The 111,948-nt window shown below is 70.2% G+C and carries 108 protein-coding genes (2 of these 108 running past the window's edge); 22 read left to right on the top strand and 86 right to left on the bottom strand.

Going from position 1 to position 111,948, the window contains the following annotated elements; translation table 11 throughout:
- On the bottom strand, positions 1 to 584 hold the start of the coding sequence (gene parC, locus V5F67_RS12770) for a DNA topoisomerase IV subunit A (protein ID WP_394017487.1). The gene continues 1,660 nt to the left of window position 1, outside the view; only the first 584 of its 2,244 coding nucleotides appear in the window; the start codon lies at positions 582 to 584; its stop codon lies beyond the left edge, outside the window.
- A gap of 239 nt (positions 585 to 823) precedes the next feature.
- On the opposite strand from parC, the gene V5F67_RS12765 reads away from it, so the two are divergent.
- Positions 824 to 1,093 (top strand): hypothetical protein, encoded by a 270-nt coding sequence (locus V5F67_RS12765; RefSeq protein WP_394017488.1) that lies wholly within the window; start codon positions 824 to 826, stop codon positions 1,091 to 1,093.
- On the opposite strand, the gene recO is transcribed toward V5F67_RS12765, so the two are convergent.
- The 11 genes from recO to V5F67_RS12710 form a co-directional block, all read right to left on the bottom strand.
- On the bottom strand, positions 1,094 to 1,831 hold the full coding sequence (recO, locus tag V5F67_RS12760) for a DNA repair protein RecO (protein WP_394017489.1): 738 nt from the start codon (positions 1,829 to 1,831) through the stop codon (positions 1,094 to 1,096).
- Between the two features lie 6 nt (positions 1,832 to 1,837).
- The gene (gene era, locus V5F67_RS12755) at positions 1,838 to 2,776 is read right to left on the bottom strand and encodes a GTPase Era (RefSeq protein ID WP_394017815.1); all 939 of its coding nucleotides are present in this window, start codon (positions 2,774 to 2,776) and stop codon (positions 1,838 to 1,840) included.
- A 387-nt stretch (positions 2,777 to 3,163) separates the two neighbouring features.
- Complete coding sequence (rnc, locus tag V5F67_RS12750; RefSeq protein WP_394017490.1) at positions 3,164 to 3,916, bottom strand: ribonuclease III; 753 nt, start codon at positions 3,914 to 3,916, stop codon at positions 3,164 to 3,166.
- Positions 3,886 to 4,638, bottom strand: coding sequence for a signal peptidase I (lepB, locus tag V5F67_RS12745; RefSeq protein WP_394017491.1), 753 nt, complete (start codon positions 4,636 to 4,638; stop codon positions 3,886 to 3,888). Before lepB ends, rnc begins: the two co-directional genes overlap by 31 nt.
- A gap of 433 nt (positions 4,639 to 5,071) precedes the next feature.
- On the bottom strand, positions 5,072 to 5,464 hold the full coding sequence (locus tag V5F67_RS12740; RefSeq protein WP_394017492.1) for a DUF1622 domain-containing protein: 393 nt from the start codon (positions 5,462 to 5,464) through the stop codon (positions 5,072 to 5,074).
- 63 nt (positions 5,465 to 5,527) lie between these two features.
- Entirely contained in the window at positions 5,528 to 5,932 is a 405-nt protein-coding gene (gene acpS / locus V5F67_RS12735; protein WP_394017493.1) for a holo-ACP synthase, read from the bottom strand.
- Positions 5,929 to 6,714: a pyridoxine 5'-phosphate synthase gene (locus V5F67_RS12730; RefSeq protein ID WP_394017494.1), complete on the bottom strand. Its 786-nt coding sequence runs from the start codon at positions 6,712 to 6,714 to the stop codon at positions 5,929 to 5,931. Before V5F67_RS12730 ends, acpS begins: the two co-directional genes overlap by 4 nt.
- 29 nt (positions 6,715 to 6,743) lie before the next feature.
- The gene (locus tag V5F67_RS12725; RefSeq protein WP_394017495.1) at positions 6,744 to 8,960 is read right to left on the bottom strand and encodes a RelA/SpoT family protein; all 2,217 of its coding nucleotides are present in this window, start codon (positions 8,958 to 8,960) and stop codon (positions 6,744 to 6,746) included.
- A 127-nt stretch (positions 8,961 to 9,087) separates the two neighbouring features.
- On the bottom strand, positions 9,088 to 10,062 hold the full coding sequence (locus V5F67_RS12720) for a quinone oxidoreductase family protein (protein WP_394017496.1): 975 nt from the start codon (positions 10,060 to 10,062) through the stop codon (positions 9,088 to 9,090).
- A 67-nt stretch (positions 10,063 to 10,129) separates the two neighbouring features.
- Positions 10,130 to 10,894, bottom strand: coding sequence for an SDR family oxidoreductase (locus V5F67_RS12715; protein WP_394017497.1), 765 nt, complete (start codon positions 10,892 to 10,894; stop codon positions 10,130 to 10,132).
- 77 nt (positions 10,895 to 10,971) lie between these two features.
- Positions 10,972 to 11,730, bottom strand: coding sequence for a TerC family protein (locus V5F67_RS12710; RefSeq protein WP_394017498.1), 759 nt, complete (start codon positions 11,728 to 11,730; stop codon positions 10,972 to 10,974).
- Positions 11,731 to 12,038: 308 nt separating this feature from the next.
- Here V5F67_RS12710 and V5F67_RS12705 point away from each other — a divergent pair, with 308 nt between their 5' ends.
- On the top strand, positions 12,039 to 13,217 hold the full coding sequence (locus tag V5F67_RS12705; RefSeq protein ID WP_394017499.1) for a UbiH/UbiF family hydroxylase: 1,179 nt from the start codon (positions 12,039 to 12,041) through the stop codon (positions 13,215 to 13,217).
- Positions 13,218 to 13,325: 108 nt separating this feature from the next.
- Here V5F67_RS12705 and rpsI read toward each other — a convergent pair whose 3' ends face one another.
- The 4 genes from rpsI to V5F67_RS12685 form a co-directional block, all read right to left on the bottom strand.
- Positions 13,326 to 13,808: a 30S ribosomal protein S9 gene (gene rpsI / locus V5F67_RS12700; protein WP_394017500.1), complete on the bottom strand. Its 483-nt coding sequence runs from the start codon at positions 13,806 to 13,808 to the stop codon at positions 13,326 to 13,328.
- 2 nt (positions 13,809 to 13,810) lie between these two features.
- On the bottom strand, positions 13,811 to 14,272 hold the full coding sequence (gene rplM, locus V5F67_RS12695) for a 50S ribosomal protein L13 (protein WP_394017501.1): 462 nt from the start codon (positions 14,270 to 14,272) through the stop codon (positions 13,811 to 13,813).
- Positions 14,273 to 14,476: 204 nt separating this feature from the next.
- Positions 14,477 to 15,088, bottom strand: coding sequence for an NAD(P)H-dependent oxidoreductase (locus V5F67_RS12690; protein ID WP_394017502.1), 612 nt, complete (start codon positions 15,086 to 15,088; stop codon positions 14,477 to 14,479).
- A gap of 86 nt (positions 15,089 to 15,174) precedes the next feature.
- The gene (locus tag V5F67_RS12685) at positions 15,175 to 15,996 is read right to left on the bottom strand and encodes an enoyl-CoA hydratase (RefSeq protein ID WP_394017503.1); all 822 of its coding nucleotides are present in this window, start codon (positions 15,994 to 15,996) and stop codon (positions 15,175 to 15,177) included.
- Between the two features lie 119 nt (positions 15,997 to 16,115).
- Here V5F67_RS12685 and V5F67_RS12680 point away from each other — a divergent pair, with 119 nt between their 5' ends.
- Together V5F67_RS12680 and rimO are read left to right on the top strand one after the other, a co-directional pair.
- Positions 16,116 to 16,550, top strand: coding sequence for a PaaI family thioesterase (locus V5F67_RS12680; RefSeq protein ID WP_394017504.1), 435 nt, complete (start codon positions 16,116 to 16,118; stop codon positions 16,548 to 16,550).
- A gap of 98 nt (positions 16,551 to 16,648) precedes the next feature.
- Positions 16,649 to 17,980 carry a 30S ribosomal protein S12 methylthiotransferase RimO gene (gene rimO / locus V5F67_RS12675; RefSeq protein WP_394017505.1) on the top strand — a complete coding sequence of 444 codons (1,332 nt, stop codon included), beginning with the start codon at positions 16,649 to 16,651 and terminating at the stop codon, positions 17,978 to 17,980.
- A 21-nt stretch (positions 17,981 to 18,001) separates the two neighbouring features.
- Here rimO and V5F67_RS12670 read toward each other — a convergent pair whose 3' ends face one another.
- From V5F67_RS12670 to V5F67_RS12620, 11 genes are all read right to left on the bottom strand, one after another.
- On the bottom strand, positions 18,002 to 18,964 hold the full coding sequence (locus V5F67_RS12670) for an AEC family transporter (RefSeq protein WP_394017506.1): 963 nt from the start codon (positions 18,962 to 18,964) through the stop codon (positions 18,002 to 18,004).
- A gap of 763 nt (positions 18,965 to 19,727) precedes the next feature.
- Complete coding sequence (gene serS / locus V5F67_RS12665; protein WP_394017507.1) at positions 19,728 to 21,167, bottom strand: serine--tRNA ligase; 1,440 nt, start codon at positions 21,165 to 21,167, stop codon at positions 19,728 to 19,730.
- 198 nt (positions 21,168 to 21,365) lie between these two features.
- Entirely contained in the window at positions 21,366 to 22,178 is an 813-nt protein-coding gene (tatC, locus tag V5F67_RS12660) for a twin-arginine translocase subunit TatC (RefSeq protein ID WP_394017508.1), read from the bottom strand.
- Entirely contained in the window at positions 22,175 to 22,666 is a 492-nt protein-coding gene (tatB, locus tag V5F67_RS12655) for a Sec-independent protein translocase protein TatB (RefSeq protein ID WP_394017509.1), read from the bottom strand. Before tatB ends, tatC begins: the two co-directional genes overlap by 4 nt.
- A gap of 65 nt (positions 22,667 to 22,731) precedes the next feature.
- Complete coding sequence (locus V5F67_RS12650) at positions 22,732 to 22,965, bottom strand: twin-arginine translocase TatA/TatE family subunit (RefSeq protein WP_394017510.1); 234 nt, start codon at positions 22,963 to 22,965, stop codon at positions 22,732 to 22,734.
- A gap of 63 nt (positions 22,966 to 23,028) precedes the next feature.
- Positions 23,029 to 24,123, bottom strand: a complete 1,095-nt coding sequence (locus V5F67_RS12645; protein WP_394017511.1) for an ABC transporter ATP-binding protein — start codon at positions 24,121 to 24,123, stop codon at positions 23,029 to 23,031.
- Complete coding sequence (scpB, locus tag V5F67_RS12640) at positions 24,120 to 24,857, bottom strand: SMC-Scp complex subunit ScpB (protein WP_394017512.1); 738 nt, start codon at positions 24,855 to 24,857, stop codon at positions 24,120 to 24,122. Before scpB ends, V5F67_RS12645 begins: the two co-directional genes overlap by 4 nt.
- The gene (locus tag V5F67_RS12635) at positions 24,854 to 25,669 is read right to left on the bottom strand and encodes a segregation and condensation protein A (protein WP_394017513.1); all 816 of its coding nucleotides are present in this window, start codon (positions 25,667 to 25,669) and stop codon (positions 24,854 to 24,856) included. Before V5F67_RS12635 ends, scpB begins: the two co-directional genes overlap by 4 nt.
- 6 nt (positions 25,670 to 25,675) lie before the next feature.
- The gene (gene nagZ / locus V5F67_RS12630; protein ID WP_394017514.1) at positions 25,676 to 26,689 is read right to left on the bottom strand and encodes a beta-N-acetylhexosaminidase; all 1,014 of its coding nucleotides are present in this window, start codon (positions 26,687 to 26,689) and stop codon (positions 25,676 to 25,678) included.
- A 131-nt stretch (positions 26,690 to 26,820) separates the two neighbouring features.
- Complete coding sequence (locus V5F67_RS12625; RefSeq protein WP_394017515.1) at positions 26,821 to 27,957, bottom strand: peptidoglycan DD-metalloendopeptidase family protein; 1,137 nt, start codon at positions 27,955 to 27,957, stop codon at positions 26,821 to 26,823.
- Between the two features lie 369 nt (positions 27,958 to 28,326).
- The gene (locus V5F67_RS12620; RefSeq protein WP_394017516.1) at positions 28,327 to 28,554 is read right to left on the bottom strand and encodes an FmdB family zinc ribbon protein; all 228 of its coding nucleotides are present in this window, start codon (positions 28,552 to 28,554) and stop codon (positions 28,327 to 28,329) included.
- Between the two features lie 182 nt (positions 28,555 to 28,736).
- On the opposite strand from V5F67_RS12620, the gene V5F67_RS12615 reads away from it, so the two are divergent.
- The gene (locus V5F67_RS12615; protein ID WP_394017517.1) at positions 28,737 to 29,069 is read left to right on the top strand and encodes a monooxygenase system ferredoxin subunit; all 333 of its coding nucleotides are present in this window, start codon (positions 28,737 to 28,739) and stop codon (positions 29,067 to 29,069) included.
- Between the two features lie 8 nt (positions 29,070 to 29,077).
- On the opposite strand, the gene V5F67_RS12610 is transcribed toward V5F67_RS12615, so the two are convergent.
- The gene (locus V5F67_RS12610) at positions 29,078 to 30,160 is read right to left on the bottom strand and encodes a helix-turn-helix transcriptional regulator (protein ID WP_394017518.1); all 1,083 of its coding nucleotides are present in this window, start codon (positions 30,158 to 30,160) and stop codon (positions 29,078 to 29,080) included.
- Between the two features lie 120 nt (positions 30,161 to 30,280).
- Between V5F67_RS12610 and V5F67_RS12605 the strand changes: the two genes are divergently transcribed.
- Both V5F67_RS12605 and V5F67_RS12600 read left to right on the top strand, forming a co-directional pair.
- The gene (locus V5F67_RS12605) at positions 30,281 to 30,988 is read left to right on the top strand and encodes an SDR family NAD(P)-dependent oxidoreductase (protein WP_394017519.1); all 708 of its coding nucleotides are present in this window, start codon (positions 30,281 to 30,283) and stop codon (positions 30,986 to 30,988) included.
- An 80-nt stretch (positions 30,989 to 31,068) separates the two neighbouring features.
- Positions 31,069 to 31,368: a helix-turn-helix domain-containing protein gene (locus V5F67_RS12600; RefSeq protein WP_394017520.1), complete on the top strand. Its 300-nt coding sequence runs from the start codon at positions 31,069 to 31,071 to the stop codon at positions 31,366 to 31,368.
- Positions 31,369 to 31,515: 147 nt separating this feature from the next.
- Here V5F67_RS12600 and V5F67_RS12595 read toward each other — a convergent pair whose 3' ends face one another.
- Both V5F67_RS12595 and V5F67_RS12590 read right to left on the bottom strand, forming a co-directional pair.
- Complete coding sequence (locus V5F67_RS12595) at positions 31,516 to 31,947, bottom strand: DUF6163 family protein (protein ID WP_394017521.1); 432 nt, start codon at positions 31,945 to 31,947, stop codon at positions 31,516 to 31,518.
- On the bottom strand, positions 31,944 to 33,008 hold the full coding sequence (locus tag V5F67_RS12590; RefSeq protein ID WP_394017522.1) for an enoyl-CoA hydratase/isomerase family protein: 1,065 nt from the start codon (positions 33,006 to 33,008) through the stop codon (positions 31,944 to 31,946). The genes V5F67_RS12595 and V5F67_RS12590 overlap by 4 nt, the downstream gene beginning before the upstream one ends.
- Before the next feature lie 250 nt (positions 33,009 to 33,258).
- Between V5F67_RS12590 and hemB the strand changes: the two genes are divergently transcribed.
- On the top strand, positions 33,259 to 34,314 hold the full coding sequence (gene hemB, locus V5F67_RS12585; RefSeq protein ID WP_394017523.1) for a porphobilinogen synthase: 1,056 nt from the start codon (positions 33,259 to 33,261) through the stop codon (positions 34,312 to 34,314).
- 298 nt (positions 34,315 to 34,612) lie between these two features.
- On the opposite strand, the gene eno is transcribed toward hemB, so the two are convergent.
- A complete protein-coding gene (eno, locus tag V5F67_RS12580; RefSeq protein WP_394017524.1) occupies positions 34,613 to 35,896 on the bottom strand; it encodes a phosphopyruvate hydratase in 1,284 nt (427 codons plus the stop codon).
- Between the two features lie 188 nt (positions 35,897 to 36,084).
- On the opposite strand from eno, the gene queF reads away from it, so the two are divergent.
- The gene (gene queF / locus V5F67_RS12575; RefSeq protein ID WP_394017525.1) at positions 36,085 to 36,537 is read left to right on the top strand and encodes a preQ(1) synthase; all 453 of its coding nucleotides are present in this window, start codon (positions 36,085 to 36,087) and stop codon (positions 36,535 to 36,537) included.
- 48 nt (positions 36,538 to 36,585) lie between these two features.
- Complete coding sequence (locus V5F67_RS12570; protein WP_394017526.1) at positions 36,586 to 37,596, top strand: DUF1835 domain-containing protein; 1,011 nt, start codon at positions 36,586 to 36,588, stop codon at positions 37,594 to 37,596.
- 96 nt (positions 37,597 to 37,692) lie between these two features.
- On the opposite strand, the gene kdsA is transcribed toward V5F67_RS12570, so the two are convergent.
- From kdsA to dnaE, 21 genes are all read right to left on the bottom strand, one after another.
- A complete protein-coding gene (kdsA, locus tag V5F67_RS12565) occupies positions 37,693 to 38,559 on the bottom strand; it encodes a 3-deoxy-8-phosphooctulonate synthase (protein WP_394017527.1) in 867 nt (288 codons plus the stop codon).
- 105 nt (positions 38,560 to 38,664) lie between these two features.
- Positions 38,665 to 39,648: a malate dehydrogenase gene (locus V5F67_RS12560; RefSeq protein ID WP_394017528.1), complete on the bottom strand. Its 984-nt coding sequence runs from the start codon at positions 39,646 to 39,648 to the stop codon at positions 38,665 to 38,667.
- Between the two features lie 188 nt (positions 39,649 to 39,836).
- On the bottom strand, positions 39,837 to 40,496 hold the full coding sequence (locus V5F67_RS12555) for a TPM domain-containing protein (RefSeq protein ID WP_394017529.1): 660 nt from the start codon (positions 40,494 to 40,496) through the stop codon (positions 39,837 to 39,839).
- 189 nt (positions 40,497 to 40,685) lie between these two features.
- The gene (argC, locus tag V5F67_RS12550; RefSeq protein WP_394017530.1) at positions 40,686 to 41,738 is read right to left on the bottom strand and encodes an N-acetyl-gamma-glutamyl-phosphate reductase; all 1,053 of its coding nucleotides are present in this window, start codon (positions 41,736 to 41,738) and stop codon (positions 40,686 to 40,688) included.
- A gap of 257 nt (positions 41,739 to 41,995) precedes the next feature.
- Positions 41,996 to 44,029, bottom strand: coding sequence for a DNA topoisomerase IV subunit B (parE, locus tag V5F67_RS12545; protein ID WP_394017531.1), 2,034 nt, complete (start codon positions 44,027 to 44,029; stop codon positions 41,996 to 41,998).
- Positions 44,030 to 44,149: 120 nt separating this feature from the next.
- Positions 44,150 to 45,340 carry a lipid-A-disaccharide synthase gene (gene lpxB, locus V5F67_RS12540; RefSeq protein WP_394017532.1) on the bottom strand — a complete coding sequence of 397 codons (1,191 nt, stop codon included), beginning with the start codon at positions 45,338 to 45,340 and terminating at the stop codon, positions 44,150 to 44,152.
- The gene (locus tag V5F67_RS12535) at positions 45,327 to 46,295 is read right to left on the bottom strand and encodes an LpxI family protein (RefSeq protein WP_394017533.1); all 969 of its coding nucleotides are present in this window, start codon (positions 46,293 to 46,295) and stop codon (positions 45,327 to 45,329) included. Before V5F67_RS12535 ends, lpxB begins: the two co-directional genes overlap by 14 nt.
- Positions 46,296 to 46,297: 2 nt before the next feature.
- On the bottom strand, positions 46,298 to 47,104 hold the full coding sequence (gene lpxA / locus V5F67_RS12530; protein WP_394017534.1) for an acyl-ACP--UDP-N-acetylglucosamine O-acyltransferase: 807 nt from the start codon (positions 47,102 to 47,104) through the stop codon (positions 46,298 to 46,300).
- Positions 47,105 to 47,107: 3 nt separating this feature from the next.
- Positions 47,108 to 47,611 (bottom strand): 3-hydroxyacyl-ACP dehydratase FabZ, encoded by a 504-nt coding sequence (fabZ, locus tag V5F67_RS12525; protein WP_394017535.1) that lies wholly within the window; start codon positions 47,609 to 47,611, stop codon positions 47,108 to 47,110.
- On the bottom strand, positions 47,608 to 48,726 hold the full coding sequence (lpxD, locus tag V5F67_RS12520) for a UDP-3-O-(3-hydroxymyristoyl)glucosamine N-acyltransferase (protein WP_394017536.1): 1,119 nt from the start codon (positions 48,724 to 48,726) through the stop codon (positions 47,608 to 47,610). The genes fabZ and lpxD overlap by 4 nt, the downstream gene beginning before the upstream one ends.
- Before the next feature lie 65 nt (positions 48,727 to 48,791).
- Positions 48,792 to 51,293 (bottom strand): outer membrane protein assembly factor BamA, encoded by a 2,502-nt coding sequence (gene bamA, locus V5F67_RS12515; RefSeq protein ID WP_394017537.1) that lies wholly within the window; start codon positions 51,291 to 51,293, stop codon positions 48,792 to 48,794.
- A gap of 186 nt (positions 51,294 to 51,479) precedes the next feature.
- Positions 51,480 to 52,625, bottom strand: a complete 1,146-nt coding sequence (locus V5F67_RS12510) for a M50 family metallopeptidase (RefSeq protein WP_394017538.1) — start codon at positions 52,623 to 52,625, stop codon at positions 51,480 to 51,482.
- A gap of 115 nt (positions 52,626 to 52,740) precedes the next feature.
- Entirely contained in the window at positions 52,741 to 53,922 is a 1,182-nt protein-coding gene (gene dxr / locus V5F67_RS12505) for a 1-deoxy-D-xylulose-5-phosphate reductoisomerase (protein WP_394017539.1), read from the bottom strand.
- Positions 53,923 to 53,948: 26 nt separating this feature from the next.
- The gene (locus V5F67_RS12500; RefSeq protein ID WP_394017540.1) at positions 53,949 to 54,767 is read right to left on the bottom strand and encodes a phosphatidate cytidylyltransferase; all 819 of its coding nucleotides are present in this window, start codon (positions 54,765 to 54,767) and stop codon (positions 53,949 to 53,951) included.
- Positions 54,768 to 55,535 (bottom strand): isoprenyl transferase, encoded by a 768-nt coding sequence (locus V5F67_RS12495; protein ID WP_394017541.1) that lies wholly within the window; start codon positions 55,533 to 55,535, stop codon positions 54,768 to 54,770.
- A 28-nt stretch (positions 55,536 to 55,563) separates the two neighbouring features.
- Complete coding sequence (gene frr / locus V5F67_RS12490; RefSeq protein ID WP_394017542.1) at positions 55,564 to 56,127, bottom strand: ribosome recycling factor; 564 nt, start codon at positions 56,125 to 56,127, stop codon at positions 55,564 to 55,566.
- A gap of 370 nt (positions 56,128 to 56,497) precedes the next feature.
- Positions 56,498 to 57,268, bottom strand: a complete 771-nt coding sequence (gene pyrH, locus V5F67_RS12485; RefSeq protein WP_394017543.1) for a UMP kinase — start codon at positions 57,266 to 57,268, stop codon at positions 56,498 to 56,500.
- 20 nt (positions 57,269 to 57,288) lie between these two features.
- Positions 57,289 to 58,212, bottom strand: a complete 924-nt coding sequence (gene tsf / locus V5F67_RS12480) for a translation elongation factor Ts (RefSeq protein ID WP_394017544.1) — start codon at positions 58,210 to 58,212, stop codon at positions 57,289 to 57,291.
- 134 nt (positions 58,213 to 58,346) lie between these two features.
- A complete protein-coding gene (locus V5F67_RS12475) occupies positions 58,347 to 59,351 on the bottom strand; it encodes a 30S ribosomal protein S2 (RefSeq protein ID WP_394017545.1) in 1,005 nt (334 codons plus the stop codon).
- Between the two features lie 325 nt (positions 59,352 to 59,676).
- The gene (locus tag V5F67_RS12470; RefSeq protein WP_394017546.1) at positions 59,677 to 60,501 is read right to left on the bottom strand and encodes a sulfotransferase family protein; all 825 of its coding nucleotides are present in this window, start codon (positions 60,499 to 60,501) and stop codon (positions 59,677 to 59,679) included.
- 167 nt (positions 60,502 to 60,668) lie between these two features.
- On the bottom strand, positions 60,669 to 64,133 hold the full coding sequence (gene dnaE / locus V5F67_RS12465) for a DNA polymerase III subunit alpha (RefSeq protein WP_394017547.1): 3,465 nt from the start codon (positions 64,131 to 64,133) through the stop codon (positions 60,669 to 60,671).
- Positions 64,134 to 64,330: 197 nt separating this feature from the next.
- On the opposite strand from dnaE, the gene V5F67_RS12460 reads away from it, so the two are divergent.
- Complete coding sequence (locus V5F67_RS12460; protein ID WP_394017548.1) at positions 64,331 to 65,110, top strand: hypothetical protein; 780 nt, start codon at positions 64,331 to 64,333, stop codon at positions 65,108 to 65,110.
- Between the two features lie 92 nt (positions 65,111 to 65,202).
- On the top strand, positions 65,203 to 65,637 hold the full coding sequence (locus V5F67_RS12455) for an EamA family transporter (protein ID WP_394017816.1): 435 nt from the start codon (positions 65,203 to 65,205) through the stop codon (positions 65,635 to 65,637).
- A gap of 7 nt (positions 65,638 to 65,644) precedes the next feature.
- Here V5F67_RS12455 and thiL read toward each other — a convergent pair whose 3' ends face one another.
- The 11 genes from thiL to V5F67_RS12400 all read right to left on the bottom strand — a co-directional run bounded on the left by thiL (position 65,645) and on the right by V5F67_RS12400 (position 75,327).
- Positions 65,645 to 66,649: a thiamine-phosphate kinase gene (gene thiL, locus V5F67_RS12450; RefSeq protein WP_394017549.1), complete on the bottom strand. Its 1,005-nt coding sequence runs from the start codon at positions 66,647 to 66,649 to the stop codon at positions 65,645 to 65,647.
- Between the two features lies 1 nt (position 66,650).
- A complete protein-coding gene (gene nusB, locus V5F67_RS12445) occupies positions 66,651 to 67,133 on the bottom strand; it encodes a transcription antitermination factor NusB (RefSeq protein WP_394017550.1) in 483 nt (160 codons plus the stop codon).
- Positions 67,130 to 67,621: a 6,7-dimethyl-8-ribityllumazine synthase gene (gene ribH / locus V5F67_RS12440; RefSeq protein WP_394017551.1), complete on the bottom strand. Its 492-nt coding sequence runs from the start codon at positions 67,619 to 67,621 to the stop codon at positions 67,130 to 67,132. Before ribH ends, nusB begins: the two co-directional genes overlap by 4 nt.
- Positions 67,615 to 68,262: a riboflavin synthase gene (locus V5F67_RS12435; RefSeq protein ID WP_394017552.1), complete on the bottom strand. Its 648-nt coding sequence runs from the start codon at positions 68,260 to 68,262 to the stop codon at positions 67,615 to 67,617. The genes ribH and V5F67_RS12435 overlap by 7 nt, the downstream gene beginning before the upstream one ends.
- 1 nt (position 68,263) lies before the next feature.
- Positions 68,264 to 69,418 carry a bifunctional diaminohydroxyphosphoribosylaminopyrimidine deaminase/5-amino-6-(5-phosphoribosylamino)uracil reductase RibD gene (gene ribD, locus V5F67_RS12430; protein ID WP_394017553.1) on the bottom strand — a complete coding sequence of 385 codons (1,155 nt, stop codon included), beginning with the start codon at positions 69,416 to 69,418 and terminating at the stop codon, positions 68,264 to 68,266.
- A complete protein-coding gene (gene nrdR, locus V5F67_RS12425) occupies positions 69,415 to 69,930 on the bottom strand; it encodes a transcriptional regulator NrdR (protein WP_394017554.1) in 516 nt (171 codons plus the stop codon). Before nrdR ends, ribD begins: the two co-directional genes overlap by 4 nt.
- Before the next feature lie 27 nt (positions 69,931 to 69,957).
- Positions 69,958 to 71,271 carry a serine hydroxymethyltransferase gene (gene glyA, locus V5F67_RS12420; RefSeq protein WP_394017555.1) on the bottom strand — a complete coding sequence of 438 codons (1,314 nt, stop codon included), beginning with the start codon at positions 71,269 to 71,271 and terminating at the stop codon, positions 69,958 to 69,960.
- Between the two features lie 219 nt (positions 71,272 to 71,490).
- Positions 71,491 to 72,342 (bottom strand): energy transducer TonB family protein, encoded by an 852-nt coding sequence (locus V5F67_RS12415; RefSeq protein WP_394017556.1) that lies wholly within the window; start codon positions 72,340 to 72,342, stop codon positions 71,491 to 71,493.
- Entirely contained in the window at positions 72,339 to 72,890 is a 552-nt protein-coding gene (exbD, locus tag V5F67_RS12410) for a TonB system transport protein ExbD (RefSeq protein WP_394017557.1), read from the bottom strand. Before exbD ends, V5F67_RS12415 begins: the two co-directional genes overlap by 4 nt.
- Before the next feature lie 15 nt (positions 72,891 to 72,905).
- Complete coding sequence (gene exbB, locus V5F67_RS12405) at positions 72,906 to 73,676, bottom strand: tonB-system energizer ExbB (RefSeq protein ID WP_394017558.1); 771 nt, start codon at positions 73,674 to 73,676, stop codon at positions 72,906 to 72,908.
- A gap of 490 nt (positions 73,677 to 74,166) precedes the next feature.
- Positions 74,167 to 75,327: an MFS transporter gene (locus tag V5F67_RS12400; RefSeq protein WP_394017559.1), complete on the bottom strand. Its 1,161-nt coding sequence runs from the start codon at positions 75,325 to 75,327 to the stop codon at positions 74,167 to 74,169.
- Between the two features lie 304 nt (positions 75,328 to 75,631).
- On the opposite strand from V5F67_RS12400, the gene V5F67_RS12395 reads away from it, so the two are divergent.
- Together V5F67_RS12395 and V5F67_RS12390 are read left to right on the top strand one after the other, a co-directional pair.
- Complete coding sequence (locus tag V5F67_RS12395; protein WP_394017560.1) at positions 75,632 to 77,194, top strand: DEAD/DEAH box helicase; 1,563 nt, start codon at positions 75,632 to 75,634, stop codon at positions 77,192 to 77,194.
- 439 nt (positions 77,195 to 77,633) lie between these two features.
- Positions 77,634 to 78,458 carry a class I SAM-dependent methyltransferase gene (locus tag V5F67_RS12390; RefSeq protein WP_394017561.1) on the top strand — a complete coding sequence of 275 codons (825 nt, stop codon included), beginning with the start codon at positions 77,634 to 77,636 and terminating at the stop codon, positions 78,456 to 78,458.
- Here V5F67_RS12390 and V5F67_RS12385 read toward each other — a convergent pair.
- The 10 genes from V5F67_RS12385 to V5F67_RS12340 all read right to left on the bottom strand — a co-directional run bounded on the left by V5F67_RS12385 (position 78,436) and on the right by V5F67_RS12340 (position 87,268).
- The gene (locus V5F67_RS12385) at positions 78,436 to 78,810 is read right to left on the bottom strand and encodes a TfoX/Sxy family protein (RefSeq protein ID WP_394017562.1); all 375 of its coding nucleotides are present in this window, start codon (positions 78,808 to 78,810) and stop codon (positions 78,436 to 78,438) included. The two genes, V5F67_RS12390 and V5F67_RS12385, sit on opposite strands and share 23 nt — an antisense overlap.
- A gap of 9 nt (positions 78,811 to 78,819) precedes the next feature.
- On the bottom strand, positions 78,820 to 79,596 hold the full coding sequence (locus tag V5F67_RS12380; RefSeq protein ID WP_394017563.1) for an ATP12 family chaperone protein: 777 nt from the start codon (positions 79,594 to 79,596) through the stop codon (positions 78,820 to 78,822).
- A gap of 23 nt (positions 79,597 to 79,619) precedes the next feature.
- A complete protein-coding gene (locus V5F67_RS12375) occupies positions 79,620 to 80,300 on the bottom strand; it encodes an HAD-IA family hydrolase (protein ID WP_394017564.1) in 681 nt (226 codons plus the stop codon).
- Between the two features lie 13 nt (positions 80,301 to 80,313).
- Complete coding sequence (locus V5F67_RS12370; RefSeq protein ID WP_394017565.1) at positions 80,314 to 81,093, bottom strand: hypothetical protein; 780 nt, start codon at positions 81,091 to 81,093, stop codon at positions 80,314 to 80,316.
- Positions 81,094 to 81,183: 90 nt separating this feature from the next.
- Positions 81,184 to 83,046 (bottom strand): TRAP transporter large permease, encoded by a 1,863-nt coding sequence (locus tag V5F67_RS12365; RefSeq protein WP_394017817.1) that lies wholly within the window; start codon positions 83,044 to 83,046, stop codon positions 81,184 to 81,186.
- A gap of 76 nt (positions 83,047 to 83,122) precedes the next feature.
- Positions 83,123 to 83,749 (bottom strand): TRAP transporter small permease subunit, encoded by a 627-nt coding sequence (locus V5F67_RS12360; protein WP_394017566.1) that lies wholly within the window; start codon positions 83,747 to 83,749, stop codon positions 83,123 to 83,125.
- A 228-nt stretch (positions 83,750 to 83,977) separates the two neighbouring features.
- A complete protein-coding gene (locus tag V5F67_RS12355; RefSeq protein ID WP_394017567.1) occupies positions 83,978 to 84,670 on the bottom strand; it encodes a hypothetical protein in 693 nt (230 codons plus the stop codon).
- Complete coding sequence (locus V5F67_RS12350; protein WP_394017568.1) at positions 84,667 to 85,752, bottom strand: RluA family pseudouridine synthase; 1,086 nt, start codon at positions 85,750 to 85,752, stop codon at positions 84,667 to 84,669. The genes V5F67_RS12355 and V5F67_RS12350 overlap by 4 nt, the downstream gene beginning before the upstream one ends.
- 88 nt (positions 85,753 to 85,840) lie before the next feature.
- Positions 85,841 to 86,224, bottom strand: a complete 384-nt coding sequence (gene crcB, locus V5F67_RS12345) for a fluoride efflux transporter CrcB (RefSeq protein ID WP_394017569.1) — start codon at positions 86,222 to 86,224, stop codon at positions 85,841 to 85,843.
- Positions 86,225 to 86,365: 141 nt separating this feature from the next.
- On the bottom strand, positions 86,366 to 87,268 hold the full coding sequence (locus V5F67_RS12340) for a LysR family transcriptional regulator (RefSeq protein ID WP_394017570.1): 903 nt from the start codon (positions 87,266 to 87,268) through the stop codon (positions 86,366 to 86,368).
- A 135-nt stretch (positions 87,269 to 87,403) separates the two neighbouring features.
- On the opposite strand from V5F67_RS12340, the gene V5F67_RS12335 reads away from it, so the two are divergent.
- Positions 87,404 to 88,177, top strand: a complete 774-nt coding sequence (locus tag V5F67_RS12335; protein WP_394017571.1) for an SDR family oxidoreductase — start codon at positions 87,404 to 87,406, stop codon at positions 88,175 to 88,177.
- A 719-nt stretch (positions 88,178 to 88,896) separates the two neighbouring features.
- Here the strand turns inward: V5F67_RS12335 and V5F67_RS12330 are convergent.
- The 4 genes from V5F67_RS12330 to V5F67_RS12315 form a co-directional block, all read right to left on the bottom strand.
- Entirely contained in the window at positions 88,897 to 90,207 is a 1,311-nt protein-coding gene (locus tag V5F67_RS12330; RefSeq protein WP_394017572.1) for a replication-associated recombination protein A, read from the bottom strand.
- Positions 90,208 to 90,218: 11 nt separating this feature from the next.
- On the bottom strand, positions 90,219 to 91,628 hold the full coding sequence (locus V5F67_RS12325; protein WP_394017573.1) for a Do family serine endopeptidase: 1,410 nt from the start codon (positions 91,626 to 91,628) through the stop codon (positions 90,219 to 90,221).
- A gap of 176 nt (positions 91,629 to 91,804) precedes the next feature.
- Entirely contained in the window at positions 91,805 to 92,770 is a 966-nt protein-coding gene (gcvA, locus tag V5F67_RS12320) for a transcriptional regulator GcvA (RefSeq protein ID WP_394017574.1), read from the bottom strand.
- A gap of 149 nt (positions 92,771 to 92,919) precedes the next feature.
- On the bottom strand, positions 92,920 to 94,380 hold the full coding sequence (locus V5F67_RS12315) for an aldehyde dehydrogenase (RefSeq protein WP_394017818.1): 1,461 nt from the start codon (positions 94,378 to 94,380) through the stop codon (positions 92,920 to 92,922).
- Positions 94,381 to 94,792: 412 nt separating this feature from the next.
- Here V5F67_RS12315 and V5F67_RS12310 point away from each other — a divergent pair, with 412 nt between their 5' ends.
- The 7 genes from V5F67_RS12310 (at position 94,793) to V5F67_RS12280 (ending at position 102,692) form a co-directional block, all read left to right on the top strand.
- The gene (locus V5F67_RS12310) at positions 94,793 to 95,608 is read left to right on the top strand and encodes an alpha/beta fold hydrolase (RefSeq protein WP_394017575.1); all 816 of its coding nucleotides are present in this window, start codon (positions 94,793 to 94,795) and stop codon (positions 95,606 to 95,608) included.
- Positions 95,605 to 96,063, top strand: coding sequence for an SRPBCC family protein (locus V5F67_RS12305; RefSeq protein WP_394017576.1), 459 nt, complete (start codon positions 95,605 to 95,607; stop codon positions 96,061 to 96,063). The genes V5F67_RS12310 and V5F67_RS12305 overlap by 4 nt, the downstream gene beginning before the upstream one ends.
- A complete protein-coding gene (locus V5F67_RS12300) occupies positions 96,060 to 96,929 on the top strand; it encodes an FAD binding domain-containing protein (protein WP_394017577.1) in 870 nt (289 codons plus the stop codon). Before V5F67_RS12305 ends, V5F67_RS12300 begins: the two co-directional genes overlap by 4 nt.
- Positions 96,929 to 99,238, top strand: a complete 2,310-nt coding sequence (locus V5F67_RS12295) for a xanthine dehydrogenase family protein molybdopterin-binding subunit (protein WP_394017578.1) — start codon at positions 96,929 to 96,931, stop codon at positions 99,236 to 99,238. Before V5F67_RS12300 ends, V5F67_RS12295 begins: the two co-directional genes overlap by 1 nt.
- 1 nt (position 99,239) lies before the next feature.
- Positions 99,240 to 99,737, top strand: coding sequence for a (2Fe-2S)-binding protein (locus tag V5F67_RS12290; RefSeq protein WP_394017579.1), 498 nt, complete (start codon positions 99,240 to 99,242; stop codon positions 99,735 to 99,737).
- 122 nt (positions 99,738 to 99,859) lie between these two features.
- Positions 99,860 to 101,644 (top strand): thiamine pyrophosphate-binding protein, encoded by a 1,785-nt coding sequence (locus V5F67_RS12285; RefSeq protein ID WP_394017580.1) that lies wholly within the window; start codon positions 99,860 to 99,862, stop codon positions 101,642 to 101,644.
- An 88-nt stretch (positions 101,645 to 101,732) separates the two neighbouring features.
- Positions 101,733 to 102,692 (top strand): Bug family tripartite tricarboxylate transporter substrate binding protein, encoded by a 960-nt coding sequence (locus tag V5F67_RS12280; protein WP_394017581.1) that lies wholly within the window; start codon positions 101,733 to 101,735, stop codon positions 102,690 to 102,692.
- Positions 102,693 to 102,811: 119 nt separating this feature from the next.
- Here V5F67_RS12280 and V5F67_RS12275 read toward each other — a convergent pair whose 3' ends face one another.
- The 9 genes from V5F67_RS12275 to V5F67_RS12235 form a co-directional block, all read right to left on the bottom strand.
- Entirely contained in the window at positions 102,812 to 103,702 is an 891-nt protein-coding gene (locus tag V5F67_RS12275; protein ID WP_394017582.1) for a DMT family transporter, read from the bottom strand.
- Positions 103,703 to 103,721: 19 nt separating this feature from the next.
- Positions 103,722 to 104,294, bottom strand: coding sequence for a hypothetical protein (locus V5F67_RS12270; RefSeq protein ID WP_394017583.1), 573 nt, complete (start codon positions 104,292 to 104,294; stop codon positions 103,722 to 103,724).
- Between the two features lie 46 nt (positions 104,295 to 104,340).
- On the bottom strand, positions 104,341 to 105,984 hold the full coding sequence (locus V5F67_RS12265) for a GMC family oxidoreductase (RefSeq protein ID WP_394017584.1): 1,644 nt from the start codon (positions 105,982 to 105,984) through the stop codon (positions 104,341 to 104,343).
- A 465-nt stretch (positions 105,985 to 106,449) separates the two neighbouring features.
- The gene (gene rplQ / locus V5F67_RS12260; protein WP_394017585.1) at positions 106,450 to 106,872 is read right to left on the bottom strand and encodes a 50S ribosomal protein L17; all 423 of its coding nucleotides are present in this window, start codon (positions 106,870 to 106,872) and stop codon (positions 106,450 to 106,452) included.
- Positions 106,873 to 106,976: 104 nt separating this feature from the next.
- Positions 106,977 to 107,993 (bottom strand): DNA-directed RNA polymerase subunit alpha, encoded by a 1,017-nt coding sequence (locus V5F67_RS12255; RefSeq protein WP_394017819.1) that lies wholly within the window; start codon positions 107,991 to 107,993, stop codon positions 106,977 to 106,979.
- A 133-nt stretch (positions 107,994 to 108,126) separates the two neighbouring features.
- Positions 108,127 to 108,516 (bottom strand): 30S ribosomal protein S11, encoded by a 390-nt coding sequence (gene rpsK / locus V5F67_RS12250; RefSeq protein WP_394017586.1) that lies wholly within the window; start codon positions 108,514 to 108,516, stop codon positions 108,127 to 108,129.
- Positions 108,517 to 108,623: 107 nt separating this feature from the next.
- Positions 108,624 to 108,992: a 30S ribosomal protein S13 gene (rpsM, locus tag V5F67_RS12245; protein WP_393978104.1), complete on the bottom strand. Its 369-nt coding sequence runs from the start codon at positions 108,990 to 108,992 to the stop codon at positions 108,624 to 108,626.
- Between the two features lie 332 nt (positions 108,993 to 109,324).
- A complete protein-coding gene (locus tag V5F67_RS12240; protein WP_394017587.1) occupies positions 109,325 to 110,512 on the bottom strand; it encodes a porin in 1,188 nt (395 codons plus the stop codon).
- Between the two features lie 560 nt (positions 110,513 to 111,072).
- Positions 111,073 to 111,948: the 3' portion of a porin gene (locus V5F67_RS12235; RefSeq protein ID WP_394017588.1), read on the bottom strand. It continues 600 nt past the right edge of the window; only the last 876 of its 1,476 coding nucleotides appear in the window; its start codon lies beyond the right edge, outside the window; it ends in the stop codon at positions 111,073 to 111,075.

Genomic DNA, 111,948 nt, shown 5'->3' with positions numbered 1-111,948 from the left:
AGCTCGGCCGCGTTGTGGGGCGGGATCGAGGTGGCCATGCCGACCGCGATGCCCTGGGAGCCGTTGGCCAGCAGGTTCGGGAACGCCGCCGGCAGCACCACCGGCTCTTCCTCCGAGCCGTCATAGGTGGGGCGGAAGTCGACCGCATCCTCGTCGATGCCGTCCAGCAGCAGGCGCGCGGTCTCGGTGAGGCGGGCCTCGGTGTACCGCATGGCGGCGGCGTTATCGCCATCCACGTTGCCGAAATTGCCCTGCCCGTCCACCAGCGGGTAGCGCTGGGCGAAATCCTGGGCGAGCCGCACCAGCGCGTCATAGACCGACTGGTCGCCGTGGGGATGGAACTTGCCGATCACGTCGCCCACCACGCGGGCGGACTTCTTGAAGCCCTGGCCGGGGTCGAGCCTCAGCTGGCGCATGGCGTGCAGGATGCGGCGGTGGACGGGCTTGAGCCCGTCGCGCGCATCGGGCAGCGCCCGGTGCATGATGGTGGAGAGCGCATAAGCCAGATAGCGCTCTTCCAGCGCCGCCTTCAGCGCCACCGGTTCGATGTGCCCGTCGCCGGGCGGGAGGATGCGGGTTGCCATGGACCGCAGTTACCGCGCGCCAGAAGGCGCGGCAAGCCGCTTTTCGGGGCGTGCCCCACGTCCGCGCAAGGTTCCAGGATACCGCGCGGGATTGTGGCGGAAACTTTCGCGAATTCAGCGCGTTAAGCGGAAGCCGGACGATGTTCCGACAAACTGCCGCCTCAGCCGTCCCCTAGCGTGAGCAGGCGGGACAAGGCGGGCGGGCCGGTTGGCCGGTACGTCCGAATGGAGGATGGACAATGAAGAAACTGGCATTGGCCGCGGGCGGAGCCCTGGTGCTTGGTTTCCTGGCGGCGGCATCGCCTGCCTCGGCGGGGTCCCTGGGTTCTGCCGGCGCGACCCTGCTCGGCCCGGTCCAGGCCCAGGCCGGCGCCGAGGAGGTGCGGTGGCGGCGCGTCTGCCGCCAGGTGCGCGTATGGCGCTACGGCCGCTGGCGCTGGGTCACGCGCTGCCAGAGCGTCTGGGTGGGCCCACGCTGCGGACCCGGCTGGGGCCGTCCCTGCTGGTGATCATCCACCCGGCGGCGCGGCGCTGCGGCGCCACGCCGCGATGAAGGACGCGCGGGCGGGCGAAAAGGCCAGCCCGCGCGGCTCCAGGACCCGCGTGGCGATGAAATGGCCGGTGATTCGCAACCCGGCCTCCACCTCGTCCGGCTCCGGCGGCGCGACGGCGCCGAGGAAGAAGCCCGGCAGCGGGAACAGCCGCTCGTGATAGGGCGCGCCCGCCTCGCGGCTCACGGCGCGCCCGCTCTTGGGCGAGACATAGACAAGGTCGTTGCGCCCGCCGGTGGCCGCGCAGGCCTCCAGCTCCAGCCCGAATCCCAGCTCGGCGAGCACCGCCAGCTCGAAGCGCGCCACCAGCATCCCTGCGGTGCCTGCGTCCTCGAAAGCGTCGAGGATGGCGCCGGTGGTGTCGTAGAGCCCCTCGTGGGGATCGCGCTCCGGCAGCAGATGCAGCAGCTGCGCCATGTGGGAGAGCCCGAAGGCGGCATGGGCGCGCGCCATCAGCCGGTCCGCCCGCAGGATGCTCGCTTCCAGCAGGAAGTTGCCGAGGTGCTCCTCCAGCCGCGCCCGCCAGGTGGCGAGCACGGTGTTTCCCGGCTGGAGCACGCTCGACTGCTGGCGCGAGGCGCCGCCGCGCACGATGCCGAGATGGCGCCCGCGCCGGCGCGTCAGGAGCTCGACGATGGCGCCCCCCTCCCCGTGGCGCCTGACACCGAGAACGATGCCCTCGTCGCTCCATTCCACCGCCGGCTATCCCTTCGGGAATTCCAGGCCCATCTCGCGGTAGCGCTCGGGATCGTCGGCCCAGTTCTCGCGCACTTTCACGAACAGGAAGAGATGCACCTTCTGCTCGATGATCTCGGAAATCTCCCCGCGGGATTCCGATGATATCGCCTTGATGGTGGCGCCGCTTTTCCCAAGAACAATCTTGCGCTGGCTCTCGCGCTCCACGAAGATCGTCTGCTCGATGCGCACCGAGCCGTCGCGCAACTCCTTCCAGCTCTCGGTCTCGACCGTCGAGCGGTAGGGAAGCTCGTCGTGGAGGCGCAGGAACATCTTCTCACGGGTGATCTCGGCGGCGAGCATGCGCATCGGCGCGTCGGAGATCTGGTCCTCGGGATAGAGCCAGGGGCCGGGCGGCACCGCCTGGGCGAACCAGGCCTTGACGTCCTCGATGCCGTCGCCGGTGAGCGCCGAGATCATGAACACGCGCTCGAAAGCCACCTGCTCGGTGAGCTTGGAAGCAAGCTCCAGCAATGTGTCGCGGCGGATCAGGTCGATCTTGTTGAGGATCAGCGCGCGCGGGCGGCGGATGTCGGCGAGTGGCTTCAGCAGGCCCTCGACCTCCGGGTCGAGGCCGCGCTTGGCGTCCACCAGCAGCGCCACCACGTCGGCGTCGGCGGCCTGGGTCCAGGCGGAGGAGACCATGGCCCGCTCCAGCCGGCGCTTGGGCGCGAAGATGCCGGGGGTGTCCACCAGGATGAGCTGGGCCGAGCCGGCCAAAGCGATGCCGCGAACGATGGCGCGGGTGGTCTGCACCTTGTGGGAAACGATGGAGACCTTGGTGCCGACGAGAGCGTTGGTGAGGGTGGACTTGCCGGCGTTCGGCGCGCCGATCAGCGCCACGAAGCCGCAGCGCGTCGGCCCCTCCGGAAGCGCGGAACCACGGGACGGACCGGCCTGATCCAGGTCGAAATCGGCCTCGTCCAGCCCTTCGTCGTCCCGCTCGCCGTCCTCGAGGTCGCCGTCGTCCAGATCCGCGTCGTCGAGGTCGTCGTCGAGGTCGTCCTCCGCCGCCGGGTCGAAGGCGGTGCCCGCGAGGTCGGCCTCCAGGTCCTGCGCACCCTCCCCGCCGGGCGCAGCCCGGCCGGGCGCCGCCGCGGCGGTCTCGGCCCCGGATTCGATCTTCGTGTCCCCGTCCTTGCCGGGGGGCTTGCCCCGGCCGCCTGTCTTGCCGCTCATGTCGTCCCGTTCACTGGGGCCGGCGGCCGACGCCGCGGCCGATCCTTCGACCCTTGAAACCCAATTCTATCACTTTTCGCCGGCGCTCCGGCCATGGCGCGCCCCGGCGCGGCCTCAGGCCCCGCTCTGCGCCTGCGCCTCGCCGGTCCAGACCCCCTCGCGCACCAGGAAGGCGGCGGCCGCCGCCTTCTGGGCCGCCTGCTTGGAGGCGCCGGTCGCCTCCGCCGGGTCGAGGCCCGGCAGGTCCACCAGCACCGTGAAGCGCGGGGCGTGGTCGGGGCCGGAGCGCCCCACGTCGCGGTAGACCGGCGGCGGCAGGCCGCGGCCCTGGGCCCATTCCTGGAGCACGGTCTTGGCGTCGCGCAGCGGCCGGCGCGGCGCTTCGAGCCGCCCGCGCCACAGGCGCTCCACCAGCGCCTGCGCCGCGTCGTAGCCGCCGTCGAGGAACACCGCAGCCACCACGCTCTCGGCCACGTCGGCGAGAATCGCCCGGCGCTTGCTGGCGCCCGACTGGCTCTCGCCGGGGCCGAGGCGGATATGGGCGCCCATGTCCAGGTCGGCGGCGACCTCGGCGCAGGCCTCCTCGCGCACCAGCTCGGCGAGCCGGCGCGAGAGCTCGCCCTCCTCCGCCTCCGGGAACGCCTCGTACAGCATGTGCGAGACCACCGAGCCGAGCACGTGGTCGCCGAGGAATTCCAGGCGCTGGTAGGAGCGGCGCCGTGGCGCCTCGCCCTTCACCGCGCTGATGTGGGAGAGCGCCAGCTCCAGCAGCGCGCGATCGTTGAATCGATAGCCGAGCCGCCCTTCGAGGGCGGCCAGATCGTCCGCGGCGCCGGTCAGTTGACCGTTTTGAACAGCCTGTCCCATCGCACCGTCCAGGGCCAGTTCCACACCTGCCACGCCGCCGCGCCTTCATCGATGGAGAAGAAGATCACCTGGGCCTTGCCGATCAGGTTGTCGAACGGCACGTAGCCCACCTGGCTCAGCACGCGGCTGTCCTGGGAGTTGTCGCGGTTGTCGCCCATCATGAAGAAGTGGCCGGGCGGCACGTCGTAGACCGGCGTGTTGTCGTACATGCCGTTGTCGACCAGATCGAGGGTCTCGTAGGTGACGCCGTTGGGCAGCGTCTCGCGCCAGCGCTTCACCAGCACCTTGCGGCCCGAGCCGTCGTCCTCGGTGATGTCGGACAGGCGCTCGCGCTTCACCGGCACGCCGTTGATGTTGAGCACGCCGCCGATCATCTGGATCTTGTCGCCCGGCAGGCCCACCACGCGCTTGATGTAGTCGGTCGCATTGTCCTTCGGCAGCTTGAACACCACCACGTCGCCGCGCGCCGGATCGGCGCCGAAGATGCGGCCGGAGAACAGGTCGAGCGTGATCGGCAGCGAGTAGCGCGAATAGCCGTAGCTGTACTTGGACACGAACAGGTAGTCGCCGATCAGCAGCGTGTCCTTCATGGACCCGGAGGGGATGTTGAACGGCTGGAACAGGAAGGTGCGGATCACCAGCGCGATCAGCAGCGCGTGGATGATGACGCGGACGGTCTCCAGGAAGCCGCCCTCTTTCTTCGAATCGCTGGTCGCGGTCATCGAGGGTCCAAGTTCAACGAGGGGCCAAGTTCGACGAGGGTCCAGATTTCATGCGCGCGCAGTGTGCAGCAAACTGCGCCGAAAAGGAGGTGAGGCGCACCCTGGAGGCCCTGCCCGCACGGTCCTCCCCCCTATAGAGGCTTCGCGACCGGGCGGCAACGTGAGGCGGGCAAGGCATCACCGCTTCTTGGCTCGGGCCGTCGATGGCGACCGTGCCGATGGCGGCGACGCAGCGACAGGCAAAACCCCCGGTCCTCGCGCTCCGTCATGCCCGGCCACGTGCCCGGCCTCGTGCCGGGCATCCACGCCGCGCCGCCGGCGCCCCGTTCCGGATGTGCGCGCCACGCCGCAAAGCGTGGATGGCCGGGACAAGCCCGGCCATGACGGCGCTTGCCAGCCGCAGCGGGCTTCGGGCGATGACCGTCGTTCCGCCCTATGCCTTCGCCGGCGCCTCCTCGTCGGCCGGGCTCGCCGCCGCCTGCGCGCGCTGCCAGGGCCAGCGGCCCTCGATCTCGATCTCCAGCGAGAACGACAGGAAGGTCCGCACAAGCACGATGCCGGCCAGCACCGCGAGGCTCTGGAGCGAGGGCTCGATGGCGACCGTGTTGATGATGTCCGCCGCCACCAGGAATTCGAGCCCCAGCAGGATCGCCATGCCGAGCGAGGAGCGGCATTGCCGGAACGAGGCGACCATGGTCCGGCCCGCCAGCGCGCCCCGCCCCAGCAGCACCAGCGCCGAAAGGATGCCGTAGACGATGACGGCGGTTCCGGCCACCTCGATGGCGCGGGTGGTCCAGTGCAGAATCTCGTTGGCGAGCGTGTCCATTGCCCCTCCCCCTCGGCCCCACGATGCCACCGGCGTGCGCCGGGCGGAAGCGCGGGCGCGGGCTCAGCCGCGGCGGGGGATGGCGGAGATGATGACCTGCGCCGAGACCAGCGGGCCCTCGTCGGTCATGGTCAGGTGGATCACCGCCTCATGGCCGGCGGGCAGCATGGCCGCGAGCCGGCGCGCCGCCCCGCCGGTGAGCTCCAGCGTCGGCTGCCCCGAGGGCAGGTTCACCACCCCCATGTCGCGCCAGAACACGCCGTGGCTCAGCCCGGTGCCCAGCGCCTTGGCGCAGGCCTCCTTGGCGGCGAAGCGCTTGGCGTAGGTCTCGGCCCTCAGGCGGCGCCGGTCGGCCTTGGCCCGCTCCACGGGAGTGAAGACGCGCTCCAGGAACCGCTCGCCGAACCGCTCGATGGAGCGGGCGATGCGCCGCGCGTCGGCAAGGTCCGAGCCGATGCCGAGGATCATGCCGCCGCCCCGTCGGCCGCGCCCCGCGCCGCCAATGCCCGGCCCCGGTCCATGGCCTCGCGCATGCGCCGCACGGCCGCCTCCAGCCCGACGAAGATCGCCTCCCCCACCAGGAAGTGGCCGATGTTCAGCTCCACCACCTCCGGCAGGGCCGCGACCAGAACCGCGCTGTCATAGTCGAGCCCGTGGCCGGCATGGACCTCCAGGCCGAGGCCGTGGGCCTCCCGCGCCGCCGCGGCGATGCGCGAGAACTCCGCCTGCGCCTCGGCCGCCCGCCCCTCGGCGCGGGCATCGCACCAGGCGCCCGTGTGCAGCTCGACGATGTCGGCGTCAAGGCCGCGCGCGGCCTCGATCTGGGCCGCGTCGGCGGCCACGAACAGCGAGACGCGGGTGCCCACCTCCTTCAGCAGCGCGATGCGCGGCCGAAGCTCGGCGAACTGGCCGGCGGCATCGAGGCCGCCCTCGGTGGTGCGCTCCTCGCGCTTCTCGGGCACGAGGCAACAGGCATGCGGCCGGATGCGGCGGGCGATGGCGATCATCTCGTCGGTGGCCGCCATCTCGAAATTGAGCGGGATGGAGATTTCCGCCTTCAGGCGCTCCATGTCGAGGTCGCGGATGTGGCGCCGGTCCTCGCGCAGGTGCGCGGTGATGCCGTCGCCGCCGGCCTTCTGCACCAGCAGCGCCGCCCGCACCGGGTCGGGCAGCGCGCCGCCGCGGGCATTCCGCACCGTCGCCACATGGTCCACGTTGACGCCGAGCCGGATCGGCCGGATTGCCTGCATGTGAGGTTGCTCCCGAGAAAGCAGGCGCGTCAGCCGTTGACGCGCTCGACGCTTGAAACCACCGCCCGCGCTTTCAAGTCCGCGACGATGGCATTGAGATGGCGCAGGTCGAACACCTCCACGTCGATCAGCATCTCCGTGAAGTCGGCCGAGCGGGTGCGCATCTGGAGGCCCTCGATGTTGCCGCCGCGGTCGCCGATGGCGCCGGCCACCTGGGCCAGCGAGCCAGGCTCGTTGCGCGCCGTCACCCTGATCTGCGCCGGGAAACGGCCGTCGGAGAGTTCGTCGAGGTCCCAGCGCACGTCGAGCCAGTGCTCCGGCTTGTCCTCGAAGTGCTGCAGCGCCGGGGACTGGATGGGATAGATGGTGATGCCCTCCCCCGGCGTCAGGATGCCGACGATGCGGTCGCCGGGCACCGCCCCGCCATTGGGCGCGAAGCGCACCGGCAGGTCGCCGTTGATGCCGCGGATGGGGATGGCGTCGAGCCGCTCGGCGCTGGCGCCCTCGGGGATCTTGAACTTGAGGTTGTGGGCGCGCTTCAGCTCGAACCACCCCTCGCCGTTCGGCGCGCGCTCGCCGTTCACGCGCTCGTCGGCGCGCGGCGGCAGCCATTCGGGATAGACCGCGCGCACCAGGTCCTCGGGCTTGATCTCGCCGCGGCCGATGGCGGCGAACACGTCCTCGGGCGCGGCGCGGGCGAGGCGCGGCGTCGCCTTGGCCACCTGGTCCTCGGAGAAGACCTTGGCGGCGCGGGCGAAGGCGCGCTCGGCGATCTTGCGGCCGAGCCCGGCATATTGCGCCCTGACCGCCGTGCGCGTCGCCCGGCGCACCGCGGCCCGCGCCTTGCCGGTGACGGCGATGGTCTCCCACGCCCCCGGCGGCGACTGGGCCTTGGAGGTGATGATCTCCACCTCGTCGCCGTTCTTCAGCTCGGACACCAGCGGGGCGATGGTGCCGTTGATCTTGCAGCCCACCGCGGTGTTGCCGATGTCGGTGTGCACCGCATAGGCGAAGTCGATCGGCGTCGCCTTGCGCGGCAGCGCGATCAGCCGCCCCTTGGGGGTGAAGCAGAACACCTGGTCGTGGAACAGCTCGAGCTTGGTGTGCTCCAGGAACTCCTCCGGCGAGAGGCCCTGGGACAGGTTCTCGATGGTCTTCCTGAGCCAGGCATAGGCCCGGCTCTCGTTGGAGAGCATGGGCCCCGGCTCGCCCGAGGGGTCCTTGTAGAGCGCGTGGGCGGCGATGCCGTATTCGGCGATCTCCTCCATGTCGCGGGTGCGGATCTGCAGCTCGACGCGCTGGCGGCGCGGGCCGATCAAAGTGGTGTGCAGCGAGCGGTAGTCGTTGGGCTTGGGGGTGGAGATGTAGTCCTTGAACCGGCCCGGAACGATGGCCCAATTGGTGTGGACCGCGCCGAGCGCGCGGTAGCACTCGTCGACGCTCCGCACGATCACGCGGAAGCCGTAGAGGTCCGAGAGCTGCTCGAAGCCGATGGCCTTGCGCTCCATCTTGCCCCAGATGGAATAGGGCCGCTTCTCGCGCCCCTTCACGTCCGCCTCGATGCCGCGCCGGGCGAGCTCGTCCCTCAGCTCGCGCTCGATCTCCTCCACCAGCGGGCCGTTGCGCTGGCGCAGCTCGGAGACGCGGGTGGTGATGCTCTCATACGCCTCCGGCGAGAGCTGGCGGAAGGCGAGGTCCTCAAGCTCCTCGCGCATGTCCTGCATGCCCATGCGCGCGGCGAGCGGGGCGTAGATGTCCAGCGTCTCCTGGGCGACGCGGTCGCGCTTGTCCGGCGGCACCCATTTCAGGGTGCGCATGTTGTGCAGGCGGTCGGCGAGCTTCACCAGCAGGACCCGCACGTCGTCGGCGATGGCCAGCAGCAGCTTGCGCAGGTTCTCGGCCTGCTTGGCCTGCTTCGAGACGAGGTCGAGCTTCTTGATCTTGGTGAGGCCCTCCACCAGGGTCGCGATCTGGTGGCCGAACAGGCGCTCGATCTCGGCCTTGGTGGCGTCGGTGTCCTCGATGGTGTCGTGCAGCAGGGCGGCGACGATGGTGGCGTCGTCCAGCTTCAGGTCGGTGAGGATCGCCGCCACTTCCAGCGGGTGCGAGAAATAGGGGTCGCCCGACGCCCGCAATTGGCTGCCGTGCGCCTTCATGGCGTAGACATAGGCGCGGTCGAGAAGCGCCTCGTCGGTCTTTGGATTGTACCGTCGAACGCGCTCGACCAGCTCGTATTGGCGCATCATGGCCGAACGATCCGTCGCAGCACGAGCGGGGCGCGCCGTTGGCCCGAATCCATCGGCGGCCGGCCCCGTTCTTTGTTGTTGTTTGAATATCGGCGGGAAGCGTGGCGCGCGCAAGGCGCGCTTTGCGTCACGGCAGCAAAAGCGTCGATCCGGTGGTGCCGCGGCCCTCCAGCGCCTCGTGCGCCTTGCGGACGTCCTTGAGCGCGAAGGTCTGGTGGACCGGGATCTTCACCCCGCCGCCCAGCACCGCCTCGAACAGGTCGTTGGCGGTGGCCAGCAGATCGTGCCGCTTGGCGACGAAGGTGGCGAGCGTCGGCCGGGTGGCGTAGAGCGACCCGCGCTTCGACAGCTCCAGCAGGTCGAAGTTCCTGATCGCTCCCGAGGCGTTGCCGAACGACACCCACAGGCCGAGCGGCTTCAGGCAGTCGAGCGAGGCAGGATAGGTCGCCTGGCCGATGCCGTCATAGACCACGTCGCACAACTTGCCGGCGGTGATCTCCTTGACGCGGTGCACGAAGTCCTCCTCGCGGTAGAGGATGACGTGGTCGCAGCCATGGGCGCGCGCCAGCTCCGCCTTGTCCTTCGAGCCCACGGTGCCGATCACGGTGGCGCCGAGCTGGTGCGCCCACTGGGTGAGGATGAGGCCGACGCCGCCGGCCGCGGCCTGGACCAGGACCACGTCGCCCGGCTTCACGTGATGGATGCGCTTGACGAGATACTGCGCGGTCATGCCCTTCAGCATCATCGCCGCGGCGGTGCGGTCGTCGATGGCGGCCGGCAGGTGCACCAGCATGGTGGCGGGGATGTTGCGCACCTCGGCATAGGCGCCGGGCGCCATGGCGTAGGCGACGCGGTCGCCGGCGTGGAAGCCCTCCACGTGCGGCCCCACCGCCTCCACCACGCCGGCGCCCTCGCTGCCGGGCACGAACGGCAGCTGCGGCGCCTTGTAGAGGCCGGTGCGGAAGTAGACGTCGATGAAGTTGAGGCCGATGGCGGTCTGGCGGATCTGCACCTCGCCGGGTCCGGGCGCGGGAACGGTGATCTCCTCGTAGGTGAGCACCTCGGGACCGCCCGTCTGGTGAACCCTTACCGCATGGACCATGGCGCGCCTCCCGCTTCTTCCTCAAGGTGCGGGATCATAGGGCCGGCCCCGCCACCCGCAAGCACCCTCAGCGCCCGCCCGAGATGTTGAGCACCGCGCCGGTGACATAGGACGCCGCATCGGAGAGCAGCCAGAGGATGGCGCGCGCCACCTCCTCGGAGGTGCCCGGCCGGCCCAGCGGGATGGTGGGGGCGAGGCGCGCGAGCCGGTCCGGCTGGCCGGAGCGCGCGTGGATGCCGGTCTCGATGAGGCCGGGGGCGACCGCGTTCACCCGCACCCGCTCCGGCCCCAATTCCCGCGCCAACCCGACCGTCAGGCTGTCGATGGCGCCCTTCGAGGCGGCGTACCAGACATATTCCCCCGGCGCGCCGAGCCGGGCCGCCATGGAGGAGACGTTGACGATCGCGCCGCCCGCCCCGCCATGAGCGATGGAGATGCGCCGCGCCGCCGCCTGCGCCACCAGCAGCGCGCCGGTGACGTTGAGGTCGAGCACGCGCGCCAGCTCGGCCGCCGGGATGTCGGCGAACCGGCTGGCCGGGCCGGTGATGCCGGCATTGTTCACGAGATGGGTGAGGCGCCCCAGCCGGGCGTCCACCTCGGCGAACAGGCGCTCCACCTCCGCCGGGCGGGACACGTCGGCCTTGAACAGCTCCACCTCGGCGCCGGCGGCGCGGGCGGCGGCGGCGGTCTCCTCCGCCTCCCTGTCGGCGGAGGCATAATTGAGGGCGATGCGATAGCCCTCCTGCGCGGCGAGCCGCACGGTGGCGGCGCCGATGCCCCGGCTGGCGCCGGTGACGAGAAGAACGCGATCGGAAAGCACGCGATCTGACATGGGACCCTCCCTTGGCCGTCGAACCTCCCCACTCCCGGTCCTCTTTCTTGCCTTTTGCTCTTTCTTGCCTTTTGCCTTCACGCCCTGGACTTGCGGGCCTCCGCGCGGCGCCGGCGCCGGCCGGAGGCGGCGACGTTGAGCACCTCCACCATCACCGAGAACGCCATGGCGGCGTAGATGTAGCCCTTCGGCACATGAACGCCGAAGCCGTCCGCCACCAGCGTCACGCCGATCAGCACCAGGAAGGCGAGCGCCAGCATCTTGGTGGTGGGATGGGCGGCGATGAACGCGCTCAGCGGCCCGGAGGCGATGAACATGATGCCTACCGCGATGATGACCGCCGTCACCATGATCTCCACGTGCTCGGCCATGCCGATGGCGGTGAGGATCGAATCCACCGAGAACACGATGTCGATGATGACGATCTGCCCCACCAGCAGGAAGAAGCTGCGGCGGGCCCGCGCGCCGACGCTCATCTCCGCGTCGAGCTCGTCCTCGTCCTCGCCCTCCACCGTCGCATGCATCTCGTGCGTCGCCTTGGCGATCAGGAAGCCGCCGCCGCCGATCAGGATCAGGTCGCGCCAGGAGAAGCCGTAGCCAAAGGCGGAAAAGACCGGCTCCTTGAGCCCGATCAGCCAGGACAGCGCGAACAGCAGGCCGATGCGCATGACGAGCGCGGCCGAAAGGCCGATCTGCCGGGCACGCAGCGCCATGTGCGGCGGCAGGCCCTGCACCAGCAGCGAAATGAACACCACATTGTCGATGCCGAGCACGATCTCCATGGCGGTGAGCGTGACCAGCGCCGCCCACGCTTCCGGCGAAGCGATCCATTCCATTGCCGCGAGCCCCCGAGGTGGCCTTGGAGCGCGATCCGATCAAGTTGCAGCCATTTGATCGGTGAATCGCCCTCCAACTTAATGGTAGAGAACGCGTGATCCGAGCAGCTTGCGTTGCAAGCCGATCGGCGCGCGCTCTAGTTTTCCCGTGCTTCCATGCGGTCATCAAGGGGACTTTCGGCACGGCCGCCATGCGCCGGGATGGGTCAACCGGCCGCGCGACCCGAGCGCCCCTTGGGCCTATGATTGCGCCGTCGCCGCCGGCCCGGCCGGCGGGCGGGCATGACAGAAAACGGCGGGAGCGGCACATGGCGGACCGGACGAGCTTCGACGTGGCGGTGGTGGGCGCCGGCCCGGCGGGCCTCGCCTTGGCGCTCGGCCTCGCGCGGGCGGACGTTCCCACCGCCCTGGTCACCGGGCCGGCCCGCGGCGTTGATCACCGCACCACCGCGCTGCTGGACGGCTCGGTGCGCATCCTCAAGGACTTCGGGCTGTGGGACGAGGTGGCGCCGAAGGCCGCGCCGCTCAGGGACCTGCGCATCGTCGATGCCACGCGCCGCCTCGTGCGGGCGCCGGAGGTGACGTTCCGCTCGGCCGAGATCGACCTCGACGCCTTCGGCTACAATCTCGCCAACGACGACCTGCGGCTCGGCCTCCTCGCCGCCGCCGAGGCCGAGCCGGCGCTCTCCATTTTCCGCACCTCGCTCACGGGCCTCGCGGTGGAGGCCGACGCGGCGCGTCTCGCGCTCGCGGACGGCACCGCGCTGTCGGCCCGCCTCGTGGCGGCGGCGGACGGGCGCGCCTCGCGGGTGCGCGAGGCCTGCGGCATCTCCATGCGGCGGCGCGACTATCCGCAGGTGGCCTTCACCGCCACGGTGCGCCACACCCGGCCCCACGAGGACACTTCCACCGAATTCCACACCGAGACCGGCCCGTTCACCCTGGTGCCGCTGCCGGGGAACCGCTCCTCCATCGTCTGCGTGGTGAGCGACCGCGAGGCGGTGCGCCTCATGGGCCTGCCGGACGCGGAGCTGGCGCGGGAGCTGGAGGCGCGCTGCTTCTCCCTGCTGGGCGCGTTCGAGATGGAAGCGGGCCGAGGCGCCTTCCCGCTGGCGGCCGAGACCGCGCAACGCCTCGTCGCCCCGCGCGTGGCGCTGACGGCGGAGGCGGCGCACATCATGCCGCCCATCGGCGCGCAGGGGCTCAATCTCGGCCTGCGCGACGCGGCGGGGCTGGTGGCGCTCGCCGGTGAGGCGCGGGCGCGCGGGCGTGATCCGGGCGATCCGGCTCTGCTGGAGCGCTACGAGGCGGCGCGCAGGCGCGACATCGAGGCCCGCATGGCGGCGGTGGACCTGCTCAACCGCTCGCTGCTGTCGGAATTCCTGCCGGTGCAGAGCGTGCGCGGGCTCGGCCTATATCTGCTCGACCGCGTCGGCCCCCTGCGCCGCGCGGTGATGCGCCTCGGCGTCGGCAGCCGGGCGGCGTGAGGGGCCGGCCGACCCGGTCTCGCCCCCGCCTCGCCCCCCCTGCCCTCCCAAACGAAAACGGCGGGGCCAGAGGCCCCGCCGTCTCCCATCGGAACGTGAATTCCGCGATCAGCGCTTCGAGAACTGGAACGAACGGCGGGCCTTGGCGCGGCCGTACTTCTTGCGCTCGACCACGCGGCTGTCGCGGGTCAGGAAGCCGCCCTTCTTGAGCGGGCTGCGCAGCTCGGGCTCGTAGTAGGTGAGCGCGCGGGAGATGCCGTGGCGCAGCGCGCCGGCCTGGCCGGAGAGGCCGCCGCCGGAGACGGTGCACACCACGTCGTACTGGCCCTCGCGGGCCGCGGCCTGGAACGGCTGGTTGATCAGCAGGCGCAGCACCGGACGGGCGAAGTAGACCTCGATGTCGCGGTCGTTGACGGTGATCTTGCCGGTGCCGGGACGAACCCACACGCGGGCCACCGCGTCCTTGCGCTTGCCGGTGGCATAGGCGCGGCCGAACTTGTCCAGCTTCTGGACGTGGACCGGAGCTTCCGGGGCCACCGCCACCACGCCCGCCGAACCGAGGGCGTCGAGGGACTGAAGAATCTCGGCCATGTTCAGTTCCTCACGTTCTTGCGGTTGAGCGCCGCCACGTCGAGGGCGACCGGCTGCTGGGCCTCGTGCGGATGGGCCGGGCCCTTGTAGACGCGCAGGTTGCCCATGATCTTGCGGCCGAGCGGGCCGCGCGCGAGCATGCGCTCCACCGCCTTCTCGATCACGCGCTCGGGGAAGCGCCCCTCGAGGATGAACTTCGCGGTGCGCTCCTTGATGCCGCCCGGGAAGCCGGTGTGGTGGTAATAGACCTTCTGGTCCTTCTTGCGGCCGGTGAACACCGCCTTCTCCGCGTTCACCACGACGACGTTGTCGCCGCAGTCCACGTGCGGGGTGTAGGTGGGCAGGTGCTTGCCCTTCAGGCGCATGGCGATGATGGTCGCGAGGCGGCCGACCACGAGGCCGCTGGCGTCGATCACCACCCACTTCTTCTCGATATCGGCGGGCTTGGCCGAATACGTCTTCATGGGGATCATCCGAATAAGAAGGCCGGACGCGAGGGCGCCCGGCGATGGAGAGGGCTTTTAGCGGACGCCCCGCGCAGCGTCAACGCCGCAAACATAGAAATACATATGTTTTTTCAATGCCTTATAAAAACGGTGTTATCGCACCATTTAAATTCACGCTGAAATGCAGCCGCTTAAGGGACGTTCGGGCGGCGTCTTATCTCATTACCGGCCGGCATTGCCCAGCGCCGACATGGCTTGGAGCCAGCGCTCGCGCGCGCGAGCGCTCAGGCGCTCGACGCCGCCGATCAGCGTGGACCGCACCGGCGCGATGCCGACCAGCCCGAGGATGTTGCGCTTCAGGATCGCCGTCCCGGCCGACAGGAACCAGAGCCGGAACGCCAGCGCCGGCATGCCCATGGTCACCACGATCCGCGCCGTGCGCCCCTTCAGCAGCGGCTTCGGGAAGCCCTTCCCGTCCGCCCCGTAGGCATAGGCGAAGCCGGGGCGCATGAGCTGCTCCAGGAGGCCCTTGAGCAGCGCCGGCATGCTGCCGAGCCAGAGTGGGAAGAAGATCACCACGTGCCGCGCCTCCAGCAGCGCCCCGCGCGCCTCGGCGAGCTCGGGCGGAGCCTCGCCGGTGAGGAAGTCGGCTTGCGACCGCAGCAGCGGGAAGTCGAGCCGCGCCACGTCCACCACGACCACCCGGTGGCCGGCGCTGCGCGCCCCGTCCGCATAGGCCTGCGCCAGGGCGTGGCAGAGATGGCCGCCTTTGGGGTCGGGATGGCCCTGGATCACGAGAACGGTGCCGACGGAGGCTTCCTGCAGATCGGTCATGGCGCTGGCTCTCCCGCGAGCCCTGCTTATGCTGCGATGCGGAAAAGCCCGCATTGAGCGAGATCAGGCGCCGCCGGCCCGGGGGCCTACCGGTCCTCCCAGCTCGCGGGCCGCTTCTCCAGCACCGCGGAGATGCCCTCGTCGGCGTCGCGGGCGAGCATGTTCTCGGTCATGACGCGGCTGGCATAGGCATAGGCGTCGTCGAGGCCCATCTCCATCTGGGCGTAGAAGGCTTCCTTGCCGAGCTTCACCGGCACCGTGGACTTGGCGGCGATGCGCCGCGCCAGCTCCTGCGCTCCCGCCAGCGCCTCCCCCGCCGGCACCACGCGGTTGACGAGGCCCATGCGATGCGCCTCCTGCGCCTCCACCCATTCGCCCAGCAGCAGCATCTCCAGCGCGTGCTTGCGGCCGAGATTGCGCGAGAGCGCCACCATGGGCGTGTGGCAGAACAGGCCGATATTGACCCCCGGCGTGCAGAAGCGGGCCTTCCCGCCCGCCACCGCGAGGTCGCAGCTCGCCACCAGCTGGCAGCCGGCCGCCGTCGCCATGCCCTCCACCGCCGCGATCACCGGCTGCGGCAGGCGGACGATGGCGGTCATCAGCGCCGAGCAGCGGGCGAGCACGTCGGCGAAATAGGCCCGGCCGCGATCGGCATCGCCCCGGTGCGCCTGGATCTCCTTGAGGTCATGCCCGGCGGAGAAGACCGGGCCGTCCGCCGCCAGCACCACGGCGCGCACCTCGGGATCGGCGGCGATGCCGGCGAGCGCCGAGGAGAGCGCCGCCATCATCGCCTCGGACAGGCTGTTGCGCGCCTGCGGCCGGGCGAGCGTGAGCGTGCACACGCCGTCCGCCACCGCGCTGGTCAGCACGGGGGCGGCGCCTTCGTTGGCGGCGGGGTGAAGGGTCATGCGGCGTCCTTCCGGTCCTGCAACGCCGCGCGGCTCGCCGGCGGCGCATTGACGTTTTCGCCGCCCATCTTATTCAGGTCGCGTGCCGGGCGCGAGCGGCGCCCTTGGGAGAGCGGACCATGGCTTCGGGGACGGTGATGACGGCGGCGGAGCTCGAGGACTTCCTGAGGGAGGTGTTCCCGCAGGCCTTCGGCCCGACCCGCCCGCACCACGTGGTGGCGCTCGGCCACCGCACCGCCACCATCCGCCTCGACGCCGACGACGCGCACCTGCGCCCCGGCGGCACGGTCTCCGGCCCGGCGCTGATGGCGCTCTCCGACGTCGCCGTCTACGCCGCGCTGCTGGGGCAGATCGGCAGGGTGGCGCTGGCGGTCACCACCAACCTCTCCATCAACTTCCTGCGCAAGCCGGCGCCGGGACCGGTGTTCGCCGATGCCCGCATCATCAAGCTCGGCAAGCGCCTGGCGGTGGGCGACGTGGCGCTGCGCGGCGGCGGCAGCGAGGATCTGGTGGCGCACTGCGTCGCGACCTATTCCATCCCCGACAAGAGGTAACCGGGCGCGGGCGCTCCGGGTCCGGGATTGACGCCGGCGCGCCGCTCCCGTAACGGCTGCGCCTTCCCTTGAACCCCTCGAAAGAACCGCCGCGCCCCATGGCCGAGACCGCCGAGAAGTCGCCCCGCATCTCCTTCGTCTCGCTGGGCTGCCCGAAGGCGCTGGTGGACAGCGAGCGCATCGTCACGCGCCTGCGCGCCGAGGGCTACGAGCTGACGCGCACCCACCAGGGCGCCGATCTCGTCATCGTGAACACCTGCGGCTTCCTGGACAGCGCCAAGCAGGAGAGCCTCTCCGCCATCGGCGACGCCTTGGCCGAGAACGGGCGCGTGGTGGTCACCGGCTGCATGGGAGCCGAGCCCGAGGACATCCTGAAAGCCCATCCGAGCGTGCTCGCCATCACCGGCCCGCAGCAATATGAGAGCGTGCTGGCGGCGGTGCACGAGGCGGTGCCGCCCCGGCACGACCCGTTCCTCGACCTCGTGCCCGACCAGGGGGTGAAGCTCACCCCGCGCCACTACGCCTATCTCAAGATCTCCGAGGGCTGCTCCAACCGCTGCACCTTCTGCATCATCCCCAAGCTGCGCGGCGACCTGGTCTCGCGCCCGGCCGGCGAGGTGCTGCGCGAGGCGGAGAAGCTGGTGAAGGCGGGGGTGAAGGAGCTGCTCGTCATCTCGCAGGACACCTCCGCCTACGGCCAGGACATCCGCTATGCGCCGAGCCCCTTCGGCGACAAGGAGGTGGCCGCGCGCTTCGTCGACCTCTCGCGCGCGCTCGGCGAGCTCGGCGCCTGGGTGCGCCTGCACTACGTCTATCCCTATCCGCACGTCGACCCGATCATGGCGCTGATGGCGGAAGGCAAGGTGCTGCCCTATCTCGACATTCCGTTCCAGCACGCGAGCCCCACCGTGCTCAAGCGCATGAAGCGCCCGGCCTCGCAGGAGAAGACGCTGGCGCGCATCGAGGCGTGGCGGCGGGCGGTGCCGGACCTCACCGTGCGCTCCACCTTCATCGTCGGCTTCCCGGGCGAGACCGAGGCCGAGTTCCAGGAGCTTCTCGACTTCCTGGAGGCGGCGCAGATCGACCGCGCCGGCTGCTTCAAGTTCGAGCCGGTGCGCGGCGCCGAGGCCAACGCGCTCGCCGATCCGGTGCCGGACGAGGTAAAAACCGAGCGACACGACCGCTTCATGCGCGCCCAGCAGGCCATCTCCGCCCGCCGCCTGAAGAAGAAGGTGGGCACGCGCCAGCAGGTGATCGTCGATCAGGTGACGCCCGGCGGCGGCATCGGCCGCACCAAGGGCGACGCGCCGGAGATCGACGGCACGGTGAGGATCGCCGCCCGCCGGCCGCTGCGCGTGGGCGAGATCGCCACCGTGAAGATCGAGGCCGCCGGCCCCTACGACCTCGCCGGGACCGCGGTGGGCTTCTGAGAGGACGGGCGTCCGCTCGCCTCAGGGGAACAGATCGAGCGGGATCAGCTGCTCGCGCAGCAGATAGAGCATGCCCGTCACCGTCACCACCGACACCAGCGTGCCCACCAGCACGGCGGCGGAGGCCTCCTCCACATAGGTGTGGTACTGGCGCGCCAGCACGAAGCAGTTGAGCGCCGGCGGCAGCGCCGCCATCAGCAGCAGGGTCTGGGTCCAGGCGGGCGAGAAGCCGCCGAAGATCGACAGCGACACCAGCGCGATCGCCGGATGCACCAGCAGCTTCAGGCCGAGCAGCGGCGGCAGCTCCGCCGGCACGCGCCGCAAGGGCCTTAGCGCCACCGTCACCCCGAGCGTGAACAGGGCGCAGGGCGCGGCGGCGTTCTTCAGGAAGTCCAGCATCTTGGCGATGGCTGCCGGCTCCTGGAACTTGATCGCCGCCGCCAGCACCCCGAGCAGGGTGGCGATGTTGAACGGGTGGGTCAGCACCCGCTTCACGATGATGCCGAAGGTGGTCCAGAGACTCTCGTGCTGGCCGCCGCGCATGGCCATGAGCAGCGGCACCAGCGTGAAGAAGAACACGCTGTCGCAGGCGAAGATGAGCGCCGCCGGCGTCGCCGCCCCCTGCCCCAGGGCCGCCAGCGTGAGGCCGGGGCCCATGTAGCCCACGTTCGCATAGGCGCCGACCGTGGTGGCGATGGCGGCCTCGCCGATATTGCCCTTGCGGAAGAACAGCCCCAGCCCCAGCGCGATCAGGGCGCAGGTGGCGGTGGAGGCGAGGACGGCGAGGATGAAGGCGCCGTTGGCCAGCTCCTCGAACGGGGTCTGGGCGACGATACGGTAGAACAGCGCCGGCAGCGCCACATAGATGATGAAGAAGGACAGCCAGGCGAGCCCCGCCTCCGGCAGCTTCACCACGCGCCCGCAGAAATAGCCGAGGAAGATCAGGCCGAAGAAGGGGAAGGCGAGGCCGATGAGGTCGGTCACGGGCGGTTTCCTGGTGCCGCGGGGCGGGAGGGGCGCGGCGAAGCTAGCGGCGCGCCGCGCCGATGGAAAGCGCGCGGACGGAATGGCTCGGCGCGGGCTTATGCGTGGGCCTGCGCGCGCGGGCGCCCCCTCACCCCCGGCCCCTTTCCCGCGAGGGGAGAGAGAGGAGACGCGCCCTTCGCCCTGCGGGGCGCCATGCAGGGCGCCGGACCGGCATTCGGCACGGACGCCGGCCCAACCGTTCGCGCCCCTTTCATCACCACCGTCAACCCCCGGCTTGTCCGGGGAATCCAATGATCCACACGCCCCGGGGGGCAGTCCAGGCGGCGCGCTGACCCATGGTGGATGCCCCGGACAGGCCGGGGCATGACGTGGCGCGAAATCGGCCGTCATCCGCGATAGACCCAGACCTGAGCATTTGCGTCCCCTCTCCCGCGTGCGGGGGAGGGTCAGGGTGGGGGCAGGCCGGGGGCAGGCGCGGTGGTTGCTGCGAGAATGGGAGCCCATCCGCAAAGGGCAGTGAAATCAGAGGCGGCGCTTTCCCCCTCCCCGGCCCTCCCCCGCACGCGGGAGAGGGAGAGGTGCCCGCTGTCGGAGGGGCGCCGGCCCCGCCGTTCGCGCCCCCTCTCCCCTTGTGGGAGAAAGCGGGGAGAGGGGTGGCGCCGGGCGGGGCCCCGGCTTCAAATGGGAAGCGCCCAGCCCCCTCACCCTGCCCTCTCCCCGTGGGGGGAGAGGGTTTGCGGCGGGGCATGCGGCGGTGGGGCTACTTCAGCTTCTCCACCAGTTCGAGGCCGCCCATATAGGGCTTCAGCGCCTCCGGAACGGCGATGGCGCCGTTCTCCTGCTGGTAGGTCTCCATCACCGCCACCAAGGCGCGGCCGACGGCGACGCCCGAGCCGTTGAGCGTGTGGACGAAGCGCGGGCCTTTCCCCTCGGCGGGGCGGTAGCGGGCATTCATGCGGCGGGCCTGGAAGTCGCCGCACACCGAGCAGGAGGAGATCTCTCGATACGCCCCCTGCCCCGGCAGCCAGACCTCGATGTCGTAGGTCTTCTGCGAGGCGAAGCCCATGTCGCCGGTGCAGAGCGTGACCACGCGGTAGTGCAGGTCCAGCTTCTTGAGCACCGCCTCGGCGCAGGCGAGCATGCGCTCGTGCTCCTCGATGGATCTTTCCGGCGTGGTGATGGAGACCAGCTCCACCTTGGTGAACTGGTGCTGGCGGATCATGCCGCGCGTATCCCGCCCCGCCGCGCCGGCTTCCGCCCGGAAGCAGGGCGTGCAGGCGGTGAGGCGCAGCGGAAGCTCCTCCTCGGAGAGGATGGACTCGCGCACGAGGTTGGTCAGCGGGACTTCGGCGGTGGGGATGAGCCAGAGCTTTCGTCGGCCGGATAACCGAACCTGATCAATGTAGTTCAAAATCTCCGCGTGAGACGGGTCGTCGGGCGAATTATCCTTTGTTATCAGATCAAACTTCGCTTGCCCGTAAGAAATTGAAGTTTCGCTGCCTGCATACGTCCCAAACTGATCATCCTCAAACTTCGGCAGCTGCGCCGTCCCGAACATGGCCTCATCCCGCACCAGCAGCGGCGGGTTCACCTCCATGTAGCCGTGCTCGCTTGTGTGCACGTCGAGGAAGAACTGGCCCAGCGCCCGTTCAAGCCGCGCAAGCGGGCCCTTGTTCACCACGAAGCGGGCGCCGGAGAGCTTGGCGGCGGTCTCGAAATCCATCTGGCCGAGCTGTTCGCCGATCTCGAAATGCTGCTTCGGCGCGAAGGCATAGTCACGCGTGCCGCCGAAGGACGACTTCGGAACGTTGTCGTGCTCGTCCTTGCCGTCCGGCACCTCGGCCAGCGGCACGTTGGGGATGCCGGCGAGCTTGGCCTCAAGCTCCGCATCGATGCGCTTCACCTCGGCTTCGAGCGCCGGCACCTCCTCCTTGAGCTTGGCCACCTCGGCCATGAGGGCGGCGGCGGTGGCCTCGTCCTTCTTGGCCTTGGCCTGGCCGATCTCCTTGGAGGCCGCGTTGCGGCGCGCCAGCAGGCCTTCGAGCTTGGTGAGATTGGCGCGGCGCTCCTCGTCGAGAGCGCGGAGCGCGTCCACCAGCGCCTTGCCCTCGGCAGCAGCCGCGTCCGATCCACCGCCACGCCGCGCCAGCGCGCCGATGAGGGCGCCCGGCTCCTCGCGGATCCACTTGATGTCGTGCATGAGACGCTCCGCCTTGTGAAGCGGGCTGCGACCGGCATCCCCCTCATGCGTCATGGCCCGGCTTGTCCGGGCCATCCACCTCTCCCTCAAGCCCGCGGCCGACGGAAGCGTGGATGCCCCGGACAAGCCGGGGCATGACGGCCCGAGGGAAGCCCCGCGCCCAAAAACCGCGTTCTCCGGAAAAGGCCCCGCCGCCGCTCAGCTTGCCGGCGTCGAGGCGTCGGCCGCGTTGCGCGCCGCCTCTTCCGCCGCCCGCCGCCTCTCGACGATGCCCACCAGATAGACCGACACCTCGTAGAGAAGCAGCGTCGGCAGGGCAAGGGAGAGCTGGCTGATGACGTCCGGCGGGGTCAGCACCGCCGCCGCCACGAACACGCCGACGATGGCGTAGCGCCGGGCCTTGCGCAGCATGTCCTGGGTGACGATGCCGATGCGCGCCAGCAGCGTCAGCACCACCGGCAGCTGGAAGCAGATGCCGAAGGCGAGGATCAGCGTGGTGATGAGGGAGAGATACTCCGACACCTTCGGCAGCAGCGAGATTTCCGCCTGCCCGTCGCCGCCCGCCTGCTGCATGCCCAGGAAGTAGGTCATGGCGAGCGGCATGGCGATGAAATAGACGAACGCCGCGCCGATCAGGAAGCAGATGGGGGTCGCCACCAGATAGGGCCTGAAGGCGTTCTTCTCGTGCTTGTAGAGTCCCGGGGCCACGAACATGTAGAGCTGCGCCGCCACCACGGGAAACGAGATGAACGCCGCCCCGAACATGCCGAGCTTGATCTGGGTGAACAGGAATTCCTGAGGCGCGGTGTAGATCAGCTTCACGCCCGGCGCGAAGCCCGAGGCGAACTCGTAGGGCCACAGCAGGATGTTGTAGATCTGCTTGGCGAAGGTGAAGCAGAGGAAGAAGGCGATCAGGAACGCCACCACCGACTTGATCAGCCGCGAGCGCAGCTCGATCAGGTGCTCGATCAGCGGGGCCTTGGAGGCGTCGATCTCGTCTTGCTCGCTCATGAGGCGCTCTTGTCGGGCGCGCTCAAAGGCGCGGCCTCGGGGGCGGGCGGGTCGAAGCTGGGTGCCGGCAAAGGCTCGGCGGGCGGCGGCGGGATCAGCTCGGCGGGCGCGGGATCAGCGGCGGCGGCGGCGGCTGGCGGGGCATCCGGCGCCTTCGGCTCCTCGGGGCGCGGCGCCTCGGTCTTGGTGCCGCCCTCCACGGTGGAGCGGATCTCCTCGCGGATCGACTTCAGCGGGTCGAACATGTCGGCGGTGGCCAGCGTCGAGCGGGCGCTGTCGGTGATGTCGGTGATCTCCTTGCGCATGTCGGCGATATCCGCCTCGCGCAGGGCCTCCTGGAACTGCCCCTGGAACTCGCCGGCCATGCGGCGCAGCTTGGCCACGGTCTTGCCCACGGTGCGCAGCACCGTGGGCAGCTCGTGCGGGCCGATCACGATCAGCGCCACGATGCCGATGAGCATCAGCTCCGACCAGCCGATTTCGAACATGTGCGCGCCAAGCCGGCGGCGGAGCCGCCGCCCTCCTCAAGGGGTTGTGGTGGGCCGGCCTGAGATCAGACGGGCTTCTTCTCGGCCTCGGGGGCGCTCGCGTTCTGGTGCGGAATCGGCCGCGGCGCTTCCGGCGGGGTGGCCGCCTTGGCCGGCTCGTCGTCCTCCGCCATGCCCTTCTTGAAGGACTTGATGCCCTTGGCCACGTCACCCATGAGGTCGGAGATCTTGCCCCGGCCGAACAGGAGGAGCACCACGGCCAGCACCACGATCCAGTGCCAGATGCTCAACGAACCCATCTACCGTCCTCCAGATTGTCTTGTCGCCCGGCGCAGCGCGCCGGGGCATGCGTGGCGCGCAGACTAGGCGTCGGAAGCGGCGAAAACAAGAACCTCGCCCGGATCGGCGGTAACGCCCACCTCCTCGCCGCGCGCCGCCGTGCCGGCGTCCTTCAGACGGGCGACCACGGGGCGCGCGACGCCCTCCACCATCACTTCCACGAGATCGAGCTCGCCCAGGAAGCGCCGGTCGATGACGCGCCCCGGCCGGCCGCAGCCGCGCGGGCCGATGCGGATGCCGGCCGGCCGCACCGCCGCCACCACCGGTCCGTCCGGGACGTGCGCCGGCACGGCGAAGGCGCCGAGCGCGGTCTCCGCCCGGCCGCCGGCGGCGATGCCGGGCACCTCGTTCATCTCGCAGAAGAATCGCGCCACGTTGAGGTCCACCGGGTCGCGGTAGAGCGTCGCCGGCGGCCCCGCCTGCACCAGCTCGCCCCGGCGCACCAAGGCGATGCGGTCGGCGAGGCGCATGGCCTCCTCGGGGTCGTGGGTGACGATGATCGAGGTCGCCTTGGCGTCGCGCAGCACCGCCAGCGTGTCGGCGCGGACCTGGTCGCGCAGGCGCCGGTCGAGGCCGGAGAACGGCTCATCCAGCAAGAGGATGCCCGGCCGCGGCGCCATGGCGCGGGCGAGCGCCACGCGCTGCTGCTGGCCGCCCGACAGCTCGTGGGGATAGGCGTCCGCCACCTCCTCCAGGTCCACCCGGGCGAGCGCGCGCCGGGCCTCGGCGAGGCCCTCCGCCCGCGGCAGGGCGCCGAGGCCGAACATGACGTTCTCGAGGTTGTTGAGGTGCGGGAACAGCGCGAAGTCCTGGAACACAAGGCCGACGCCGCGCTTTTCCGGCGGCACGAAGGTGGCCGGCGACGCCACCTCCCGCCCGTCCAGCAGGATGCGGCCGGCGTCCGGCCGCTCGATGCCGGCGGCGAGCCGCAGCAGCGAGGTCTTGCCGCACCCCGAATGGCCGAGCAGGCAGATCACCTCCCCCGGCTCGATGTCGAGCGAGACGCCGCGCACAGCCGGCACATCGCCATATGAGAGGCTGACATTGTCGAACGAAAGCCGCTTGGGAATCGCGGCGGGGGTGCGGGGGCGTGCGCCGAGGCTTGCGAGGGCACTCAATCTCTTGCGTCCTCTTCGTCGGCGGGCTCGTCCTCGTCCGAGGGCGGCGGCGTCAGGGCGAAGTCGAGCGGCTCGCTTTCCAGCGCCTCCTCGTCCTCGTGGAGGTGGGGGTCGTCGGAGGGCAGAGGGATGGTGAAGCCGGGCGGCAGTCGGCCGTCGATGAGGCCGGCGCCCTTCATCTCGTCGAGGCCCGGCAGGTCCTGCACCTGGTCGAGGCCGAACTGCACCAGGAAGGCCGGCGTGGTGCCGTAGGTCACGGGCCGGCCCGGCGCCTTGCGGCGGCCGCGCAGGCGCACCCAGCCGGTCTCCAGCAGCACGTCGAGCGTGCCCTTGGAGGTGGACACGCCGCGGATCTCCTCGATCTCGGCCCGCGTCACCGGCTGGTGGTAGGCGACGATGGCGAGCACCTCCACCGCCGCGCGCGAGAGCTTGCGCGGCTCGGGCGCGCGCGCCGCCACCACGTGCGCGAGGTCGGGCGCCGTGCGCAGCATCCAGCCGCCGGCCGCCTTCACCAGGTTGACGCCGCGCCGGGCATAGTCGGCGGCAAGCGCATCCATCAGCGCGCCGATGTCCGCCTCCTTGGGCAGGTGGGCCGACAGGGCCTGCGCGTCGAGCGGCGCCGAGGCGGTGAAGAGCAGCGCCTCGACGGTGCGCAGGTCGCGCACGAAGGCGACGGCGCGCTCGTCGTCGGGGCGGACGTCGAACAGGTCGACGCGCGGGGCGGCCTTGTTCATGGCCCCTCCCCGGCCGGCTCGCCGTCAGCCTGGTGCGGCCGCAGCCACAGGGGGGCGAAGGGAGCGTCCTGGCGGATGTCGAGCATCCCCTCGCGCACCATCTCGAGGCTGGCCGAGAAGCTGGAGGCGAGCGCGGTGGCGCGCTGGGCGGGCTCGGTCATGTAGTCGATGAGGAACTGGTCGAGCCGCATCCAGTCCGAGAGCCCGCCGCCCAGCAGCCGCTCCAGCCGCTCGCGCGCCTCGGCCAGCGACCACACGGCGCGGGTCTTGAGCGTGACGTGGGACAGCGCCTTCACCTGCCGCTGGCGGGCATAGGCGGAGAGCAGGTCGTAGAGCGTGGCGGTGTAGGTCACCGGCCCCTTGGGCAGGTCGCGCGGGTCCGGCAGGGCGCGGGCGAGCACCTCGCGACCCATCTGCGGGCGGTCCATCAGCTCCTGCGCCGCCTTGCGGATGCGCTCCAGGTGCCTGAGGCGCCGGGCGAAGGCGTCCGCCAGCTCCTGGGCGCTCGGGCCGTCCTCCTTCGGCGCCGCCGGCAGCAGCAGGCGCGATTTCAGGTAGGCGAGCCAGGCCGCCATCACCAGATAGTCGGCGGCGAGCTCCAGGCGGCCGCGCCGCGCCTGCTCGATGAAGGCGAGATACTGGTCCGCCAGCGCCAGGATGGAGATGCGGGTGAGGTCCACCTTCTGGGTGCGGGCGAGCGCGAGCAGGAGATCGAGCGGCCCCTCGAAGCCGTCGATGTCGACGACGAAGGCGCCCTCCCCGCCCCTGGGGAGCTCGTCCTCGGCAAAGCTCGGCGCCGCGTCCCCGGCCATCTCGGATCACGCCTCCCGTGAAAGGAGATGCTGCACCTCGGCGCGCAGCGCCGCAACATCAACCGCGTCGGCCATTTTGCGCAGCGCCAGCGCGCGCCCGGCCCGCTCGGCGGCGAGGCCGGCCAGGGCCGGAGCGACGGCGGCGACCTCCGTCATCTCCTCCAGCCTGCCGTTGCAGTGGAGCAGCATGTCGCAGCCGGCGGCGATGGCGGCGCGGCCCCGGTCGGCGAGACTGCCCGCGAGCGCGCCCATGGAGAGGTCGTCGCTCATGAGCAGGCCGGAAAAGCCGATGTCGCGGCGGATCACGTCGGCGATCATCACCGGCGAGGTGGTCGCGGGATGCTCCGGATCGATGGCGCGATAGACCACGTGGGCGGTCATGCCGAGCGGCAGGTCGGCGAGCGCGCGGAAGGCGGCGAAGTCCTCGGCCTCCAGCACCGCGCGGGGCGCCGCCACCACCGGCAGGCGCTCGTGGCTGTCGGCGGGGGCGCGGCCGTGGCCGGGAATGTGCTTCACCACCGGCAGCACGCCGCCGTCGATGAGCCCGTCGGAGGCGGCGCGGGCGAGCGCGGCCACCTTGGCCGGCGTCTCGCCATAGGCGCGGTTGCCGATGATGCCGTGCCCGTCGGGATGCCGCAGGTCCGCCACCGGCAGGCAGTCGACGTCGATGCCGAGCGCCGCAAGGTCCGCCGCGATGGCGCGCGAATTGAGCCGCACCGCCTTCAGCGCCGTGGCGGGATCGTGGTCGTAGAGCACGCCGAACGGCTCGGCCGGCGGGTATTCGGGCCAGTGCGGCGGCCGCAGGCGCTGCACGCGCCCGCCCTCCTGGTCGATCAGCACCGGCGCGTTCCAGCCCACCGCCTCGCGCAGCGCCCCGACCAGCGCGCGCACCTGCGCCGGGTCCTCCACGTTGCGGGCGAAGAGGATGAAGCCCCAGGGCGCGCTTTCGGCGAAGAAGGCGCGCTCGTCGGGCGAAAGGCGGGTTCCGGCGCAACCGGAGATGAAGGCGCGGACGGTCATGGCTTGCCCCTATAAGCGGCCTCGCGCGCCGTCAAGCCGCGGGGGCAGCGGGCACGGGCCGGACAAAAGAAAACGGCCGGGCGAGCCCGGCCGTCTGCGATGAGGTTCTTCTGGCGCGATGCCCGCCCGGATCAGAGGCCCGCCACGTAGCGGCTCGGGTCCACCGGCTGGTTGCCCTTGCGGATCTCGAAGTGCAGCTGCGGGGTCTGGACGTTGCCGCTCTGACCGGCCTTGGCGATCACCTGGCCGCGCCGCACCTGGTCGCCGCGCTTCACGTCGATCTCGCTGGCATGGGCATAGGCGGTGACATAGCCGTCCGCGTGCTTGATCAGCACCAGATTGCCGAAGCCCTTCAGCTCGTTGCCGGCATAGGCGACGGTGCCGTCCTCGGCGGCGCGGATGGCGGTGCCCTCCGGCACGGCGAAGTTCACGCCGTCATTGTGGGTGCCGCCGGGCTTCGGCCCGTAGCCGGCGATCACGCGGCCGCGCACCGGGGCACGGAACTGCGGCCCCGAGCCGGCGGCACGCGGGCCGTCATCGGCGTCGGCCACCTGGGTCAGCTTGGCGGCGGTCTCCACCTTGGCGTCGGCCTTCTGGCCGGCCGGAGCCGGCGCGGGCGAGGCGGCGACGGCCTGGGTCTTGGCGGCGACCTTGGGATCGGCAGCCTTCACCTCCGCCTGGGCGACGGCCGGCTTGGGCTGAGCGGCGGCGACCTGCGCCGGCCTGGCGGCCGGAGCGGGAGCCGGAACCGGGGCCGAGGCCACGGCGCGCGGCGCCGGGGGAGCCGCCTGCGGCGCCTGGGCGACGCTGGAGCGCTGCGGGATCACGAGGGCCTGGCCGGTGCGCACGGTCATGCCGGGGGCGATGCCGTTGGCCGCGCCGAGCTGGTCGGCTCCGACCCCATAGGTGCGAGCGACCGAACCGAGGGTCTCGCCGGCCTGCACCACGTGGGTGCCGGCCCTCGCCGGTGCCGGAGCGGCGCCGTAGCCCTGGCCGCCATTGTAGGCGGGCGAGCCGTAGAGCGGCTGGCTCCCGGCCGAGGCATAGGAAGAGGGAGCGCCCTGCCCGGGCGGCGGAAGCGGGCTCGACATCACGGCGCCGGCCGGCGCGGAGGTCCGCAGCGATCCCGTCACCTCCGGTGCCGGCTGGCCGCCATAAGACACCGCACCGGCGCCCATGGGAGCCCCGCTCTCGGCGGCGAAGCGGTTGGTGTCTGAGCTGCACCCGGCAACGGCGCCGGACACAAGGCCGACCACCGCCAATCGCACGAGGACATTTCGCCCAAAAGTCTCGTTGGAGCTACGCATGTGACCGAACTCGCACGCAACAGAACATGCCACGCACTAAAGAGCCGCAGGCGTAAACGGCGGCTTAAGTCCGGAGCGGCAAAGCCCGATCTTCCAACGTTTCGCTGGCCCGTTGCGAAATTGCCACAGAGTGGTTTTCCGGTAGGGAAGAGGCGGTGACGAGGTCCTTGTGAGAGGCGCGCGGGTCGGCCGCCCGCGGCACATCGCGCCCATGGGCCCTCCGGTCGATCCGGAGCGATGGGGAAAAGGCCCAGGCCGGCCCCGGGAATGCCGTCATGTTCCGGCTCGGCCGGAGCGCATCCGCCGCAGCCGGCGATACACCCGCGCCGGTCAGCCGCCCCGCTCGGCGCGGCTGTAGTTGCTCATATGGCCCTCGCGCGCCGCCTGGGCGCGGGCGGACTTGATGATCGCCCGGCTCTTGCCCTCCGGCGCGATGCGCGAGGGCATCCGCTCCATCCGCGCGCTGCCGCAGGCCGGGCAGATGGCGGTGTCGGACGCCCCCATCAGCAGCTCGGAATCCTTGTCGCAATCCTGACAATGATAAGAATAGAGCGGCATGCCCGCCTCGTTCGTCGGTATCGCAAATCCCTCGCCCTGCCAGCGGGTTGCGGCGTCGCGGCGGGATCTCCCCCGGAACGCGCCTCGCCCGAGGGGCCGGCTTGGCCCGCTCGATGCACGATCCTTGCCAGCGGCCGGCCACGCGAGCGGCGGCGCCCGCAACGATGCACCGGGGGCGATCCATGTTCACACGCGTCTGCAAGCTCGAAACCATCCCCGAGGGCGGCATGTGCCTCGTCATCGCCTCGCAGCGGCACGTCATCCTCGCCTGGCCGGACGACGGGGCGCTGCGCGCCTTTCAGGGGGTCTGCCCGCATTCCGGAACGCCGCTGTCCGAGGCCGCGTTCGACGGCACGGTCCTCATCTGCCCGAGCCACTTCTGGACCTGGGACATGAATACGGGCGCGGCGATCGAGCCGCGCGAGAGCGCCCTTGCCGAATATCCGGTGAAGGTGGAGGACGGGATCGTCTATGTGGACGCGGAGGCGGCCCAGGAACTGTTCGCGCCGCAGTGAGGCGGGCGTCAGAAATGCCACGGGCCGGCGAGCAGCCGGACCAGGTCGGCCTGACGGCTTGTGCCGGTCTTGGCGAACACCGCCTTGAGCTGGCCGCGGATGGTCTCGGGGGAAACGCCCTGGCGGCTGGCCATCTGCTGGACGCTGGCGCCGTCGGCCAGCCAGCCGGCCACCCGCGCCTCCGCCGGAGAAAGGTCGAACAGGCCTTCCAGCAGTTGCCGGGGCGGCCCCTTTCCGGGAACCACGGGCGTCAGCATCAGCAACCCGCTGGCGGCCGAGAACACGTCATTGGCGACGCCGCGCACGGGCAGCAGGTGCGCCACCATGGCCGGCCGCGCCTCGTGCGCGGCTATGGGGATGGATTGAACGCCGCCGCCCGCCCGCGCCAGGCTCCGCGCGAAGGCATCGGCAAGGAGCGCGTCGGCGCCGGGGTCCGACAGCATGAGGCGCTGCCGGCGGTTGCGCACGACGTCCGGGATCAGGTCTTCGAACAGCGCATTGGCGGACAGGAGCTGCTGGCGATCGCCCAGCACCGCCGCCGGAAGCCCGATGAGGCCCAGCGCCTCGGTCGCGGAGCGGACCCGGTCGAGGGCGAGGCGCGCCGAGAAGGCGGCGGCGCGCGCGAGGTGCGGGCGCAGCCGGTCGAGCATCGCCACGTGCTCTCGCGAGACCGGTCCGAGGTTCAGCCGCTTCTCGACCGAAATGACGATGGTGTCGCCGCCCGGCACGAAGATCGCGCTCCCGGCGCACCAGCCGAAGCCGCGCGGGCGCAGGAACTCCGCGTAGAAGGGATCGGCTTCGAGCTCCGCCTCGGTGAAGACGTCCGCCTCGGTGATGAAGCCGGGATGGCGCAGGGAAACGGCAAGAGGGGTCCGGCGGTTGAGCTCCGGCCGGCCCATGGCCTCGAACTCCTGCAGCAGGTCGACCATCACCGGCGTGGCGACGGAGCGCAGCCCGTCGGCCCGGACCGCGAACAGCGCCGCCCCGGCGCCGTCGACTGCTGCGGCGAGCCTGTCGAGTGCCCGCGGCCACAGGTCCGGAACCGATCCGGCCTCGTAGATTTCGTCGACAAGCGGAGGGGGAGGCTCCATGCAATCGCTCCCGGCTGTCGTTAATGTACGGGCGCCGCCCTGGCCTCACAAGAACCAAGGTCGGGTCGGCGCCGGGCCGGTTCGTCACGCCGCGTCCACCACCCGAAGAGGAGCCACGCCATGGGCACAGAGGTCGCCGTCATCGTCGGGGCCGGGCCCGGCCTCAGCGCCGCCCTCGCCCGCCGCCTGGCGCGGGACGGCTTCCGGCTCGCGCTGGTCGCGCGGAACGTGGACAAGCTCGCCGAGCTGGTCGCCAGCCTGTCGAAGCAGACCACCGTGCTGCCGCTGGCCGCCGATGCCGCCGATGCGGGCCAGATCGAGGATGCGTTCGCGCGCGCGGAAGGCGCGCTCGGAACGCCGGACCTCGTCGTCTTCAATGCCGCCCAGCGTCACCGCGGGCCGATCGAGGACCTCGACCCCGAGGCGGTGCTGGCGGCCTACCGGACCGGGGCCTTCGCCGGCTTCCTCACCGCCCAGGCGGCGGCGCGGCGCATGCTGAGGCGCGGCGCCGGCACGCTGCTCTTCACCGGCGCCACCGCCTCGGTCAAGGCGATGCCGCAGTCGACGCCCTTCGCCATGGCGAAGTTCGCGTTGCGCGGGCTGGCGCAGGGCCTCGCCCGCGAGCTCGGGCCGCGCGGCATCCATGTGGCGCACCTGATCGTCGACGGCGGCATCGCCTCGTCCTGGGCCCGGCCCGGCGATGCGGGCGCCCCCGACAGGTGGCTCGACCCCGATGCCATCGCCGCGGCCTATCTCACCCTCCACCGCCAGCACCGCTCCGCCTGGACGGCCGAGATGGACCTGCGGCCCTGGGTCGAGACCTTCTGAGGGCACCGCCGCCTCCGGCGGGGCGTTGTGCCGACCCTTGGGGCATGGCATCTTCCCCCCGATCACGGGGAGGTTCGCGGTTGCCGCTGTCCGACGTCACAGGCCGCCAGATCAAGGCGGGGCGGGCCCTGCTCGGCTGGAAGCGCGCGGAGCTCGCCGCCCACGCCGGCGTGACCGCGGATGACGTGCGCGCGGCCGAGGCCGACGCGACGCCCCAAGAGGCCCTCAATGCGCCCCTCGCCGCGACCCGCGTCCGCCTCGCCGACGCGCTGGCCGATGCGGGCATCGCCTTCACCAATGGCGGTTCGCAGGGCGTGATGCTGCGCCCGAGATCGGAAGGGCTGCGCCCGGAAGATCTCAACGCCTCCAACGACGACTGAGCCGGGACAGGACTTTCCGCATGATTCTGCACAATTTCGCCGCGCGCCACTGGATCATCGTGGCCGCCATCCTGGTGATCTGCGTTCTCGCCTATCTCGGCAGCTGGTCCTGAGGCCGGGGGTGCGGCCGGCCTCCCGCCGCCGCGCTCACCCCTCGTCGCTTTCCTGCGCCGCCTTGATGGAGAGGACCGCATAGGCCACCACCAGGGCCAGCTCGACGATGGTGAAGAGGAGGATGCGGGTCATCTCCGCCGGCGCCAGGGCGCCGAACAGCACCTGCGTCAGCGTCGCGATCAGCCACAGCACCACCGCCCAGCCGGCGCGCAGCCACAGCCCGACGCCGGCGATGGGATCGATGATGGCGGCCCAGATCACCGCCGCCTGGGCCACCGTGCCCATCTGCTCGAAGCGCGAGGGCGTGCCGTCGCCGATGCCGAGGATGACCGCCCACTGGATCACGCCCTCGAACAGCAGGAACGCCGCCACCGCGCGCAGGAACAGGAACAGCCGCCGCCGCCAGGGCGGCAGCTTCTCCAGGGTCGCGCGCGCGCTGGCGTCGATGGGCTCGTACTGGCTCATGCCCCCGGCGCCAGGAGCTCGAGCTCGTCGTCGATGGGCGCGAAGTGCGCGGCGATGACCTCCGGGTCCACGTCGGCCAGCGTCGCCGGACGCCAGCGCGGGACATGGTCGCGGTCGATCAGCGCGGCGCGCACGCCTTCGTAGAAGTCATGGCCGGCGGCGACGCGGTTCACCGCCCGGAACTCCGCCTTGAGGCAGCCCGCGAGATCGAGCGCGGGGCCGCGCCGGATCTGCTCCATGGCGATGGAGAGCGAGGTGGGCGACTTGGTGCGGATCTCGGCCGCCGTGGCGGCGGCGAATTCCCCGTCCGCGCCGCCCATCCCCGCCGCCTCGTCCAGCGCCGCGAGGATGGAGACGACGTCCGGCCGCGCGAACGCCACCGAGATGAAGGCGAGCCGCTCGGCGAGCGGGCCGGGGCCGGGCTCGATGCGGTGATCGGCGATCGCGCGCTCCACCTCCGCGCCGCCGACGAGCGCGGCCTCCAGCGCCGAAAAGGCGGCGGAGGGCACCACGTCGGTGGCGAGGCCCACCGCATAGGCGTCGGCGCCGCGGATGCGCGCGCCGGTGAGCGCCAGATAGGTGCCGAACGCCCCCGGAAGGCGCGGCAGCACATGGGTGCCGCCCACGTCCGGGAACAGGCCGATGCCCACCTCCGGCATGGCGAACAGATAGCGGTCGCCCGCCACCCGGTGCGCGCCATGGGCCGAGATGCCGAAGCCGCCGCCCATGCAGATGCCGTCGATCAGCGAGACATAGGGCTTGGGGAAGCAGCCGATATAGTGGTTGAGCACATATTCCTCGCGCCAGAAGGCGAGCGCGTCGGCGACCCGGCCGCTGCTGCCCGACTCGCAGAGCCAGCGCACGTCGCCGCCGGCGCAGAACGCCTTTTCCCCGGCGCCCTTGATGATGACGCGGGTGATGGCGGGGGCCGCCGCCCAATGGCGCATGCTGCGGATGATCTCGCGCACCATGGGCAAGGTGAGCGCATTGAGGGCCTTCGGCCGGTTGAGCGTGATGACGCCTGCGGCGCCCTTCTCCTCCAGAATGACCTCAGGCTCCATGGCGTTCCCGTTCCTCCGCATCCCGCGTGCATTCTTTTGCCCGGTGCCTGAGGCACCGCGGCGACGGCCATGCGAGCGTTATTCTCGGTGGGAGCCAGCGTCAACGTTTTGCCATGCCGCCACCCTCGCGATGGCGGGCTGCGGGCGCTATAAAAGCGTCGCGGCGCGCCGGCGCCGCATGCCACGAGCCGGGCGGCAGCGCCTGAGCGAATGCCGGCCGCGCCTGACGCGGCCGCCGGAAAGACCGACCATGCCGATGACCACCCCCCGCATCCGCCCCGCCGCCGAGCTGGCCGCCGCGCCCGAGCGCGCCGCGCACCGTCTCGACCTTCCCGTGCGCATGCGCCGCAACCGCAAGAGCGACTGGTCGCGCCGGCTGGTGCGCGAGAACACGCTCACCGTCGACGATCTGATCTGGCCGATCTTCGTCATGGACGGGCATCAGGCGCGCACCCCCATCGCCTCCATGCCCGGTGTCGAGCGCCTCACCGTGGACGAGGCGGTGCGCGCGGCCGAGGGCGCGGCCAGGCTGAAGATCCCCGCGCTCGCCATCTTCCCCTATGTCGACCCGGCCCGGCGCGACGAGATGGGCTCGGAGGCGCTGAACGAGGCGAACGTGGTGTGCCGGGCGCTGCGCGCCATCAAGGCCGAGGTGCCGGACATCGGCCTCATCACCGACGTCGCCCTCGACCCCTTCACCAGCCACGGCCATGACGGCCTGCTGGAGGACGGGCGCATCCTCAACGACGCGACGGTGGAGGTGCTGGTGCGCCAGGCCATCACCCAGGCCGCCGCCGGCGCCGACGTGATCGCCCCCTCCGACATGATGGACGGGCGCATCGGCGCCATCCGCTCGGGGCTCGACGCGGCCGGCTTCGAGGACGTGCAGATCATGTCCTACGCGGCGAAGTACGCCTCGGCCTTCTACGGCCCGTTCCGCGACGCCATCGGCACCGCCAAGACGCTGACCGGCGACAAGCGCACCTACCAGATGGACCCCGGCAACGGCGCCGAGGCGCTGCGCGAGGCGGCGCTGGACGTCGAGGAAGGCGCCGACATGCTGATGGTGAAGCCGGGCCTGCCCTATCTCGACATCGTGTGGCGGGTGAAGGAGGCGTTCGGCCTGCCCACCTACGCCTATCAGGTGTCCGGCGAGTACGCGATGATCGAGGGCGCGGCCCGCAACGGCTGGGTGGAGGGCGACCGGATCATGCTGGAGAGCCTGATGGCCTTCAAGCGCGCCGGCGCCGACGGCATCCTCACCTATTTCGCCCCCCGCGTGGCGGAGAAGCTGGCGAAGGGGTGAGGCGCGGCGCCAGTCGGCGGCTCATGGAGCCGGCCCCTTCGCCTCCAGAGAGAACGTGCCACCCCCACCCCCCTGTAGGGAGGGGGGTGGGGGTGGCGCTGCCCCATCATCTTCCACCCGTCGCCCTCCGGCTTGACCGGAGGGCCTATGACCCTCGCCGCACTTGCAATCGCGAGGATGGATGCTCCGGTCAAGCCGGAGCATGACGGCGAAAGACGGCGAACGCGCCGACACCCCCGCCCCTCCTCTGCCCCTCCCCACAAGGAGGGAGGAGTTTCCCGGTTCCAGGCCTTGAGGCTCAGGCGAGCGCCTTGAGCGCCGCCTTGCCGGCATAGCGCGCCTCGTTGCCCAGCTCCTGCTCGATGCGCAGCAGCTGGTTGTACTTGGCGGTGCGGTCGGCGCGGGCGAGCGAGCCGGTCTTGATCTGCCCGCAATTGGTCGCCACGGCGAGGTCGGCGATGGTCGCGTCCTCGGTCTCGCCCGAGCGGTGGGACATCACCGCGCGGTAGCCCGCCTTGTGGGCCATCTCCACCGCGTCCAGGGTCTCGGTGAGGGAGCCGATCTGGTTCACCTTCACCAGGATCGCGTTGCCGACCCCCTCCCTGATGCCGCGCGACAGGCGCTCGACATTGGTCACGAACAGATCGTCGCCCACCAGTTGGCACTTGGCGCCGATGGCGTCGGTGACGAGCTTCCAGCCGGCCCAGTCGTCCTCGGCCATGCCGTCCTCGATGGTGACGATGGGATAGCGCGCCACGAGGTCGGCGAGGTACTTCACCTGCTCCTCGATGGAGCGCGTCCTGCCCTCGCCCTCATAGGCGTAGGCGCCGTCCTTGAAGAACTCGGTCGCGGCGCAGTCGAGGCCGAGATAGATGTCCTCGCCCGGCTTGAAGCCGGCCTTCTCGATGGCGGTCATGACGAAGTCGAGCGCCGCGTCGGCGGACGGCAGGTTCGGCGCGAAGCCGCCCTCGTCGCCCACATTGGTGTTGTGGCCGGCGGCCTTGAGGCCCTTCTTCAAGGTATGGAACACCTCGGCGCCCCAGCGCAGGCCTTCCGCGAAGGTCGGCGCGCCGGCGGGCATGATCATGAATTCCTGGAAGTCGATGGGGTTGTCCGCATGGGCGCCGCCATTGATGATGTTCATCATCGGCACCGGCAGCACGCGGGCGTTCACGCCGCCCACATAGCGGTAGAGCGGCAGGTCGGACGCCACCGCCGCCGCCTTCGCCACCGCCAGCGAGACGCCGAGGATGGCGTTGGCGCCGAGCCGGGCCTTGTTGGGGGTGCCGTCGAGGCCGATGAGGACGCTGTCGATATGGGCCTGGTCCTCGGCCTCGTAGCCGCCGATGGCGTCGAAGATCTCGCCGTTGACCGCCTCCACCGCCTTCTCGACCCCCTTGCCGAGATAGCGGTCGGCATCGCCGTCGCGCAGCTCCACCGCCTCATGGGCGCCGGTGGAGGCGCCGGACGGCACCGCCGCGCGGCCGAAGGAGCCGTCCTCCAGCACCACGTCCACCTCCACCGTGGGGTTGCCGCGGCTGTCGAGGATCTCCCGGGCGATGATGTCGACGATGGCGGTCATGAAATGGTCCTTCCCTGGTGCACAGCTTGCGGGCGCGGTGCTTCTAGCGCGATCACGCTTCCGTGCGAAGGGGGCTGGGCGGCGAAGCAGTGCCGCGCCGGAAGCAAGGATCGCCGCCGGCCGGCGGCGGCGCCGGTTGAACCGCGAGCCGAAGCGCCGTATTGCCCGCGTTTCAAGGATGTGAGCCCATGACCGACACGCCGCTCCAGCTCGGCATCACGACCGCCCTGCCCGCCTCGCCCGAGGCGGCGGTGCTCGACCGCGTGCCGAACCCGCACCCGGACACGGACTATGTGGCGCGCTTCACCTGCCCGGAATTCACCTCCCTGTGCCCGGTGACCGGCCAGCCGGACTTCGCGCACCTCGTCATCGACTACGTGCCCGACCGGTTCCTGGTGGAATCCAAGTCGCTGAAGCTCTATCTCGCCGCCTTCCGCAATCACGGCGCCTTCCACGAGGATTGCACGGTGGCCATCGGCAAGCGCATCGCCGGCCTGCTGGAGCCGCGCTTCCTGCGCATCGCCGGCTACTGGTATCCGCGGGGGGGCATCCCCATCGACGTCTTCTGGCAGACCGGAACCGTGCCGAAGGGAGCATGGCTTCCCGAGACGGGCGTCGCGCCCTATCGTGGGCGCGGTTGAACGCGGGGGATGATCGCGGCGCGCAGGCGCCCGGAAAGGCAGGCCTCCATGCCGAAGCTCATCATCACCAATGGCGACGCCGCCGCCGGCCGCATCCGGGCGGCGGGGCTTAAGGGCCACCTCGTTCCGTGGCAGGACATGCTGCATGACGGACCGGTGCCGGCCGACGCCGACCTCGACCGCGTCTCGGACGTGCGGGCGGCCTTCCTGGCCGAGGCTCTGGGCATGGAGCTCGACGCGGTGCGTGCGGATTTCGCCCATCGCGATGCCCAGATCGAGGTCCACGGCGCCTATGGCGAGGTGGAGCTGTGGTTCGAGCACGATCTCTACGACCAGCTCCAGCTCATCCAGGTCCTGAACTATTTCTCCGACCAGCCCGAGCGCATGGGTGTGTTCCTCCTGCAGGCCTCCCACTATCTCGGCATCATGGAGGCGGACGAGGTGTCGGCGCTCGCCGAGGCGCGGGCGCCGCTCTCGCAGCTGCAGATGGAGACCGGCCGCCATGCCTGGGAGGCCTTCACCGCCCCCACCCCCACGGCGCTGGCCGACTTCGCCCATGCCCGGCACGACAGCCTGCCCCATCTCGCGCCCGCCTTGCGGCGCCTGCTGGCGGAGTTCCCGGCGCCCCATTCCGGCCTCTCGCTGACCGAGGAGCGCATCCTGCGCCAGCTCGCGGACGGGCCGGCGAAGGTGGCGAAGGTGTTCGGCGCGGTGCATTCCATGGACGAGGCGCAGTTTCTCGCCGACCTGCCCTTCTTCCTGCGCCTCGACGGCCTCGCCTTCGCCCACGAGCCGCTGATCGAAGGGCTGCCGTTCCGCACCGGAGACTGCGGCCCGCTCGGCTTCACCCCGGGCGACGGCGGCGCCGCGGAAGCTTCCTACCGCGCCTATGCGGGAGCCGAGATCGCCCTCACCAAGGCGGGCGCCGCGGCGCTGGCGGGGCGCTTCGACCATGCCTGCGAGAACCAGGTGGAGCGCGCCATCGGCGGCACCCATATCGGCCCCGGCGCCATGTGGCGCTACGACCGCGCGTCCGGCGAGCTGACGGCGCCGAACTGAGGCGATCGAGCGTTCACCTTGCGTCGTGGTGCCCCGTCATGCCCCGAGCGGTGCGTCCGTGGGCCACCGCTGCGTGCTGCCCCTTGAGGCGTCCCCTCAGATGCTGACCGGGTGTGCCTTGGCGACGGCGTCGAACGCCTGGAGCGTGGCGATGAGGCCCTCCAGCTCCCTGAGCGGCACCATGTTCGGCCCGTCCGAGGGCGCCTTGTCCGGATCGGGGTGGGTCTCGATGAACACCGCCGCGACCCCCACCGCCACCGCGGCGCGGGCCAGAACCGGCACGAACTCGCGCTGTCCGCCCGAGGAGGTGCCCTGCCCGCCCGGCTGCTGCACCGAGTGGGTGGCGTCGAACACCACCGGCGCGCCGGTGGTCTTGGCGAGGATCGGCAGGCCCCGCATGTCGGACACCAGCGTGTTGTAGCCGAACGAGACGCCGCGCTCGGTGACCAGCACCCTGCCGTTGCCGGCGCCGGTGAGCTTGGCCACCACGTTCTTCATGTCCCAGGGGGCGAGGAACTGGCCCTTCTTCACGTTCACCACCTTGCCGGTGCGGGCGGCGGCGACCAAGAGGTCGGTCTGCCGGCACAGGAAGGCGGGAATCTGCAGCACGTCCACCACCTCGGCGGCGGGGGCGCACTGGTCGATCTCGTGCACGTCGGTCAGCGTCGGCAGGCCCAGCGTGTCGCGGATCTCCGCGAACACCGGCAGCGCGCCGCCGAGGCCCATGCCGCGCTGGGCGGACAGAGAGGTGCGGTTGGCCTTGTCGAACGAGGTCTTGAAGATCAGCGGGATCTGCCGGCGGGCGGCGATCTCCTTGAGCGCGGCCGCCACTTCCAGAGCGTGGGCGCGGCTCTCCATCTGGCAGGGGCCGGCGATGAGCGCGAGCGGCAAAGCGTTGCCGATCCTCACGCCGCCGATGGTGACGACGGGCTCGGCCTCCACGGGCAGCGGCTGGATGGTCATAAACGCAAATCCTCGGGGTCCGGGCGCGGCCCGGCGGGCCGCCAACCTAGTTCGCTCCGCCCCCGCAGGGAAGCGGGCGCCGCAAGGCGCGGCGCCCGCGATCGTTCAGCCCAGGAGGCCGGCGACGCCGTCGCGCTCCTCCAGGAGCTCCTTCAGGGTCTTGTCGAACATGGACTTGGAGAAGTCGTCCATGGGCAGGCCCTGGACCACCTCGTACTCGCCGCCCGAGCACACCGCAGGCATGCCGAACACGATGCCCTCCGGCACGCCGTAGGAGCCGTCCGAGGCGACACCCATGGAGACCCACTTGCCGTCGGTGCCGTGGATCCAGTCGTGCATGTGGTCGATGGCGGCGTTGGCGGCCGAGGCGGCCGAGGACAGGCCGCGCGCCTCGATGATGGCGGCGCCGCGCTTGCCGACGGTCGGCAGCAGCACCTCGCGGTACCAGGTCTCGTCGTTGATGAGCGCCGGCAGCGGCTTGCCGTCCACCGAGGCGAAGCGGTAGTCGGCATACATGGTCGGCGAGTGGTTGCCCCACACCGCGACCTTCTCGATGTCCTTGGAGGCGACGTTCGCCTTGGCGGCGAACTGCGAGAGCGCGCGGTTGTGGTCGAGCCGCAGCATGGCGGTGATGTTCCTGGCCGGCAGGTCCGGGGCGCTCTTCGCGGTGATGTAGGCGTTGGTGTTGGCCGGGTTGCCGACCACCAGCACCTTCACGTCGCGCTTGGCCGCCTCGTTCAGCGCCTTGCCCTGGACCTTGAAGATCTCGGCGTTGGCGCTGAGCAGGTCGGCGCGCTCCATGCCCTTCGAGCGCGGGCGGGCGCCCACCAGGATGGCGGCGTCGATGTCCTTGAAGGCCACCTTCGGATCGTCGGTGATCACCACGCCGGCATAGTTCGGGAACGCGCAGTCCTCGATCTCCATCACCACGCCCTTCACGGCGCCCTGGGCCTGGGGCAAATCGAGGAGCTGCAGGATGACGGGCTGGTCCTTGCCGAACAGGTCGCCGTTGGCGATGCGGAACAGGAGAGAATAGCAGATCTGACCGGCGGCGCCCGTGACGGCGACGCGAACGGCGGGTTTGGTCATGGAGGAAAGCCCCTTGCCTAGTCCGAGCCCGGGTCGGCTCGGGCCGGCAATCTATGCCGCCATGCAGCAGAATGAAAGCCGGCTGGCGGCGGGACCAAAGTCGGAGCGCGCCCTGGAATTTTCCGCGCCCTCATCCCCCGGCTGTGTCCGGGGCATGACGGGTCCGCGGGCGCTCGGACCGCCCGCTCTCACATGATGATGACGTGGTTCGCCAATTCGTTGCGCTCGCCGGGCTTTGAGGGCAGCGGGCCGGAGAGCAGGTCGCCCGCCTTGTGCACGCCGGCGATGAGGCCATCGGCAAGGCTGCCCTTCTTGGCCTGGTCGGCCACCCGCTCGCAGATGTCGCTCCAGGCGCTGTGACCGAGCGGGGTATGCACGCCCTCGTCCGCCACCACCTCGATCAGGTGCTCCTGGGAGGCGGCGAAGATCAGGATGCCGGTGCGCCCCTTGGTCTGCGGGATGCCGTGGGCAAGGAACATCTCGACGGCGGCGGAGCGCGCCGCCGCCTTCAGGGCGAGGCGCGGGATCACCTTCTGGGCGACGCTGGGCAGCATCAGGATGCCGGCGAACACCATGAACATGGCCGCCTGGATGCCGAGCAGCTGCATCGGCCGCATGGGCAAGAGCAGCACCAGGATCCACGGCAGCACCAGCGCCGCCAGCGCCGCATACATCACCGAGTAGAAGGGATGCTGGATCAGCGGCTCGCGTTGCACCACCACGCGGATCTCGGCCGACGTCTTCGCCTCGGCCGCCGCCACGGCGGCGGCGATGCGCTGGAGCGCCTCGGGGGCGATCGTCGTCTGCTGTGCGTCCTCGGCGACAGCGGAGGGGGGAAAGAGCTTCATCGCAGGTCTCCCGGTGCGCCGCCCGCGACGCAGGACGGAGCCTTGTCTATCATATCCCAGGCCGCCGAAGCGGAAAACTCGCAGCGATGCAGCCCGTTGGGCGGGATCAATCACCGGATTACCGCCCCGGGCGCCGCTGTCCCTCCCCTTCACGCGCGCGGGCGGGCGGCGAAAGCGCCGCCGCCGCGCCTATGGCGAGAGCGCGATCTGCTCCAGCCCGAGCGTCTCGGGGAAGCCGAGCACCAGGTTCATGTTCTGCACCGCCTGGCCGGAGGCGCCCTTCACCAGGTTGTCCAGGGTCGAGACGATGATGACGCGGCCGGGAATGCGGTCCGCCACCACGCCGATCAGGACCATGTTGGAGCCGCGGGTATGCCGCGACAGCGGCACCTGGCCCAGCGGCAGCACATGAACGAACGGTTCGCCCTTGTAGTAGGTGGCGATGATCTGGTGCAGGTCCTCGGCCTTGGCGCCGGTGGTGCGCGCGAAGATGGTGGCGTAGATGCCCCGGTTCATGGGCGCGAGCACCGGCACGAACATGGGCGTCACCGGCCGGCCGGCGGCCTTGGAATATTCCTGGTCCAGCTCGCCCATGTGCCGGTGCGAGCCCACCGAATAGGCGAACGTGCCCTCGGAGATCTCCGAGAACAGCATCGCCTCCTTGGCCGAGCGGCCGGCACCCGACATGCCGGTCTTGGAATCGATGACGATGCTGTCCGGATCGATCGCCCCCGCCTCCAGCAGCGGCACGATCGGCAGGATGGCGGTGGTGGTGTGGCAGCCGGGATTGGCGACGAGCCGCGCCTTGCGGATCTCTTCGCGATAGATCTCCACCAGCCCGAACACCGCCTCCTGCTGCAGCTCCAGCGCCCCGTGCGGGTGGCCGTACCACTGCTCGTAGGCGCCGGGGTCGGACAGGCGGAAGTCGGCGGAAAGGTCCACCACCTTGAGGCCCGGATGCTTCTCCAGCAGCGCCTTCACCACCTGCTGGGTGGTGGCGTGGGGCAGCGCGCAGAACACGAGGTCCACGGCCGAGAAGTCCGCCTCCTCGATGGTGACGAGCTTCGGCAGCGGGAACGGCGCGAACTGCGGGAACACGTCCGCCATCGCCTGCCCGGCCTTGCGGTCGGCGGTCAGGACCGTGATCTCGACGCGCGGATGGCGCAGCAGCAGGCGCACCAGCTCCGACCCGGTATAGCCGGAGGCGCCGAGCACGGCGATGCGAGCCTTCTGATCCGCCATCTTCCTCTCCTGACGCGGCCGGCGCTGGAAGCGGCCGGCGGTGTGGGGCGAAGGTGTCTACACCCTTCCCCCGAGTGGGGAAAGGCGCCGATGGCGATCCTGTTCCCCCTCGCCGGCTCGCCATCGTGGCGGCAGGCGAGGCAGGGCCGGTTTGAAAACGCCAGATCGGGTCCCGGCCCGGCTTCCCGCCATGCCCGGACTTGTGTGGACGTGCGACGCCGCGAAAGGCGCCGTTCCTGGCACTTCCAAGCAGGCGCTCAGATGTCCAGCAGCTCCTCGTCCGCGAACGCCGCGCGCTCGGAGATGAAGGCGAAGCGCGCTTCCGGCTTGTTGCCCATGAGGCGCTCCACCAGGTCGGCGGTCGCCGCCCGCTCGGCGTCCTCGATGCCGACGCGCTGGAGCGTGCGGGTGCGCGGGTCCATGGTGGTCTCCTTCAGCTGCGCCGGCATCATCTCGCCGAGGCCCTTGAAGCGGCCCACCTCCACCTTGCCCTTGGCCGAGAACTCCTTCTTCAGCAGCTGGTCCTTGTGGGCGTCGTCACGGGCGTAGAGCGTCTTCGCCCCCTGGGTGATGCGGTAGAGCGGCGGCACGGCGAGGAAGAGGTGGCCCTCCTCGATCAGCTTCGGCATCTGGCGGAAGAAGTAGGTGACGAGCAGCGAGGCGATGTGGGCGCCGTCCACGTCGGCGTCGGTCATGATGATGACCTTCTCGTAGCGCAGGTCGCTCTCGCGATAGTGGTTGAGCGCGCCGCAGCCGAGCGCCTGGCCGAGGTCGGCGAGCTGCTGGTTCTGGGCCAGCTTGTCGCGGCCCGCGCTCGCCACGTTCAGGATCTTGCCGCGCAGCGGCAGCACCGCCTGGGTCTTGCGGTCGCGCGCCTGCTTGGCCGAGCCGCCGGCCGAGTCGCCCTCGACGATGAACAGCTCCGAGCCCGCCGCCTCGGTGTTGGAGCAGTCGGCGAGCTTGCCCGGCAGGCGCAGCTTGCGCACCGCGGTCTTGCGCGAGACCTCCTTCTCCTGCTTGCGCCGCAGGCGCTCCTCGGCGCGGTCGATCACGTGGTCGAGCAGGCGGCTCGCCTGCACCGGATTGGCCGCGAGCCAGTGGTCGAAGGGGTCGCGCAGCGCCTGCTCGACGATGCGCGCCGCCTCCTGGGTGGCGAGGCGATCCTTGGTCTGGCCCTGGAACTCCGGCTCGCGCACGAACACCGAGAGCATGGCGGCGCAGCCGGTGATGACGTCGTCGCCGGTGACGATGCCGGCGCGCTTGCCCTGGCCGGAGCGCTCGGCATGGTCCTTGAGGCCCTTCAGCAGCACCGTGCGCAGGCCGTTCTCGTGGGTGCCGCCGTCGGGCGTCGGAATGGTGTTGCAGTAGGAGGAGATGCCGCCGTCGCCGTCCGCGACCCACGCCACCGCCCATTCCACCGAGCCGTGGCCGCCCGCCTTCTGGATGCGGCCGGAGAAGATGTCCGGGTGCACCAGCGTCTGGCCCTCCAGCTCGCCGGCGAGATAGTCGCGCAGGCCGCCGGGGAAGCGGAACACCATCTTCTCGGGCACGTCCGTGCCCTTCACCAGGGCGCCGTCGCAGGACCATCGGATCTCGACGCCGCCGAACAAATACGCCTTCGAGCGCGCCATGCGGAACACGCGGGCCGGCTCGAAATGGGCCGAGGCACCGAAGATCTCCGGGTCGGGATGGAAGCGCACGCGGGTGCCGCGCCGGTTGGTGATGCGGCCCACCTCCTTGAGCGGCCCCTGGGGCACGCCCTTGGAGAAGCTCTGGCGGTAGAGCGTCTGGCCCCGCGCCACCTCCACCTCCAGGTCGTCGGAGAGCGCGTTCACCACCGAGACGCCGACGCCGTGCAGGCCGCCCGAGGTCTCGTAGACCTTGCTGTCGAACTTTCCGCCGGCATGGAGCGTGGTCATGATGACCTCGAGCGCCGACTTGCCGGGGAACTTCGGGTGGTCCTCCACCGGAATGCCGCGCCCGTTGTCGGTCACGGTCAGGTAGCCGTCCGCCCCCAGCTCCACCTCGATGAAGGAGGCGTGGCCGGCCACCGCCTCGTCCATGGAATTGTCGATCACCTCGGCGAACAGGTGGTGCAGCGCCTTGGAATCGGTGCCGCCGATATACATGCCCGGCCGGCGCCGCACCGGCTCCAGGCCTTCCAGCACCTCGATATGGGCGGCGGTGTAGTCGTTGGCCATGGCCGGAACGGCCGTCGCCTTGGCCTTGGCTGCGGGCTTGGGGGCGGGACGGGGCGTGGCGCCCCCGAAGAGGTCATCGGTATCGGACATGGGTGCTCGATAGCAGAAGGGCGGGGCCCGGGGCACGCGAATCGTTCCGCGCCCGAAGGCTTGGTCCCCGCCATAGTGGCAGACCCGGCCGCGAAGTGGAACGGAAGGGAAACATGGGGCCTATGACGCCGCCGCCGGGCGCCCTTCCCGCGCGAGCTTCAGCACCACCCGCGCCGCCTTCACGCTCGGATGCTCGGTGCCGATGGCGAAGATGTCGTCGAGCCGGGCGAAGCCGGCCAGCTGCCGCGCGCGCAGCGGCGTGTCGGCGATGATCCGGGCGAGCGCGTCGGCGAGCACCGGCACGGTGAGGAATTCCTGGAGCAGCTCGGGCACCACGTCCTCGCCGATGACGCGGTTGGCGAGGATGACGCTGGTGCCCTGCAGCAGCCGCCGGCCGACCTGCGCCTCCAGCCAGCCGATGCGATAGGCCGCCACCATGGGCACGCCCGAAAGCGCCAGCTCCAGCGTCACCGTGCCGGAGGCGGCGAGCGCGGCGCGGGCGCTGCGGAAGGCGGCCAGCTTCTCCGCCTCGCCCACGACGATGCGCGGCTTCACCGGCCAGGGGGCGATGGTCTCCTCGATCAGGCCCTTCAGGCGCGGCAGGGTCGGCAGCACGAGGTCCATGGCCTGCGTCTTCGCCAGGCGGGCGAGCGCCCAGCCGAAATCCGCGCCGAGCCGGGTGATCTCCCGCCGCCGGCTGCCGGGCAGCACCAGGACCAGCGGCGGCTGCGCATCGCGCCGCGCCGCCTCCTCCGCGCTCGGGCGCAGCTCGCCGAGCCGCTCCAGCAGCGGATGGCCCACATAGGTGGTGGGCGGGCCGCCCAGCGCGCGGTGCACCTGCGGCTCGAACGGCAGCAGCGCCAGCAGGTGGTCCACATAGGGCCGCATGGCCGCCGCCCGGCCCGAGCGCCACACCCACACCGTGGGCGAGACGTATTTGACGATGGGGATGTTCGGATTGGCGGCGCGCACCCGCGCGGCGACGCGGTGGGTGAAGTCCGGCGCGTCGATCAGCACCAGCACGTCGGGCGGATCGGCGAGCACCGCGTCGACGGTCTGCTTCAGCCGCCGCAGGATGCGCGGCAGGCGCGCCAGCACGGCGGCGACGCCGATGGCGGTGAGGTCCTCCATGGGGAACAGGCTCTCAAGCCCCGCCCGGCCCATGCGGGCGCCGCCGACGCCGGAGAAGGCCACCCCCTCGGGCGCCCGCGCGGCGAGCGCCTCCATGAGCGCGCCGCCCAGCTGGTCGCCGGATTCCTCGCCCGCCACCAGGAAAGCCTTGAGCGGGCGGACCATGTCAATTGCCGCCATCTGTGCCTGTTCCCGCCTGCCGCCTTGCCGCGCCAGGCGCCATGCCGACCACGAACAGGCCGGCCGCGTCCGCCGCCCGGACCAGGGTCTCCACGTCCGGCACGATGGCGCCGCGCGCCTCGAAGGCGATGCCGGCAAGCCCCACCTCCGCCGCCCGCTGCACCGTGTGCGGTCCCAGCGAGGGCAGGTCGATGCGCCGGTCCTGGCCGGGCTTGGGCGCCTTCACCAGGACGCCCTGCCGCCGCTCCAGGCGGACGCGGCCGGAGCGGCGCATCTCGCCGAAGCGCGCCAGCATCTGGTCGGTACCTTCGGCGGCCTCGACCGCCACCACCCAGCCGTCGGCGACGATCACCGCCTGGCCCACGTCGAACGGCCCGAGCGTGCGGATGACGGCGAGGCCCTTGGCCATGTCGGCTTGCTCGGCCTCGGACGGCCGGCACGAGCCCAGAACCCCTTCCGGCAGCAGCAGACCGGGCGCCGCCTCGTGCGCGCCGACGAGGTGGAAGCCCTGCTCCTGCACCAGCTGGAGCACGCCGGACAGAAGGTGGTTGTCGCCGCCGCGGAACAGCCGGGCGATGCGCGGCAGGAGCCGCAGCATGGTGAGGTCGAAGCCGAGGTCGCGCAATCGCGGCCGGGTAAGCCCCCCCACCATGACGAGGTCACGGATGCCGCGCGCGCGTCCCATCGCCGCCACCTTGCCCAGCGAGCCGAGGCGGAACCAGACGTGCTCGTAGCGCTCCAGCGCCGGATCGGCGAAGCCCTGGATCAGGAACAGGATGACCTCGCGCCCCTCGGCGATGGCGGCGTCGGCGACCGCGCCGGGAAAGGCGCCCGAGCCGGCGACGATGCCGAGCGGCCCCTGGCCGGTGGGTCCCTTCCGCCCGCGGGCGGCATGCTCCCCCGCCCCCGGCCCGGCGGCCGGCGCCTCCGTTGCGGGGCGCGGCGGCTCGCTCACGTTCAGTCCTCCTGGACGACGCCCCGGGAGGGCTGGCACAGGGAGCGCGAGCGGTCCTGGTCGATGAAGGCCACCACCTGCGCGGCGAAGTCCGACTGGCCGGTCATGGCGCGCACCCGCTCCAGGCGCGCATCGAACGTGCCGCCGCCGAAGAACAGGTCGCGATAGACCGCGCGCGCCTCGTGCAGCTGGGTCTTGGTGAAGCCGCGCCGGCGCATGCCGATGACGTTGAGGCCCACCAGCTTGCCGGCCTGGCCGAGCACGTTGCCGAACGGAATCACGTCCTCGCGCACGCCGGTGAGGCCGGAGATCATGCATTGCGCGCCGATGCGGGTGAACTGGTGCACCGCGCACAGGCCGCCGAGGAAGGTGAAATCACCGACGCTCACATGGCCCGCGAGGGTGGCGTTGTTGGCGAACACCACGCTCTCGCCGACGATGCAGTCGTGGCCCACATGGGACCCCACCATGAGCATGCAGCGGGCGCCGATCACCGTCTGCCCGCGTCCGCCGGCGGTGCCGATATTGGCGGTGACGTGCTCGCGGATGACGCAGTCCTCGCCGATGAGGAGGCGCGTCTTCTCGCCCTTGTAGTGCACCGACTGGGGCGGGGTTCCGAGCGAGGCGAAGGGATAGACCAGCGTGCGCGCGCCGATGGCGGTCGCGCCGGAGACGTTCACGTGGGAGACGAGGCGCACCCCCTGGCCGAGCTCCACATCCGGCCCCACGGTGGAAAATGGACCGATTTCGACGTCGTCCGCGAGGCGGGCCCCCTTGTCCACCAAGGCGGTGGGGTGGATGTTCGGCACGCCTCAGGTCTCCATGATCATGGCGCCGAGGCGCGCCTCGGCGACCAGCTCGCCGCGCACCTTGGCCTCACCACGATACCACCACATGTTGCGGCGGCGGGTGATGCGGGTCATGTGGTATTCGAGCACGTCGCCCGGCACCACGGGGCGGCGGAACTTCGCCTCGTCGATGGTCATGAAATAGACCAGGGACGGCGTCTCCCGCTCCTTGCCGAGCACGCAGATGACGCCCGCCGTCTGCGCCATGCCTTCCATGATGAGCACGCCCGGCATCACCGGATTGCCGGGGAAATGACCCTGGAAGTGGGGCTCGTTGGCGGTGACGTTCTTGATGCCGACGCAGGAGAGGTCGCCGTCGATCTGCTCCACCCGGTCCACCAGCAGGAACGGATAGCGGTGCGGCAGGCAGGCCAGGATGCGCTGGATGTCCACGCTCTGCAGGACCTTGGCCGGCGCAGGCTCCGATCCCGGTTGTGCCTCGGTTTCCAGCTGCGGCGTGTCGCTCATGCGCCCCGTCCCCCGTCGTCCTGTGGCGCGCGCGCGTCCTGCGCGTCGCCCGCGTCCAAATCGTCGCCCCGGCGCTGGGCGAGGCGCTTCACGGTCATCACCTCACGGAACCATTCGCGCACCGGCTTCGCCGGCGAGCCGCCCCAGCGCACGCCGGGCGGCACGTCGCCCGCGACATTGCTGGAGGCGGCGATCTGCGCGCCGGTGCCGATGGTGATGTGGCCGACCACGCCCACCTGCCCGCCCAGCATCACGAAATCGCCCAGCGTCGCCGAGCCCGATATGCCGGTCTGCGAGACGATGATGCAATGCCGGCCGATCACCACGTTGTGGGCGATCTGCACCAGATTGTCGATCTTGGTCCCCTCGCCGATCACCGTGTCGTTGAGCGCGCCGCGGTCGACGGTGGTGTTGGCGCCGATCTCCACGTCGTCCTGGATCACCGCCCGGCCGATCTGCGGGATCTTCAGGTGGCCGCGGGCGCTCGGCTGGTAGCCGAAGCCGTCGCCGCCGATGCGCGCGCCCGCATGGACGATGACATTGTTGCCGAGCAAGGCGTGGGTGAGGCTCGCGCCCGGCCCGATGGCGCAGTTGCGGCCGATCCGCACCTCGGGCCCGATCACCGCGCCGGCGCAGACCACCGAGCCCGCGCCCACTTCCGCGCCGGGGCCGATCACGGCGCCCGGATCGACGGTGACGCCGGTTTCGAGACGCGCCTTGGGATGAACCAGCGCGCCGGGGGCGACCCCCTCATGAGCGAACAGCGCCTGCGGGCGCAGGGCCGAAGGGTACAGCGCCCGCGTCACCAAGGCGAAGGCGAGCGCCGGCCGCGGCGCGATCAGCACCGCCAGCTCCGGCGGCGCCTTGGGCGCGAAGCGCTCCGAGGTGATGCATGCGCCGGCACGCGTGGTGGCGAGCCGCCCGGCGAACAGGAAGGTGTCGCAGAAGGCGAGGTCCTGCGGCCCTGCGGCATCGAGGCTGGCCACCGAGGAGATGGTGCGGGCCGCCATGGCATCGGCTGCGGCGCCGTCGCCGGCGAGCCGGGCGCCGCTGATCTTGGCGACCTCGGCAAGGGTGATCGGCGCGGGGCGCGGAAAGAAGGCCGTCTGGCTCATGGATCAACAGGTTCGGGCGCCGAAGGGCTCACGCTCCTCGGCGCCCGCGATGGGGGGATGGGCGATCAGAAGCGGGTGCCGCCGGAGAAGCGGAACGCCTGGACCTGATCGTAGGACGCCTTCGAGATCGCCCACGCATAGTCGAAGCGCAGCGGGCCGAAGGGCGACTGCCAGATGAGGCTGGCGCCGATGGAGGAGCGGATCACATCCTCGTCCGCCACGCAGACGTTGCCTGCCACGTTCTTGGTGGCCGGCATGAGCGGGCCGCCGGTGCAGGTCACGTAGTTGGGCGCGCCATAGATGTTGGTCCCATTCCAGTTCGGAACGTTCCGGAACGTGGTCGGGCCGTTATAGTCGAACAGGTTGCCGGCGTCGGCGAAGATCGCGCCCTTCATGCCGATGTCCTTGGGCAGGAAGGAGAACGGGAACTGGATTTCCGCCGACACGCCCCAATAGGTGGTGCCGCCCAGCGCGTTGGTCGCATTTTCCATGCAGTTGGCGTAGGGGATGGTGCCGAAGTTCGACGCTGCGCACGGCGCCACGTCACGCGGACCGATGCCCGAGGGCGCGAAGCCGCGCACCAGGTTCGGACCCATGAAGAAGTTGTCCATGATGGCGAGGTCGTCGTTGCCCCACGCCGTCACATAGCCCGCCTGGGCGCGCAGGATGAGCACCGAGTCGGCGATCAAGGGCGTGTAGTGGCGCACGTCGGCCGTGGTGCGCAGGAAGTTCACGTCGCCGCCAAGGCCGGCCACGTCCTGCTTGAACTCGGCGTACAGGCCCTGGGTCGGGTTCAGGTTGTTGTCGAGGCCGTTGAAGGACAGCGTGTAGCCGAGCGCCGAGGTGATGGTCGAGCCCTGCGCCACCGCATCGCGGATCGCCCAGGAGACGTCGTTCGCGCACTGCAGGTAGAGCAGGCCGCCCTCGGCATAGCTGTCGCAGATGGACAGCTCGCGCTGGTACAGGTTGTAGCGCAGGGCCAGCGTCACCTCGTCGGTGATGGGCAGGCCGAAGCGCAGGCCGCCGCCGACGATGTTGGAGGCGTAGGCCGTGTAGCTGGTGGCCTGCGTTTCCTTCCAGTAGAGGTCGATGCCCGCCGCCAGCCGGTAGCCGAGGAAGTACGGCTCGGTGAAGGAGAATTCCGCGCCCTGGGCGTTCTGGCCGAAGGAGCCGGAGACCTTCACGTACTGGCCGCGGCCGAGGAAGTTCTTCTCGCCCAGCGAGATCTCGCCGATGATGCCGTCCTGGGTCGAGTAGCCGCCCGACACCGCGAACTCGCCGGTGGGCTGGTCTTCCACGTCCACCACCAGGATGACGCGGTCGGGAGCCGAGCCGGGCTCGTTGGTGACCTTCACGTTCTTGAAGTAGCCGAGGTTGCGCAGACGCCGCTCGGCCCGGTCCACAAGGACGCGATTGTAGGCATCGCCCTCGCCGAGGTCGAACTCGCGCCGGATGACCCAGTCGCGGGTGCGGGTGTTGCCGCGGATGTCGATGCGCTCGATGTAGACCCGCGGCCCCTCTTCGAGCACGAACACGATGTTGATGCGCTTGTTCTCGAAGTCGCGGTCGCCGCGCGGGCGCACCTGGGCGAAGGCGTAGCCGCTCTTGGAGGCCTCGATGGTGAGGTTCTCCACCGACTTCTCGACCATCTCGGCGTTGTAGATCTGGCCCTCGGCGACGCGCAGCGCGCTCCTCAGCGCCTGGGCCGGCACGTCGCGGATGTTGGAGACCACGTCCACCTTGCCGAACTTGTACTGGTCGCCCTCGTCGAGGGTGAAGGTGATGATGAAGCCATCGGGGGTCTGCTCGGCGGTGGCGGCCAGGATGCGGAAGTCCGCATAGCCGTTCTTCAGATAGAAGCGGCGCAGCAGTTCCTGATCCGAGTTCACCCGGTCCGGATCGTAGACGTCGGTGGACTTCAGGAAGGACAGCCAGTTGGTGACGGTGGTCGAGATGACGTCCTTCAGCTTGTAGTCCGAAAAGGCCTTGTTGCCGACGAACTTGATGTCCTTGATCCCGGTCTTCTCGCCTTCGGTGACCTCGAACACCAGGTCCACGCGACCGTTGCCGCGGTCGATGGTGACCGGGTTGACGCGCACACCCTGGCGGCCCGAGCGCCGGTAGACCTCGATGATGCGCTGGGTATCGGCCTGCACGGTGGCCTTGGACAGCGTGCCGCGGGGCTTGGACTGCACCTCGCCGGCGAGCACCTCGTCCTTGATCTTGGTGTTGCCCTCGAACGCGACCTTGTTGATCACCTCGTTCTCGGACACGCGCACGACGATGCGGCCGCCCGCCTGGGAGATCTGGACGTCGGAGAACAGCCCGGTCGCATAGAGCGCCTTCCAGGCCTCGTCGATCTTCGCGGCGGTGTAGGGGCCGTTGCCGAAATAGGAGCGGATGGTCTGCGCGTCCACCCGGCGGTTGCCCTCAACCACGATGCTGGAGCTCTGAGCCGCTGCCTGAGTCGCCCCCGCCAGGGATCCGACGGCCGCCCCCACCGCAATGCACGCGGCGATTCCGAGGACGGCGGCCAGCTTTCTCATCACCTGGAGCGGAGCAGTCATTTGGCGCGCAACCTTACGATTTCGTTGTTCTCGAACCCGCACGACGGTGCGTGCAGATTCTCACCCTGCGAAGCCGCTTGTACAAGCTTTTACCTGCGGTGCAAACCGAACCCACCTCGCAGGGCCTGCTTTTCTGAGGGACCGTTGCGCTCACGCCACGACCCCCCGCCGCTCCCGCGAAACCCCTTACATCATTGGGATTCGAACGACATCGTTCCAGGTCGCGAAGATCATCAGCATCAGCACGACGGCGAGCCCGATGCGGAAGCCGATGTCCTGCGTGCGGGCGCTCAGAGGGCGCCCGCGCACCGCCTCGAACGCATAGAACAGGAGGTGCCCCCCATCCAGCAACGGTATCGGGAAAAGGTTAAGAATTCCGATCGAGACCGACAGCACCGCCGCCAGGGACAGCAGCGCGCCCATGCCGAACGTCGCCACCTGGCCCGAGACCTGGGCGATGCGGATCGGGCCGCCGATCTGATCCGCCGATTCCCGGCCCGCGATCAGGCCGCCGAGGTAGTCGAAGGTGCGCTCGACGATGAACCAGGTCTCCTGCACCCCCATCCCGAGCGCTTCAACCGGACCGAAATGACGCACCGTCACGTCGCCGGCCGTGATCGGGCGCGAAATGCCGAGAAGCCCCGTCCGGTGCACGTTTCCGAACGCGTCTTTCACTTCCTTCAACTCAGGGGCGGCCTGGAGGGTCACTTCCTGATCGCCGCGCTGCACAATGAAGGTGAGCGTGCGGCCGGCCTGGGCGCCGACGATGCGCTGCATGTCGGAAAAGCTCTCGACCGGCTCGCCGTCGATCGTCAGCACCAGGTCTCCCGGCTTGAAGCCGGCGCGCTCGGCGGCACTCGCGGGGGCGATCTGGTCGGCGCGCGGCAGCGTCACCTGCTTGCCGAAAAACATGAATACGAAAGCGAAAATGACGATGGCGAGGAGGAAGTTCGCGATCGGCCCGGCCGCCACGATGGCCGCGCGCCAGCCCACCGGCTGGAAGAAGAAGCTTTCGCGCCTCTCCTTGTCGCTCATCTGCTCGAGCTTCTGGTGGTCCGGGGTGGAGGCGGCATCGTCGTCGCCGAAGAATCGCACGTAGCCGCCGAGGGGAATCGCCGCCAGGCGCCAGCGCGTGCCGTGGCGGTCGGTGAACCCGGCGAGCTCCGGCCCGAAGCCGAGCGAGAAGGTCAGCACCCTCACCCCCGCCCGGCGCGCCATCAGGAAATGGCCGAGCTCATGGAAGAAGACGACGATGGTGAGGACGAAGAGGAAAGGAATGAGGTAACCGAGGAGGGATGAGCCGGCGCCGCTGAGACTGGAAAGCACATCCATCACCCGCTTCCTCGCATTCGTGGGCGGCGCGCGCACGCCCGAACCTACCCAGGTCATCGAGCCGATCCGCGAGGAACCGGCCCCCGCCCTGCCCCGTCTCCGGCCGCAGAACCTCTCAGGAGGCCTTCGCAGCAAAGTTGGGCAAGAGCGCGGCGGTGACGGCCCGCGCCTCGGCATCCACAGCCAGCGCCTCCTCGACCGATCCCGGCGCCGGCCCGGCGCTCACCCGGTCGAGCGTGCCGGCCACCGCGTCGGTGATTCCGTAAAAGCCGATCCGGCCGCTCAGGAAGGCGGCGACGGCGACCTCGTTGGCGGCGTTGAGCACGCAGGCGGCCCGGCCGCCCTGCGCCATGGCGGCCCGCGCGAGGCCGAGCGCGGGAAAGCGCTGCCCGTCCGGGGCCTCGAAGGTGAGGCGTCCGAGCGCGACCAGATCGAGGCGCCGGCAATCGGTCGCCACCCGGTCCGGAAAAGCGAGGCAATGGGCGATCGGCACGCACATGTCCGGCATCGCCAGCCCGGCCACCACGGAGCCATCCTCGAAGGCGACGAGGCCATGCACCACGGATTCGGGATGCACCACCGCATCGAGCCGCTCCGGCCCGAGGCCGAACAGGTGGTGCGCCTCGATCAGCTCCAGGCCCTTGTTCATCAAGGTCGCGGAATCAATGGTGATCTTGGCGCCCATGGACCAGTTGGGATGCTTCAGGGCGTCGGCGGGGGTGGCGCGGGCCACCTCCTCCCTGGTCCTGAGTCGGAACGGACCGCCCGACGCCGTCAGCGTCGCCTTCTCCACCGCCCGCGCGGGGGCGGCGGCGAGCGCCTGGAAGATGGCGTTGTGCTCGCTGTCCATGGGCAGCAGCTCGACGCCGCGCCGCGCCGCCTCGGCCATGAAGAAGTGGCCCGCCGCGACGAGGCATTCCTTGTTGGCGAGGGCGACCCGCCGCCCGGCGCCGAACGCCGCCACGGTGGGCGCCAGCCCGGCCACGCCGACGATGGCGCTCACGACGATGTCGGCGTCCCGCTGGGCGGCCTCGATCACCGCCTCCGGCCCCGCGCCACAGGCGATGCCGCTGCCGGAAAGATGGTCGGCCAGCGCCCGGTGCGCGGCCGGATCGGCGATGGCCGCGAAGCGCGCCCCCAGCGCCCGCGCGATCTCCGCCAGCGCCTTCGCGTCGCGCCCCCCGGCCACCGCCTCGACCGCAAACCGGCCGGGCGTCGTCGCGAGCACCTTGGCGACGCTCCGGCCGATGGAGCCGGTGGCGCCCAGAACGGTCAGGCGCTGGGGGAAACTGTTCATGCGCGACGGTCCCTCACTCGCCTTTCCTACCACAGGAGCAACCCGGCCGCCGGATCGGCCGCGTTCCGCAGCAGCCCGATCGCCACCGCCACCAGGGACGCGGACGCAAAACCGTCCAGCCGGTCGAGCAGGCCGCCATGCCCCGGGATCAGCCGGCCGGCATCCTTCACGCCGAACGTCCGCTTGGCCGCCGATTCGGCGAGGTCTCCGCCCTGCGCCGCCATGCTCACCAGGAGCGCGAGAATGCCAAGCGGCAGCACGCTCGGCAGCCCGGCGGCAAGCCCGGCGCCCACGCCGGCGAGCATCCCGGCGAGCGCCCCGCCGGCCGACCCCGCCCAGGTCTTGTTCGGCGACACCCGCGGCCACAGGCGCGGGCCGCCCACCAGGCGACCGACGAAATAGGCGAAGATGTCGGTGGCCCAGACCACCGCGAGCAGGAACAGCACCGCCACCAGCCCCAACTCGCCGCCGTTGCGCAGCGCCATCACCGGCAGGCAGGCGGCGCCCGCCACCAGGACGCCCACGAGCGCGAACCCGCTCTGGCGCGGCACCACGAAGACCGAGGCGGCGGCGCCGAGGCAGAGCAGGCTGAACGCGGCCTGCCCGGAGCCCAGATAGAGCAGGATGCTTGCCCCCGCGAGGGCCGCGCCTGCGAGCGCGAGCCAGACCTCGCGCCGGGCAAGCCGGGCAATGCTGGCCCATTCCATGAGGATGGCGAAGCCGGCGAGCGTCCACAGGACCACGAACGGCAGGCCGCCGAAGACCGTGGCGGCCAGAACCACCGGCGCGAGCACCAGGGAGGAAAGGGCGCGCTGGCCGAGATCGCGGCCTCCGGGAAGGCGCATCTAGGCGCCGGCGTGCTTGGTGATGCCGCCGAACCTGCGGTCGCGCCGGTTGAACTCGTCGAGGGCCGCGGCGAGCGCCGCGCGGTCGAAGTCCGGCCAGTAGATGGGCAGAAACACGAACTCGGCGTAGGCCGCCTGCCACAGCAGGAAGTTCGACAGCCGCTGCTCCCCCGAGGTGCGGATGATGAGGTCCGGGTCCGGAATGCCGGCGGTATCGAGCCGTTCGGAGATCATCGCGACGCTCACGTCCTCGGGCCGGATGCGTCCTGCCGCGGCATCGGCGGCAATGCGCGCCACCGCGGCGGCGATCTCCTGCCGGGAGCCGTAGTTGAAGGCCACCACCAGCGTCAGCCCGCCGTTGCGGCAGGTGAGCTGCTCGGCCTCGTGCAGCAGGTTGCGGATGTCGGGCGCGAGGCTCTCCCGCTCGCCGATCACCTTGATGCGCACGCCCGCCGCATGAAGCTCGGCGAGATCGTGGCGCAGGAACAGCTTGAGCAGGCTCATGAGCTCGGAGACCTCGCTCAGGGGCCGGGACCAGTTCTCGCTGGAGAAGCTGTAGATGGTGAGGTAGCGGATGCCGATCTCGCGCGCCGCCCGCACGCAGCGGCGCAGCGCCTCCACGCCGCGCCGGTGCCCCTCTACCCGCGGCAGTCCGCGCGAGGTCGCCCAGCGGCCGTTGCCATCCATGATGATGCCCACGTGCGCCGGCACGCGCGCGCCCGGCTTCGCGGGAGCGCTGAGGTCCGTCGCGGCGGCAGGCAGGGTCATGGCTGGCTCGGGGCTCACAGCGGGCGCCTCAAACGGAAAGGATTTCCTTTTCCTTCTGCGCCAAGGTCTGGTCGATCTCGGCGATGGTCTCGTCGGTGGCCTTCTGGACGTCCTTGGAGAGCCGATCGATATCATCGGAACTCATTTCACCGTCCTTTTCCACCTTCTTCAGATGGTCCATGCCGTCGCGGCGCACGTGACGCACCGCCACTCGAGCCTGCTCGGCATATTTGTGGGCGACCTTCACCAGTTCCTGGCGGCGCTCCTGGTTGAGCTCAGGGATGCGCAGGCGCAGCACCTGACCCTCGGTGGAGGGATTAAGGCCGAGATTCGAGTCGCGGATGGCCTTTTCCACCGCGTTCACCATGCCGCGGTCCCAAACCTGCACCGACAGCAGCCGCGCCTCGGGCACCGAGACGGTCGCCACCTGGTTGAGCGGCATCCGCGCGCCATAGGCCTCGACGGTGATCGGATCCAGGAGGCTGGCCGAGGCGCGGCCGGTACGCAGCCCCCCGAGCTCGTCCCGCAGCACGCCGACCGCGCCGTGCATGCGGCGCTTCAGGTCGGCCATATCGAACCCCTCGGTGCTCATCGGCAATCCTCTTGTTCTCGTCCGGCCACGGCCGGCAATCCTGTCCGCCCCGGCTTCCCCCGGGTCCCGGCCCGGATCTGGGACCTCGCTCAGATGCGCTCCGCGACGGGAGCACGCATGTCGCCCGCATTCCTCTCGCGCCACTCGCCGCCGATGGCAAGGGCGACGTGCGCGAAGGCCCCGGCAAAAAAGCGCCCGCACCGCGTATCGCCTGCCCGCCACCGCCTTCCGCCCGAAAAGGCAAGGCCCTGCGCGCCGGAGACAAGCGTGATCTCAGCGAACTCTGGAGAAGGCTCCCGATCCCCGTCGTTCCAAGCGGCGGCATGTCATGCGGCGCCCTCTCATGCAATCGGGGAGACCGGACCGGGCCTCAGGGGGCGACGATGGTCACCCGCCCCTCGCCCTTGGCCGCCGCCGCGATCGCCCCCGTCTCGCGTATGGAGAATACGATTATCGGCAACGCGGCCTCGCGGGCAAGGGCGAACGCCGCCGCATCCATCACCTTGAGATCGCGGGCGATGGCCTCGTCGTGGGTGAGGCGCTCATAGCGGGTGGCCGTGGGATCGACCTTCGGGTCGGCGGTATAGACGCCGTCCACGTTGGTGGCCTTGAGCACCGCGTCGCAGTCGAGCTCGGCAGCGCGCAGCACGGCGCCGGTGTCGGTGGTGAAATAGGGATTGCCGGTGCCGCCCGTCAGCACCACGATCCGCCCGCGCCGCAGATGCCGCTGCGCCGGCTGGCGGGCATAGGGCTCGCACACGGTCGGCATGGGGATGGCGGAAAGCGTGCGCGCCGGGGCGCCCGCGGCCTCGATGGCCCGCTCCAAGGCAAGGCCGTTCATGACGGTGGCGAGCATCCCCATGTGGTCGGCGGTGGCGCGGTCGAGATGCTCGTCCGCCACCCGCGCGCCGCGCAGGATGTTGCCGCCGCCCACCACCACCGCCACCTCGCAGCCGAGCGCGCGCGCCGCCACGAGGTCGCGGGCGATGCCCGCCACGGTGGGGGGATGGAGGCCGAACGGCTCGGCGCCCATGAGCGCCTCGCCCGAGACCTTAACCAGGATGCGGGGATAGGGCAGGCCGGGCGCCGCGAACGGCGTCCTCGGCTCCGGGAAGTCCGAGTCGTCGGCGGACGCAGCCATGGGAGCCCCCTCCCCCGCCGTCAGGACTGGCCGGCGGCCGCAGCCACCTCGGCGGCGAAGTCGGTCTCTTCCTTCTCGATGCCCTCGCCGAGCGCGTAGCGCACGAAGCCGGTGAGCGCCACCGGCGCGCCGACCTGGCCCTCGGCCTCCTTCAGCACCTGGGCCACCGTCTTGGAGCCGTCATGCACGAACGCCTGGTCGAGGAGGGTGTTCTCCTTGAAGAAGCTCTTCATGCCGCTCTCGGCGATCTTCTCCTGGACGTTGGCGGGCTTGCCCTGGTGCTTCTCCAGCAGGATCGCCTTCTCGCGAGCGAGGGTGTCCGCGGAGATGCCGGAGGCGTCGAGCGCCAGCGGGTTGAGCGCCGCCACGTGCATGGCGATCTGCCGGCCGAGGGTGGCGAGCTTGTCCACGTCGCCCTTCGACTCGAGCGCCACCAGCACGCCGATGCGGCCCTGGCCCTCGACCACCGCGCCGTGCACGTAGGTGGCGACGATGCCGTGGGCGACAGTGAGCTTCTGCGAACGGCGCAGGGTCATGTTCTCGCCGATGGTGGCGATCAGCGCGGTCAGGCGCTCGCCGACGGTCACGCTCTCGCCCGGGAACTTGGCGGCGGCGATGGCCTCCAGCGTACCGTCGGTGTTGAGGCCGACCTTGGCCACCTCGCGGACGAACGCCTGGAAGTCGGGATTGCGGGCGACGAAGTCGGTCTCGGCATTCACCTCGACGGCCACCGCATAGTGGCCGGAAGACTCGACGGCCACCGCACCCTCGGCGGCGACGCGGCCGGCCTTCTTGGCGGCCTTGGCGAGGCCCTTCTTGCGCAGCCAGTCGATCGCGGCCTCGATGTCGCCGTCCGTCTCGGTCAGGGCGGTCTTGCAGTCCATCATGCCAGCGCCGGTCTTCTCGCGCAGGTCCTTGACGAGAGCGGCAGTGATCGCGGCCATCTTGCTATCCTCTTCTTCTCGCGCCACGGCCGGCACGAGGCGATCCCGAGCCGGCCGCGTGGGCGCCGGGCGCCCTTAAGTCACACTATTCTGTCAGCTCTGCGACGGGGCGAGCGCCCCGCCGGCCGGCGAGGTCACTCCACCTCGGCGGACATCTCCTTGGCCTGGGCGACCCAACCGTCCACGCGGCCTGGCAGCCCCACCTCCTCGCCGATGCGGTGGGCATCGGCGGCGTCGAGGGCGGCGACCTGCCAGAAATGGAAGACGCCGAGGTCGTTGAGCTTCTGCTCGATCTCCGGGCTGACGCCGGTGAGCTTCTTGAGGTCGTCGGCGACGCCGCGCGGGCCGGACAGCGGCTCGAAGGTGGACCAGATGCTGGTCTCGGCCGGCAGGTCCTCCACCAGCGGGGCCTCCTCGGCGCCGACGTCGATGCCGAGATCGGAGTGGCCGCGGCCGATGCCGTCGATGGCGGCGCGCGCCACGAGCTCGCAATAGAGCTGGATCGCGCGGCCGGCGTCGTCATTGCCCGGGACCGGATAGGCGATGCCGTCCGGATCGCAGTTGGTGTCGAGGATGGCCGCCACCGGGATGCCGAGGCGCTGGGCCTCCTTCACTGCGATGTCCTCCTTGTTCGTGTCGATCACGAACAGCAGGTCCGGCAGGCCGCCCATGTCGCGGATGCCGCCGAGGGCCTTGTCGAGCTTCTCCTTCTCGCGCGAGAGCGTCAGGCGCTCCTTCTTGGTGTAGCCGGAGGACGCCTCGGGAGCCGCCAGGGTCTCCTCCAGCTTCTTCAGCCGCGCGATGGAGTTGGAAATGGTCTTCCAGTTGGTGAGCATGCCGCCGAGCCAGCGGTGGTTCACGTAATACTGGGCGGAGCGGCGGGCGGCGTCCGCCACCTGCTCCTGGGCCTGGCGCTTGGTGCCGACGAACAGCACGCGGCCGCCCTGGGCCACCGTGTCGGACACGGCCTGGAGCGCGCGATGGAGCGCCGGCACGGTCTGCGACAGGTCGATGATGTGGATGTTGTTGCGGACGCCGAAGATGTACTGCGACATCTTGGGGTTCCAGCGATGGGCCTGATGGCCGAAGTGCACGCCAGCTTCAAGCAGCTGGCGCATGGAATAATCGGGAAGCGCCACTTTGGTATTCTCCGGTTGAGCCTCCGCGGACGTACCCTCGACCCGTCGGGGACGAAGGCACCGGATGGCCGATAGGGCCGAATGTCCGCGTGCGGAATGGGCGGGCTTATAGGCGAGGCCGCCCCAAGAGGCAAGATGCCGGTTCCGCAACACCGCCGGCGCAGCGCGGGCGCCTGGATCGCGGCGCCCGTGCCGAGCGCCGCGCCACGGCCTGGAGCACGGCCGATCAGCCTGCGAGGCAGGCTGATCGGCCGACGCGTTCTCTTCTTGAGCTGAAAGCGCGATTCACCGAGCGAATTGATCAATTTGCTCGGTGAATCGCGCTTTAGAAGACCTCGAACGCCACCGCGATGCGGTCGAGCCTGCGCGTGGCTGCGACGTCGTTCGGCTCCCGTAGGAGATTCTGCGTCGTCATGTAGGCCTGCCGCGACAGGAAGCGGAACCAGGACGTGGGCGCGGGCGGGGGCAGCTCATGGTGTCGGAGATCGGAGCGCGCAGCCTCCTCAGCGCGGCACTCCGCCTGCGCCATCAGCGGATCGGCGGCCTCCCCCATGGCATCGGCCACCTTGCGGACCACCTCGCGCCAGTCCTCCAGGGTATTCTCGTAGGAAATGATCGCCCGCGCCCGCCCCCGTGTCGCCCGTTCCGCATCCAGCGTGTAGCGCAGCCAGAGCCGCACGGCGCGCTCGACCGTGAACTGGTCACGCTTGGCGAGCGAGGCTGCCACCTCCATGGGATTGCGCACCACCAGCACCGGCGTTGCGCGATAGCCCGCGTCTGCAAGCACCGCCTCGTAGAGCGGCACCAGGCGGGAAATGCGCGGATCCTTGAGCACGATCCGGTCCGCATCCCCGAATTCGCTGGCCAGCAGTTGCTTCAGTTCCTCATAGAGCCCGGTCCGCCGCGTGACGGCGAGAGGATCCACGCTCATGCAGTTGCGCTTGTGCCATTGAGTTCCACAAGCTTCGAGAATCCGATCGTTCAGCTTGTAGATCAACTCGGATTCCCAATACCCCTCCGGATTGGCCTCGGTCGGAGCCATCAGGGTGCGCGGCGCCTGGAAACCCATGAGATGGACGATCTTGGAGCAAAGTGAGGTGCCGCTCCGATGCATGCCGAGAATGAGGATGGCACGCTTTGCAGACGCCATGAGCACTCCTCGTCGGGTCGCAACCTACCCCAAAAGGAGATATTGCCGACCAATACGACTTTAAGTTTGCCCTGAACGCCCTGATTGTTAGGAAGTTTAAAGCCGATATGCCTCACAGGCAAATCGAACTGCGTGTGGAATTGTAGTTTTGAGTAACTCAATATTGCTCAAGCAGCTGTCTCAACGGCAACCACGCCGGGTATAGCCTTGATGGCGCCCGCGATCTGCGGCGAGATGGGATAGCGGCCAGGAAGACTAACCTCGACCTCTGCTTTGGCGTCGTCCACCATCAGCACCAGGCTCACCACGCCCGAACCGGCCTCCGCGCCGCCTTTGCCGCCATCGGCGAGCCGGCGCGCGATGCCCTCGATCGGCTCGGGCGACCGCAGGAACACCCGCAAGCCCTTGTGGCTGCGCGCCGTCAGCGCGTCGAGCCGCTCGCAGTTCTGGATCCGCACGCGCACGTCCTCGCCCTGGAGCTCGGCCGCGACCGTGAGCAGCAGCGCCGTGCCCGGCTCCAGCAGGTCGCGCAACTGGGCGAGGCCCTCGGAGAAGATCACCGCCTCGTAATGGCCCGACGGGTCCGACAGGCCGACGATGCCCATGCGGGTGCCGGACTTGGTGCGCCGCTCCTGGCGCGACACCACCGTCGCCGCGAGCCGCCCGAACGTGTCGCCGGCGCGCACCCCGCGGGCGAAGTCCTGGTAGGGCCGCACGCGCAGCTTCTTCAGCGCCTCGGCGTAGTCGTCGAGCGGATGGCCGGTGAGGAAGAACCCGATGGTATCATATTCCTTCTGCAGACGCTCGGCCGGCATCCAGGGCGCGGCGTCTGGCAGCGGCAGCTCGGCGGCGACCGGGCCGGAGCCGAACATGTCGTCCTGCCCCATGGCCCGCCCCTGCTCCTCGCGGGCGGCGTGGGCGGCGATGGCGTCGATGGCGGCAAAGGCCTTGGCGCGGTTCTTCTCCAGCCGGTCGAAGCAGCCGGCGGCGGCAAGGCTCTCCAATGTGCGCTTGTTCACCAGCTTGACCGGCAGGCGGGAAGCGAAGTCGGACAGATTGCGGAACGGGCGATCCCCGCGCGCGGCGACGAGGGCCTCCACCGCCGCCTCGCCGACGCCCTTGATGGCGGCCATGGCATAGATGATCTTGCCGTCCCTCACGCCGAACTCGCGCGCCGAGAGGTTGATGTCGGGCGGCACCACCTCGATGCCGAGGCGCTGCGCCTCCTGGCGGAATTCCGCGAGCTTGTCGGTGTTGCCCTTGTCGAGCGTCATGGAGGCGGCGAGGAACTCGGTGGCGTGGTTCGCCTTCAGCCAGGCGGTCTGGTAGGCGACCAGCGCGTAGGCGGCGGCGTGGGACTTGTTGAAGCCGTAGTCCGCGAACTTGGCCAGCAGGTCGAAGATGGTGTCGGCCTGCGCCTTCTCGATGCCCCGCTCGACCGCGCCGGAGACGAAGCGCGAGCGCTGCTTGTCCATCTCGGCGCGGATCTTCTTGCCCATGGCGCGGCGCAGGAGATCCGCCTCGCCCAGCGAGTAGCCGGAGAGCGCCTGCGCGATCTGCATCACCTGCTCCTGGTAGATGATGACGCCGTAGGTCTCTTTCAGATAGGGCTCGAGCTTGGAGTGGATGTAGTCCGGCTTGGCCTTGCCGTTCTTGCAGTCGCAATAGACCGGGATATTGGCCATGGGGCCGGGCCGGTAGAGGGCGACGAGGGCGACGATGTCCTCGATGCGGTCGGCCTTCATGTCCACCAGCGCCCGGCGCATGCCCGCGCTTTCCACCTGGAACACGCCCACCGTCTCGCCCTTGGCCAGCATGGCGTAGGTCTTGGGATCGTCGAGCGGGATCTTCGAGATGTCGAGGTCGATCCCGCGGGCGCGGATCAGCTGCACCGCCTTCTCGATCACGGTCAGCGTCTTCAGGCCGAGGAAGTCGAACTTCACCAGGCCCGCCTGCTCCACCCACTTCATGTTGTACTGGGTGACCGGCATGTCGGACTTGGGATCGCGATAGAGCGGCACCAGCTCATGCAGCTGACGGTCGCCGATGACGATGCCCGCCGCGTGGGTGGAGGCGTGGCGGTTGAGCCCCTCCAGGCGCACCGCGATGTCGAACGCGCGCTTGACCACCTCCTCCTGGTCCTTCGCCGCCTGGAGGCGGGGCTCGTCGGCGATGGCCTGCTTGAGGGTGACCGGGTTGGCCGGGTTCTGCGGCACCAGCTTGCAGAGCTTGTCCACCTGCCCGTAGGGCATTTCCAGCACCCGGCCCACGTCACGCAGCACGCCGCGCGCCTGGAGCGTGCCGAAGGTGATGATCTGCGCCACCTGGGAGCGGCCGTAGCGCTGCTGGACGTAGTGGATCACCTCGTCGCGGCGCTCCTGGCAGAAGTCCACGTCGAAGTCGGGCATGGAGACGCGGTCGGGGTTCAGGAAGCGCTCGAACAGCAGCCCGAACCGGAGCGGGTCGAGATCGGTGATCTGGAGCGAATAGGCCACCAGCGAGCCGGCGCCCGAGCCACGGCCCGGCCCCACCGGAATGTCGTGCGCCTTCGCCCACTTGATGAAGTCCGACACGATCAGGAAGTAGCCCGGGAACTTCATCTTGGTGATGACGGAAATCTCGTAGGCGAGCCGCTCCTCGTAGGCGGCCACCTCCAGCTCCGGCGCGGGGCCGTGCTTGGCGAGGCGCTGGGCGAGGCCTTCCTTGGCCTGGCGCTCCAGCTCCGCCGCCTCCTCGGCGAGCGGGTCGCCCTCCCCCGCCCCGGAGGTGAAGCGCGGCAGGATCGGCTTCGCGGTCTTCACCCGGAAGGCGCAGCGCCGGGCGATCTCCACGCTGTTGGCGGTCGCCTCCGGCAGATCCGCGAACAGCTCCAGCATCTCCTTGCGGGTCTTGAAGCGGTGCTCCGCAGTCAGGCGGCGCCGGTCGCCCTCGGAAACGAGGCGGCCTTCCGCGATGCACACCAGCGCATCGTGCGCCTCGTAGTCCGCCTGCGAGCCGAAGAACGGCTCGTTGGCAGCCACCAGCGGCAGGCCCTTGGCATAGGCAAGATCGAGCAGCTGTGGCTCGGCGAGGCGCTCGGCATCGGTGCCGTGGCGCTGCAGCTCCACATAGAGCCGGTCGCCGAAGATGTCGGCGAGCGCGCCGAGGCGCTGGTCGGCGAGGTCCCCATGGCCTCCGGCCAGAGCGAGGTCGACCGGCCCCGAGGGACCGCCGGTGAGCGCGATCAGGCCCTGGTGCGCCTCGGCCAGCCAGTCGAGAAGGATGCGCGGCTCGTCCTCGCTCGCCGTCTCCAGGTACGCGCGCGAGACGAGGCGCATCAGGTTGCGCCAGCCGGTCTCGTCCTTGGAGAGCAGGACGATGCGGGGCTTCCTTGCCTTCAGCACCACCCCGCGCGGTCCGGCCGGCTCTGGCAGGTCGAGCGCGAGCGAGACGCCGGCGATGGGCTGGATGCCCGAGCCCGCCATCTTCTCCGAGAATTCCAGCGCGCCGAAGAGATTGCCGGTGTCCGTGAGCGCCATGGCCGGCTGCGCGTCCGCCTTGGCGAGGTCCGCCAGCTTGCCGATGGAGATCGCCCCCTCCAGCAGCGAGTAGGAGGAATGGACATGCAGATGGATGAAGCCGGGATCGGGCATGGGTCTCTTGGCGCGTCGAGTCGTGATGCGGACAGTGTAGCCCCGATCGCCCGGCAGGGCAGCGCCGGCGCGACGCCGGTCCCGCTATCCAAAGGCCCGACCGCCGGCCCGCCCCCGTCCGGGAGGATGTCGCCTTGCGCCACCGGCACGGTTCGGGGGAAAGTCGCCCGTCCTCACCGCCCGCAAGACGATATCCGATGCGCACCCTCTTCATCCATGCCGGAACCCATAAGACCGGCACCACCTCGGTCCAGTGGTACCTCAACCGGCATGGGCGCAAGTTGAGCACGTATGGCACCTATGTGCCGAGGGCCGGCTGCCCCTCCGCGCGCTCCTCGGGCCACCACAACATCCCCTGGCTGCTGATGGGCGACCCGCGGGCGAAGATCGAGCATGGCGGCATCGATGCGCTCTTGGCGGAGCTCGCCGAGGCCGACAGCCCGCAGGCGGTGGTCTCCTCCGAGGAATTCCAGTTCCTCGCCGACCGGCCGGAGGCGCTGTCCGAGCTGGACCGCCGCGTGCACGAGGCCGGCTGGGCGCCGGTCTACCTCATGTATCTGCGCGCGCCCGGCGCCTACGCCAACTCGCTCTACCGCGAGTTCCCGCTGCAGAACATCCACGTGCCGTTCGCGGACTTCCTCGCCGGCGTGCTGGCGCAGGGCGCCTACCAGCCGCCCGGCGAGGTGATCCTGCGGCTCGACTATGACGTTCTGGCGCAGAAATGGCGCGCCGCCGCCAGGGGCGAGCTGCGCCTGCTGTCCTATGACGAAGCCGCCGCATCGGGCGGCATCATCCCGTCCTTCATGCGCGCCCTCGGCCTGCCGGCGCGCGCCGCGCAGTTCCGGCAGCGGCGCATCAACATCTCCAGCGGGGAGACCACTGACGAGATGCGCGCGGGGGCGAAGCTGGTGGATGCGAAGTTCCGGCCCGCCTTCGAGCGCCTGGTGGCCCCGCCCGGCGCCCGGGACGCCGCCTGAAGCCGCTTGACCGGTGGCGGCGGAGGCAGGATGGCGGGGCAGTGCCGATGGCGCCCGGCAGCGGACGGCGCCGGGACGGAGGGACCTCGATGATGTCGCAGCTTTCCGCTTCCTGGCTCCTGTGGGCGCTGCTCTCGGCCGCTTTCGCGGCACTCACGGCGATCTTCGCCAAGCTCGGCGTCGCCGACATCCCCTCCGATCTCGCCACCCTCATCCGCACCGGCGTGATCCTGATGCTGGTGGCGGCCATCGCCTTCGCCACCGGCCAGTGGCGCAGCCCGTCGACGATACCCGGCCGCGCCTGGCTGTTCCTGGTGCTGTCGGGACTCGCCACCGGAGCGTCGTGGCTGTGCTACTTCCGCGCGCTCAAGCTCGGGGACGCGGCGCGGGTGGCGCCGGTGGACAAGTTCTCGGTGGTGCTGGTGGCGATCTTCGGCGTGCTGCTGCTGGGCGAGCGGCTCTCGGCCGCGGCGACGCTGGGCGTCGTGCTCATCGCCGCCGGCGCGGCGCTGGTGGCCCTGGGCTGACGCCGGCTCAGAAGTGGCTGAAGCTGCCGGCGCCGAGGTCGAGCGGCGTCCCGTCCGGGCCGATCACGTCGAGCCCCTCCCCGCTCCGTATCTCCCCGATCAGCGCCACCGGAACGCCGGCGCGCGCGGCCTCCGCCGTGAAGGCCGCAACCGCGGCATGGGGCACGCAGGCGAGAATTTCATAGTCGTCGCCGCCGGTGAGCGCGGCGCGCAGCAGGTCCGGCCGGCCGGCCGTCGCTCTAGCAGCCGCCGCCGAGAGCGGCACGCGCCGCGCCTCGATCACCCCGCCGCAGCCGGAGGCGGCGAGCATCTTCGCCGCGTCGCCGGCGAGGCCGTCCGAGACGTCCATGGCCGCGGCCGCATAAGCGCGCAGCACCGGCGCCAGCGCGAGGCGCGGCTGGGGATGCAGGTAGCGGTCGAGCAGGTGGCCGCGCTGCTCGGCGCCGAGATCGCCGAACGGCACGTCGTTCGGCCCCTGGCGCAGCTTGAGGCCGAGCGCCGCGTCGCCGATGGTGCCCGACACCAGGATCGCCTGCCCCGGCCGCGCGCCGGTGCGCGGCACGAAGCCGCCCTTCGGCACCGACCCGAGGGCGGTGATGGTGATGGTGACCGGCCCCGGCGTGGAGACCGTGTCGCCGCCGAGGATCGGGCATCCGAACTGGGTCGCATCCGCCCCAAGGGCGGACGCGAAGGCTTCGATCCAGGCTTCGCCCGTCCCCTTCGGCAAGGCGAGCGCGAGCAGCGCGCCGAGCGGGGCGGCGCCTTTCGCGGCAAGGTCTGAGAGATTTACCCGCAGCGCCTTGCGCGCCACCGAAGCCGGCGGATCGTCGGCGAAGAAATGCACGCCTGCCACCACCGCGTCCTTGGTGAGGACGAGGTCGCAGCCCTCGGGCGGCGACAGCAAGGCCGCATCGTCGAGAAGTCCGAGCCCCCCGGCGCCGGCGATCGGGCGGAAGAAGCGGGCGATGAGGCGATCCTCGCCCGAGCCGCCGCCCTCCATCGCCCCGCCCATGTCAGGCGCCCGGCGGCCGGTCGAACTCGCCGGGCCGCAGCTCGCGGGCGAGCGAATCCAGCACCGCGTTGACCATTCCGGTCTCGTCGCGCTCAAGGAAGGCGCCGGCGACGTTCACATATTCGGCGATCACCACCCGCGCCGGCACCTCGGGGCGAGACAGGAGCTCGGCGACGCCGGCGCGCAGCACGGCGCGCAGCACCGCCTCGACCCGCTTCAGCGGCCAGCCCTGCGTCAGCGCGTTGTCCAGCAGCGGATCGATGCGGCGCTGGTTGCTCAGCGCGCCCTCCACCACGGCGCGGAACAGCTTCACGTCGGCGTCGGGCAGCTGGGTGCCTTCCACCTCCTGGCCGAGCCAATGGCTCTCGAACTCGGCGAACACGTCGTTCACCGGCGTCTGGGCGAGGTCCATCTGGTAGAGCGCCTGCACCGCGCCGAGGCGCGCCGCGCTCTTCTTCATGGGCTTGGTGGGGGCCTCGCTCATGCTTCGAGCCGCCGCCGCAGGCGCAGCAGGGACAGCGCCGCCCGCGCCGCGCCGCCGCCCTTGTCGCCCTCGCTCACGCGCGCCCGCTCCCAGGCCTGCGCCTCGGTGTCGACGGTGAGGATGCCGTTGCCGACGGGAATCGCGTGGGTGACGCCGAGGTCCATGAGGCCGCGCGCGCTCTCGCCCGCCACGATCTCGAAATGATAGGTCTCGCCCCGGATCACCACGCCGAGCGCGACGACGGCGTCCACCGGCGCGCCCGTGATCTCGGCCGCGTCGAGCGCGATCTCGGCGGCGATGGGGATCTCCAGCGCGCCGGGCACGGTGATGACCTCCACCTCGACCCCGGCCGCCTCCAGCACCGCCTTGGCGCCCTTCAGCAGCTCGTCGGCGAGCGCCTCGTAATAGCGGCCCTCGATGATGAGGACGCGCGCGTCGCTGATGGGCTCTTCGCCCGGGAGCGCGCTCTCGCGCTGTGTCGTCACCATGATCCGCTCTCCTCAGGGCGGGAGGCGTACTCGGCGGCGGGGAACTGCGCAAGCCGCGCCGCATAGCGCGCCATCAGGTCGACCTCGAAATTGACCTCGTCGCCGGCCCGCCGCGCGCCCCAGGTGGTCACCTCCAGCGTGTGCGGAATGAGCAGGCAGGAGAAGGTGTTGCCCTCGACCTCGTTGACCGTGAGCGAGGTGCCGTCGAGCGCCACCGAGCCCTTGGGCGCGACGAAACGCGCAAGCCGCTCCGGCACCTCGAAGCGGAAGCGCGTCGAAGAGCCCAGGTCCTCCCGCGAGAGGATGCGGGCCTTGGCGTCCACGTGCCCGCTCACCATGTGGCCGCCCAGCTCGTCGCCGATCCTCAAGGAGCGCTCCAGGTTGATGCGCGCGCCCGGCGCCCATTCGGCCACGGTGGTGATGGCAAGCGTCTCCGGCGCCGCGTCCACCGTGAACACGGTGCCGCTCGGGCCGCCGGCGCGCACCGATGTCACGGTCAGGCACACGCCCGCATGGGCGATGGAGGCGCCGAGGTCGATGCCCTCGCCGTGATATCCGCACGCGATGGAGAGGGTCCTCACCTCGCCCTTGTCCTCGACGGCGATCACCTCGCCCACGTCGGTGACGATGCCGGTGAACATGTCAGCGTCTCCACAAGCGCACGAGGCGGTCGGCGCCGAGCTCGGCGCGCTCCACCTCGGCGAAGCCCACGGGGGAAAGAAGCCGGCCGAGCGGGCGGCCGGCGAGGGCATCGACGGCATCGGGTCCGAGCAGGACCGGGCCGGAGAACGCCGCCACCTCGTCCACGAGGCCGGCCTCCAGGAATGCCGCCGCCACCTGCGGCCCGCCCTCCACCATCAGCCGCGTGATGCCGAGCAGGCCCAGCAGCTTGAGCACGGCGGGAAGATGCAGCCGGCCCCCCGCCCCGCGCGGCGCCCGCAGCACCTCGATGCCACGCGCGTTCAGCTCCGCCTGGCGGTCGGCCGGTGCGTCCTCGGCCGCGATCACCCACACCGGCACGTCGCACGCGGTCTGCGCCAATGCCGAGCCGTGCGGCAGGTCCAGCCCCGAATCGAGCACCAGGCGCACCGGCGAGCGGTCCTGAAGGCCCGGCAGGCGGCAGGTGAGCATGGGGTCGTCCGCCTTCACCGTGCCGATGCCGACCAGGATCGCATCCGCATGGGCGCGCATGAGATGGGCGCGCTCGCGGGCCTCGGGGCCGGTGATGACCGCCGGCGCAGGACCGGGCAGGCCCGCCTTGCCGTCCGCCGACACCGCCATCTTGAGCAGCACGTGCGGCCGGCCCTCGGTGACGCGGCGGATGTGGCCCGCATGGTCGAACAGCGCCTGCTCGGCGCCGACGCCGACGCTGACCCAGATGCCGGCGGCGCGCAGCCGGGCGACGCCGCGGCCCCGCACCCGGTGGTCCGGATCCTCGATGGCGGCCACCACCCGGCGCACGCCGGCGGCGATCACCGCATCGGCGCAGGGCGGCGTGCGGCCGTGGTGCGAGCACGGCTCCAGGGTGACGTAGAGGGTCGCGCCGCGCGCCGCCTCGCCGGCCTCCGCGAGCGCCAGCGGCTCGGCATGGGGGCGGCCGGTGGGCGCCGTCGCCGCGCGGCCGACCACCTTAGGTCCGCTCGGGCCGTGCTGGATCACCACCGCGCCCACGGAAGGATTCGGCCAGGTGCGTCCGAGCCCGGCGGCGCCTGCCTCCAAGGCGAGCGCCATGAAGCGTTCGTCCTCCTGGGGCGAGGTGACGGGCCAGCTCGCCGGCGCGCCGACCGCGGCGCTCATTCCGCCCCCCGCGCGGGAGGACGCCCCTTCGGCTCGGGCTTGGCCGCGGCCTTGCCGTCGCCGTCGTGGGACAGCTCGGCGAGCGCGTTCTCGAAATCCTTGGCCTCGCGGAAGTCGCGGTAGACCGAGGCGAAGCGCACATAGGCCACGTCGTCGATCTGCTTGAGCCCCTCCATCACCATCTCGCCGATGGTCTCGGAGGTGATGTCGGTGTCACCCATGCTCTCCAGCTGGCGCACCACTCCGGAGATCATGCGCTCCACCCGCTCCTCGTCCACCGGACGCTTGCGCAGCGCGACCTTCACGGAGCGCTCCAGCTTCTCGCGCTCGAACGGCACGCGCTTGCCGGAGCGCTTCACGACCGTCAGCTCGCGCAGCTGCACGCGCTCGAAGGTGGTGAAGCGGCCGCCGCAGTCGGGGCAGACGCGGCGGCGGCGGATGGAGGTGTTGTCCTCGGTCGGCCGCGAGTCCTTCACCTGCGTGTCGAGGCTGCCGCAATAAGGGCACCGCATGGCTTCAGGCTCCCGGCCGGCCCCGGCTCACGGATAGATGGGGAAGCGCTTCAACAGCGCGGACACCTTGCCCCGCACCGCCTCCTCCACCAGCGAATCCTCCTCCACGCCCTTCTGGGACAGGACACCGAGAACCTCGGCGATCAGGTCGCCCACCTGCTGGAACTCGGCGACGCCGAAGCCGCGCGTGGTGCAGGCCGGGGTGCCGAGGCGGATGCCGGAGGTCACGAACGGCTTCTCGGGATCGAACGGGATGCCGTTCTTGTTGGTGGTGATGTGGGCGCGGCCGAGCGCGATCTCAGACGTCTTGCCGGTGAGGCGCTTGGGGCGCAGGTCCACCAGCATCAGGTGGGTGTCGGTGCCGCCGGAGACGATGGCGAAGCCGTGGCCCTTCAGGTTCTCGGCCAGCGCCTTGGCGTTCTCCACCACGTTCTTCGCATAGAGCTTGAACTCGGGGCGCAGCGCCTCGCCGAACGCCACCGCCTTGCCCGCGATCACGTGCATCAGCGGGCCGCCCTGGATGCCGGGGAAGATGGCCGAGTTGATCTTCTTGGCCAGATCCTCGTCGTTGGTGAGGATCATCCCGCCGCGCGGGCCGCGCAGGGTCTTGTGGGTGGTGGTGGTGGCCACATGCGCATGCGGGAACGGGCTCGGATGCGCGCCGCCCGCCACCAGGCCGGCGAAATGGGCCATGTCCACCATCAGATAGGCGCCGACGCTGTCGGCGATCGCCCGCATCTTCGCGAAGTCGATGACGCGCGGATAGGCGGAGCCGCCGGCGACGATCAGCTTTGGCTTGTGCTGGTCGGCGAGCTTGGCCACCTCTTCATAATCGATGCGCTGGTCGTCCTGGCGCACGGTGTAGGGCACCGGCTTGAACCACTTGCCCGACATGTTCACCGGCGAGCCGTGGGTCAGGTGCCCGCCCGCCGCGAGGTTGAGGCCGAGGAAGGTGTCGCCCGGCTGCAGCAGCGAGAAGAACACCGCCTGGTTGGCCTGGCTGCCGGAGTTCGGCTGCACGTTGGCGAAGCCGCAGGCGAACAGCTTCTTGGCCCGCTCGATGGCGAGATTCTCGGCCACGTCGACGAACTGGCAGCCGCCGTAATAGCGCTTGCCCGGATAGCCCTCGGCATACTTGTTGGTGAGCACCGAGCCCTGGGCCTCGAGCACCGCGCGCGAGACGATGTTCTCGGAGGCGATGAGCTCGATCTCGTCGCGCTGGCGACCCAGTTCCGCTTCCACGGCGCCGGCGATCTCGGGATCGGTCTCGGCGAGCGGGGCGGTGAAGAAGCGGTTCATTTCCTCCGTGACGGAGGTTTGGTTCGCATCCTGCGAGGCCATGGACGGGCTCCGGAAATGTCGGGGCACCCCGGCCGGGCGCAACTGCGCCTCAGCCAAAGCGGACTGAGCGCTTATCACACGGGATCGGCGAAGTCCAAATGCCGGCCGCAGGGGTCAGGCATGCAGGCAGGCCGGGCGAGCGGATCGGCGGCGCGGAGCGCCAAGGGGGGCCGAGGCAGGGGAGCCGAGGGGCGGGAAAGCCCCTCGGCCTCTCCGCCCTCACCGGCTGGTGAAGTTCACCGGCACCGAGAAGCTCGCGCCGTTGCCGTCCGGCGGTCGCGGGAACGGCGAGGCGCGGCGCACGGTCGCGACCGCTTCCGCGTCCAGGACCGAGGAGCCGGAAGACCGGGTCAGACTCACCCCCGTCACCCGGCCGGACGAATCCAGCGTGAACCGAACCGACGGCCGCCCGGTGATGCCCTGCGCCCCCGGCGGATAGCGCTTGAAGCGGTTGAGGTGCGCCGAGACCATGGCCGCCCAGGTGGCCCGCGACATGGAGTTGGAGCTGCTGGCGCCCTGCGATGGCGCGGCGGTGCGCTGCGCGGGCGCCGTCTCCGTGCGCGGCGCCGCCGACGTGACCGGCGCCTGCTTGCGCTTGGTGGGCTTGGCCTTCGGCTTCGGCTTCTCCTTTTCCGGCGGCTTCGGCTTCTCCAGCGGCAGCGGCACGGGCTCCGGCTCGGGCTTCTGCAGCACCACCTCGGACTGCTGGGGCGACGGCTCGATCTTGGGCAGATCCTCCTCGACCACCTTGCGCTCCACCGGCTCGGGCGGCGGGGTCTCGGTCTCGGGCTCGTCGGTGGCGTCCGGCGTCGTCTCCGGGGCCTGGACCATCTGCGGGCCGGGCGCGAGGTCCTCGACCTCGCTCGGCGCGCTCACCGGCAGCGCCGCGAGCTCGATCATGACCGCCGCCGGCGGCATCTCCGCCGGCGGCTCCAGGCCGCGCAGGTACAGCGCGCCGTAGACCGCGGCCGCATGGGCGGCGAGGATGATGGCCGCTCCGGCGATCCAGCGCAGGACGGTATCGCGGAAATGGTTGCGGTCGAAATCGTGCCAGTGGTGGATCGCGCTCACTGAGGCGCCTCCCCGGCTGCGCCCCCTCCCCCGCCAGCGGGCGCGGCCGGGGCGGCGGGCGCGCCCGTCGCCGGGCCGGCCGGAGCGGTCGCCCCGGTCCCGGCCGCCGCCGGAGCCGCCGGAAGCTGGGCCTCGCTGCCTTCCAGGCCCACCAGGGCCACCTTGAGATAGCCGGCCGCGCGCAGGAGGTTCATCACCTCCATGACGTCGCCATAGGGCACCGCCTTGTCGGCGCGCACGAACACGCGCTGCTCGCGGTCGGTGCCGGTGCGCCCGTCGAGCGCACGGCCGAGGTCGGTCCGCATCACCGCGTCGTCGCCGAGCGACAGGGTCAGGTCCTTCTTCACCGAGAGGAACAGCGGCTTCTCCGGACGCGGCTGCGGCTGGGCGTTGGACGTGGGCAGGTCAACCTTCACGTCGACGGTGGCGAGCGGCGCCGCCACCATGAAGATGATCAGCAGCACCAGCATCACGTCGATGAACGGCGTGACGTTGATCTCGTGGGTCTCGACGAGGTCGTCCCCGCCGTGGTCGAGCTTGGCGGCCATGGTCGCGCCTCCCGCTCACTCGGCGGCGGCGCGCAGCGACACCACCTCGGTGACCAGATCGTCGTCGCCGGCGGCGGCCCGGTCGAGGTCGCGCGACAGATGGCGCATCACCTCGGCCGATGTGTCGGCGAGCGAGGCCTTGTAGCCGGCGATGGCGCGGGCGAACACGTTGTAGATCACCACCGCCGGGATCGCGGCGACGAGGCCGATGGCGGTGGCGAGCAGCGCCTCGGCGATGCCGGGCGCCACCACCGCGAGGTTCGTGGTCTGGGCCTTCGAGATGCCGATGAAGGAGTTCATGATGCCCCAGACGGTGCCGAACAGGCCCACGAAGGGGGCGGTGGCGCCGATGGTGGCGAGGATGCCGGTGCCGACCGACATGCGCCGGCCCGCCGCGGCCTCGATGCGGTTCAGCGCCACGGCGACGCGCTCCTTGATGCCGTCCGCGGGCAGGCCCTCGGAATGGCGCCACTCGCCAAGCGCCGCGCGCACGGTGGTCGGCGCGGCGCCCTTGCCGGCGGGAATGTCGCGGGCAGCCTCAACGAGTGTCGGCGCCGAGCGCAGGGCATCAAGCGTGCGCGCGACCGAGCGGCGGGCGAACGCGATCTCCAGCGACTTGGCCAGCCAGACGGTCCAGGTGAGCAGCGAGGCGAAGGCGAGGCCGATCATCACCGCCTTCACCACCAGGTCCGCCGCCATGAACATGCCCCAGGGGGACAGATCGTGCGGCAGCAGCGCATTGGGCGCCGCCGGGACGGCCGTCGGCAGGGACTCGACCGGCGTCACGTCATGGCCGGCATGGTCCGCGGGAGCCGCAGGCGCTGCGACGGAGGCCGCCGCCCCCTCTGCCGCGGCTGCGGCCGGCACCCCCGGATTCGCAGGCGGACTGACGGCGGGCGGGACGACCGCGGATGGCGCGACGGCAGGCGCAGCGGCGGCGGGCCCGGCGGGCGGGGCGGCACTCTGCTGGGCAGGGGCCGGCGCGGTCGCACCGGCCATCAGCAGGACGGCAAGGACAAACGCGCCGCCGAAACGGCGGACCGGTGCAAGAAAGGACGGGATCGAAAGAATGCAATGAACCATCGCGCGTCACCAGCAGCTTGAAACATCAATTGGGAGCTGGCGATCCCGCACAGTGGGAATGGCTTGCAGACGCCCTTCATACGCCAAGCGAGCGCATTCGTTAAGCCTCGCGTCCCGACCGGCAATGCGCCGGCATGCCGCACGAGGCTCTTCCCTCCGCCCGATCCGGCATCTTTGGGGCTCTTGCTTGGGTTCAGGCCGGCGGCGGCGTGTGGGGGCGCGGCGCGAGGCGCGATGCCGGCCAAGCCAGCAGCAGCATCGCGCCGCCGGCGATCAGGAACACCGCCTCGGCGCTGACCCGCTCCGCCACGCCCGCCATCGCCACCGCGCCAACCGCCTGGCCGATGAAGAACGAGCTGGCGAACAGGGCGACGCCCGAACCCCGCGCCTCGGGCGCGAGCTCGGTGGCGAGGATCTGCAATACGTTATGGACCATGTAGAAGCCGAAGCCGGCGAAGGCGAACGCCGCCGCGGCCATGCCGAGGCTGGGCACCAGGGCTGCGCCGATGAAGAAGACGCCCACCGCCGCCGCTCCCGTTCCGATCATGCCTTTGAGCCCGAGGAAGCGCACCAGCAGGCCGACGGCGAGCGCATAGCAGGCGCCGCCGATCGCGAAAGCCCCGATCACGAGCCCTGCCTCGATCGCGTCGCCCAGCCGATGGGCGACCATCAGCGCCGCCACCAGCGGAAATATGCCGAAGGTGAAGGCCCCCTCCACCGCGGCCACGGTGAACAGCTTCGCCGACAGGGGATTCCTCAGCACGAGGCGGTAGCGTGACAACGCGGAGGTGAAAGAGAGCGGCTCGCGCCCGTTCTGCTCCGATATGAAGACGACGCAGCCCACGCAGCCGAGGGCTGCCACCGCGCACGCGGTCCAGAACACCTGCCGCCAGCCCAGCCACTCGGCGATGAAGCCGGAGGCCGTGGAGCCCATGAGCTGACCGAGGATGAGCGCGAACAGGACGCGGCTCAGCGCGACCGGGCGCTCGGCGAAGCTCGCCCGGTCTCCCACCGTGGCGAGCACCACCGGGATGATCCCGCCCGCGAACGCACCGGAGAGGATGCGGGCGAAGAAGAGCACTTCGTGGCTCGGCGCCATCGCCGAGACCGCGAGGCCCAGCGCCAGGATGGCGAGGTTGATGCGTACCAGGCGCACCTTGCCCACCGCGTCGCCGATGGGGCCGAACACAAGCTGCATGGACGCGTAGGCCAGCGTGAACACCGAGGCCAGCGTCGCCACTTGCGGCAAGCTGATATTCAGGTCCGCCGCCACCTGATTGACCATCGGATCGATGGCACGCATGGAAAAAGCGCTCGCGAAGGTGGCGAGACCGAGGACATAGAGATAATTCATGCCGGCCGTGGAATGATCGCGTTCGCAAACGCGCGCGGAGGGATGGCCGGCTGACCACGCGGCCAGCGACTAGGGGTGGGGTCCGCTGGCCCCGAGGTCAAGCGGAAGGCTGCATGGCTCTTTCCGCAGGCTTGGCGAAAACGCATGGCTGCATCTAACCATTGACACGGCGCACAATATTTCTATGTTGCTATGCGTCGTCCGAGATATGTCGAATCCAAGCGCGCCGTCCGACGACCACTCGTCTGAGCCCGTACGGCACGGGACGTTCGATCGCGGCGCGCTGCCGCATCCAAAAGATGCAATGTCATTTTCCGAACTCGGCCTGAGCGAGAAGGTTCTCGCGGCCGTCGCAGATACCGGCTACACGCAGCCGACCCCCATCCAGGCACAGGCCATTCCCCACGTTCTTGCGCGCCGCGATGTTCTCGGCCTCGCGCAGACCGGCACGGGCAAGACCGCCGCCTTCACCCTGCCTATGCTCACTCTCCTGGAGCACGGCCGGGCGCGCGCGCGCATGCCGCGCACGCTGATCCTCGAACCCACCCGCGAGCTTGCCGCCCAGGTGGAGGAGAACTTCGTCCGCTACGGCAAGAACCACAAGGTGAACGTCGCCCTGCTGATCGGCGGCGTGTCGTTCGGCGACCAGGACTCCAAGCTGCTGCGCGGCGTCGACGTCCTGATCGCCACGCCGGGCCGGCTGCTCGACCATGTGGAGCGCGGCCGGCTGCTGCTGTCCGGCATCGAGATCCTCGTCATCGACGAGGCCGACCGCATGCTGGACATGGGCTTCATCCCGGACATCGAGCGCATCTGCAAGCTCGTGCCCTTCACCCGGCAGACGCTGTTCTTCTCGGCCACCATGCCGCCGGAGATCCAGCGCCTGGTCTCGCAGTTCCTCTCGAACCCGGTCCGGGTCGAGGTGTCGAAGCCCGCCTCCACCGCCACGACGGTGACCCAGCTGCTTGTCGCCTCCCCGAGCGAGGACTTCGAGAAGCGGGACGTCCTGCGCGAGCTGATCCGCAACTGCGAGGGGCTGCAGAACGGCATCATCTTCTGCAACCGCAAGCGCGACGTGGCGGTGCTGCACCGCTCGCTGCAGAAGCACGGCTTCAATGCCGTGGCGCTGCACGGCGACATGGACCAGCACGCCCGCATCAAGGCGCTGGACCAGTTCCGCACCGGCGAGGCCAACCTGCTGGTGGCGTCCGATGTCGCCGCCCGCGGCCTCGACATTCCGGCCGTGAGCCACGTCTTCAACTATGACGTCCCGCACCATGCGGAGGACTATGTCCACCGCATCGGCCGCACCGGCCGCGCCGGGCGCTCGGGCACCGCCTACACCATCGTCACCCATGCGGATTCGAAGTCGCTGTCGGCGATCGAGAAGCTGATCGGCAACGCCATCCCCTGGAACGGCGAGCCGCTGGGCGAGGCGCCGCCGCGCGAGCGTCGCGAGCGCCGGGACGGAGGCCGCGAGGAGGGCCGCCTGCGCGGCAAGCGCCGCATGGAGAAGGACGGCCGTGCCGACCGCGCGCCGCGGGGCGAGCATTCCGAACGGTCGGATCGGCCCGAGCGCACCGGCGGTGCCGAGCACCCGGAACATGCCGAGCGCGCCCCGCGCCGGGAACGGACAGAGCGCCCCGCCCGCGCGGAGCGGGCCGAGCGTGCTGAACGGACTGAGCGTCCTGAACGGACTGAGCGTCCTGAACGGGCCGAGCGGATGGAGCGCCCCGAGCGCAACCGCGGCCCCCGCGACGGTGCCGAGCGGGCACCGCGGCGCGAGCGAGCGCCGGCCAGCGAACCGGCCGACATGTCGCACCTGCCCGCCTTCCTGCTGCGCCCGGTGCGTGTGAAGGCGGGCTGACGCCCGCCTCTCCCCTGACACGCTCCCCTGCCGAGCGGCGGTCCGCCGCCCCTGATCGCGCCCGGCCTCCGCCGGGCGTTTCGATTCGCCGGACAGCCCTCGAAGCACGATGCAAGCTGACCGATACACCCGGCCCCGGGAAAGGCGCGCGCCCGCCTCGGTGAAGACGAGACTTTCGCGGCTCAACTGGCCATCCGCGCCACGTGGCAGGCGCTCGGGAAGCGGCCAGATCGGTACCCGGACGCTCGGCCCACGCCCACCCTGCCGGCGCCCGGCGTGCAGTCGATCGCCACGAAAAAACGTCGGAAATCGTGCTTCCGGTAGGCATTCATTGACGCAGCGCGTGTTTCTTCTTCGGTAGGCGCACTATAAGGAGGCGTGCAGCCGGCGCTTTGCCGGGCGGCGCGGCCGAGACCAGACCAGATCCCGAGAGGCACAGATGTCTGTCCAGAATCAGCGGCTCGTCGAATATTGCCGCTCGGGCCGCAAGAAGGTGAATGGCTGGTTCGCCCGAAACGATGCCGAGCTGTTCCTGCGCATCCTCGATCTCCAGCAGGAGCTGGGCGTCTCAGGCTCGGCGGTGGAGATCGGCGTCCATCACGGCAAGTCGTTCGTGCCCCTGTGCCTCGCCCTCAAGGCGAGCGAGAAGGCACTGTGCATCGACATCTTCGACGACCAGTCGCTGAACGTGGACAATTCCGGCCAGGGCAACCGCGCGGTGTTCGAGGCCAATCTCGGCAAGTTCGGCATCGATCCGTCGAAGGTGATCATCCGCAAGGCGTCCTCGCTGGACGTGAAGCCGCAGGAGATCGCCGACGCGGTGGGCCCGGTGCGCTTCTTCAGCGTCGACGGCGGCCACTGGCACGACATCGTCATCAACGACCTCGACCTCGCGGCGGCGACGCTCGCCGAGGGCGGCGTGATCGCGCTCGACGACTTCCTGAAGCAGGGGTGGCCGGACGTGTCCTACGGCTTCTTCGACTGGCACCGGGAGAAGGGACAGGACTTCGCCCCCATCGCCATGGGCACCTCCAAGCTCTATCTCGCCCACAAGTCGTCGGCGCAGAAGTATCTCGACGGCCTGATGGCGAGCCCGGAGATCCGCTCGCGCATCTACAAGGTCTACGACTTCATGGGCGTGAAGGTGCCGGTGCTGATCGAGCCCTATCCGGCGTTCGTGATCGCCGCCAAGAACAAGCTCGCCGAGAGCAATGGCGAGCTGCTCGACAAGCTGCTGGCGCTCAAGCGCCGCTACATGTCCTGAAGCCCTCCCGCGTCGTCTTCGCGCGCCGGGGCTTTGCCGGCGCGCGGCGGGCGATCTCCAGCGCGCGGCGCGACAAGGCGGCGAGATCCTCGGGATCGTCCATGGCCGCCTCCGGCACACGCCAATAGCTCATCACCGTGCGCCGGCCGTTGCTGGCCACGTAGCTGAACGGCTCGGAGCCCCGCGCCTCCAGCTCGCGGCCGAAGTGCGCGTCGGCCTTCAGATAGAGCGCGCCTCCGGCCTCCAGCGCGAACATCGCCCCGTCGCGGTAGATGCCGTGGCCGCCGAACATGCGCCGCACGCCGACCGTGCCGAAGGCGGAGAACAGGTCGGCGAGATATTCGCGATCCAAGGCCGCGCCTCAGGACCGCAGCAGCGCCAAAAGCCGCGCCGCCGCATCCATCTCGATCCGGCGGGCGGCGCGGCGGGCGGCGGCGACCTCGTCCTCCCCCCACTGCTCGCGATTGAAGTCCTCGTCCACATGGGCCGCGTCCCAGGCCGCCGGCGCATCCAGCGCGCCTTCCGCTACCGCGAGCGCGAGCAGCGCCGAGCCCATGAGCGTGGTCATGGAATGGACGGCCGACAGCGCCAGCGCCTCGCGGGGAACCCGCTCCCCGACCCGCGCCAGCGCCTCCTCCGGCTGGGCCACGTGGCGGATGCCCTGCGACAGGAAGAAGCGCGCGCCGTGCTGCTCGCGCATCCAGTCCAGGACCCCGTCCCACTGGCGCCCCTGGCGCTCCACGAGGGTCTGCGGCCCCTCGGCGCGGTAGAAGAGCAGGTCGGTGCCGGCATAGCGCACCACCTCGTCGCGGACCGCCGCGATCTCCGGCGCCACCCGGTCGATGGCGACGTTGACGAGGCGCGTCAGCGGCATCGAGAACGGATCGATCTCCGCGCCCTGCGCCGCCCATTCCGCCGCCATGGCCTCGGCGAGCGCGCGCGTCGGCACCGCCAGGAGCGCGCGGGCGGGCGTGCGCACCGGGCGGCCGTCCAGGAGGATGGTGAAGCCGCCCTCCCCCTCCCCCACGCTCACATCCTTGTAGAAGCGCTTGGGCAGCGTGGTCTTCTGCGCGGCGCGGGCGCGGGCGACCGGGTCCGTGCCCTCGCCCGCCTCAAGGTCGGCCATGATGTCGCGCATGGTTCCTCTCTCCCCGTGCCGGCTCAGGCGCTGATGGCGCCGCGCCGCGCCATCAGCGCGAAGGCGGCGCCGGGCACCTCCTCGAAGCGGTCCACCAGCATGTCCGCGCCCGCGCGCGTCAGCTCCTCGACCGGATGATAGCCCCAGGAAACGCCGAGCGCCGAGGCCCCGGCCGCGCGCGCCATGGCGATGTCGAAGCTGGTGTCGCCGACCACCACCGTGTCCTCCGGCCGCGCGCCCACCTCGGCCATGGCCTGGAGCACCATGGCGGGATGGGGCTTGGAGGGTGCGTCGTCCGCGGTCTGGATGGTGGCGAACCAGCCTTCCATGCGGTGCGCCGCCAGAACGCGGTCTACCCCGCGCCGCGCCTTGCCGGTTGCCATGCCGAGGATCACGTCCGGCCGGACGCGCAAGGCGTCGAGCACCTCGCGCGCAGCCGGGAACATGGGCTCCGGCGGCTCGCTGTCGCGCAGGCGCGTGAAGGCCAGCTTGTAGGCCTCCGGCATGGCCGCGACCGGATAGGCCGGGTCGCCCGCCGAGAGTACCGCGAACGCCTCCGGCAGCGACAGGCCGACCACCGACAGGATTCTCTCGCGGGCCGGCGGCGCGACGCCGCGCGCCGCATGGGCGTTGCGCATGGCGGCGACGATCAGGTGCTGGCTGTCCACCAGCGTCCCGTCGCAATCGAACAGGACGAGCTTCATTCCCCCACCACCCTCACTGCTGGCTCATCTTCTGGGTTGCGACGTCATAGAGCCACGTCTCTCCCGAGGGATCGACGAACACCACCTGCCGGAAGCCGCGCTGCTCGCATTGGCGCGGGAACGGACCCGAGACGATCAGCTCGGCCGCGGTCCGGGCCGGGAAGTTGAACTTGATCGTGAGCACCGCGGCGTCGTCGCCCGATGTCGCCACCGAAAGATCGAGCCCGTTCTCCACGAACTTCTGCTGGGTCTGCTTGGCGAAGGCCTTGCGCGACTCCACGTCGGCCGGCGTCGCCGCCGGCGGTGCATGCAAGGTCGGCAGCGGCAGCCTCGCCTCGCCGACCCCGCCCTCGGCCGATCCCGGCGCTGCGAGCGCCAGGGCGCCGCCGGGCGCAGGCGCGCTCGCGCCGGGCTGGATCGAGCCGAAGGGCTGGGGCGCGATGAGCGCCTGACTGGCGCCGGCCGGCGCCTCCGGCGGCGGGGCGAATGCGGGAGCCTCCGGTGCGGCGGCGGCTCCGGGCGCGGCGGCCGATGACAAAGGCGCGGCGTCGGCGGGCGCGGACTGCGCCGCCACCTGCTGGCCGGCCTCCGGCGCCGGCACCGCCGGCGGCAGCGCGTCGAGCACCCACCAGACGAGGCCGCCCACCAGGAGGGCCGCGCCCGCGCCGCCGAAGCCCACCGCGAACGGAACCCAGGCGCGCGACCGCAGGCTGCGCCCGCAGAAGGGACAATGAGCCTCCTCGGGATAGACCTGAGCCCCGCAGCCGGGGCAGAAGTCCGATCTCGAGTCCATAAGCACGCCTCCGGACGCTGGAACCATCGTGCCGAACCGGAGCGCCCGGCACGCAAGGGGTCGGCCTTTAGCAGACCATTGTGGCGGTTCCTAACGCGGATTGCCGAAATCGAGCGCCGGCGGCGGAGGCATGTCGAGGCCCGGCGACAGGCTGTCGAACTGCTGCTGGATCTGCTTCTGATCGAGCTGGACCGCGCCCGACTTGTAGTGCGTCACCATGCCGGGGAACAGGATGATGAGCGCCACCATGATGAGCTGGATGCACACGAACGGCACGGCGCCCCAGTAGATCTGCCCTGTCGTCACCGGCTGCATCACCTTTCCGGTCACGCGGTCCACATAGGGGACCTTCGCCGCGACCGAGCGCAGGAAGAACAGCGCGAAGCCGAACGGCGGGTGCATGAAGGAGGTCTGCATGTTCACCGCCAGCATCACGCCGAACCAGATCAGGTCGATGCCGAGCTTGTCGGCCGCCGGCCCCAGCAGCGGGATGATGATGAAGGCGAGCTCGAAATAGTCGAGGAAGAAGGCCAGCAGGAACACCAGCACGTTGACGGCGATCAGGAAGCCCGCCTGCCCGCCCGGAAGCGAGACCAGGAGCTCCTCCACCCACAAGTGCCCGTCCACGCCGTAGAAGGTGAGCGAGAACACGCGCGCGCCGAGCAGGATGAACAGCACGAAGGCCGAGAGCTTGGCGGTGGAATAGGTCGCCTGCCGCAGGAGGTCGAACTTGAGGCGCCCGCGCGCGAGCGCAAGCGCCAGGGCGCCGACCGAGCCCATGGCGCCGCCCTCGGTGGGGGTGGCGACGCCGATGAAGATGGTGCCGAGCACCAGGAAGATCAGGGCCAGCGGCGGCACCATCACGAACACCACCTGCTCCGCAAGCTTGGAGAGCAGGCCGAGCCGCAGCACGCGGTTGGCCACGGCGATGACGAAGGCCAGGCCCACCGTCGCCGACATGGTCAGCACCACGAAGTCTGCGCCGAACTTCACGCCACTTTCCCACATCAGGAAGATGCCAGCCGCGACGGCGAGGGCCAAGGTGATGAACAAGGACGGCGTCAGCAGCCGGGCGGTGCCGGACAGGACATAGAACAGCGCCAGGAAGACGATGACGCCCCAGGCCAGGGTGTTGGCAATGCCCGGCAGCAGGCCGGAGGTTAGCTCCGGCAGCGAGCCGGTCGCGATCAGATAGGCGAAGCCCGCCGCTGCGACCGCCCCGAGCAGGCGCGAGGGACCGGCCTTCTGGTCGGGATCGCGCAGGGTCTGCGCCTCCAGCGGCAGGCCGGGGGCGGCGCTCGGGAAGATGGCGGAGATGATGAAGATGTAGATCGCGTAGAGACCCGCCAGGAGCAAGCCGGGCAGGAACGCCCCCTCATACATGTCACCGACCGAGCGGTTGAGCTGGTCGGCCATGACGATGAGCACGAGCGAGGGCGGGATGATCTGGGCCAGCGTGCCGGAGGCCGCGATCACGCCCGAGGCCACGCGCCGGTCGTAACCGTAGCGCAGCATGATGGGCAGCGAGATGAGGCCCATGGAGATCACCGAGGCCGCCACGACGCCGGTGGTGGCGGCGAGCAGCGCGCCGACGAAGATCACCGCATAGGCGAGGCCGCCGCGGACGGAGCCGAATACCTGCCCGATGGTGTCGAGCAGGTCCTCGGCCATGCCCGAGCGTTCCAGGATCAGGCCCATGAAGGTGAAGAACGGCACCGCGAGCAGTACCTCGTTGTTCATGGTGCCGTAGACGCGCTCGGGCAGCGCCTGGAGGAAGGAGGGCTCGAACAGCCCGAGCCAGATGCCGATCAGGCCGAAGATCAGGCCGTTGGCGGCCAGGGAGAAGGCCACCGGATAGCCCAGCAGCAGGAACACCACCAGCGCCGCGAACATGATCGGCGCCATGTTGTGGATGAACCAGCCCCGGAACCCCGGCTCGGCCGCGAGCGCCATGTCGGGCGCGAGAGCGAGGAGGAGGCCGAGGGCGAGCGCCAGGGCGGCGAGCGGAAAGCGGGTCTTCATCTGTGCCTCACTCGCCGCTGGCGCTGGGGACGCTCTTGGAGCTGGCGGGCACCTCGGCCTCCGCCAGCAGGCGCTCGGCTTCGGCTGCCAGCGCCGCATGGCTGCCACCCGCGCCCTCGTTCGGGTCCTCCATCCGTCCCGTGAAGATGGCGACGCGCTTGATCAGCTCCGAGATGCCCTGCAGCGTCAGGAAGAAGAAGCCGAGCGGCACCAGGAACTTGGCCGGCCACTGCGGGAGGCCGCCGGCGTTCAGCGACTGCTCGTTGATCTCGAACGACGTCAGGAAGAACGGCCAGGAGGTCCACAGCAGCAGGATCGAGAACGGCAGCAGGAAGAACAGATGCCCGAAGATGTCGATACCGTCGCGCACCCGCTTGCGCAGGTGGGAGTTGATGATGTCGATGCGGATATGCTCGTTGTCCAGCAGCGTCCACGAGGCGCACAGCAGGAATACTGCCGAGAACAGCACCCATTGCAGCTCGAGCCAGGAATTGGAGCTGTAGTCGAACACCTTGCGGACCACGGCATTGATCGCCGACACGAAGATGGCGACGACGATCAGCCAAGCCGCGGCCTTGCCGATGCGCGCATTGACGGCATCGATGGCGCGGGCGAGCGCGAGCAGCACGGACATGATGAAACGATCCCTCGGGCATCAGCGGCATTCGCCGCTCTTTTGGGACATCGGCCGTCCCGATTTGAGCCGGCACCATAGGCGAGAATGCGCAGCGTTCAAGGGGCGGCGCCGCACGCGCAAGGGCCCGCAAAGCCTTTCAGGCATTTGCCGCAGCGCACCCCAGACGAAAGTCGCACGCGCAGGAGCCGCCTCCCACAACGTCACACGGCCGACAGGGGGCACCCGTCAGCGGGCGGGCGGCGGCACGTCGGGCCAGGGCGGCGGGCCGTCCAGCGCCTTGCCATTGCGGAAGCGCCCGTTGGCCCGGTCCCATTCCACCAGCGCTCCGGTGCCCGCCTTCGGGCTCGGGCCGACGCACCACACCGCGATATCGGTGCCCGCCCGCGGCAGCACCGCCACGGCCCGCCCGAGCCCCTCCCAGGCGGAGGTGCTCTCGTCGATCTCCTCGTGCGCGGTCCCGCACACGGTCTCGTCGGGGGTCGGGAAGACCTCGCCGGTCACGAGGTTCCAGCGGCCCGAGGCGCGGGAATAGAAGCGCACCCGCCCGGCGAAGGGCACGCCGCCCTTGAGCCCGCGCTCGGACAGGCCCACCAGGGGAAAGCCCTCGCGGTCGAGCCACATGACGAACTCGGTGATGAAGGCCGAGGCCCCGTCGTCGTCGCCCCGGTCGTCGATGCGCAGGTAGAAGCGCGGCCGGTCGAGGGTGAGGGTGATGCGGGCGCGCGGGCCGTAGAGGATGCCGCCGGAAGCCGTGGCCTTGCCGTTCGTCTCGGTGATCTCGTAGGTCGGGAAGCCGGCTCCCCGGGCGACCTGCATCTCGCGATAGAGATCGACGATGTCGAGCTTCTGCGCTCCCGCCGCCGGCGCGAGGGCGCACAATGCCGGCAGGAGCGCAAGAAGCGCGATCCGATGCCTCATCCCTCCGGCGCCTCGAGGATGGGATCGTACTGGCTGGCATCGAAGCCGAGCACGGCGAAGGACTGCGCCATGTGCGGCGGCAGCGGCGCCGAGACGTCGATCACGCCCTGCCCGCGCGGATGGGGAATGATCAGGCGCCTGGCGAGCAGATGCAGCCGGTTCTGCAGGCCGCCGGGCAGCTCCCAGTTCTCGATGTCGAAATATTTCGGGTCGCCGACGATGGGGTGGCCGATATGGGCCATGTGGGCGCGCAGCTGGTGGGTGCGGCCGGTCACCGGCTTCAGCGACAGCCAAGCGAGCTTCTGCGCCGCCTGGTCCACCACGGCGTAATAGGTGACGGCGTGGCTCGCGTCGTCCTCGCCGTGGCGGGCGACGCGCATCCTCTCCTCGTCCTCGTCGCGGGCGAGATAGGTGGAGATCCGGCCCTGGCGCGGCTTCGGCACGCCCGGCACCAGCGCCCAGTAGACCTTGCGGGCCTCTCGGGAGCGGAAGCTCTTGGCCAGCACCGAGGCAGCGAGGCGCGACTTCGCCACCAGCAGGCAGCCGGAGGTGTCCTTGTCGATGCGGTGGACGAGGCGCGGCTTCTGGCCGTCCTTGTCGCGCATGGCCTCCAGGAGCCCATCCACATGGCGGTAGGTGCCGGAACCGCCCTGGACCGCGAGGCCGTAGGGCTTGTTGAGCACCATGACGTCCTTGTCCTCGTAGAGGATCAGCGACTTGAGGAAGGCGAGGTCGTCGTTGGCCTTGCCCTGGGGCTTGCCCTGCGCCCTGGCCGCCGCGGCGGCGCTCTGCCCCGCCGCCCGCGCGCCGGCCGGCCTCTTGCCCGCCCCGTCGCCGCCGGACGGTCCAGGACCATCGCCGGAATCCTGCGGCTCGTCCGTCCCGATCGGCGGAATGCGCACGCTCTGGCCGGGATCGAGCCGGGTCGAGGTCTTGGCACGCCCGCCGTCCACGCGCACCTGCCCTGTGCGCACCAGCTTCTGCAGGTGTCCGAAGGACAGGTCCGGATAGTGCGCCTTGAACCAGCGGTCGAGGCGCATGCCCGCCTCGTCCTCGGTGACCTTCTTAAGCTCGACCGCCATCAGCGGAAATTCCCGTTCGGGCCCATCCGCCCATCCGCGCCGACCAATAGAGCATCGCGCGCGCGCCGTCACGCAGGGGCCGGCCCGCTCAGCTGAGCGCCCGCATCAGCGTGATGCCGGCGAACACTCCGAGGAAGGCGATCGCCACCGAGCCGACCACATAGGCGACCGCGAGGAGATGCTCGCCGCGCTCCATGAGGAAGAAGAAGTCGAGCGAGAAGGTGGAGAAGGTGGTGTAGCCGCCAAGCACCCCGGTGGTGAGGAACAGGCGCAGGGACTGGGTCCAGTGCTCGCCATCCTTGAAGGCGAGATAGCCGATGACAAGCCCCATCACCAGGCTGCCGGTGACGTTGATCAGGAAGGTGGCGAAGGGAAAGCCGGTGCCCAGCAGGCGCGGCACCCACTGGTTCAGGAGGTGGCGCAGCACCCCGCCGAGCCCGGCGCCGAGGAAGACGATCACGGCAGGATACATGGTGGAGCCCCCCTGGCGCCCGCGCCGGCTGAGCCTGAAGACGGTCGCGCGGCGCCGACGGGCGGCCGGGACCGCCCGGACCGGCGCGTGCGATATTGGGCAGATCATGGCCGGACGCAAGGCGGCGCGGCCGCCGGCCCTTCACGCCCGCAGCCGCGCCTTGAGCAGCGCATCGAGCCAGTCGAGCACCGCCGCCAGGCGCTGCGACAGATGCTGCCGGTGCGGATAGAGCAGCGTCGCGCGCATGGGCGCCGCCCGGTGGCGCGGCAGCACCTCCACCAGCGCGCCGGACGACAGGTGATCCCCGACGTCATAGGCCGGCACCTGGATCAGGCCGAGCCCGGCAAGACAGCAGGCGACGTAGGCTTCGGCGGTGTTCACCGTCACCCGCCCCGGCATGGACAAGGTGCGCTCGGCGCCATCCTCGATCCATTCCCAGTCCTCGACCCGCCCGGTGGTGGGCGAGGCGTAGTTGACGGCGACATGCCGGGAAAGATCCGCCGGGCTGGCCGGCGTCCCGTGCCGCGCCAGATAGCCGGGGCTGGCGACATTGAGCAGTTCCACCTCGCCCACCGGCCGCGCGATGAGCCCGGAATCCGAAAGGGCGCCGATCCGGAGGACGCAATCCACCCCCTCCTCGACCAGATTGATGGCCCGGTCGCTCATGTGCAGGTCGAGTTCGAGCAGCGGATGGCGCTCCAGGAATTCGGGCAGCGCCGGCGCGAGGATGAGGCGGCCGATGCGGCCCGGCACATCCACGCGGACACGCCCGGCAAGCGCCTCGGACGGACTGCGGAACAGGCCTTCGGTCTCCTCCATGTGCGCGATCAGGCCCTGGCAACGCGCGAGGAAGGCCTCCCCGTCCCGCGTGAGCGCCACCTTCCGCGTGGTGCGATGGAGCAGCCGCGTGCCGAGGCGCGCTTCCAGCTCGAGCACCGCCGCCGAGACCGAGGAGCGCGGCAGGCCGAGCATGTCGGCCGCCCGCGTGAAGCTGGCGCAGTCCGCCACCCGGGCGAAGATCCGATACTGCTCGATCCGATCCAACGGGCGCGTCCTTTAGATCGTACTTCTGACTAGTCATGTCAAAAATACCGGCTTTATCCAAATTTGCCAGACGATAGCTTCCCCACGGGCCGCCGGCAGGGCGCCAGGCCGCCTGGACAATGGAGGCTGCGCGCAATGACCGACCACTGCATCAGAGGCAAGGCCGTGCTCATCGCCGGAGGCGCCAAGAATCTGGGCGGCCTGATCGCGCGCGACCTCGCGGCGCACGGCGCCAGGGCCGTGGCGATCCACTACAACAGCCCAGCCTCGAAGGAGGACGTCCTCGCGACCATCGCCGCCGTCGAGGCGGCCGGCGCCCGCGCCGTCGCCTTCCAGGCCGACCTGACGACCGCCGGCGCGGTGGAGCGGCTGTTCGCCGAGGCGGCGGGCGTGGTGGGTCCTCTCGACATCGCCATCAACACCGTGGGCAAGGTGCTCAAGAAGCCCATGGCGGAGATATCCGAGGCCGAATATGACGAGATGGCCGCGGTGAACGCCAAGGCCGCCTTCTTCTTCATCAAGGAGGCCGGCAAGAGGCTCAACGACAACGGCAAGATCTGCACGCTCGTGACCTCGCTGCTGGGCGCGTTCACGCCCTTCTATGCCGCCTATGCGGGCGGAAAGGCCCCGGTGGAGCATTTCACCCGCGCCGCGGCCAAGGAGCTCGGCGACCGGGGAATCTCGGTCACCGCCATCGGACCCGGCCCTATGGACACGCCTTTCTTCTACCCGGCCGAGGGCGCGGACGCGGTCGCCTACCACAAGACCGCGGCGGCGCTGTCGAAATTCTCCAAGACCGGCCTCACCGACATCGAGGATATCGTGCCGTGGGTCCGCATGCTGGTCTCGGACGGCTGGTGGATGACGGGGCAGACCATCCTCGTGAATGGCGGCTACACCACCAAATAGGCGCGCCGGCATCGCCGGCGGCGGCGCGCGCCTGACTCTCGCGGTCCAGCGAGGTGCCCCATGCCATCCGCCACCCATGACGGCGGCCGCCTCGCCTACGATTTCGCCGCCTGTCACGGTGACCGCGGCCGTCAGGGACGGCGGCCCTCACAAGCATTGCCATCATTCGATGCGTCATGCTCCGGCTTGACCGGAGCATCCACGGCACCGCCGCCACGATCCCTCCCCGCCACCGCATGGGCCCTCCGGTCAAGCCGGAGGGCGACGGCGGGGCAAGGGACAATGGCGGGGCAAGGGGCGACGGCGCTGAAACCTCTCACCGCCGTCATCCCCCGGCTGGTCCGGGGCATCCACCTCGCGCCTTGCGCCACGCCTCAATCCAGAGCGCCGGCAAGCCCGTGGCGTGAACCCCCCGGACAAGCCGGGGGATGACGGCGGTCCAAGTAGGGAGAGGGCGCTGCCCCCAAGCCACCGTCATGCTCCGGCTTGACCGGAGCATCCACGGCACCGCCGCCACGATCCCTCGCGGTCCCGCATGGGCCCTCCGGTCAAGCCGGAGGGCGACGGCGGGGCAAGGGACAATGGCGGGGCAAGGGGCGACGGCGCTGAAACCTCGCACCGCCGTCATGCCCCGGCTGGTCCGGGGCATCCACCTCGCGCCTTGCGCCACGCCTCAAAGCGCTCCCGCCGGCGGCACCCGAGGCGGGGCCTCGATCCCCCTACCCCTCCCCCCGCTCCGCCCGCAGGCGCGCCCAGTATTCCATGCGCTTCCGGATCTCGCGCTCGAACCCGCGCTCCACCGGATGGTAGAAGGACTGCCGGCCGATGGCCTCGGGGAAGTAGTTCTGGCCGGAGAAGGCATCCGGCTCGTCGTGGTCGTAGCGATAGCCGGCGCCGTAGCCCTCACCCTTCATGAGCTTGGTCGGCGCGTTGAGGATGGTCTTGGGCGGCATCAGCGAGCCGCCCTCCTTGGCCACCCGCTTGGCGCCGGAGAAGGCCTTGTAGACGGCGTTCGATTTCGGCGCGGTCGCCATGTAGACCACCGCCTGGGCCAGCGCCAGCTCGCCTTCCGGGGAGCCGAGGAAATCGTAGGCCTCCTTGGCGGCGTTCGCCACCGCGAGCGCCTGCGGATCGGCGTTGCCGATATCCTCGCTCGCCATGCGCACGATGCGCCGGGCGAGGAACAGCGGGCTCTCGCCCGCGTCCAGCATGCGGGCGAGATAATAGAGCGCCGCGTCCGGGTCCGAGCCGCGCACCGCCTTGTGCAGGGCGGAGATGAGGTTGTAGTGGCCGTCCTCGCTCTTGTCGTAGATGGGCGCGCGGCGCTGCACCACCTCGGCGAGGCCGGCCACGTCGAACACCTCGCCCGGCCGCGCGGCGCGCCAGACCTCTTCCGCCAGGGTCAACGAGGCGCGCCCGTCGCCGTCCGCCATGTTGACGAGGGCGAGGCGCGCGTCCTCGGTCAGCGGCAGCGCCTTGGCCTCTATCTCCTCGGCGCGGGCGAGCAGCCGCGCGATCGCCTCGGCATCCAGCGGCTTGAACACCAGGACGCGGGCGCGCGAGAGCAGCGCGGCGTTGAGCTCGAAGGAGGGGTTCTCGGTGGTGGCCCCCACCAGCGTCACGGTGCCGTCCTCCATGACGGGGAGGAAGCTGTCCTGCTGGGCGCGGTTGAAGCGGTGGATCTCGTCCACGAACAGCAGCGTCGCCTTGCCGCTCAGGCGCCGGGCGCGGGCCTGCTCGAACACCTTCTTGAGATCGGCGACGCCGGAGAAGATGGCCGAGATCTGCTCGAAATGCAGGTCGGTGGCGCTGGCGAGGAGCCGCGCCACCGTGGTCTTGCCGGTGCCGGGCGGCCCCCACAGGATCAGCGAGCCGAGCGAGCGCGTCTCCAGCATGCGGGAGAGCACGCCGTCCGGACCGACCAGATGGTCCTGCCCCACCACCTCGGCCAGCACCTTGGGCCTCAGGCGGTCGGCGAGCGGGCGTGCGACCTCGGCCCCGAGCCCTGCCGCCTCGAACAGGTCCGCCATCGCCCTCCCCCTCAGCCCGGCAGCACGGCGGAGATGGTGCGCCCGCCGCGCACCACCACCACGCGCCAGGCGCGCTGCGGCGTGCGGATGGCGAGGTCGAGGTCGCGCGTGCGCTCGACCTTCTGGCCGTTCACCTCCAGGATCACGTCGCCGGCCTTGAAGCCGGCGGCGGCGGCGGCGGTGCCGTCGTCGACGTCATAGATCACGACGCCGGTGGCATTGGGATCGACGCGCAGCTCCTCGGCCACGGCGGGCGAGAGGTTCACCACCAGCGCGCCGGCGAAGGGCGAGCGCGCCTTGAGCGCGATCTCCTCGCGCGGCACGGTCTCCGGAGCGCCCTCCAGCACCACCACCAGCGCCAGGTCCTTGCCGGAGCGGCTGACGGCGAACGCCGCCTTGCCGCCGATCGGACGGGTGGCGAGCCGGTAGTTGAGCGACTGCGGGTCGTCCACCGCCTGCCCCTCCACGGCGACGATGAGGTCGCCGGACTTCAGGCCCGCCTTCGCCGCCGGGCTGCCCTCCACCACCGAGGTGATGAGCACGCCGGAGGGGCGCTGGAGCCCCAGGCCCTCGGCGAGGTCTGCCGTCACGCGCTGGAGCGAGGCGCCGAGCCAGGGCCGGCGCACCGCCTTGCCGCCGCTCTTCGCCTGCTCGATCACCACCCGCGCCATGTTCACCGGAATGGCGAAGCCGATGCCGTGGGAGCCGCCGGAGCGCGAATAGATGGCGGTGTTGATGCCGATCAGCCGCCCGGCCATGTCCACCAGCGCGCCGCCGGAATTGCCGGGATTGATGGCGGCATCGGTCTGGATGAAGAACTGGTAGTCGGAGATGCCCACCTGGGTGCGCGCCAGCGCCGAGATGATGCCCTGCGTCACCGTCTGGCCGACGCCGAAGGGATCGCCGATGGCGAGCGCGAGGTCGCCCACCGCCACCTCGTCGGAATTGCCGAGCTCGATGACGGGGAAGCTCTCCTTGCCCTCGCGCTTGATGCGCAGAACCGCAAGGTCCGTGCGCTGGTCGCGCAGCAGGATTTCCGCCTCGTACTCGCGCCTGTCGTTGAGGGCGATGCGAATCTCGTCCGCCTGCTCGATCACGTGGTAATTGGTGACCACGAGGCCGGACGGGTCCACGATCACGCCCGAACCGAGCGAGCGCTGCATGCGCTCCGGCGTCCCCAGCCCGGGCGCGCCGCGATTGCCGAAGAAGCGGCGGAAGAACGGGTCGTCGAACAGAGGATTGCGGGCGCGCTGCTCCTTGAGGGCATAGACGTTCACCACCGCCGGCGCACTCTTCGCCACCACCGGGGCGAAGGACAGCGCCACCTCGGCGCGGGACGTCGGCACGCGCGGCTGCTGCTGCGCGGCGGCCGGACCGACCGCCAAAGCGAGCGCGCACCCAATGGCGCCCGCGACCAGCATGGTTCCTCTCATCCCAAGACCTCTCGCATGGAGCCGCCCCGCCCGGCACCGGTTCCGCGCCCTCTTTTGCGCCAGAGCCGGCGCGGCGTCTATGGGGCGGACGGGCGGGCGCGGCACCAGCGTCGCCGCGCGGGGACGGCCTCACCGCTGCCTGCGGGCACCGCTGGGCCGGCCGCTCACGCGATCTTGCGCAGCAATTCCTCCAGCACCCAGTCGCGGAACGCCTCCACCTTGGCGAGGTTCTCGCGCGCCTGCGGCACCACGAGGTAGTAGGCCGAGGGCGAGTGCAGGCGGATGTCGAACGGCTCCACCAGGAGGCCGCGCGAGATGTCGTGGCGCACCACCGCCGAGCGGCCCATGACGATGCCGAGGCCCTCGATCGCCGCCTGGAAGGCCGGATAGAGCAGGTCGCAGGTGATCTCGCGCGCGAATCCGAGCCCCGGCACGCCAGCCCGGTCGAGCCAGAACGGCCAGTCGTCGCGCACCAGCAGCGGCGAGCCGGTGCGGATGATGGTGTGGCGCTCGAGGTCGGCCGGCTCCCTGAGGTCCGGGTCCTTCTCCAGCAGGCGCGGGCTGCAGACCGGGAACACCTCCTCCTCGCCGAGCTTGTAGGCGGTCATGCCCGGCCAGTCGCCGACGCCGTACTGGATCGACACGTCGTAGTCCGGCCGCGCCGGGGGCGCGTTGGGGATGATGGTCTTGAAGCGCAGCGCCAGCTCCGGGTGCCGGTCCTGGAACTCCGAGATGTGGGGCAAAAGGCTCTTGATCTCGAACGTGCCGAGGCAGCCGATGGTGAGCGTGTCGTCGCGCTGCTCGTGGCTGGCGCGATCGGTGGCGAGCGAGATCTCGGCGATCACGAGCCGCGCCGAGGCCACATATTGCTCGCCCGCCGCCGTCAGGCGCAGGCGCCCGCCATCGCGGGAGAAGAGCTGGATGTCGAGCGTCTCTTCGAGATTGCGGATCTGGTGACTGATGGCGGTCTGCGTGAGGTTCAGCTCGACCGCGGCGCGCGTGAAATTGAGGTGCCGCGCGGCCGCCTCGAACGCCTGGAGCGCCCTCATGGAGGGCAAATGCCTGCGCACCGTTCTTGCGCCTCTCTTCTGGTCCGCCCCATAAGGCGGCCTCCCCTGGAGAGAATTCATTACATCAGCTCGCGGCAAAGCGCATCCGCGCCCGGCCGGGCGAACCTGCGCCGGACGCGCTGCAAGGGGCCGGACGACAAAGCCGGCCAGCCCGCAAGGGCCGGCCGGCGATAGGATTCACGCGGAAAGGATGAAGCCGCGCTCGGGCCTCAGCCGAGCTTGAAGGGATCGCGCGGCTCGCCGGTCAGCTCCACGTAGACCGACTTGGTCTCGGTGTACTCGCGGATCGAATCGGTGCCGTTCTCGCGCCCGAGCCCGCTCTCCTTGAAGCCGCCGAACGGGGTGGCGAAGGAGACGACCCGGTAGGCGTTGATCCACACCGTTCCCGCGCGCAGCTGGTGCGCCACGCGGTGGGCGCGGTGCACGTTCTGCGTCCATACGGCGGCGGCGAGGCCGAAGCGGGTGTCGTTGGCGATGCGGATCGCATCCGCCTCATCCTTGAACTTGATGACGGAGAGGATCGGCCCGAACACCTCCTCCTGGGCGATGCGCATGGCGTTGTCGACGCCGGCGAGCACGGTGGGCTGCACGAAATAGCCGCCGAGCGTCGGGTCGCCCTGGCCGCCGTAGCAGACCTGCGCGCCATCCGCCTTGGCGATGTCGATGTATTCGAGCACCTTCTTGAACTGCGGCTCGTTCGCCACCGGCCCCATCTCGGTGGCCTCGTCGAGCGGGTCGCCGAGGCGGATCTGCCGGGTGCGCTCGACGATGCGCTGCAGAAGCGCGTCATGGACGCTCTCCTGCACCAGCAGGCGCGAGCCGGCCATGCAGGTCTGCCCCGAGGCGCCGAAGATGCCGGCGATGGCGCCGTTGGCGGCGACATCGATGTCGGCGTCCTCGAACACGATGTTGGGCGACTTGCCGCCCAGCTCCAGCGACACGCGGGTCAGGTTCTCCGCCGCCGAGGCGGCTATGCGCTTGCCGGTGGAGGTGGCGCCGGTGAAGGCCAGCTTGTCGATGCCCGGATGCTTGACGAGGTGGGCGCCGATGGCGCCCTGGCCCGTCACCACGTTGTAGACGCCGGGCGGGAAGCCCGCCTCCTCGAAGCGCTTGCCGAGCTCCAGCGTCGAGACCGGGGTGTGCTCGGACGGCTTCACCACGAAGGTGCAGCCCGCCGCGAGGCCCGGCGCCAGCTTGAACACCAGCAGCAGGCCGGGCGAGTTCCAGGGGGTGATGGCGCCCACCACGCCGATCGGCTCACGGCGGGTATAGATGAAGAAGTTCGGACGATCCGAGGGCACCACGTCGCCCTGCAACTTGTCCGCCATGCCGGAATAATAATAGAAATACTCGGGGATATACTTCCACTGGCCGAGCATCTCGCGGTAGAGCTTGCCGTTGTCGGCGCACTCGATGCGGGCCAGCTCCTCGGCGTCGCGGGCGATGATGTCGCCGAGCTTGCGCATGAGGGCGCCGCGCTGGGTGGCGGTCATCTTGCCCCAGGGGCCGTCGTCGAACGCGCGGCGGGCGGCGGCGACCGCCGTGTCCATGTCCGCCTCGGTCCCGTCCGGGACCACCGCCCACACCTTGCCGGTATAGGGATTGATGCTTTCCATCTCCCGCGGGGCCGGCGTCTCGCGACCGTCGATATAGAGGCCGTAGCGCTTGATCGGCGCGGATTGGGTCACCTTCTGATCCATGAGGCTTTCTCCCTGGTGGCGCGGCCGGAGGGGCGCGGCCGAGCGGAATGGACGGCCGACAGCCGCGTATCCACCCTTTTTTCCGGGGCCTAGTACCCCGCCCGGCCCCCTTCCGCGCAAATGACGCTTTTGAATGACCAGGCAAGATTTCCTCATGCCTGGTGGCCGCGCATCCATAAACGCCGTCGATGAAACTTCCTCATGACTCGCATGAGAAACCATCCTTTGGCCGGAAAGTCGGGCGCTGCCTATAAAGGCTCCAAGATCGCAAAGCCTGAAATCCATCCAGGAAGGTGATGAATTTCCTCGGATTTCCGGCTCGGGGCGCGACAGACGGTGGGCCAATCGGCGGCCCCCGGGGAGCCGAGGCCAGATAGCACGCATGGCGCAGACCAACGGACGGACCACCGCGCGGGACGGCGCGAGCATCGCCTATTCCCTCCATAAGGGCGCGGGCGGCAAGCGCATCGCGCTGATCCACTCGCTGGCGATGGATCGCAGCTTCTGGGATCGGGTGGTGCCCGCTTTGCTGCCTCACGCCGACGTGCTCACCATCGATTGCCGCGGCCACGGCGCCTCCGACAAGCCGGACATGCCCTACACGGTGGAACTGTTCGCGGATGATCTCGCGCGCGTGATGGACCAGGTGGGCTGGACGCGCGCGGCGGTGGCCGGCGCCTCCATGGGCGGGTGCGTCAGCATCGCCTTCGCCGCCGCCTTTCCCGAGCGCACCGACGCCCTCGGGCTGATCGACACCACGGCCGGATACGGCGCCGGCGCGTCCGCCGCCTGGGAAGAGCGGGCCATGAAGGCGAAGGAGGGCGGCATGGCCGCGCTCGTTCCGTTCCAGAAGACGCGCTGGTTCGGCGACGCCTTCCGCGAGGCCAATCCGGACGTGGTGGATGCGGCCATCAAGGTGTTCCTCGCCAATGACGTGGACGCCTATGTGCGCACCTGCCGGATGCTCGGCGCCTGTGACGAGACCGCGGCGCTTCCCGGCTTCCGCATGCCGGTGCGGATCGTCGTCGGCGAGGAGGATTACGCCACCCCGCCCGCCATGGCGCAGGCCATGGCCGAGGCCATTCCCGGCGCGCGCATGAGCATCATCGCCGGGGCTCGTCATTTCACGCCGCTGGAGGTGCCCGGCACCATCGCGGAAATGCTCACCGCGCTTCTGGCGGAGGTTCCCGCGCGATGATCTTCACAGGAGAGATCGAGGTCGGCGCCCCGCGCGAGGTGGTGTTCGACAGGCTGAAGGATGCCCGCTTCTTCGCCTCCTGCGTCGAGGGGGTCCGCGACCTGAACGAGGTCGACGCCACCCACTACACGGCGGTGATGGAGACCAAGGTCGCCTACATCCGGTTCAAGTTCGACGTGTCGGTCGAGGTAACGAAGATGGAGGCGCCCGGCGTCATCGAGGCCAAGGTGGAGGGCGTGCCCTCCGGCGTCGTCGGCCGGCTCACCGGCACCGCCAAGGCCAATCTCGACGACCGCGGCGCCAGCACCGGCATCGCCTACGCCATCGAGGTGGCGCTGGCCGGCAAGCTCGGGGCGCTGGGCCAGCCGGTGCTGAAGTCCAAGGCCCGCGAGATGGAGCGCAGCTTCACCGAGAACCTGCGCAAGGCCTTCGGCGAAAAGGGAGAGGCGGCATGATCCCGTTCCAGCTCGCGGAGCCGGCCTCGTTCGCCGAGGCGGTGCGCCTCATCGATCCGGAGGACCCCACCTGCCGCGCCGTCTCCGGCGGCACCGCCATGATGCTGATGATGAAGTCGGGGGTGTTCCAGCCCTCGAAGCTGGTGAGCCTGCGCCGAGTGGAGCCCCGCTACGCCGAGTTCGCCGTGACACCGGAGGGCGCGCTTCAGGCCGGCGCCCTGGTGCGCCTCGGCCAGCTGGAGCGCTCGGAGGCGGTGCGCGCCGCCTTTCCCATCCTCGCTGACACCTTCCGCGTGCTGTCCAATGTGCGCGTGCGCAATGTCGCGACCGTTGGCGGCAACCTCGCCCATGCCGACCCGCACATGGACCTGCCGCCGGTGCTCATGGCGCTCGGCGCCGACATCACCGCCACCGGCCCGTCCGGCAGCCGCACGATCCCGCTGACCGAGCTGTTCCGCGGCTATTACGAGACCGCGCTGGAGCCCGGCGAGCTGATCTCCGCTCTGTCGGTGCCGGCGCAGGCCGGCCGGCGCTCGGCCTATGTGAAGTGCACCACCCGCTCGGCCCATGACTGGCCGGCGCTCGGCGTCGCCGTCTCGCTGGCGGTGAAGGACGGCACCATCGAGGACGCCCGCATCGTCCTCAGCGCGGCGGTGGAGACCCCGACCCGCATGGTCGACGCGGAGGCCGCGCTCAAGGGCGCGCCCATCGGCGAGGAGGCGTTCCGCGCCGCGGGCGAGGCCGCAGCGAAGGCCGCCGAGGTGACGTCCGACGTGCGCGGCTCGGCGCCCTACAAGACCCAGCTGGTGCGCGTGAATGTCGCCCGCGCCCTCAGGAAGGCGATCGCAGCCGAGGGAGCGGCGTGATGTCGGTGACCCAGCTCAAGACCCATCCCCTCATGCCCAACGGCCAGGTCGGGCGCGCGGTGCCGCGCCTGGAATCCATGGCCAAGGTCACGGGCCGCGAGGACTACACCCACAATCTGCGCCTGCCCGGCATGCTGCACGCCAAGATCGTGCGCTCGACGGTTGCCCATGGGCGCATCCTCGCCATCCACACCGAGGAGGCGGCGGCGGTGCCGGGCGTCCATTCGGTGGTGACCTGCGCCGACATCCGCACCATCATCCCCGAGCCCTATTTCGGTCCCGCCTTCCACGACCAGCCGATCCTCGCCGACGGCAAGACGCGCTATGTGGGCGAGCCGGTCTGCGTGGTGCTCTCGCAGGACCCCCACATCGCCGACGCCGCGGCCCAGCTGGTGCTCGTGGACTATGAGGAGCTGCCCGCCGTCTATGACGAGGTGGAGGCCGCGACCTCGAACGTCTACGTGCACGAGACCCTCAAGCCCGCCGGCACCTTCCCGGACCTCAAGCACCTGGAAGGCAAGCGCGACACCAACGTGGCGCTGGACTACCGGCTGATCCGGGGCGACGCGGAAGCCGCCTTCGCGTCGGCGGCGCACGTCTTCGAGCACGACTTCACCACCCAGCAGGTGATGCACACGCCGTTCGAGCCCATGATCTCGGTGGCCGAGCCCACCAGCGCCGGGCTCACCATCCACACGGCCTCCCAGAGCCCGTCCTTCGTGCGGATCGAGATGTCGCGGCTGCTCAAGTGGCCGGAGAACCGCATCCGCGTGAAGACCAGCCACCTGGGCGGCGGCTTCGGCGCCAAGCTCTACATCAAGCTGGAGGCGCTGGCCTCCGCCCTCGCCCTCTATACCAGCCGGCCGGTGCGGGTCGCGCTCACCATGGAGGAGCAGTTCTACACCATCACCAAGCACGCCACGACGTTCCGCATCAAGAGCGGCGTCGACGCCGACGGCAAGGTGGTGGCCCGGCGCTGCGACGTGTGGTGGAACGGCGGCGCCTATGCCGACATCGGCCCGCGCGTGACCCAGAAGTCCGGCTTCACCGCCGCCGGCCCCTACGACATCGACAACGTCTATCTGGAATCGGTGGCGGTCTACACCAACCGCCCGCCGGCCGGCGCCCTGCGCGGCTTCGGCATCCCGCAGCTGGTGTGGGCCTATGAGAGCCACACCGACCTCATCGCCCGCGGCATCGGCATGGACCCGCTGGAGTTCCGGCGGAAGAACATCCTGCGCGACGGCCGCCCCCACGCCACCGGCACGGTGATGAAGGACGCCGCCATCCCCGAGGTGCTGGAGCGCACCGCCGAGCGCATCGGCTGGGACAAGCCGTTCGACCGCGGCACCGGCACCATCCGGCGCGGGCGCGGCATCGCCATCGGCTTCAAGGCCTCGATCTCGCCCACCACCTCGGTCGCCATCGTCAACGTGTCGGCGGACGGCTCGGTGACGCTCTATTCGAGCACGGTGGACATGGGCCAGGGCTCCGACACCGCCATGGCGCAGATCGTCGCCGAGGTGCTGAACGTGCCCACCGAGGGCGTGTGCGTGGTGCGCCCGGACACGGACGTGACGCCCTACGACATGGCGACGCTCGGTTCGCGCTCCACCTTCCACATGGGCAACGCGGTGCGCCTCGCCGCCGAGGACGCCAAGAAGAAGCTCGACGACCTCGCCGCAGAGCTGGGCCTGCCCGAGCGCAGCAACATCCCGGTCGATCAGCTGTTCAAGAAGCGCTACGGCATGCAGGCCGGCAACGTGATCGGCATCGGCTCGTTCATCCCCACCTACAAGTCGCCCGACCACGACACCGGCCTCTCCGACAACGTCACCCCGTTCTGGATGATCGGCGCGACGGCGGTGGAGATCGAGGTGGACACCGAGACCGGCCACGTCACCGTCACCCGCATGGTGAACGTGTGCGACGTGGGCACGCCGCTGAACCCCAAGGTGGTGGACACCCAGATCTCCGGCGCCGCCGTCATGCAGTACGGCTTCACCATGTCGGAGAAGATGGAGCTGGACGCGGGCCAGGTCACCAACGCCTCGCTCGCCGACTACAAGATCCCCTCCATCCTCGACATTCCGCAGCTCATGGAGAGCGAGGCGGTGGTGGCGACCCAGCATTCCGGCCCGTTCGGCGCCAAGGGCGTGGGCGAGAGCGCCACCTTCGGCGTCTCCCCGGCCATCGCCAACGCCATCGAGGACGCGGTGGGCGTGCGCATCACGTCTTTGCCCATCACCCCCGAGGCGGTCTACCGCGCCATGCGCGCCGCCGCGAACCAGCCGCTCGAGGACTTCTGAGATGGCCGACCTCAGCACCATCAGCTTCACCCTCAACGGCCGGCCGGTCACCGCCCGGGTCGCGCCCCACCACACCGTGGTCGAGGTGCTCCAGAACGAGTTCGGGCTGTTCGGCGCCCGCGAGAGCTGCGGCCAGGGCCTGTGCGGCTGCTGCACCGTGCGGGTGGACGGCGATCCGGTCTCCGGCTGCCTGTTCCTCGGCGTGTTCCTGGAGGGCACCCGCGTGGAGACGGTGGAAAGCCTCGCCCGCGGCGGCGTGCCGAGCATCGTCCAGCAGGCCTTCATCGAGGCCGGCGCGTTCCAGTGCGGCTTCTGCACGCCCGGCTTCATCATGATGACCGAGCGCCTGCTGGAGGAGCATCCGGACCCGGACGAGCACCTCATCCGCCACTATCTCTCCGGCAACCTGTGCCGCTGCGGCACCTATCCGGAGATCGTCGCCGCGGTGCGGCTCGCCGCCCGCCGCAAGGGCGAGGCCCGGCTCGACAAGGCGTCCTGAGCGGGCCCAAGCGCGACGCAAGCGAAGGAGAGATCGCAGGCCAGAACGAAACAGTTGAGATCGGGACGCGGGTGGGTCAGCGCCAATTCATGAGGCCCGCCGCGATCCCTGGGAGGGAATGGATGAAGAGGAACGAAGTGCCGGTGGCGCCCAACGCACCGGCTGAACTCGCTTGGGGCAGCGACGTCGCGGCGGCCATGCTGCGCCAGCTCGGCATCGAGTATGTCGCCCTCAACCCCGGCGCCAGCTATCGCGGCCTGCACGACAGCCTCGTGAACTTCCTGGGCAACGAGACGCCCAAGATGCTGCTGTGCATGCACGAGGACCACGTGGTCTCCATCGCCCACGGCTATGCCAAGGCGGCTGACAAGGCCATGGGGGCGGTCCTGCATTCCAATGTCGGCCTGATGCACGGCCTCATGGGCGTGTTCAACGCCTATTGCGACCGCATGCCGATGATGATCCTCGGCGCCACCGGCCCGATCGCGCCCGAGATGCGCCGGCCCTGGATCGACTGGATCCACACCGCCAAGGACCAGGGCGCGCTCCTGCGTGACTACATCAAGTGGGACGACGAGCCGCGCTCGCCCGAGGGCATCGTCGAGGCGTTCCTGCGCGGCGCCCAGCTGACCCACATGGAGCCGCGCGCGCCGGTCTATATCTGCCTCGACGCCGGGCTCCAGGAGCAGAAGCTCGCAAAGCCCATCGCCCTGCCCCCGGTCGAGCGCTACCAGCTCGCCCCGCCGCCGAGCGCGGACGACGCGACGGTGGCCCAGGTGGCCGACCTGCTGCTCTCCGCCAAGGCGCCGCTGCTGCTCTACGGCCGCGGCTCGCGGGCGCAGGAGGCGTGGGACGCGCGGGTGAAGCTCGCCGAGCTGCTCAACGCCCGCGTCATGACCTCGCTGCGCGAGCGCGCGGCGTTCCCCACCGAGCATCCGAACCACGTGGTGCCGCCCTGCTACTGGCTCACCCCCGCCGCCAAGGACGTGGTGCGCGGCGCCGACGTGATCGTCAGCCTCGACTGGGCCGACTTCAACGGCTTCCTGATGCAGGTGACCCGCAACACCGCGTCGATCCCGGCGAAGCTGGTGCACGCCTCGCTGGATGCCAACATCCATCGCGGCTGGAGCATGGACTATTTCGCCCTGCCGCCGGTGGACGTGCCGGTGCTGGCGAGCCCGGACCGGTTCGTCGCCCAGCTCCTCGCCGAGGTGGAGGCGCGCCTCGCCAAGGGCGCCAAGCCTGCCGCGTCCAAGCCCGAGCGCGCCCCGCGCGCCGAGGCCGCCTACAAGGGCAAGCCGGGCGAGGAGATCGCGCCGCGCGACATCGAGGTGGCGCTCGCCAAGGCGCGCGGCGACCGGCCGTTCTCGCTCGCCCACGTCACCATCGGCTGGGCGGGCGACGTCTATGAGTTCCGCGATCCGCTGGACTTCCTCGGCCATGACGGCGGGGCGGGCCTCGCCGCCGGCCCGGGCATCACGGTCGGTGCGGCCCTGGCGCTGAAGGACAAGGGCCGCGAGGTGGTCTCGGTGCTGGGCGACGGCGACTTCCTGCAGGGCGTCACCGCGCTCTGGACCGCCGCCCACTACGAGCTGCCGGCGCTGTTCATCGTCTCCAACAACCGCTCGAACTTCAACGACGAGCTGCACCAGGAGGCGGTGGCCAAGATCCGCGCCCGGCCGGTCGAGAACCGCTGGATCGGCCAGCGCATGGACGAGCCCATGGTGGACATCGCCGCCATCGCCCGCGCCCAGGGCGTCGCCGCCGAGGGGCCGGTGCGCACGCACGCGGAGCTGGAGGCGGCCATCGCCCGCGGCCTCGACCAGGTGGCCGCCGGCAAGCCCTATCTGATCGACGTGCACGTGCAGGCCGGCTACGCCAGCGCCCCGCTGTCGCGCGGAGAGTGACGGCGCCCGCAAAGAAGGCGCCACAAGGCGGGGGTCGGACGATCATGGCCCGGCCCCCAGGAGGACAACCGAAACAAGGGAGAGGGACATGAAACGCCTTATCGCCGCGGCCCTGGCCGCAACCTTCATGTTTGCCGGCGCAGCTTCAGCCGAGGACTACCCGACCCGCGCGGTGAACATCGTCGTTCCGTTCGCGCCCGGCGGCATCCTCGACATCGCCGCCCGCGTCGTCGGCGAGCGGCTGCAGCAGAAATGGGGCCAGCCGGTGGTGATCGAGAACCGTGCCGGCGCGAGCGGCATGATCGGCGCCCAGGCGGCCGCCAAGGCGAAGCCGGACGGCTACACCCTGTTCGTGGCCGAGACCGGCGTGACCATCATCAACGGCCTGATCTTCAAGACCGTGTCCTACGACATGGAGAAGGACTTCACGCCCATCATGACGCTCACCGACACGCCGATCGTGGTGGTGGCGAACGCCCAGGCCGGCATCAACTCCATGAAGGAGCTTCTGGAGAAGGCCAAGAAGGGCGAGGTGGACTTCGCCTCGCCTGCCGCCGGCACGCTCAACCACCTGACCGGCGAGTGGATCGCGCTGGAGACCGGAACCAAGCTGCGCCACATCGGCTACAAGGGCGGCGCTCCCGCGGCCACCGCGGTCGCCGGCGGCGAGGTGCCGGTGGCGGTGCTCGCCTATTCGTCCGCCAAGCCGTTCGTGGACAGCGGCCGGGTGAAGCTGCTCGCGGTCACCGACGCCAAGCGCGTGACGGTGGACCCGGGCCTGCCGACGCTCCAGGAGAGCGGCGTTCCCAACGTGGCGAGCACCCAGTGGGCCGGCCTGTTCGCGCCCGCCGGCACGCCGCAGCCGATCATCGACAAGATCCAGAAGGACGTGGCCGCCGTCCTCGCGCTGCCGGAGGTCAAGGAGAGGCTCGCGGCGGTCGGCGCCGCGCCCATCCCCTCGACGCCGGCCGCCTTCGCCGCCCGGATCAAGACCGAGCGGGCGCAGCTGGAGAAGATCGTCAAGGCGGCGCAGATCGCCGTGAACTGAGCCCCGCGCCTCGCGCAACGCGTTCAGGACATTCGAGGGCCGGCGCTCCGCGCCGGCCCTTTTTCGTTGGCAAGGCAATTTTCGCTGCCAGCTGTTGATCTCCAAGGGCTGCGATCGCCTCAGGCCCCGGCGGTGGCGAGGTCGGCCCGGCGCCGGAGCAGGCGCTCGCGCGCATAGGAGGCGATGCCCACCAGCAGCAGGAGGCCGGTGCCTGCGAGCGCGACCACGTCCGGCATCAGCCCGAACACCACGGCCTGGATCACCATCGCCCAGATGATGCAGGAGTAGCGGAACGGCATCACCACCGCGACGTTGGCCGCCCGCATGGAGCCGATCATGGCGTTGAAGGCCACCGTCGCCACCACGCCCGCCGCGATCGCATAGGCGACGCCCGTGAGATCGAACGGGCGCAGGCCCTCGAACAGCATCAGGCCAAGCGAGAACACGCTCACCCCGGCGGCCGCCACCAAAGCCGCCAGCGAGGTGGAGCATCCGGGCGGCAGGCGCCGCGCCGCCAGGTCGCGGATGACGGCGCACACCATGCCCAGCCCCGCCACGAGCAGCCAGGGATCGAACCCGTGGACGGTCGGCCGGATCACCAGGATCACGGCCGCGAACGACACCAGCACGGCGGCCCAGCGCCACGCCCCCACGGGCTCGCGGAACGCCAGCGCCGCGCCCAGGGTCGCCAGTACCGGCGCCAGCATGAGGATGGCAGTGGCGTCGCCGATGGGCAGGTGGACCAAAGCGGAGATGTAGAAGGAGACGAACAGCACCTCGCCCACCGTGCGCAGCAGCACGGTCGGGTGGATCGCATCGCGCGGGCGCGCAAGGGCGCCGCCACGCAGGGCCAGGACGCCCAGCAGCGGCACCAAAACGAGGCCGCGGATGAACAGCGCCTGGCCCACCGTCAGGGTCTGTGCCGCAAGCTTCAGGAGGGTGTCGTTGCCGATCAGCGTCGCCATGGCGAGCATCATCAGCAGGATGCCCCGTCGCTCGTCTTGTTGCATGGTGTCTCCTTGGGGCGCCTCACAGGCGGCGGAACACGCGGGCGCGCGGCTTGAACCAGTCCCGGCGGGCGAGGAAATCGCGCCAGGGCGTGGCGCGGGCGGCCTGCCGCTCGGGCGAGGCCAGCGCCGCCTCGCGAGCGATGTAATGGAGCGACAGGCGGGTCGCGGCAAACGGGTCGCGCGCCGCGACCGCGAACCGGCGCACCATCAGCCAGTCGGGCGAGCGCATGAGCAGCGGGATGTGCTCGGTGTCGTACCAGGCGTCGAACTCGTCCTCGCCGTCCGGCGGCACGTCGAACCAGATCGAGTTGACCACCGGCGCGTCGAGCGCGGCCGCGGCATCGAGGCCGGGCCGCAGCGTGCGGCTCACCTCGCGGGCCCGGTGGCGCGCGAGGTGAGCCGACCCGGAAGGCAGGCCGCCGGCCTGCCCCGCGCCGTCGAGCTCGGCGATGACGAGGCCGAGCCCGCCCTCCGCGGCAGCGTAGGTGCGCGCGTGCGCGATGCCGAGGCCCGCGGGAAGCGCGCACGGCGCCTCGGGCGCCACCTCCCAATAGAGAGCGAAGGCGCCGGATGCGGTTCCTGCCTCGGTCAAATCCTCGCCTCCTCCCCCTGTGCGCGCCGCGCGCGGATATGGCGCCTCAGGCCGCGCCCCGGCGATCCTCCAGGATCATGTCTGCCGCCTTTTCGGCGATCATGATGGTCGGCGCGTTGGTGTTGCCCGAGGTGATGGTGGGCATCACCGAGGCGTCCACCACGCGCAGCCCGCCGATGCCGTGCACCTTCAGGCGCGCATCCACCACGGCGCCGGCATCGCTGCCCATCCGGCAGGTGCCCACGGGGTGGAAGATGGTCATGCCGTAGCGCCGCGCGGCGTCCTTGAGCTCGTCATCGGTCTGCGCGGTCACGCCCGGCTGCATCTCCTGCGGCTGGAACCGCGCCAGCGCGGGACCGGAGATCGCCCGCCGCACCGCGCGCATGGCGCCGGCGGCGATGTCGAGGTCGCGCTCGTCGGTCAGGAAGTTGAGCTGGATCTTCGGCGCCGCCATGGGATCGGGCGCGGCGATGCGCACATGCCCGCGGCTGAACGGGTTGAGCAGGCACGCCGAGGCCGTGAAGCCGGGATAGGGATGGGGCGGATCGCCGACCTTGTCGAAGCTGACCGGGTAGGCCACGAACTGGACGTTCGGCGTCTTCTGCTCCGGCGAGGAGCGGGTGAACGCGCTGACCAAAGCCGGCGGGATGGTGAGCGGCCCCTTGCGCAGCAGCGCGTATTGCAGCGCCATCCTCGCCTTGCCGAGGAAGGTGGCCGCCTGCTGATTCAGGGTGATGGTGTCCTTTACCTTGAACAGCATGCGCAGGGCCACGTGGTCCTGGAGGTTCTCGCCGACGCCCGGCAGGTCCGCCACCACGGGGATGCCGAGATCGTTCAGGCGCGCGGCGGAGCCGATGCCCGAGCAGGCGAGCGTCTGCGGCGAGCCGACGGCGCCGCTGGAGAGGATCACCTCCCCCGCCGCCCTGGCCGCGAACGTCGCGCCGTCCTGCCGGAACACCACGCCGGTGCAGCGTCGCCCCTCGAAGGTGAGCCGCTGCACGTGGGCGCCGGTGAGCACCTTGAGATTCGGCCGCTCCAGCGCCGGCCGCAGGAAGGCGCGCGCCGTGCTCCAGCGCAGGCCGTTGCGGCGGGTGAGATCGAAGCGGCCGACGCCCTCGCTGTCGCCCTTGTTGAAGTCGTCGGTGGGCGGAAGTCCGGTCTCGATGCAGGCCTGCTCAAAGGCGTCGAGGATTTCCCAGCTCTCGCCGATGGGCTCCACCGCCAGTTCCCCGCCGGCGCCGTGATAGGCGTTGGCGCCCTTGGAATAGTCCTCCGAGCGCCTGAAGTAGGGCAGCACCTCGTCCCAGCCCCAGCCGGGATTGCCGAAGTCGCGCCAGTGGTCATAGTCCGCCGCCTGGCCGCGGATATACACCATGGCGTTGATGGAGGAGCACCCGCCCAGCACCTTGCCGCGCGGATACTTGATCTGCCGGCCGCCGAGCCCGGGCTCGGGCTCGGTGGTGAAGCACCAGTCCACCCGCGGATTGCCGAAGGTGAAGTAATAGCCGATCGGCACGTGCAGCCAGATGTAGTTGTCCTTGGGCCCCGCTTCCAGGAGCAGCACCCGCACCGAGGGGTCCCGCGTGAGCCTGTTCGCCAGGACGCAGCCGGCCGATCCGGCGCCGACGATGACATAGTCGAAGGTCCCGGCGTCCTGCGGCGCCGCGCGGCCAACTTGCGCGTCTCGCATGCGTTTCCCGCACTTTCCTCGGCAGCCGGACCACGCGCGGCCCGAAGGCGGCGGCGGCCGGCGCTTCTTTGATTCTTAGAGCGCGATCCGATCAAATTGAATCAATTCGATCGGTGAATCTCCCTCTAACTTATTGATAGAGCACGCGCCGACGCAGCTCCTCTGGCGGCGGGACGGCTCCGTCTGCAGGGGTTCTCCAGATGGGGAAGCCGCACCCAAAGGGTGCCGACCGACCCCGAGGGAGGCAAATGACCCTTTCACATGCGAGCATGACGAAAGCTCATGCCGATGCGTGCGCGGCCCCGCGAACACATGCGCGCACCATGCCGCTGCGGTCGAGCGGCGCCTCCCGGCGCGGGCCATCGGAGAGGCGGCACACCGGACTCGAAAAGGGCGCCGGCCCTGAAAGCCGGCGCCCTCTCCTGAATTCCAGTCCTGTCGATCCGCCGTGCCGGCGGACGCCGATCAGGCCGCCTCGGCTTCCGCAGCCGCTTCGGTGCGCGCGCGATCGGCGGCGCCCTTGGCGCTCTCGTCGCGGTCCACGAACTCGATCACCGCCACCGGCGTGCAGTCGCCATAGCGGAAGCCGGCCTTGATGATGCGGGTGTAGCCGCCCGGGCGCGCGGCGTAGCGCGGCGCCAGCACCTCGAACAGGCGCTTCACCACCGCCGGATCGCGCAGCTCGGCAACCGCCTGGCGGCGCGCGTGCAGGTCGCCGCGGCGCGCCAGGGTGACGAGCTTCTCGACGATGGGACGCAGGTCCTTCGCCTTCGGCAGGGTGGTGACGATCTGCTCGTGGGTGATGAGCGCGCCCGCGAGGTTGGAGAACATCGCCTTGCGATGCTCCCAGGTGCGGTTGAACTTGCGATGTACCTTGCCGTGACGCATGACGGCGAACTCCTGAAGATGGCGGCGTTGCGAGCCGATGGAAACGAGCGGCTCGGGCCGCGCCAAAGGATTTCAGCGGCGCGGAGCGCCGCCTTTCGGTTCGGTCAGTAATGCTCCTCGAAGCGCTTGGCCAGCTCTTCGATGTTCTCCGGCGGCCAGCCGGGCACTTCCATGCCCAGATGCAGGCCCATGGAGGCGAGCACTTCCTTGATCTCGTTCAGCGACTTGCGCCCGAAGTTCGGCGTGCGGAGCATCTCCGTCTCGCTCTTCTGGATCAGGTCGCCGATATAGACGATGTTGTCGTTCTTCAGGCAGTTGGCCGAGCGCACGGAAAGCTCCAGCTCGTCCACCTTCTTCAGGAGCGCCGGCGAGAACGGCAGCGTCTGGATGGCGGCCTGCTCGTTTTCGCGCTTGGGCTCCTCGAAGTTGACGAAGATCTCCAGCTGGTCCTGCAGGATGCGCGCGGAATAAGCGAGCGCGTCCTCGGCCGTGATCGAGCCGTCGGTCTCGATCTGCATGGTGAGCTTGTCATAGTCGAGGATCTGCCCCTCGCGGGTGTTCTCGACCTTGTAGGAGACCTTGCGCACCGGCGAGTACAGGCTGTCGATCGGGATCAGGCCGATCGGCGCGTCCTCGGGACGATTGCGGTCCGCCGGCACGTAGCCCTTGCCGGTGTCGATCGTGAACTCGATGCGCAGCTCCGCGCCGTCGTCCAGCGTGCAGATGGGCAGGTTCGGGTTCAGCACCTGGACGTCGCCCACGGTCTGGATGTCGCCGGCGGTGAGCACGCCGGGGCCGGTCTTCTTCGCCACCATGCGCTTCGGGCCTTCGCCCTGCATCTTGATGGCGATGTCCTTCACGTTGAGGATGATGTCGGTGACGTCCTCACGCACGCCGGGGATGGACGAGAACTCGTGCAGCACCCCGTCGATGTGGATGGAGGTCACCGCCGCGCCCTGCAGCGACGAGAGGAGGATGCGGCGCAGCGCGTTGCCGAGCGTCATGCCGAAGCCGCGCTCCAGCGGCTCGGCGACCACGGTCGCGAGGCGCCTGGGATCGTGGCCGGGATTGACCTGCAGCTTCTCGGGCTTGATCAGCTCTTGCCAGTTCTTCTGAATCACTTGGATCACCTTGCTTTCTCGCCGGGCGGCGTCGGGGCGTGATGTCGCCCGCCCCGTCGCGCATGCCCGTCCCGAATGGGGAGAAAAACCGGGCAGTGGACCCGTGGGGATCGCGCCCCGCGGGAGGAGCCGATCAGACGCGGCGGCGCTTGCGCGGCCGGCAGCCGTTGTGCGGGATCGGCGTCACGTCGCGGATGGAGGTGACGAGGAAGCCCGCCGCCTGGAGCGCGCGCAGCGCCGACTCGCGGCCCGAGCCGGGACCCGACACTTCCACCTCGAGGGTGCGCATGCCGTGCTCGGACGCCTTGCGGGCCGCGTCCTCGGCGGCCACCTGCGCGGCGTACGGGGTGGACTTGCGCGAGCCCTTGAAACCCATGGCGCCGGCCGAAGACCAGGAGATGGTGTTCCCCTGCGCGTCGGTGATGGTGATCATGGTGTTGTTGAACGAGGCGCTCACATGGGCGACGCCCGAGGCGATGTTCTTGCGCTCGCGGCGCTTCACGCGTGTTGCTTCTTTGGCCATGTCTTCCTTGATCCTTCAGGCGCGCCCGTAGCTCCAGGCGCTCGGGATGGCCCCCTCGGGACAGGTCCCGGCGGGGGCTGGGTCTCGTCAGCGGGCTCGCGCGCCGCTCACTTCTTCTTGCCGGCGATGGGCTTGGCCGGCCCCTTGCGGGTGCGGGCATTGGTGTGGGTGCGCTGGCCGCGCACCGGCAGGCCGCGGCGATGGCGCAGGCCGCGGTAGCAGCCGAGATCCATCAGACGCTTGATGTTCATCGCCACTTCGCGGCGCAGGTCGCCCTCGACCATATAGTCGCGATCGATGGTCTCGCGGATCTGCAGCACTTCCTGGTCGGTCAACTGGTTCACGCGGCGCTCGGCCGGGATGCCCACCTTCTCGACGATCTCCTCGGCCTTCTTGGGACCGATGCCGTGGATGTACTGGAGCGCGATGACGACGCGCTTGTTGGTCGGAATATTGACGCCGGCGATACGAGCCACTGCTCTCTTCTCCATGTGGCGCAGGCCCTTAGGGGTACCTGCACGGGTGTTGCTCCGCGTCCGGTGGAGGCCGGCCCCTGCGGAGATGAACAAGCACCGCCCCGCCCTTCCCTTCCGGGAGGGCCGAACGGCACCAAATCCAAAAGCGAGGGAGTGCCCTTAGCGGGGATTCGCCACCGCGTCAAGCCAAGACCGTCCATTACACCGTCCGCACCGCCGGCTGGCCCGGCGGCGCCAGATGCCACACTGGACGCCGCTCGCTCGGCGGCGACGGCATCCGGCACCAAGCCAGATGCCGCCTTCACCCCCGAAACGCGCCCCCGCGACGCGCTTCAGAAATCGCGCGAGACGAACAGCAGAAGCTGGCTGGCGTCGGTCGAGGCCAGCGAGGGGCCGAACGCGGTCGGCACGTAGTCCTTGGCGCTGTTGTAGGTGTAATCATACTGCAGGGCGATGGTCAGCGCCTTGACGGGCGTGAAGGCGATATAGCCGCCCACATTGTAGTTGGTGCCGCCGGACAAGCCGTAGAACAGCTGCGCCGCAGGATCGTTGAGATCGAATGCCGCATAGCCGCCGAACAGGGCCGAGCTCCACTTCGCGTTCCAATTGTGCAGGAACGAGGCGGTGATGTTCCAGCCGGTGACGGTGTTCAGGCCGGTGACGCTCATGAAGGCGTCCGGCGGGGAGTACATGCCGGTGGGGTCGACCAAGCCGAGATAGGAGATGGCCCCGTCCGCATAGGCGCTCTGGATGTAGAGGGTGTCGCCCTCGGCCAGCGCGTCCAGCTTGAACATGATGCCGGCCTGCAGCGCGTAGCCCCAGGTGTCCTGCGTCGTGAACATGTTGAGAACATTGACCGAATTGGTCCTGTGGAGGGCGCCGGAGATCTGCGCCTCGCCCCAGTCGCCGGAATACTTCACGTTGCCGACGATGTCGGTCGCGGAAATGCCGGCGCTCAGGTCCTCGTTGCCGAGCGGCAGGAAGGGGTTCTGCGCCAGCACGCCGTTGTTGCGGTCGGCCGCGCTTTCCAGCGAGATCGTGGCGCTGAAACCGCTGGAACCGAACTCGTAGGTGTAGGCCAGGAGGTTCAGGCGCACGTCGTCGCCGATGGTGGCGGGGTCGGTGCCGAGCACGTTGGCGTTGGCATAGAAGTCGAAGAAGGACTGCGCCTTGCCGAAGGTGAAGCCGGCGAACTGGATATAGGCGTTCCAGACCTCGATCTCGTTCCCGTTCGGGCCGTCCGACCAGGGATCGGCCGAGCGCCACTTGAAGCGGGCCTCGAAGTACGAGCGCAAGGTGCCGTAGTCGGTGGCGGTGCGGGCGTCGAGAATCACCCCGGCGGTGGCGATGGAATAGGTCTTGTCGTTCTCGGGCGGATAGTCGGTATAGGTGTTGTAATAGCCTTCAGCCCAGAGATATCCGCCGACGCGCAGGCAGGTATCGGTGCCGGGAATGTAGAAGAATCCCTCCCCCTGCTCGGTGCAGGCGCGCATGTAGGCGGCTTTGGCCTTGGTGGCCATGACGTCGGCAGCCGCGGCTGACCCACCCGAAACGCCCAAGACGAGACCCGCCGATGCGGCTGCCAGAACGGCGGACGTGAACCGATCGCACCGACGCGCCGGAGAAGAAGGAGAGAGCGACATGACCTATCAGCCCCTTTATTGATACAAAATATCTTTTAATGTCTACGCGACGAAAACGCAAACGCCGGAAGGCCTGATTCCCGACCTGGAAACCCTGGATCGACCGAAAACCTGCCAGCCCTTGACGGCACGAGAGGATCCGACACCCGCGTCGGCAAGCCGAACGGCTCCGGGACGCAGAACGCCCGCCCCCGGACCCAGCCGAGACGCAGCCCGTTCCAGCAACACCGCGCAGCGGCGCAAGCGCCCATCCGGTATTGCCGCGCCATGAACACCATGCACTTCAAAAATGATCGTGTGAATGCTTGAAAGGCCAATCTATCTCAATTCTAAAATGAACATATGTTCCGTAAGGTCATGTAATTACATACAAACAGGCAAAGAAAAACCCCGGCGGTTGCCCGCCGGGGTCTCTCGGAACCAAGAGTAAGCTTGGATCAGAAGTTACGCTGAGCGCGGATACCGCCCGACCACACATCGGTGGAACCACCGATGATCGCGTTCGTAGCGACGGCCTGGAGCGGAACGTCCGCCGACACCTTCGAGTAGACCACTTCGAGGCCCAGATCGAGGTTCTTGACCGGCGACCACACGAGATCGGTGCCGACCTGCCACATGTCGGCGTCGGTGACGGCGATCACGGTGGACAGCGGAACCTCATACTTGGTGTAGCCACCGAACACGACCGAGCGGAGGCCGGGGGTCCAGTAGTGACGGAACTGACCCATGATCGCCCAAGCGGTCGTCAGGTCGTAGTCGCCGAAGCCGTTCACGACCACGGCATCCGCCAGCGGCACATAGGCGCCGGTGAGGTTGCCGAACTGGTCGATGTCGACCTTGCCCCACGCCGACGCGGTGCCCTGGCTGTTGCCGCCCATGCCGGCGTAGCTGATCGCACCCTTGGCGTAGCTGGCCTGCAAGAGGAAGCTGTCGCCCTTGCCGATCATGTCGGCCTTGAGGATGAGAGCGCCGCCGATGGCCCAGCCCCACTGATCCGACGACGAAGCGCCGGGGAACAGGGCGAACTGGTCGAGGGTGTTCACCTGGTGCAGAGCACCGGAGAGCATCGCCGTGCCCCAAGCCTGGTCGAGGCGGAGATTCGCCACGATGTCAGGAACAGCGTTGCCGCCCTGCCAGTTCTGGTAGCCCAAGCCCGCACCCGTGCCGACGGTGGCGAGGAAGGGATTGAAGCCGAACGGGCTGAGGCTGCCGAAGGTGCCGCCCGCGGCAGCCATGGTGGCGTTGGTGCCCTGCACGCCGGTCACGCGATTGGCGCCGTCTTCGAGGGCGATGGTCGCCGAGAAGCCGTTGCC

The organism is Xanthobacter pseudotagetidis, assembly GCF_043194795.2.
Lineage (GTDB): Bacteria > Pseudomonadota > Alphaproteobacteria > Rhizobiales > Xanthobacteraceae > Xanthobacter > Xanthobacter tagetidis_A.
The sequence above is the reverse complement of the archived record's forward strand: the minus strand, read 5'-3'. Positions and strand labels throughout refer to the sequence as shown.

Coding starts and splice junctions, on each gene's coding strand:
- V5F67_RS12460 (WP_394017548.1), top strand. CDS start 64,331: ATGCGCACCCTCTTCATCCATGCCGGAACCCATAAGACCGGCACCACC.
- nagZ (WP_394017514.1), bottom strand. CDS start 26,689: ATGACCGTCCGCGCCTTCATCTCCGGTTGCGCCGGAACCCGCCTTTCG.
- V5F67_RS12725 (WP_394017495.1), bottom strand. CDS start 8,960: ATGATGCGCCAATACGAGCTGGTCGAGCGCGTTCGACGGTACAATCCA.
- V5F67_RS12620 (WP_394017516.1), bottom strand. CDS start 28,554: ATGCCGCTCTATTCTTATCATTGTCAGGATTGCGACAAGGATTCCGAG.
- crcB (WP_394017569.1), bottom strand. CDS start 86,224: ATGTATCCTGCCGTGATCGTCTTCCTCGGCGCCGGGCTCGGCGGGGTG.
- kdsA (WP_394017527.1), bottom strand. CDS start 38,559: ATGACCATCCAGCCGCTGCCCGTGGAGGCCGAGCCCGTCGTCACCATC.
- V5F67_RS12680 (WP_394017504.1), top strand. CDS start 16,116: ATGGCTTCGGGGACGGTGATGACGGCGGCGGAGCTCGAGGACTTCCTG.
- rplM (WP_394017501.1), bottom strand. CDS start 14,272: ATGAAGACGTATTCGGCCAAGCCCGCCGATATCGAGAAGAAGTGGGTG.
- V5F67_RS12720 (WP_394017496.1), bottom strand. CDS start 10,062: ATGGTCCATGCGGTAAGGGTTCACCAGACGGGCGGTCCCGAGGTGCTC.
- V5F67_RS12470 (WP_394017546.1), bottom strand. CDS start 60,501: ATGGCGTCTGCAAAGCGTGCCATCCTCATTCTCGGCATGCATCGGAGC.
- ribD (WP_394017553.1), bottom strand. CDS start 69,418: ATGAGCGCCGCGGTCGGCGCGCCGGCGAGCTGGCCCGTCACCTCGCCC.
- V5F67_RS12510 (WP_394017538.1), bottom strand. CDS start 52,625: ATGGATGTGCTTTCCAGTCTCAGCGGCGCCGGCTCATCCCTCCTCGGT.
- V5F67_RS12305 (WP_394017576.1), top strand. CDS start 95,605: ATGATCTTCACAGGAGAGATCGAGGTCGGCGCCCCGCGCGAGGTGGTG.
- V5F67_RS12605 (WP_394017519.1), top strand. CDS start 30,281: ATGGGCACAGAGGTCGCCGTCATCGTCGGGGCCGGGCCCGGCCTCAGC.
- queF (WP_394017525.1), top strand. CDS start 36,085: ATGACCGACACGCCGCTCCAGCTCGGCATCACGACCGCCCTGCCCGCC.
- bamA (WP_394017537.1), bottom strand. CDS start 51,293: ATGACTGCTCCGCTCCAGGTGATGAGAAAGCTGGCCGCCGTCCTCGGA.
- exbD (WP_394017557.1), bottom strand. CDS start 72,890: ATGGCCGCCAAGCTCGACCACGGCGGGGACGACCTCGTCGAGACCCAC.
- V5F67_RS12365 (WP_394017817.1), bottom strand. CDS start 83,046: ATGGCGCTCGCGGCCGAGCCGGGGTTCCGGGGCTGGTTCATCCACAAC.
- lpxD (WP_394017536.1), bottom strand. CDS start 48,726: ATGAGCCAGACGGCCTTCTTTCCGCGCCCCGCGCCGATCACCCTTGCC.
- hemB (WP_394017523.1), top strand. CDS start 33,259: ATGCCGATGACCACCCCCCGCATCCGCCCCGCCGCCGAGCTGGCCGCC.
- argC (WP_394017530.1), bottom strand. CDS start 41,738: ATGGCGGATCAGAAGGCTCGCATCGCCGTGCTCGGCGCCTCCGGCTAT.
- V5F67_RS12555 (WP_394017529.1), bottom strand. CDS start 40,496: ATGAAGCTCTTTCCCCCCTCCGCTGTCGCCGAGGACGCACAGCAGACG.
- V5F67_RS12285 (WP_394017580.1), top strand. CDS start 99,860: ATGAAGAGGAACGAAGTGCCGGTGGCGCCCAACGCACCGGCTGAACTC.
- V5F67_RS12400 (WP_394017559.1), bottom strand. CDS start 75,327: ATGAATTATCTCTATGTCCTCGGTCTCGCCACCTTCGCGAGCGCTTTT.
- pyrH (WP_394017543.1), bottom strand. CDS start 57,268: ATGGCTGCGTCCGCCGACGACTCGGACTTCCCGGAGCCGAGGACGCCG.
- V5F67_RS12370 (WP_394017565.1), bottom strand. CDS start 81,093: ATGGACTCGAGATCGGACTTCTGCCCCGGCTGCGGGGCTCAGGTCTAT.
- lepB (WP_394017491.1), bottom strand. CDS start 4,638: ATGACCGCGACCAGCGATTCGAAGAAAGAGGGCGGCTTCCTGGAGACC.
- V5F67_RS12240 (WP_394017587.1), bottom strand. CDS start 110,512: ATGGCCACCAAGGCCAAAGCCGCCTACATGCGCGCCTGCACCGAGCAG.
- V5F67_RS12355 (WP_394017567.1), bottom strand. CDS start 84,670: ATGAGGCATCGGATCGCGCTTCTTGCGCTCCTGCCGGCATTGTGCGCC.
- V5F67_RS12595 (WP_394017521.1), bottom strand. CDS start 31,947: ATGAGCCAGTACGAGCCCATCGACGCCAGCGCGCGCGCGACCCTGGAG.
- acpS (WP_394017493.1), bottom strand. CDS start 5,932: ATGATCCTCGGCATCGGCTCGGACCTTGCCGACGCGCGGCGCATCGCC.
- V5F67_RS12335 (WP_394017571.1), top strand. CDS start 87,404: ATGACCGACCACTGCATCAGAGGCAAGGCCGTGCTCATCGCCGGAGGC.
- V5F67_RS12375 (WP_394017564.1), bottom strand. CDS start 80,300: ATGAAGCTCGTCCTGTTCGATTGCGACGGGACGCTGGTGGACAGCCAG.
- fabZ (WP_394017535.1), bottom strand. CDS start 47,611: ATGAGCGACACGCCGCAGCTGGAAACCGAGGCACAACCGGGATCGGAG.
- V5F67_RS12690 (WP_394017502.1), bottom strand. CDS start 15,088: ATGACCGATCTGCAGGAAGCCTCCGTCGGCACCGTTCTCGTGATCCAG.
- V5F67_RS12590 (WP_394017522.1), bottom strand. CDS start 33,008: ATGGAGCCTGAGGTCATTCTGGAGGAGAAGGGCGCCGCAGGCGTCATC.
- V5F67_RS12560 (WP_394017528.1), bottom strand. CDS start 39,648: ATGACCAAACCCGCCGTTCGCGTCGCCGTCACGGGCGCCGCCGGTCAG.
- V5F67_RS12570 (WP_394017526.1), top strand. CDS start 36,586: ATGCCGAAGCTCATCATCACCAATGGCGACGCCGCCGCCGGCCGCATC.
- V5F67_RS12290 (WP_394017579.1), top strand. CDS start 99,240: ATGGCCGACCTCAGCACCATCAGCTTCACCCTCAACGGCCGGCCGGTC.
- scpB (WP_394017512.1), bottom strand. CDS start 24,857: ATGAACAAGGCCGCCCCGCGCGTCGACCTGTTCGACGTCCGCCCCGAC.
- V5F67_RS12360 (WP_394017566.1), bottom strand. CDS start 83,749: ATGTCCGTGCTGCTCGCGCTCGCCCGCGCCATCGATGCCGTCAATGCG.
- V5F67_RS12380 (WP_394017563.1), bottom strand. CDS start 79,596: ATGCGCGACATCATGGCCGACCTTGAGGCGGGCGAGGGCACGGACCCG.
- dxr (WP_394017539.1), bottom strand. CDS start 53,922: ATGAACAGTTTCCCCCAGCGCCTGACCGTTCTGGGCGCCACCGGCTCC.
- tatB (WP_394017509.1), bottom strand. CDS start 22,666: ATGTTCGAAATCGGCTGGTCGGAGCTGATGCTCATCGGCATCGTGGCG.
- serS (WP_394017507.1), bottom strand. CDS start 21,167: ATGCACGACATCAAGTGGATCCGCGAGGAGCCGGGCGCCCTCATCGGC.
- V5F67_RS12740 (WP_394017492.1), bottom strand. CDS start 5,464: ATGGACACGCTCGCCAACGAGATTCTGCACTGGACCACCCGCGCCATC.
- frr (WP_394017542.1), bottom strand. CDS start 56,127: ATGAGCACCGAGGGGTTCGATATGGCCGACCTGAAGCGCCGCATGCAC.
- V5F67_RS12280 (WP_394017581.1), top strand. CDS start 101,733: ATGAAACGCCTTATCGCCGCGGCCCTGGCCGCAACCTTCATGTTTGCC.
- rplQ (WP_394017585.1), bottom strand. CDS start 106,872: ATGCGTCACGGCAAGGTACATCGCAAGTTCAACCGCACCTGGGAGCAT.
- eno (WP_394017524.1), bottom strand. CDS start 35,896: ATGACCGCCATCGTCGACATCATCGCCCGGGAGATCCTCGACAGCCGC.
- V5F67_RS12395 (WP_394017560.1), top strand. CDS start 75,632: ATGTCATTTTCCGAACTCGGCCTGAGCGAGAAGGTTCTCGCGGCCGTC.
- V5F67_RS12650 (WP_394017510.1), bottom strand. CDS start 22,965: ATGGGTTCGTTGAGCATCTGGCACTGGATCGTGGTGCTGGCCGTGGTG.
- V5F67_RS12265 (WP_394017584.1), bottom strand. CDS start 105,984: ATGCGAGACGCGCAAGTTGGCCGCGCGGCGCCGCAGGACGCCGGGACC.
- V5F67_RS12610 (WP_394017518.1), bottom strand. CDS start 30,160: ATGGAGCCTCCCCCTCCGCTTGTCGACGAAATCTACGAGGCCGGATCG.
- nusB (WP_394017550.1), bottom strand. CDS start 67,133: ATGAGCGAGGCCCCCACCAAGCCCATGAAGAAGAGCGCGGCGCGCCTC.
- rpsK (WP_394017586.1), bottom strand. CDS start 108,516: ATGGCCAAAGAAGCAACACGCGTGAAGCGCCGCGAGCGCAAGAACATC.
- V5F67_RS12730 (WP_394017494.1), bottom strand. CDS start 6,714: ATGCAGGCAATCCGGCCGATCCGGCTCGGCGTCAACGTGGACCATGTG.
- ribH (WP_394017551.1), bottom strand. CDS start 67,621: ATGGTGACGACACAGCGCGAGAGCGCGCTCCCGGGCGAAGAGCCCATC.
- V5F67_RS12310 (WP_394017575.1), top strand. CDS start 94,793: ATGGCGCAGACCAACGGACGGACCACCGCGCGGGACGGCGCGAGCATC.
- thiL (WP_394017549.1), bottom strand. CDS start 66,649: ATGGGCGGGGCGATGGAGGGCGGCGGCTCGGGCGAGGATCGCCTCATC.
- V5F67_RS12350 (WP_394017568.1), bottom strand. CDS start 85,752: ATGGCGGTCGAGCTTAAGAAGGTCACCGAGGACGAGGCGGGCATGCGC.
- tsf (WP_394017544.1), bottom strand. CDS start 58,212: ATGGCCGCGATCACTGCCGCTCTCGTCAAGGACCTGCGCGAGAAGACC.
- V5F67_RS12275 (WP_394017582.1), bottom strand. CDS start 103,702: ATGCAACAAGACGAGCGACGGGGCATCCTGCTGATGATGCTCGCCATG.
- V5F67_RS12390 (WP_394017561.1), top strand. CDS start 77,634: ATGTCTGTCCAGAATCAGCGGCTCGTCGAATATTGCCGCTCGGGCCGC.
- V5F67_RS12300 (WP_394017577.1), top strand. CDS start 96,060: ATGATCCCGTTCCAGCTCGCGGAGCCGGCCTCGTTCGCCGAGGCGGTG.
- tatC (WP_394017508.1), bottom strand. CDS start 22,178: ATGAGCGAGCAAGACGAGATCGACGCCTCCAAGGCCCCGCTGATCGAG.
- glyA (WP_394017555.1), bottom strand. CDS start 71,271: ATGGCCTCGCAGGATGCGAACCAAACCTCCGTCACGGAGGAAATGAAC.
- V5F67_RS12685 (WP_394017503.1), bottom strand. CDS start 15,996: ATGACCCTTCACCCCGCCGCCAACGAAGGCGCCGCCCCCGTGCTGACC.
- V5F67_RS12435 (WP_394017552.1), bottom strand. CDS start 68,262: ATGTTCACCGGCATCGTCACCGACGTGGGCGAGGTGATCGCCGTCGAG.
- V5F67_RS12615 (WP_394017517.1), top strand. CDS start 28,737: ATGTTCACACGCGTCTGCAAGCTCGAAACCATCCCCGAGGGCGGCATG.
- gcvA (WP_394017574.1), bottom strand. CDS start 92,770: ATGAATTCTCTCCAGGGGAGGCCGCCTTATGGGGCGGACCAGAAGAGA.
- V5F67_RS12765 (WP_394017488.1), top strand. CDS start 824: ATGAAGAAACTGGCATTGGCCGCGGGCGGAGCCCTGGTGCTTGGTTTC.
- V5F67_RS12295 (WP_394017578.1), top strand. CDS start 96,929: ATGTCGGTGACCCAGCTCAAGACCCATCCCCTCATGCCCAACGGCCAG.
- V5F67_RS12715 (WP_394017497.1), bottom strand. CDS start 10,894: ATGTCAGATCGCGTGCTTTCCGATCGCGTTCTTCTCGTCACCGGCGCC.
- rpsI (WP_394017500.1), bottom strand. CDS start 13,808: ATGGCCGAGATTCTTCAGTCCCTCGACGCCCTCGGTTCGGCGGGCGTG.
- V5F67_RS12635 (WP_394017513.1), bottom strand. CDS start 25,669: ATGGCCGGGGACGCGGCGCCGAGCTTTGCCGAGGACGAGCTCCCCAGG.
- V5F67_RS12455 (WP_394017816.1), top strand. CDS start 65,203: ATGTCGCAGCTTTCCGCTTCCTGGCTCCTGTGGGCGCTGCTCTCGGCC.
- V5F67_RS12705 (WP_394017499.1), top strand. CDS start 12,039: ATGGCGGACCGGACGAGCTTCGACGTGGCGGTGGTGGGCGCCGGCCCG.
- rimO (WP_394017505.1), top strand. CDS start 16,649: ATGGCCGAGACCGCCGAGAAGTCGCCCCGCATCTCCTTCGTCTCGCTG.
- nrdR (WP_394017554.1), bottom strand. CDS start 69,930: ATGCGGTGCCCTTATTGCGGCAGCCTCGACACGCAGGTGAAGGACTCG.
- V5F67_RS12500 (WP_394017540.1), bottom strand. CDS start 54,767: ATGCGCCTTCCCGGAGGCCGCGATCTCGGCCAGCGCGCCCTTTCCTCC.
- lpxB (WP_394017532.1), bottom strand. CDS start 45,340: ATGGCGGCAATTGACATGGTCCGCCCGCTCAAGGCTTTCCTGGTGGCG.
- V5F67_RS12330 (WP_394017572.1), bottom strand. CDS start 90,207: ATGGCGGACCTGTTCGAGGCGGCAGGGCTCGGGGCCGAGGTCGCACGC.
- V5F67_RS12325 (WP_394017573.1), bottom strand. CDS start 91,628: ATGCTGGTCGCGGGCGCCATTGGGTGCGCGCTCGCTTTGGCGGTCGGT.
- parE (WP_394017531.1), bottom strand. CDS start 44,029: ATGTCCGATACCGATGACCTCTTCGGGGGCGCCACGCCCCGTCCCGCC.
- V5F67_RS12710 (WP_394017498.1), bottom strand. CDS start 11,730: ATGGAATGGATCGCTTCGCCGGAAGCGTGGGCGGCGCTGGTCACGCTC.
- dnaE (WP_394017547.1), bottom strand. CDS start 64,133: ATGCCCGATCCCGGCTTCATCCATCTGCATGTCCATTCCTCCTACTCG.
- rnc (WP_394017490.1), bottom strand. CDS start 3,916: ATGGGACAGGCTGTTCAAAACGGTCAACTGACCGGCGCCGCGGACGAT.
- V5F67_RS12495 (WP_394017541.1), bottom strand. CDS start 55,535: ATGACCCTGCCTGCCGCCGCGACGGACCTCAGCGCTCCCGCGAAGCCG.